Here is a 91,587-nt window from a genome sequence, read left to right on the forward strand (position 1 = left end):
GGCGCGTGCGCAGGATGTGCTCGACGATCTCCGGCACCGACTGGTACTGGTAGATGCGGAACTGTTTGCCCCGGCCCAGCAGGGCGAAACGCGGTTGCAGGGTGATTTCGTAGCGGGCTTCGTCGTGAGAACCGGACAGGCGCTTGAACTCGGTGACCGCACCGTGGAAGGTGCGCAGCGGCTTGATCACCGGCGGTTTGAAGCCCTTCGGTGTCGGCGGTGGCGGCAGCGGGTACAGGCTGAAATGCGCGCCCTGGTTGAGCAGGTCGGTGGCCGCCAGGTCGCGCTCGGTGCAGGTGAATTCGATGCGGTAATGGTAGGGGCGGCTCAGGTGTTCTTCGCCGGCGAAGGCCAGGACGTCGAGGTGGGCCTTGAGGTTGTAGACGCTCAGGGTGTGGCGGCTGTGGTCGAAGAAGATGGGGCGTTGGTTAGACATATTGCCGATCTCCCCAAGTGTTTCCCGCCGTTTGTCTAAGGTGGGGAGGTAACGGGGACAAAACCTTGTCAGCGTTGTTTTGATTGAAATCGACTTTGCGTTTTTCAGAACGGTTGGCAGGCATGACTTCCCTTGGTGCCTGCGTCTTTGCGCAGGGATTGGTTTTTCAAGGGTGGTCAGCGTGAATCAGCTCAAAGGATGGTTCCATCTTTTCGCATCGGGTTCGGCGACGTTTGGGACGCTTCCTATAGGGGAAGGGCGCAATTTCTTAGGAAACGGCCCACACGGCGCAAAAATGTCGCTATTGGAGCGCCTTGAGCAATGGGACAGTTTTAGTGATGCCCTACGTGAATCCCCGCGAAACACACGGGGATATCAGTCAGACGAGTTGTGGAGCAAGGGGTTGGTTAGCCGAAATTCGTAAGGTGATCTACACCACCAATGCGATCGAGTCGATCAACATGAGTCTGCGCAAAGTGATCAAAACCCGTGTATCTTTTCCGACCGATGAGGCGGCAACGAAGCTGTTTTATCTGGCACTGAACATCAGCAAGAAGTGGACAATGCCGATCCGGGACTGGAAAGCGGCCTTGCAAGGCTTGCCCGCGATGCAGGCGATGCGGTCCCTCAGAAATCGAGTCGCCTTCATCGCGGGCAAGCCTTGCTCCCACATAAGTCTCCTTGCCACAGGATCGGTGCTCATGGATCCAACGAAGTTGAACACGTCCTCCCTCCCGTTTCCCAGTAAACTCTCCCTCTTTTAGCCGCCCTTCTCTTCACCGCGGCCATCATCTGTTTCCTGGAGCTCACCTTGCGTCTGTTTCACACCTCCGACTGGCACCTGGGGCAAAACCTGCACGGTCAGGAACGCGATTTCGAACACGCCTGTTTCCTCGACTGGCTGCTGCGTCAACTGACCCACGAAAAACCCGACGTGCTGTTGATCGCCGGCGACATCTTCGACACCGTCAACCCGCCGGTCAAAGCCCAGGAGCGGCTGTACGATTTCATCGTCAGCGCCCATGAACATAACGCCAACCTGACCATCGTGATGATCGCCGGCAACCACGATTCCGGCTCGCGCATCGAGCTGCCTGCGCCGTTGATGCGACGCTTGCGCACCCACGCCCTGGGCCGGGTGTTGTGGCTGGACGACGGCCAATTGGACGTCGAGCGCCTGTTGTTGCCGTTGCCCGATGCCAAGGGCAAGGTCAAGGCGTGGTGCCTGGCCCTGCCGTTCCTGCGCCCTGCCGAAGTCACCGGTGCGCAACTGGGCGACGACTACCTGCGAGGCATCGGCCAAGTGCATGAGTGGCTGATCGCCGCGGCCAACAGCAAGCGCAAGAAAGGCCAGGCGCTGATCGCCATCAGTCATGCGCACATGGCCGGCGGTTCGGTGTCCGAGGATTCCGAACGCAGCCTGATCATCGGCAACGCCGAGGCCCTGCCCGCCAGCCTGTTCGGCCCGAGCATCAGCTACGTCGCCCTCGGCCATTTGCACAAGCCGCAGAAGGTCAACGGTGAAGAGCGTATCCGCTACAGCGGTTCGCCGATCCCGCTGTCATTCTCGGAGATCGGTTATCAGCATCAAATTCTCGACATCACTCTGGACGGCGAAACCCTGGTCAAGGTCGAGCCACGCCTGATTCCCCGGGCCGTCAACCTGCAACGCCTGGGCCCGCTGCCCCTGGCCGATCTCCTGGTGCAACTCAAGGACCTGCCCGACATCGACCTGCTGGCCGATGTCCAGCGCCAACCCTGGCTGGAAGTGCGGGTGTGCCTCGACGAACCGCAGCCGGACCTGCGTCACCAGGTTGAAACCGCGCTGCAAGGCAAGGCCGTACGCCTGGTGCGGATCGCCGCCGAGTACGCCGGCAACGGCAGCAAAGGCGGTGCCGATGACGGCAGCGCGCTGGTGGAGCTGGATCAACTCAGCCCCCAGGAGTTGTTCAGCCGCGCCTGGCAGGACACCTACGGCAACGAAGTGGACGAACAGACCCTCAAGGACTTTTCCGTGCTGTTGCAAGACGTGCAGATGGAGAGCGAGCAGCCATGAAGATCCTCGCGATCCGCCTCAAGAACCTGGCGTCCCTGGCCGGGCCGTTTGAAATCGATTTCACCGCCGAACCCTTGGCCAGCGCCGGCCTGTTCGCCATTACCGGCCCCACGGGCGCCGGCAAGAGCACGTTGCTCGACGCCTTGTGCCTGGCGCTGTTCGGCGCCGTGCCGCGCCTCAACAACACCGGACGCGACGCCAAGGTGCCGGACGTCGATGGCGACATTGCCACGGGCGACCCACGCACGCTGTTGCGCCGTGGCACGGGCGATGGCTTTGCCGAAGCGGATTTTCGCGGCATCGACGGACGCCGCTATCGGGCTCGCTGGGAAGCCAATCGTGCCCGGGAAAAAGCCGGTGGCAAGTTGCAAGCCAGCCGCCAGAGCCTGCGGGATTTGGACAACGATCAACTGCTGGCGAGCCAGAAAGGCGAATACAAGACCCAGCTCGAAGCGGCCCTGGGCCTGAACTTCGAACAGTTCACCCGTGCCGTGCTGCTGGCCCAGAGCGAGTTCAGCGCGTTTCTCAAGGCCGATGACAACGATCGCAGCGAACTGTTGGAAAAACTCACCGACACCGCCCTGTACACCCGCCTCGGTCGCCGGGCCTTCGACAAGGCCAAGCAAGCCAAGGACAGCCACCGGCAGTTGCACGACCAGGCCACCGGTGTCACGCCGCTGGCCCCCGAGGCCCGGGCCGAGCTGGACCAGCGTTTCAACGACGCCCAGCAACAACTCAAGGCCCAGCAGACCCAACTCAAGCAGTTGGAACAGCAACACACCTGGCTCAAGGACCTGCGCCAGTTGCAGGACGAACAGAGCGGCGCTGCCGAGCAACTGCAACAGGCCCAGACCGATTGGAACGCACTGGCTGACGAACGCCTGAAACTGACTCGCCTGGAACAACTGGCCCCCCAGCGGCATCAGTTCATTCGCCAGACGGAACTGCACCGACAGCTTGAGCCTTTGGCGGTGCAGATCCAGCAACTCACCCAGCAGCAGATCGACCTGCATGCACAACAGGCCGAGCTGGAAAAGGGCGTCGGCGAAGCGCAACTGGCGCTGACCGCCGCCCGGCAGCAAAGCACCGACAGTGCGCCGTTACTGCGTCAGGCCTTCGACGAGCAGAGCGCCCTCGCCCGTCTGGCCCAGGACACGCGCTTCGCTGCCGAACGCCAGGAACAGGCACAACAGGCCTGTGCCGAAGGCCAGCGCACGATCGACACTTTGCTCGAACAGCAAAAGCAGGTAGCCGAGCGTTTGCAGCGCATCGCTGGCGAGCTTGAACAAAGTACCCACCTTGCGCCGCTGAGCGACGCCTGGAACGCCTACCGCGATCGACTTCAGCAGTTGATGCTGATCGGCAATCGTCTGAACAAAGGTCAGGCCGAACTCGCCACGTTGGAGCACAGCGCCGCGCGCGCCGCCGAGGACCTGACCACCCGCCGGCAAGACCTCGAAGTCCTCTATAAAGAAGCGGGTGCCGAGCCGGAAGCGGTGGCCGAACAGATCCAGTTGCTCGGCAACCTGCTGCAAGACAACCGCAAGCAACTGCGGGCGTTCGAAGAGTTGACCCGACTGTGGGCCAGCCAGCAAGAATTGGACAAACGCGGCGCCGAGCTCGAGCAACGCCAGCAGGCGGCATTGCAGGAACGTGACCGGCTGGTGCGCGAAGGCGGCGAAGCCAAGGCCGAACTGACGATTGCCGAACAGACCCTGACCGTCACCCGTGAACTGCTGGAACGCCAGCGCCTGGCCCGCAGCGAAAGCGTCGAGCAATTGCGCGCGCAATTGCAGGACCAGCAACCTTGCCCGGTATGTGGCAGCGTCGAGCATCCTTATCATCAACCCGAAGCCCTGTTGCAAAGCCTGGGACGGCACGATGAAAACGAGGAGGCCAACGCCCGTAAAGCGGTCGAGCTGCTCAATGAAAAAGTCATCGACCTGCGCACACAATACAGCGGCGTCATCGCCCAGCTCAAAGAATTCAAACAGCAGCAGGAACAACTCACCGGCCAGCAACAGAGCCTGACGCCCAGCCTTGAAGGCCACCCGCTGTCAGCGCAACTGCTGGCCCAGGACTCGAACAAGCGCGACGCCTGGCTGGCCCAACAGAACAGTCAGCTGACCCTGCGTATCAGCCAGGACGAACAGCGGCAAACCGCCCTACTGACCCTGCAGCAAGACGCCGCGCGCATGGCACAGCGGCTACGTGAAGCCGAGGCAGCCAGCCAACAGGCGTCACAGCACCTGGGCAACCAGCAGCAGGAACTGTCCCGCGACCGTCAGCGCCTGGACGAGGAGCTGAGCCACTTCAGCACCCTGCTACCCGCTGACACCCTACAGGCCTTGCGCAGCGAGCCCGCCGCAACCTTCCTGCAACTGGATCAGCAGATCGCCCAGCGCCTGGAGCAACTGGAGCAGCAACGCGACGAACTGGGCGAACAGCTCCAGCGCCAGCAGACCCTGGAGAAAGAGCAGGACCGCCAGCAGACCCGCCTCCAGCAACTGGAAGCGGCCCGCCTGCAATTCAGCGCCCTGAGCGAGCAACAACAGGCCTGCCAAGAGAAACTCACGCAACTGCTCGGCGAGCACACCAGCGCCGAACAGTGGCAGCAACAACTCGACCAACGCCTGGAACAGACGCGGGATGCCGAGGCGACGGCCAATCAGCAGTTGCAGCAATTGCGCAACGACCTGGTGCAACTGGCCGCCGAACTCAAGGCCCGTCAGGAACAGGCGCAATCCCTGGACCACGAACGCCAGGCGCTGGCCGCCGGAATCGCGCAATGGCGCACCACCCATCCGGAACTGGACGATGCCGCCCTCGAGGCCCTGCTCGGCCTGGACGACCACCACATCAGCCCGTTGCGCCAGCGCTTGCTCAACAGCGAAAAAGCCATTGAGCAGGCCCGCGTCCTGCTCACCGAGCGCGAGCAGCGCCTGCAAAACCATCAGGCCCAACACAACGGCAACCTGGCGCCCGAGCAACTCGCCCAAGCCCTCACCGAACTGCAAGGCCAATTCGCCGCCAGCGAACAGCACTGCGCCGAACTGCGCGCCGAACAGGCCGAGGACCAGCGCCGGCAGAACGCCAACCAGGCCCTGGCCCAGCAGATCGAACAGGCCTATGTCGAATACCAGCGCTGGGCACGCCTCGATGCCCTGATCGGTTCGGCCACCGGCGACCGCTTCCGCAAGCTGGCCCAGGCCTACAACCTCGACTTGCTGGTGCACCACGCCAATGCCCAACTGCGGCAACTGGTACGCCGCTACCGGCTCAAGCGCGGCGGCAGCATGCTCGGGCTGCTGGTGATGGACACTGAAATGGGCGATGAACTGCGCTCGGTGCATTCGTTGTCCGGCGGCGAAACCTTCCTGGTCTCCCTCGCCTTGGCATTGGGCCTGGCCTCGATGGCGTCCAGCACACTGAAGATTGAATCGCTGTTCATCGACGAAGGCTTCGGCAGCCTCGACCCCGAATCGCTGCAACTGGCGATGGACGCCCTCGACGGCTTACAGGCCCAGGGCCGCAAGGTCGCGGTGATTTCCCACGTGCAGGAAATGCACGAGCGGATTCCGGTGCAGATCCAGGTCCGACGCCAGGGCAATGGGTTGAGCACCGTGGAGGTGAAATGAACCGCGCCACACTCTATTCCTTTCGCCGCTGCCCCTACGCGATGCGGGCGCGCATGGCCTTGCGCTACAGCGCGGTCGAGGTGGCAATTGTCGAAGTCAGCCTGAAGGCCAAGCCAACCGAGATGCTCGCACTCTCCAGCAAAGGCACGGTGCCGGTGCTGCAGGTCGATGGCCGGGTGATCGATGAAAGCCTGGAGATCATGCGCTGGGCCTTGGCCCGGCACGATCCGCAAGACTGGAGGCTACGGGACGACCCCGAAGGCCAGGCGCTGACGGCGGCGTTGATCGAGGAAAACGACCAGGTGTTCAAGCTGCACTTGAATCGCTACAAATACCCCGAGCGCCATCCCGAGTACCCGAAGGAACATTGCCGTAGCGAGGGTGAAGACTTTCTGCGCAGGCTGGAGGCCCTGCTTGAAACCCGGCCGTTCCTGGCGGCGAATCACCCGAGCCTGGCCGACGTGGCAGTGATGCCCTTCATACGCCAGTTCGCCCACGTTGATCGCGACTGGTTTGCCCAGGCGCCCTACCCTCGGCTACAGGACTGGTTGCAGAGGTTTCTGGATGGCGAGCTGTTCGTGGCGATCATGGCCAAGTAACCATTTGCACCCACCCCTGTGGCGAGGGGATTTCTGTGGGAGCAAGGCTTGCCCGCGATACAGGCGACTCGATTTCTGAAGGACCGCATCACCTTCATCGCGGGCAAGCCTTGCTCCCACAAAATATCAATAACTGGCCTGAGCCGATCAGTCACTCAGCAAGCTCAACAATCGCTCACGCGCCACTTCCAACTCGCCGGAATCCGGCTGGGCCGCGGAGACAATCGGGGTGGAATAGAGAAACAGCAGCATCACTGCCAGACGCATCGCCATGGTGTCGATCCTTATCGGCAAAGGAGTCAAATTGTCAGCGTCAAATTTAAACACATGGCCAAGTGACATTACAGCGGAATTTCTCTGGAAACGACGAAGCCTGCGATCTTTTCTCTTTCACCTGATGTTCAGTGAAGATGAAAAGATCGCAGGCTTCAGTCGTTGCGCGATCGTTCAGTGTTGGGTCTTGTGGTCCAGCGCTGCATAGAAGTTGGCGCTTTGTTGCAGGTATTTCTCGGTGTAGCTCTGGGTGCGGCTTTTCTTGTCGCTGATCTCGATGCTGGCACTGGCTGGCAATGCCACCGTGGCGGAGATGGCGGAAGCGGCGATCACGGAGAAGAGATTCAGGTTCATGGCGGTAGACCTCGGATTCAGTTGGCTGACTTGCCCGGTGGGGCCGTGAAGCAAACTTACGCGCCGAGGCGTCCTGCGTTGAAATGCTTTGCATCACTTGCGAATATCAGTCCCGTTGATACAACGGCGCAGGCCCCAAAAAACGGGGCCCGCGCTTTATTGAGAGACCATGAACTTCAAGTCGCTCGGCGCCTCCATCGGCATCTTCTGCACGGTCTTACCCAGCAGGCCGGTCTTCGGATCGCGCTCTAGTACCACGATCTGGTTGCTCTTCTGGTTGGCAATCAGCAGGAATTTCCCGCTCGGGTCGAGGCTGAATTCCCGTGGATGATCGCCTTCGACCGAGCGCCGCTGCAGCTCTTTGAGCGTGCCAGCGGCCGGGTCGATGGCGAACACCAGCACTTCGTTGGTGGTGCCACGGTTGCTGACGTAGAGGAACTTGCCATCCCTGGAAGCATGCAGCGCAGCCGCCGCTTTACCCGGCTGGGGTTTGCCGTCGGCCAGATCGACCAACTGGCGCTGCGTCAGGCGGCCGTCCTGGTAATCGAATACCGCGACCTGAGCGGTCATCTCCATCGTCAACCAGGCATGCTTGCCGTCGCCACTGAACAACAGATGGCGCGGCCCGCTGCCCGGCGGCAGTTGCACGAATGGCGGATCGGCAGGCGTCAGCGGCAGTTCGGGGTTGGCCTTGGGGTCGTAGCGGTAGACAAACACCTTGTCCGCCCCCAGGTCATTGGCGAACACGTATTTGCCGTCCGGTGACGGCACCGCGGAATGCACATGAGCCGATTTCTGCCGCTCGGGATTGACCCGACTGGGCTGGTGACTGCCCGACTGCACAACCGGAGCCAGCTTGCCGTTCGATTCCACTGGCAGCACCACCAAGGTGCCACCCGGGTTTTCCAGGACAGAATAATTACTGACCAACAAATGCTGGCCATCGTGGCTAAGGCTGGAGTGGGTCGGCTCATTACCCAGGGACTGCACCCGGTTGATCAGGCTCAATTCATGGGTCTTCGGGTCAATGGCGTAGCTACTGACCTTGCCCACCGGGTCTTTTTGGCCCGGCCCGTTTTCGTTGACCACGAACAGCCGGGTCATGTCCTTGGAAAGGGTCAGCCACGACGGGTTGTCTGTCTTGATCACTTGCAACGGGTTGGCATCGAGCTGGCCGGTACGACTGTCGAATTGCATCCGGTAGATGCCTTGGCTCTGGCCAGCGGTGTAGGAGCCCACCAGCAGCTGATGACGTTCATCGGTACCTGCCTGGACGCCCATGGCGCCCAGGCTGCCGGCCATCAACAACGGCCACAGACTACGCATCTTCATGTTCATCATCCTCATCGTCGTGGCCGCTGGTGGCTTCCACGCACTCCAAGTGGTGATCGCCTGAATCGCTGGTGATGATCCAGTGGTTCAGGGTTTTATCGAAGGTCGCGGCCTGCATCTGCGCCGGCGTGAAACGCCAGTGCTCAAGGGTGCGACCGTTCATGCACTCGACGTGCAACTGGTCCTGCTCGTCGAGGGAGAAATCGAACGCGTGCAGCCCATCGATAATCAGCATGTCGCTGGATTCGAGGGCGTGCAGCAGGGTGTCGGTTACGGCAGTCATGGCGATCAGTCGTTCATTGGGAAAGTCGTCATGATAACCCAATGTGGGCGTGGGCCTTGGGCCATGACTTCAGCAGCGAGTTTGACTGAGCTATCGCCATCGCGATGAGGCCGGCACATTCAACTTGAATGTAACGGCCTCATCAAGATCGTCAGAGCGCCTCGCGCCCCGGCACCCCATCCACCAACCGCAGGATCCCCAACGGGTTGGCGTTCTTCAGCGGTTCGGGCAACAGGCTGTCAGGATAGTTCTGGAAGCAGATCGGGCGCAGGAAGCGATCGATCGCCAGGGTGCCCACCGACGTACCGCGGGCATCGGACGTCGCCGGGTAAGGTCCGCCGTGCACCATCGAATCACACACTTCCACCCCGGTCGGATAACCGTTGAGCAAGATGCGGCCAACCTTCTGCTCCAGCAACGGCGTCAGTTCGCTGAAACGCTCGAAATCCGCCGGTTCGCCGATCATCGTCGCGGTCAGTTGCCCGTGCAGGCCGTTCAGCGCGGCAGTCAGCTGCGCCGGGTCCGCGACGTCGACAAACACCGTAGTCGGACCGAACACTTCTTCCTGCAGCGCCTCGTCACCGTTGATCAGCAGGCTGGCGTCAGCCTTGAATAACTGCGGCTGGGCCTGGTTGCCCTGCTGCTCGCGCCCGGCCAAATGTTCGATGCCCGGGTGCGCCAACAGTTTCTGCAGGCCCTTGCCGTAGCTTTGCAGCGTACCGGCGTTGAGCATGGTCTGGGGCGCCTGGTCGCCGATCAGCGCGACCACTTGCTGGGTGAAGGCAGTGAACTGCGGCGAGCGAATACCGATCACCAGACCCGGATTGGTACAGAACTGACCGCAGCCCTGTACCACCGAGGCGGTCAAGTCTCGCGCGACGCTTTCGGAGCGGGTTTCCAGCGCTTGCGGCAACACGATCACCGGGTTGATGCTCGACATCTCGGCAAACACCGGGATCGGTTGCGGCCGCGCGGCCGCCATGTCGCACAGGGCCCGCCCGCCCTTGAGGGAACCGGTGAAGCCCACGGCCTGGATCGCCGGGTGCTTGACCAGCCATTCGCCAACGCCACCGCCGTAAATCATGTTGAACACACCGGCCGGCATCGCGGTCTTTTCCGCCGCACGGAGGATCGCATCCGCCACCTGCTCGGCGGTCGCCATGTGGCCGCTGTGGGCCTTGAACACCACCGGGCAACCGGCCGCCAGGGCTGAAGCCGTGTCGCCACCGGCGGTGGAAAATGCCAGGGGGAAGTTACTGGCGCCGAACACCGCCACCGGCCCCAGGCCAATGCGGTATTGACGCAGGTCCGGACGGGGTAACGGCGTGCGCTCAGGCAACGCCCGGTCGATGCGTGCACCGTAGAAATCGCCACGGCGCAGGACCTTGGCGAACAGACGCATCTGGCCGCTGGTACGACCGCGCTCGCCCTGGATCCGTGCCGCCGGCAACGCGGTTTCACGGCAGACCACGGCCACGAACGCATCACCCAACGCGTCCAGCTCATCGGCAATGGCCTCGAGGAACTCGGCCCGGCGCACGGCACTCAGGCTGCGGTAGGCCGGGTAAGCCGCTGCGGCAGCCTTGGCGGCGGTGTCGACTTCTTCTGCCGTGGCCTGGACGAATTCATGGGGCAAGGCCTCGCCGGTGCTGGCGTCGACGCTCTGCAAGCGAGTCTGGCCGGCTGCGCTGCGCGCCCCGCCGATGTAGTTGTGGCCAAGGATCTGGTTCATCGCAAGTCTCCTTTAAAGTGTGCCGATAGTACCCGGGTTGAACACCGCGTCCGCAGGGGCAATGCCGTTGACCAGCGGCGCGCCGAATTCAGCTTGGCTGACTTCGAACACATCCCCCGGTTGCGTGCGGATGCCATCGGCAAACGACAGGGTCGCGGTGCCGAAGAAGTGAACGTGGACGTCCCCCGGACGCAGGAACTGACTGTACTTGAAATGGTGGAATTCCAGGTTTTCGAGGCTGTGGCACATGTTCGCCTCGCCGCTGAGGAACTCGTTCTGCCACAGCACTTCGCCGTTGCGCAAGATACGACTGGTCCCGGACAAATGTTGAGGCAGTTCACCCACGCGAAGTTCCGGGCCAAAACTGCAACTGCGCAATTTCGAATGGGCCAGGTACAGGTAGTTCTTGCGCTCCATCACGTGGTCGGAAAACTCGTTGCCCACGGCAAAGCCCAGGCGATACGGCTTGCCGTCGTGGCCGATGACATACAGGCCGCTGATTTCCGGTTCTTCGCCGGCGTCTTCGGCAAAGGGCGGCAGCGGGAACGGATGGCCCGGGCGGACCACGATGCTGCCGTCGCCCTTGTAGAACCATTCCGGTTGCACACCGGCCTGCCCGGCCTGGGGCTTGCCGCCCTCCACGCCCCACTTGAAGATGCGCATGGTGTCGGTCATGGCCGCTTCGTCGCCGGCCTGCTGGTGCATCTTGTCCCGGGCCGAGGCGCTGCCCAGGTGGGTCAGGCCAGTGCCGCTGACCAGCAGGTGCGCCGGGTCCGGGTGGTCCAGTGGCGCCAGGATGCGCAGGTCACTGAGCAACCGGGCGTAATCATGGTTCGCCCCCAGGCCCAGGCCGTTGACCTGCTGCTCAAGCTTCACGCCCGCTTCGATAGCCGCCAGCGCCAAGTCGCGCACGGTACGCGCGCCCTGCACTTCGCGCACCTGATCGCCCTCGACCACACCGACACGGCGTTCGCCGTTTGGCAATTCGAACTGAACTAAACGCATGGGTTTTCTCCCTGTAAACAAAACTTGAATAGGCGTAGCAGGCTTTTGTTGTGTAGGAGCTGCCGAAGGCTCGGGCCGCGTTCGGACGATCTTTTGATCTTTCGCTCAGGACTCAATTGTCTGGAACAAGATCGCAGCCTCGTTGCACTCGACAGCGCCTACACGCAGTCGAGCGGGAGCAAGCTCCCTCGCCACAAAAGCGCTCTTCCACAATTGCAATAAGTTCAGGTACGCGTCGCCCCCCGGGCGCTGGCGGCGAACGGGTCCGCTGGCAGCACATGCTTGCGCTCCAGCAGGCGATAGACCACACCGGTCAACGCCAGGCCGAACACCATCACACAGGACAGGAAATACAGCCCCGAGGCCAGGTTGCCGGTGTACTCCTTCAGCGTACCGATCACGAACGGGCCAATGTAGCCGCCCAGGTTGCCCACCGAGTTGATCAGCGCAATGCCCGCCGCCGCACTGGCGCCGGCAAAGAACCGCCCCGGCAAGGTCCAGAACACCGCCGTGCAGGAGAACAGCGCGAACGCCACCAGGCACAACGCCGCCAATTGCAGCACCGGCACCGACAACCAGGCGCTGAGGAACAGGCCGATGGCGCCCAGCACGTACAACACAGCCAAGTGACCGTAACGGTCATTCAAACGGTCGGAGCTGCGGGGAATGATCAGCAAACCGATGATGCCGAAGATGTACGGCACCGACGACACGAAGCCGGTCACCAGGTCGCTGCCGCCGAACTGCTTGATCAGCGTCGGCAACCAGAGACCGAGGCCGTAGATGCTCAAGGTCACCGGCAGGTAGAACAGCGCCAGCAACAAGACACGCTTGTCCTTCAGGGCATGCAGCGGGTTGCCGTGGCGGGTCTGACCGTATTCCTCCAGGTCTTTTTTCAGCTCACCGGTCAGCCAGTCCTTCTCAGCCTGGTCCATCCATTTCACTTGTTGCGGGCCATCCGGCAGGTAGCGCAGTACCGGCCAGGTCAGCAGCACCGCCGGCAGGCCGATGACAATGAACAGCCACTGCCAGCCGTGCAGGCCAAGGATGCCGTCCATGCCCAGCAAGCCGCCGGACACGGGGCCGGTGATCATCATCGCGATGGGTTGGGACAGAATGAACAGGCCCAGGATCTTGCCGCGATGGCGAACCGGGAACCACTGGGTGATGTAGTACAGCACGCCAGGGAAGAACCCGGCTTCGGCCGCGCCCAGCAAAAAGCGCATCACATAGAAGCTGTGTGGCCCTTGCACGAAGGCCATGCCGATAGTGATCGCGCCCCAGGTGATCATGATCCGGGCGAACCAGCGCCGGGCACCAAAGTGTTCCAGCATCAGGTTGCTGGGAATCTCCAGCAGGAAATAACCGATGAAAAACAGCCCCGCACCCAGGCCGTAGGCGGCGTCGCCAATACCGAGGTCGGCCCCCATGTGCAACTTGGCAAAGCCCACCGCAGAGCGGTCCACATAGGCAATCAGGTACAGCAGGATCAGGAAGGGAATCAGTTTCAGCGTGATGCGACGTATAAGCCGCAATTCCTGGCTCATGGGACCGGTCTCCGATTGTTGTTGTTATGGAACCTCGGGGGATTTCTCTCGCGAATGACCGCCAGGACAATCCCTCCATTTGAGTCGGACTATATAGTAATACTATTTACTCAACAATACTTCCAAACCGTGCAAATTGCGCTTATGTTACGCTTAATCTAGAACAATATAGTCATACAATAAGAGCATTGATCATGTCTGACAAGAAACCCTCCCTGCGCTCGGCCCAATGGTTTGGCACCGCCGACAAAAATGGCTTCATGTACCGCAGCTGGATGAAAAATCAGGGCATCGCCGACCATCAGTTCCATGGCAAGCCGATCATCGGCATCTGCAACACCTGGTCGGAGCTGACGCCGTGCAACGCGCACTTCCGGCAGATCGCCGAACACGTCAAGCGCGGCGTGATCGAGGCAGGGGGCTTCCCGGTGGAATTCCCGGTGTTCTCCAACGGCGAATCGAACCTGCGCCCCACCGCCATGCTGACCCGCAACCTGGCGAGCATGGACGTGGAAGAGGCGATTCGCGGTAACCCGATTGACGGCGTGCTGCTGCTCACCGGTTGCGACAAGACCACCCCCGCCCTGCTGATGGGCGCCGCCAGTTGTGACGTACCGGCCATCGTCGTTACTGGCGGGCCGATGCTCAACGGCAAGCACAAAGGTCAGGACATCGGCTCGGGTACCGTGGTCTGGCAATTGAGCGAACAGGTCAAGGCCGGCACCATCACCCTTGACGATTTCCTCGCGGCTGAGGGCGGCATGTCCCGCTCAGCCGGCACCTGCAACACCATGGGCACTGCCTCGACCATGGCCTGCATGGCCGAAGCCCTCGGTACCTCCCTGCCGCACAACGCGGCCATTCCGGCCGTGGACGCACGGCGCTATGTGCTGGCCCACATGTCCGGCATGCGCGCCGTGGAAATGGTTCGTGAAGACCTGAAACTGTCGAAGATCCTGACCAAGGAAGCTTTCGAAAACGCCATCCGTGTCAATGCGGCCATCGGCGGCTCAACCAACGCGGTGATCCACCTCAAGGCGATTGCCGGTCGCATCGGCGTGCAACTGGACCTGGACGACTGGACCCGCATGGGCCGCGGCATGCCGACTATCGTCGACCTCCAGCCGTCCGGGCGCTTCCTGATGGAAGAGTTCTACTACGCCGGCGGTCTACCCGCCGTGCTGCGTCGCCTCGGCGAAGCCAACCTGATTCCCCATCCGAACGCTTTGACCGTCAACGGCAAGAGCCTCGGCGAGAACACCAAGGACGCACCGATCTACGGCCAGGACGAAGTCATTCGCACCCTGGACAACCCAATCCGCGCCGACGGCGGTATCTGCGTGTTGCGCGGTAACCTGGCCCCCCTCGGCGCGGTGCTCAAACCCTCCGCCGCCACGCCTGAGCTGATGCAGCATCGCGGTCGCGCGGTGGTGTTCGAGAACTTCGACGAGTACAAGGCGCGGATCAATGATCCGGAACTGGATGTCGATGCCGGCTCGATCCTGGTGATGAAGAACTGCGGACCCAAGGGTTACCCAGGCATGGCCGAAGTGGGCAACATGGGCTTGCCGGCGAAATTGCTGGCCCAGGGGGTGACCGACATGGTGCGTATCTCCGATGCGCGCATGAGCGGCACCGCCTACGGCACCGTGGTGCTGCACGTGGCGCCCGAAGCCGCGGCCGGCGGGCCGCTGGCAGCCGTGAAGGAAGGTGACTGGATCGAACTGGACTGCGCCAGCGGCCGCCTGCACCTGGACATCCCCGACGCCGAACTCGCGGCGCGCCTGGCCGACCTCGCACCACCGCAACAACTGCTGGTGGGTGGTTATCGCCAGTTGTACATCGACCATGTGCTGCAAGCGGACCAGGGCTGTGACTTCGACTTCCTGGTCGGTTGCCGTGGCGCCGAGGTGCCACGCCACTCCCATTAACCCCTAAGAAAGTACTGTGTAAGAGCCGTGTAGGAGCTGTCGAGTGCAACGAGGCTGCGATCTTCCCCCAAACACTTGAATCTCAAGCGAAAGATCAAAAGGATCAAAAAGATCGCAGCCTTCGGCAGCCCCTACACATGTCCAGCGGGAGTAAGCGCTCCCTCGCCACAAAGATCACCAGGCCCAAGGGTTTGGCCTAATGAATATCCGCCGCGCCTGCTATCATGCGCAACACTCCCCTCGCACAGGATCGCGCCACGTCCCATGGACTACCGTAAACCCTCAGACCGCAAAAGCATGCACGCGCGCATCGTCCAGGAACTGGGCATTCAGATCGTTTCCGGGCGTTTCAAACCCGACGATAAACTGCCCGCCGAAGCCTTGTTGTGCGAAGAGTACGCGGTCAGCCGCCCGGTGCTGCGCGAAGCCACGCGGGTACTGGTCGCCAAGGGCCTGGTGTATTCGCGCCCGCGCGTGGGTACGGTGGTCAAGGCCCGGCGGGAATGGCACATGCTCGACCCCGATGTGCTGCATTGGCTGATGCAGAGCAGCCCGCAGAATGAATTCTTCAACCTGCTGACCAGCGTGCGCAGCATCATCGAACCGGCCGCTGCCGCCCTCGCCGCCCAGTTTGCCGACAAGGCCGACATCGCCGCCATCCGTCAGGCCTACCAGCGCATGGAGGCAGCCCCGACCCCCGAGGCCATGCTGCAACCGGACCTGGACTTCCACAGCCGCATCGCCGATGCGACCCACAACGACCTGCTCGCCAACCTCTGCAACATGTTGTCAGTGGCCATCGCCGAAGCCCTCAAACACTCCAACCGACGGCCCAACCTGCATGAGCTGGCGATGCCACGGCACAAGGCAATCCTCACCGCCATCGAGAACCGCGACGCCCTCGGCGCCCGCCATGCCACGCTGGTTCAACTGGACGATGCCCGCAGCGCGCTGAACGTGGTACTGGGCAGCGATCCCGACCAGGCCTGACATAACGCAGGCCCAACGGGTGGTATCTATATACCGCCCGCAGAGCAAGGGAATCCCGACACTTGACTCTCGCCGTCATCCCGACGGCCATGAGCTCAGGAAAAGGACTTCTTATGACCTCGCCCACACCGGCCGACAGCCCCTCCGAGTTGGCACAAAACGTCAGCCAGCAATTTGCCAGCCGCCCGACCTTCGAGCAGGTCGTGCAACAAATGCTTGAACAAGCCATCACGGCAAAATACCCCTCGCTGACCATCGACCTCTCCAAGACCCAATTGGCAACACCGAATGCAGCCGTTCGCGCCTGGAACTTCCAACCCTTCATGCCCCTTGTGCTCGACTACCTAGCCCTCAACACACCCGTGGATTTCGGTTCACGGGGCAGTCTTGACTGTTATCTTTCCGACTCGGTTCCACACCGCCTTTGGTCAGGCGATGAAAAGTTGGACATGCAGGTCATCAAAAAGCTGTTGCTTGAACTGCCCTGGACCCTACCGATCGGGCTGGAGGATGCACTGACCCGCTATTGGAACACCGACATCAGCACCCACGCCCAAACCGACACCGATATCCGCACCAGCCGCTGGCAATGGCTCAGCGACACCCTCAAAAACCTGCTGCATATCCGTGGGCTGCAACAGCCAGGCCTCACGGAACCAGCACGCGAGACCCTGGACCAGATCGTCCGCTGGCCGGACCGTGAGCAACGCTTCAGCCGCAATACGCCCCCCGTCTATGCCTACAGCCTGGAAAGTACCCTCACCCAGGGCGCCTCCAGCACCGTACTGCCCAGCAACGAGATCCTCCTGCTTCATTACACACGCTACGGGCTCATCATTCTGCTTTGCAGCCCCGGCAGCGCCGTGCAGTCCTTCGCATCGATGGACGCCTTCAATCGCCATTGGGGCGAACGGATCGCCAGCCGCTACATTGTCGACACCGTCACCTGCCAACGCTACGAGATCGGCGGTAATGCCTTCGACACCCAGGCCGCCCTGATATTGGAGCAGCAATTGGCCGACCTGAAGGCGGTGCAATTGCCCTCCCGGATTGGCCTGCAAGACCTCAAGACGCTCTACAACGAGTTAAGCGACCCGGCCCGCTATCTGCGCGACGCGCCACGCCTCACACCCGAAACATCGACACGACTCGAGCCGCTACTGCCCGAATGGTTGAAACAGGCGTCCCTGGCCGATCAAACAAGGTTCCAGCGCTACAGTCTGGCCCTGGCCAGTGCCAAAAAACGCGATCAAGGGCGAACCTCCCTCAGTGACCTCAAGACTTTTACGGCTGACGCTTTACTCACGCTGATGAGCAAAACCAATGACAGCAGCCCGGCCAAGGCTCACCCCAGCCAGTTCCAACCCGACGATGTGGCGCTGGTTTTCACCGTCTCCGCGGGGTATCCGGGGACCGTCGGCATCAGTGAGAAAAGAACGATGAGCCTGACTCAGCTGGCCATCGACAATCTCGTTGCACGCCCCAGTGGGCACCTGACACTCAGCCATCGCCTGGGTCTGGCGTTGCCTGCCTGGTTAACGCCGGACTTCATTACCCGCAAGGACGGGCTGATCGAACAGGCGGACATCGGCATGACCTATCCTCGTTATCTGCAACAGGAACTGTTGAGCGACTCGCCTCAAGCGCAGGAATACCAGCGAATGTTTGCCGAACAGCTCCCGGCGCAGTTGCCGCTCGAAGCACTGCAACAAACGCTCAACAACGAAAACGGCATGACCCGCCAAGGGTTGCGTCTCATTGAGGCCCTGCTGCAACCCGACGCGGCTGGTCGGCAGGTTGACGGCCGCCCCGTGGTCATTCGATACCTGGCCTTCCTGCGCAAGCCCCAGGCCCGGCCCGACATCGTGACCAACATGTTCATCGTCGAGGCACAGGACATCGAAACGGGTCCACACCTTTTGTACCGCCCCCTGTACGCACCGTCGCTGCTGGCGTTCCCGACGCGCCAGGCCCTGTTGCAGGCCGTCGCCGCCAAAGGGGATTTGCAAAACAGCATCCTGACCTGGATGTCCGACAGCGCACGCCCGGTGTATGCCAATGGTGGTTTCGCGGAGCCACACATTGTGCGTTTTTTCCAGGGTGACGAATTCAATCGTCCCGAAAAACCCGCTCCGGCGACACTCGCCACCCATGGCGCCAACGACGAACTGCTGCAATACCTGCACAAAGGCGAACTGATGCAGTACCTCTATGGCTGCAACGCCCAAGCGCTGGTCACCCAGGCCGACCGTCATTCAGTTTCCAACAGCGAAAGCCGCTGGGCGGTGTTTCTCCAGGGCGGCAGCCTGCTGTTCAATACGCTGCTGTTTCCGTTGCTGCGTGGCCCGGCCATGTCCGTCGCCTGGCTATGGAGCCTGATGGCCAGCGCCAGTCATAATATCCCGGCCCTGAGCAGTGAAGATCCGACGACACGGGAACTCGCCGCCGTCGACTTGCTGGTCAACCTTGCCATGCTGATGAGCCAATTTCCCTCCGCCCGTGCGCCCTCTCGTGCATCCGTGCCCAAATCGGTCAAGGAACAAGCGATGCGCTCCCCCGCACCGCGTGTTGTCGAGCAGCAGTGGCCCGCACCCGCCTCGCCGAGAATCTTGGAAGGGTCCGTTGCCTTGCCCGGCGAACAATCCGAAGTCGCCAGCAGGACCCTCGATCTCAGGTACTCCACTCCCCGTTTCAATTTGACGCCGGAGCAACGCACCCGCATAAGGCGCATGCAGGTACTGCACCCTGCGTCACTGCCTGAGCCGATTCAATATGGTCCTTTCAAGGGCTTGTACGTGATCGGCAACAAATGGCACGTATTCATGCAAGACAGCCTGTATCAGGTCAGCCCGGATCCGGACGGCAGCACCACGATTGTCGATCCGCTCGACCCCGCACGAACGGGTCCTGCGCTGCAATCAGACATTGACGGTAACTGGTCTATGGACCTGCGTTTACGCCTGCTGGGAGGCTCTCCCCCCAAACGCGTGGCGGACCAGCGTCGTCTCAATGCCCAAAGAGCCGCCGATTTGACCGGTGAGTTAACGGATTACCTCTCCCAGGAGTCCGGGCGGGGAAAAGCCCTGGACATCGCCCAGCAAGTGATGACGAGGCTCGAAGAAGCAAGCGCTTATACCGAGGAGCAGCGCGCACCCAAACGAAAGGTGTTTTATGACCTGCTCAACGAGCAGACCGACATCTATTTGAAACTGCTGGACAGTGCGCCCGAGCGCGCAAGGCTGGGCATTGGCTTGCCTTCTGCAAGCGTCCGCGGGCTGATGGAGAATGTCGTCAACAATGCCCGCAAGGCCTTCCTGATGGTGGAAATGGATCAACGGGCCCTCAATACCGCTCACCCGCAGTTTTTCGGAGCGTTTGTGGAAGAAGACGTGGCTCGCGACATGCAGCGCTACGTGGAGTTCCTCGAAGCCATGAGCGACATCAATGATCGCGCCATCCATTGGCTGCAACTCAAGGATGAGTACCTGGAGAAGCTATTGAACCTGGATTCGGTGGGGGCCCAAGCGTTCGACCGCCTGACCCGCGGCCGTCCGCAGAATGAAAGGAATGTCATAGGCACCAAGGCCCTGCAGTTGACCGCCCTGCCGATACTGGCCATCAAACACCCCGAAACCGACTTGCCCGATAGCCTGTATCGCATCGTCAAGCCATTGGCCGAGCAAGTACGCTCCCACGCCGACCTGCAACTGTATGACCTGAGCGCCTCTGAGCAGCTTGAGGTACTGACCAGCCTGACCGAGCATTATGGCGAAGCCCTCGACGCCTTGCAGGGCATGAAAACCCTTTATGCCGACGATATCAACGACGCCTATTTCGAGAAGCTGACCACGCTGCTTGACAGCCTGTACCAGGATGCGTCCGGCAAACTGGCGGCAGAAGTCAAACCCGAACCGACACCGCGCAAGCGCGCGCCCAAACGCCCCAAAGCACCTTCCGGAAGCCCTCAGAAAAAGGTGATCAAAACCCGAAAGAGTGGCGCTCTGATTGGTGACCTGAAACCTGCCGGCACCTCCTTGCCAATTGAAGTCGTCGAGTTGCGCTCCCAAGTCGACGATCAGGTGCTGGCCACCTATTCGCGTCACGACGACGTCTGGGACGTTGTCGACGTACGCCGACCGGCTCGAGCCCCCAGGACCCGATCGGTCAACGCGATCAAGGGCGATGCCCGAACTCTGCTGGAGGAGCTGGAAGAACGTCTTCGCCGCGCTGAAAGCTATAAAAAGCGTTGTCGTCATCCTCAGGAAATCGAGGAGATCATGAACAATGAGGCGAGTCGCTTCCGCTCGATCTCGGAAGAACTCGACAGGGCCTTCTCAGCCTCACAAACGCCACGCACGCCGGCCGATCAAGCGCTGGTCAGGCAGTTGACCGAGGCCATTTCCAGACTGACGTCCAGGGGCAGCGCCCTGCGTGTCGAATTGAGCCTGCACCTGCCGCCCACCGACGGCAACCTCCAGTACCTGTTCGAAAAGAACCTGATACAAGTCGCTCGACTGGGTGAGCGCAAAGCGTTGAAAGGAGCCCGCAAGGACCTCCTCCAGGAATATGCCATCAACAACCGTGACGGCTTCCCCCTCTGGTACGCGCATTTTCACTACGAAAAAATCGATACGCCGAAAGCCGACTACAGCGTCGCCCACCTGAAAACCAAGGCACAACGCCGGGAAGACTATCACTCGCTGCTCGCCAAGGCGGATAGCCCTTACGCGGTGGTGAATGTGCATCGAGGGAACATCGGCAAGCTCATGGCGCAGAGCAAGTTCTTGCCGTTGGCGCCCTGATTGTGCACCTCAAGCGGATGTGATTGTGGCTAGGAATGATCAGTGTCTGAGCGGCAAAAAAACCTGTGGGAGCTTGCTCGCGATTGCGCACTGACATTCAACACCTTCATTGACTGTCACACCGCTATCGCGAGCAAGCTCGCTCCCACATTGGGCAGATTCTACCGTCGATCAATGAGCAAACAACGAATTGCCCTTCTGCCCCGCCAGTTTCTCAGGCTTGATCAGGAACCGCGCCAACGCCGGCAGCAGCCACAGCGCACCGAACATGTTCCACAGCAACATGAACGTCAGCATCAAGCCCATGTCGGCCTGGAACTTGATGGCCGAGAAAATCCAGGTGCACACACCAATCGCCAGGCACAGGCCGGTGAACAGCACGGCTTTTCCGGTGGACTTCAGCGTCTGGTAGTAGGCTTCCTGCAACGGCAACCCGGCCCGCAGGAAACTTTCCAGGCGGCTATAAATATAGATTCCGTAGTCAACGCCGATGCCTACGCCCAACGCCACCACTGGCAGCGTCGCGACCTTCACGCCAATGCCCATGAACGCCATCAGGGCGTTGCCCAGCACCGAGGTCAACACCAGCGGCAACACGATGCACAGCGTCGCCGCCCAGGAACGGAAGGTGATCATGCACATGGTCGCCACGCAGATGTACACCAGGATCAGGATGGTCAGCTCCGATTCCTTGATCACTTCATTGGTGGCCGCTTCGATACCGGCGTTGCCGGCGGCAAGGATGAACTCCAGGCCATCGCGGTTGTTTTCCTTGGCGAAATCCTGCACCACCTTCACGGCGCGGTCCAGGGTCTCGGCCTTGTGGTCGTTGAGGAAAACCAATACCGGGGCCACGGAGCAGTTGTTGTTGTACAGGCCATCGGCCCGGGCAATGGAGTTGTTCAGCACGACAGGGTTGCGCGACAGGGTTTCCCATTTCAGGTTCCCCTCGTTCATGCCCTTGATCACTTGCTTGGACACGGTGACCAGGGAGATCGCCGACTGCACCCCCTCGGTGTTCTGCATTTTCCACATCAACTCGTCGATGGGTGCCATGGCCTCATAGCGTGAGCAGCCTTCAGCTTTGGTCTTGACCATCACCACCAGGACATCGGAGCTGGTGGAGTAGTTGCTGATAATGAAGTTGTTGTCCTGGTTGTAGCGCGAGTCTGGACGCAACTCCGGCGCGCCCTGGTCCAGGTCGCCGATTTTCAGGTTCTGGCTGTACCAGAGACCGCCACCGAAGGCGATAAGGGCCAGGACCACCGAGACCGGCGCGACCTTGGCGCTGGCAAACTTCGACAACAGACGCCAGAACGGGTGCTCACGCGTCGCGTCCTTCTTGCTACGCTCGATGGCACGCTTGCTGATGCCGACATAGGAAATCGCCACCGGCAACAGAATCAGGTTGGTGAACACAATCACCGCCACGCCGATGGAGGCACCGATGGCCAGTTCGCGGATCACGCCGATGTCGATGATCAGCAGGGTGATGAAGCCCACGGCGTCCGCCAGGATCGCGATCATCCCCGGCAGGAACAACTGCCGGAAGGTGCGCCGCGCCGCTGTCAGGGCGTTGTCCGCCTCGCTGGACTGCAAGGCAATGCCATTGATTTTCTGTACCCCGTGGGAAATGCCGATGGCAAAGATCAGGAACGGCACCAGCATCGAGTATGGATCCAGGCCGAAACCGGCCGCATGCATCAGCCCCAGCTGCCAGCCCACGGCCACCAGGGTGGTGGTCAACACCGCAACGGTGCTGCGCATGCAGTTGGTAAACCAGTACAGCAGGATCAGGGTGATGACGAAGGCCACGCCGAAGAACAGCACCACCATGATCAGCCCGTCGATCAGGTCGCCGACCTTCTTGGCGAAACCGACGATGTGGATCTGCACATTCGGGTTCTGGGCTTCGAACTTGTTGCGGATCTTGTCTTCAAGCTCGTGGGAAAACTTCCGATAGTCGAGGGCGAGCAATTTGCCTTGGTCCTGCGGGTCGGGATAGGACTCCAGCAGTGGGATGTCGATGATGCTCGACTTGAAGTCGTTGGCCACCAGGCGCCCGACCTGACCGGACTTGAGCACGTTGTTGCGCAGCAGGTCGAGGCTGTCGGCCGAACCGTTGTAGCTCTGGGGAATCACCTCTCCGCCGGCAAAGCCCTCCTCCGTCACTTCGGTCCAGCGCACGCTGGGGCTCCACAATGACTTGAGCCCGGAACGGTCGACACCGGAGATGTAGAACACCTCGTCGTGGATCTGGCGCAGGGTCTCCATGTAGTCCTTGGAGAAAATGTCGCCGTTGGTGGCTTCCACGGAAATGCGCACCGTGTTGCCCAGGTTCGCCAGGTCGTTGCGGTGCTCGAGCATCTTCTGGATGAAGGGGTGCTCGAGGGGGATCATTTTTTCGAAACTGGTGGAGGGCCGAATCAGCGTGGCCTGCCAGAACAGAAAGATACTGACCAGCAGGCAAATGCTGATCACTGCCGGGCGGTTATTGAAAATCAGGCGTTCGAGGAACGTCGCCTTGTCTTGGTGATGACTGCTCATGGGGTCCGCCTTCTTGTTTTTATGCCCGTCGTGCAGGCCTGACTCATTTGCTCAGTTCGGCGCCGGTGGAGGTGGTGGCGCGCACGCCGCCTTGCCCCGCCAGGATCAGGTTACCGTTGCCTGCCGCCGTGACGGCCGCCACGGAGATTCGGTCCGGGCGGTTGAACACGCTGAAGGTCTCGCCGTCGTCGGTACTGCGCACCACGCTGCCGCCATTGCCGACAATCACGATGGAACCGTCCGCCAGCAACGTGGCGCCCGACAGGCCGAATTCCAGGTTGCCCCGGGCGGCCTTGAGCTCGACCTGCTCCCAAGTGCCGCCAAAATCGGTGGAACGGTACAGGTTGCCGCGCAAGCCGTAGGCCAGCAGCGTAGAAGGTTGGGCGGTGCCGATGACCCCGAACAACGAGCCTTCATACGGGCCTTCGACCTTCTCCCAGGTCTGGCCCTCGTCGGCGGAGCGGAACATGCTGCCGGCCTCGCCGACAATGAACAGCCCGGCGTCTTTCACGGCCGCGATCGCGTTGAGGTGGAACTGGTCTTCGTTGTCGAGGCGGTCGCTGGCGTCTTCCCAGTGCTTGCCGCCGTCAGTGGTTTCCAACAGTGCGCCGTAGGCACCCACGGCGAAACCGTTGCTGAGGTCCTTGAACCAGACGTCCAGCAGGGGTGCTTCGCGGGTAAGGTCTTCGAATTGCTTGGTCCAGGTGCTGCCGGCGTCATCGCTGGCGAGGACCTGCGCATCATGCCCCACGGCCCAACCGTGCTTGTCGTCAACGAAAAAAACTGCGGTGAGCAGTTGGCGGGTCGGCACCTTGGCCTGGGTCCAGGACGTGCCCTGGTCATCGGAATAGACAATGTGCCCACGATCACCGACCGCCACCAGGCGCTGGCCGGCGTGGACCACATCGAGCATCAGGGTTTTGCTGGCCTTGGCCGATTCGACGGAATAGATGACATCGGACGTCGACGCTGCAACAGCCATCACCGGTGCCGACAACAGCGCAGAGCCCAGCAGCGAGAGCGCCGAAGCCAGCAACGCGACTCTGCGCAGCATCGGCGGCCGGCTGCGGCCCACAGCCATGACAGGCTCATTCATAGACCTTTCCCCCATTATTATTGTTATGGCTTGGTACGTTGCCAGTCCTGGAGCATAGTCCTGAAACCTGCAATCTAGAGCCACTTAGCAAGCGGAACCTATCCTATCGGGCTTTCGAAAGGTCTGACAATCGACGCCGCGTTATCTTTTGTTAACCACGGGGCTATTGGCCAAGGGTGAATCAGAAGACATTCGTGAGGGTGATGAATGTGGCGAGGGAGCAAGCTCCCTCGCCACAAAGGTAAGGCAGTGCCTGTTTATGCCAGGCTCTTGCTCACCACCTCGAACACATCGGCGGACAGCCCGCCGGACGCCTGGATGCGCTCCAGCTCGGCTTTCATCAGCGCCTGGCGGGCGCTGTCGTATTTGCGCCAGCGGGTCAGCGGGGCCAGTTGCCGGGAGGCGATCTGCGGGTTGAAGCCATTGAGCTGGATGACCAGGTCCGCCAGGAAGCGATAACCCGACCCGTCGGCCGCGTGGAAATTGATCAGGTTCTGCCCGGCAAACGCCCCCACCAGCGCCCGCACCTTGTTAGGGTTCTTGATGTTGAACGCCGAGTGCTCCATCAGCGCCTTGACCCGCGCCAGGCCACCCGGCAACGGGCTGCCGGCCTGGACGCTGAACCATTGGTCCATGACCAGCGGGTTACCCTTGAAGTTTTCCGCAAACACTTCCAGAGCCTTGGCCTTCTCGGCTTCGAACGGCGAGTTGACCAGCACCGCCAGCGCGGTCAGGCGCTCGGTCATGTTGTCGGCGGTGTCGAACTGCTCCAGGGTCGCGCTCAGCACCTCAGGCTTGTCGGTGAGCATCAGGTACGACAGGGCGATGTTCTGCAACGCGCGACGGGCAAAGTGCTCGGCCTCGGCCACGTAAGGCGTTTTCTTCGACAGGTCGCGGTTGGCTGCATAGCGCAGCCACAGGGCTTCAAACAGATTCTCGGCCAACTGCTGGCGGGCGAACTCACGGGCGGCATGGATCGCCTCGACGTCAGCCACTTCGCTGATTTCCGTCAGGTAGGCTTCGCTTGGCAGCGAGAGCATTTCGGCGACCATGGCCTGGTCCAGGGACTCGTCCGTCAGCACGCTGCGCAGCGCACTGACCAGGCGCGGATCCAGCGTCAGGCCGGCGCCCTGCTGATGCTGGGCGATCAATTCCTGCAACACCTGCACCGACAGCTGCTGGCCGGCATCCCAACGGTTGAAGCCGTCGCTGTCGTGTTGCATCAGGAACATCAACTGGTCGCGGTTGTACGGGAAGCTCAGTTTCACCGGTGCCGAGAAACCACGCAGCAACGAAGGCAGCGGTTGTTCGGCGACGTCGACGAAGGTGAAGGTCTGCTCGGCTTCGGTCACCGAGATCACCCGGGACGTGCCGTTTGCCACCGCCTCACCGGTCAGGCGCAACGGGATCCCGGCGCCCTGGCTGTCCAGCAGGCCCAGTTCCACAGGAATCACGAACGGCAGTTTTTCCATCTTGTCCGGAGTCGGCGGGCAACTCTGACGGAAGGTCAGGCTGTAGGTCTTGGCAGCGGCGTCGTAAGACTCGCTCACCGCCAGCCGTGGCGTACCGGCCTGGCTGTACCAGCGCTTGAACTGGGCCAGGTCGACGCCGTTGGCATCTTCCATGGCCTTGATGAAGTCGTCGCAGGTCACGGCCTGCCCGTCGTGGCGCTCGAAGTACAGGTCACTGCCCTTGCGGAAACCCTCAGGCCCCAGCAGGGTGTGGATCATGCCAACCACTTCCGAGCCCTTTTCGTACACGGTCAGGGTATAGAAGTTGGAGATCTCGATGAAACTGTCCGGCCGCACCGGATGGGCCATGGGGCCGGCGTCTTCGGCGAACTGGTGGGTACGCAGGTACGCCACGTCCTGGATGCGCTTGACCGTGGCGGAGTTCATGTCGGCCGAGAACCCGGCATCGCGGAACACGGTGAAACCTTCCTTGAGCGACAGTTGGAACCAGTCGCGACAGGTCACGCGGTTGCCCGACCAGTTATGGAAGTATTCGTGGGCAACGATCGCCTCGACCCGCTGGTGAGCGGCATCGGTGGCGGTTTCGGCGCGGGCCAGCACGGCGCTGGAGTTGAAGATGTTGAGGCCCTTGTTCTCCATGGCGCCCATGTTGAAATCGTTGACCGCGACAATCATGAAGATGTCCAGGTCGTACTCGCGCCCGTAGACCTCTTCGTCCCAGCGCATCGACTTCTTCAGGCTGGTCATGGCGTGCTGGCATTTGTCGATGTTTTCCGGCTCGACGTAGATGCGCAGCGCCACGGTGCGCTCGCTCAGGGTGGTGAAGGTGTCTTCGACGCACCACAGGTCGCCGGCCACCAGGGCAAACAGGTAGGCAGGCTTTTTGAACGGGTCTTCCCAGGTCGCCCAGTGCCGGCCGTCTTCACCGGGGCCGCTGGCAATCGGGTTGCCGTTGGACAGCAGCACCGGGTAGCTGTGCTGCTCGGCCACCACGGTGGTGGTGAACGTGCTCATCACATCCGGGCGGTCGAGGTAATAGGTGATTTTGCGGAAACCTTCGGCCTCGCACTGGGTGCAGAACATGCTGCCGGATTTGTACAAACCTTCCAGAGCGGTGTTGGTTTCCGGGTGGATCCGGACGGTGGTGTCGAGCGTGAAGGCCTGAGCCTTGGGGTGAACGGTCAGGTGGCTGTCGTCCACTTGATAATCGCCCTGCCCCAGGTCGGCGTCGTCGAGCTTGAGCGAGAGCAGTTCCAGATGCTGGCCATCGAGCACCAGCGGCGGCAGCCCGGCACCACGCTCGGGGTTGCGGCGCATCACCAGTTGCGCATGGACCAGGCTGTGGTCCTCGAACAACTCGAAGGTCAGGTGCGTCTCATCGATCAGGTACTCAGGGGCCTGATAGTCCTTCAGGTAAATCATCTTCGGTTGTTCGGTGCGCATGGGTCGAATCCTTCTACTGATGCACGGCGAGCTGGTAGGCCGTGTATTTACGAATGTTGATCACGCCGGTGTCGAAAATCAGGTATTGACCCTTGATCCCCAACAGCGTGCCTTCGGCGATCGGGTTCTTGTCCAGGTTGAAGCTGACGATCTTGGCCGGGTATTGCTCCACCGGATAACGGATCTCGATGGGCTCGACGTCCGCTATGGTCTGGATCGCTTGCAGGCCGAATCGTTCCTGCAAGCCCTGCAATCCCTGCGCGCAGCTTTCGAACAGCGAGTCGCGGATCGCCGGCAGGTCCACCGCCACGGCGTCGCCCTTGAGCAAGGCGCGCCAGTTGGTCTTGTCCGCCACTTGGCTGCGGAACAGGTCTTCGACAAACCCCGATTGCTGGCGGGTGGCAACCCGCAGGATCGGCAGCGCCTGGCTGGCACCCTGGTCAAGCCAACGGGTCGGCAATTGCGTGGCGCGGGTGATGCCGACTTTCACACCCGAGGAATTGGCCAGGTAGACCACATGATCGGTCATGCAGAACTGTTCGCCCCAGGCCGGGTCACGGCAGGTGCCCGCCTCGTAATGGCAACGCTCGGGGCTCATGATGCACAGGTCGCACTGGGCCAGTTTGGTCATGCAAGGGTAACAATAACCCTGGCTGAAGCTGGTCTTGGTCCGGCGCCCACAGTGGGTGCAGTGGATTGCACCGAGGTACTCCAGGCGCACCGTGCTGCCGATCAACGGGTTGACCGGCACCTCGAGATCGTCCAGGCGAAAGGCGTATTGAACAGTCGGCCCGTCAAGGCGCGCCGACATTTTGCTGATTGCACCGCGGCCAATCTCGATCAATGGATAGCGTCCGACTTGAACAGGATATTCGGCACTTCAGTGGACTTCGATTGGCATTCCTGCGCGCCCATGTAGCCAGTGCGCTCGTCTTCGGGCAGGTTCTGGATTTCCCAGGCGATCATCGCCTGCAGCGACAGCTCACGCTGCTCGGCGGTGAGCTTGTTGCCATCGGCCCATTTACCGATTTCCACCGCCAGTTTCAGGCTCCGGTAGATGTCGGGGGTGATGTTCTGGATCATTTCTGCAAAAGACGACATGTTAAGCAATCTCCAATAATGTCGTGGTTTCCAAGGCAAAGCACGACTGACAGCCGTGTGGATACCCGCTATTTAGAATTCCCTGGAAAGCTTGACCTGGGCCAGCTCTTTTTCCAGGGAGCGCCTGAATATCTGTGGCGCGGCAAAGGTGTACGCGGCAAACCCCAGCCATAGCCAATCAATCGCCTGGGCCACCTGTGGGTAGCCCTGGGCCGTCAGAATGATGACCACTACCCGATAGACCACGAACATGAGCAACAGCACCACAATGGCGCGACTGGCGCTGCGCTCGGTCATCCAACTGTTGAATCGCCACCATGTTCCCAAAAACAGGCTGCTGCGAGCCTTGACGGCGGTCAGTAAGTGCAGCGCGGCCCGGTCATTGGCGTTTTCCTGCAGGGCCCAGATGGCGTGCTCGCGCGCGCCCTCGACGTCACCTTCGCGCAACAACAGGTGCCCGAGCACCACCACGGCCCCGGTATGCCCCGGTTCGGCCTGCAAGGCCTGGCGGGCGAACTGATGCGCCTTCCCCCAGTCGCCGCAGGCACGATAAAACTGAGCCATGGCAACCAGGTTGGACGCATCGTCGGGGGCCAATTCCAAGGCTTTTTCCAACGGCTCGCGGCTTTGCTCCAGACGGCCGGTCAACTGGTAAAGGTCGGCCAGGGTGCGGTAATTGACCGGGTTGAGCGGTTCCATGTCCAGCAATTGGGTCAAATGTTCCTGGGCCAGCTTGAACTTGCGCAGGGCAATGGCAACCTGGGCGGCGGCGTAATGGGCGAGTGGTAGTTGTGCATCGGCCGCCAGCGCCAACTGCACCTCGTGCCTGGCAGCATGCACGCGTCGCAGGTTGATCAAACAGACCGCCAGCAACGCATGGGCTTCGGCCGAATCCGGATCGCTCGCCAGCAATTGGCGCAGCGCGTCGATGGCACCGTCGTAATGGTCGACCTGCAAGCGTTGATACGCCAGTTGCAGCAGATAATCGGTATTCATCAGCTCACCACCAGATACCAGAGAGTGGCAGGCACCCACTTGATGACCATGCCCTTGAGCACGAACGCGCCAACCAGCACGACTGGCAAGCCAAAGCGGTTCAGAACGCCACCATAGTACTGGTAGATCTCGATGGTCGCGTTTTGCTGCATGAACAACAGGTAGCCGATGGCAAGTTTCCAGACCACCAGGATCAACAAGGCGTATTGAATCTGCGCCTGGCTCTGGATGTAGCCCGCATCCACCAGCTGCAGCAGCACCACGCCGATGATCAGGCTGCCCACCAGGCAAAGGCCGGCCAGCAGCCACTCACGTAAACGGGTCGGACTGCCCACCGCGATGGCGTTGAAGACAAACCACGGCAAACCGAGCCAGGCGCCCCCCAGCATCAGCCCCAGCAGCGGCCAGAAAGGTGAGACGGCCCACTTGGCCAGGGCGCCCGGACGCGGTTCGTCTTCGATGCGATAACCACCATACTGCGCCATCAACGGCCCTTCCCATGTTTGTCTAGGAAGGCCAGCACCTCGTCGTACTGGTTGCCTTCATTGGCGTAACGCGCGTAATTGCGCGCTGTGGTCAGCCATTCCAGGGTGGTCGCCCGTACTTCCTTGAGCGCCTGCTTGAAATGTCGGTCGCAGATCGGTTGCTCGCTCGCGCCGCTGATGGACTCTTCGATCGCTTCGTCAGCGGCGGTTTCCACCAACTCCCCCAGGTCCGCACCGGAAAAGCCCGAGGTGTTTTTCGCCAGGAACGCAAAGTCGATGTCTTCTGCCATCGGACGGCCTTGCATCATCAATTTGAGCATGGTTTCCCGGGCCGGCCGGTCTGGCGGCGGCACGAACAGCACCCGGTCAAAACGCCCCGGGCGCCTGAAAGCCGAGTCCACCGACCAAGGCACGTTGGTTGCCGCGAGAATCAATACGCCGTGATTATCCTTGGTAAACCCGTCCATCTCGGACAGGAACTGGCTGACCAGCTTCGAAGACGTCGAGTCCCGGGTATTGGAGCGCTTGCCCCCCAAGGCCTCGACTTCATCAAAAAACATCACCGCCGGTGCCTGGGCACGGGCCTGCTCGAACAGCGCGTGCAACTTGCGCTCGGATTCGCCGATGTACATGTCCAGGACATCGGAAATGGCCACGTTGAAGAACGTCGCCTTGCACTCCCCGGCCGTGGCTCGGGCCAGCATGGTCTTGCCACACCCTGGGGGCCCATAGAGCAAGACGCCACCGCCGACCCGCTTGCGAAAGCGCTGGAACAGGCCGGGCTTCTGGTAAGGCAGGATGATTTTCTTGTGAATGGTCTTCTTCAGTTCGTCCAGGCCACCGATGTCATCGAAGGACAGGACCTCCTTTTCCGGCACCAACAGGCGACTGACCTCGGTCTGGTCGGTGTTGTCGTTGGAGATCACGCGCAACCGCGGACGCCCCTGTGCAGCGGAAAAGTCGGTCACGGATACGTTCAACCGACGCCATAGCGCCATGTCCTCAAGGGCCGGGTTGGCATCGACCGCGGCGCGGTATTCCACCTGGGCCTCCTTCATCTGCTCCAGGGCCGCAAAGGCGCGTGCCCTGAGCATCCGCGCAGCAGGCTCATCGCCTTCAATCAGGCGAAGGGCCCGTTGCGCCTGACCCGCGGCGATACATAACCCGGCCGCAGCCATTTTCAAGGCCTGGGCATCGATCCATTGCTCAAGATCGGCAGGCAGCAACTCAAGCCCGCGCGCGTACTCACTGCGCTCGACACTGGCGTTGAGCAGCAGTGTCAGCAGCGCGAGGTTACCGGGCGCGGCAAGGAGTGCGGCCTTCAGTTGGTCGAACGTCGAATCATCCATGGCACTTCCTCAAAAAATGCGTTCGCGTGACAGATAGTCTCATTGCACCACCTCCGGCCGCTCGACATCGACCCAGACAAACTTGTGCGGATCCAGGCGGGTTTCCTGGTCGAGGCGATAAGCGACCAGCTTGCCGTAGAGCACCGCACTGTAATCCAGGCAGGCCAGGTTCGGGCGAATGGGCGCGGGCTTGCCGCTGCGCCAATAGTGGCCGACGAACAGCAACGGTTCATGGACGCCATAGCGCAGCAGGTTGTTTTTTTCATCCGACGACAGCGGCGTGCGGGCCACCGGTTCCGGCAAGGCGTCGGGCTGGAACACGATGTCGCCGTAGGTCTGCGGATTGTCTTCCCAGAACTTGGTGCGGAAAAACGAACGGGTCAGGCCATCGCCACCGGTCAGCGTCAGGCCATGGGGCAGGCGCATGTCCGTGCCACGCAGCAAACGATCGAACACCGTGCAGGCAAAACTGCCCGGTTGCGCCGAGGCCTGGAGGAAATGTTCGTCGACACAACCGTCCGGGAAGAGGCCACGCAGCGGTTCGATCAGGCCCGCATCCCAACAGGCATGCACCACCCGGAAACGGCCGGCGTCGACAAACAGCGGCAGTTCATAGAACCACTTGAGGAAGTCATGCCAGTCACCGGGATGCTGCTCGAACTGAGTCAGGGTCTCGTTGAGCAGGCGGGCATGGCGCGGCGTGTGTTCGCGCACGTAGCGCTGGCCGCTGCCCGGCAATGCCGGTGTGCTCCAGCCCAGGGCGTTGAACTCGTGGTTGCCCATGATGCACAGCGCCTGGCCGGCCACGACCATATCGTGGACGATGTGCAGCGCCTCGCGAATCCGCGGGCCACGGTCAATGATGTCCCCCAGGAACACAGCCATGCGCGACGGATGCCGCCAGACACCGCCCTGCTTGTGGTAACCGAGTCGGTCCAGCAGGTGTTCAAGGGTCAGGGCGCACCCGTGCACATCACCGATCAAATCGTAACTGCGCGCAGGATCGAGCATCAGTCGCCTCCACCCCCCAACCGACTGCCCCAGCCGAGCTTGGTTCGGCAGACTTCGTAGTAGTTGTGATCCAGCGGATGGATCAGGCGCAGCTTCTGCGCTTTCTTGCTGACGGTGATGGTGTCGCCCGGCGCGCAGGTGAAATGATTCTGGCCGTCACAGGACACTTGCGGGTAGATCTGCATATCCTTGGACACGACGATTTTCAGCTCACTGTTGCCATCGACCACAATCGGTCGCCCAGACAAGGTATGGGGGTACATGGGCACAATCACAATAGCGTCGAGCTTGGGGTGCATGATCGGCCCACCGGCCGACAGCGCGTAGGCCGTGGAACCGGTCGGAGTCGCGACGATCAGGCCGTCGGCTTTCTGGCTGCAGACGAACTGCCCGTCGATGTACAGCTCGAATTCGATCATGCGCGTGGATTTGCCAGGGTGCAGCACCACGTCATTGAGGGCATCGCCCTGGCCGATGGCCTCGGCGTGACGACGGACCTCGGCTTGCAGCAGGAAGCGGTTTTCCACCAGGTAGTGGCCGTCCAGCACCTCGGCGACCTTGGTTTCCAGCTCGTCAGGGCGGATATCGGTGAGGAACCCCAGGCTGCCCCGGTTGATCCCCAGCACCGGGATATTGTGCCGCGCCAGGGCCCGGGCGGCCCCCAGCAGGCTGCCGTCGCCGCCGACCACGATCACCATGTCGCAGACCTCACCCAGCATCTTGCGCGACGACGTCTGCAGGCCATGGCCGGGCAAGACTTCGGCGATGGTATCTTCAAGGATCACATGCAGGTGTCGCTCCAGGAGGAAACGTTTGAGACGGCGAACGGTGTCCAACACCTGCGAACTGCCCAGGCGACCGATGATGCCGATATTGCGAAATTGCTCCATGAGGCTCCTGCGAGGGTCTGCGACGGGCGAAAAACACGATTATGGGCGAAAGCGCTCCATAGACAAAATCCTTTAAGCCTTCCCACAGGCTATGCTCGCAAAATGATCCTGTTCCCTGAATTGCTGGACTTGCCCCGCCGCCTTCGCCATCCCGAAGTGCGCGACCTCGCGTGGGCGATCATCGCCCCGCCGATGCTCATCGATACGCCCTGGCCCCAGCGCCACCCCCTGGCCGGCAGTGACTGGGTGCAGGCGCCTGGTCAGTTGGAGCACTGGCTGCGACAACTGGACCGCGACAGCTACCCGTTGCTGCACTGCCTGTCCCTAGGACGGACGCGACGCCTGGGCCTGTATTACGAAAGGTTGTGGCAGTTTGCCGTGCAGCACGCTCCAGGCATCGAGCTGATTGCCGCGAACCTGCCGATCCGCCACGAAGGCCATACGCTGGGTGAACTGGACCTGCTCTTGCGCGATCGTGACGGCATCCATCATCTGGAGTTGGCGATCAAGTTATACCTGGGGCCCCAACAAGGTAACGGGCTCGACGCCGCGCAATGGCTGGGCCCGGGTTGCCATGACCGGCTCGACCGCAAGCTGGCGCATCTGCGCGAACACCAATTGCCGATCTCGGCCCGCCCGGAAAGCCGTGAGGCCCTGGCGGCACTGGGTATCGAGCCCTCGGGCATCGAGCTGTTTCGTTCCGAACTCTGGCTGGGCGGGTATTTGCTGTACCCCTGGCCAGGCCAGGCCGAACCGCCGGCCGGTGCCCACCCCCGGCACTTGCGCGGTCGCTGGCTGCACCAGCGGGACTGGCCTGCGTTTATCAACCAACGACCGCCGGGGCGCTGGCAACCCCTGCCCCGCGCCGCCTGGCTGGCACCGGCGCATTATCCGGCCGAGCAGACCTGGAACACTGCGCAACTGGAGGCCTGGCGACTGGACCTGGATCCCATGGCGCCGGCACAACTGATGGTGCGCCTGACTGAAAATACCGAGGGGGAGTGGGAAGAAGCCGAGCGGCTATTCCTGGTGGCCGATCTCTGGCCGAATGTGCCGGGCAATGGCTGAGCAGATGTTGCCTATCAGGGCCTCATCGCGAGCCTGCTCGCGATGAAGCCAACTCGGTCTAGAGCGACAACCGCACCGCCAGCGCCGCCAAGGTCACCAACAACACCGGCAGCGTCAGCACGATCCCGACCTTGAAGTAGTACCCCCAGCCGATCTGGATGTTCTTGCGCTCCAGCACATGCAACCACAGCAACGTCGCCAGGCTGCCAATCGGCGTGATCTTCGGGCCCAGGTCGCTGCCAATGACGTTGGCGTAGATCATCGCCTCCTTCACCACCCCGGTGGCTTGGCTGGCATCGATGGACAAGGCACCGACCAGTACCGTCGGCATGTTATTCATGATCGATGACAAGAAAGCCGTCAGCAACCCGGTGCCCATGGCCGCACCCCACACGCCATATTCGGCGAAACCGTCGAGCCAATGGGCCAGGTAACCGGTCAGCCCGGCGTTGCGCAGGCCATAGACCACCAAGTACATGCCGAGGGAGAAAATCACGATCTGCCAGGGGGCTTCCTTCATCACCTTGCGGGTGGAAATCTTGTGGCCGCGGGCCGCGACAGCCAGCAGCAGCGCCGCGCAGACTGCCGAGATCGCACTGATAGGAACCCCCAACGGCTCCAGGGCAAAGCAGCCCAGCAGCAGGATCGCCAGCACCGCCCAGCCGGCATAAAACGTTGCCTTGTCGTGGATCGCCGTCGCAGGATCGTCCAGTTGATTGGGGTCGTAGTCGCGCGGGATGTCGCGACGAAAGAACCACAGCAAGATCACCAAGCTGGCTGCCACGCTGACCAGATTCACCGGTACCATGACCGCCGCATAACGGTTGAAACCAATGCCGAAGAAGTCCGCCGAGACAATGTTCACTAGGTTCGACACCACCAGTGGCAGGCTCGCGGTGTCGGCAATGAAACCGGCACCCATCACGAATGCCAGGGTCGCCGTCGGGGAAAAACGCAACGCCAGCAGCATCGAAATCACGATGGGCGTCAGGATCAACGCCGCCCCGTCATTGGCAAACAGGGCCGACACCAGCGCCCCCAGCAGCACCATGAACGCAAACAGCTTGCGCCCGCCGCCCTTTCCCCAACGGGCCACATGCAAGGCCGCCCAGGCGAAGAGGCCGGCCTCATCCAACAGCAGGCTGATGATGATCAGCGCGAAAAACGTACCGGTGGCGTTCCAGATGATCTGCCAGACCAGCGCAATGTCGCCAACCTGCACCACCCCGCTCAACAACGCCAGCAACGCGCCGAGCGTCGCGCTCCAGCCGACGCCAAGCCCCTTGGGCTGCCAGATTACCAACGTAATGGTCAGCAGGAAAATCAACGACGCGATCAGCATGCGCGACAGCCTTGGAAGGAGGATTGAAAAAGGCCAATCAGCAGCAACGCGCCACCGGACGATCAGCCATGGCACCCAAACGCTCGACATCCGCCATCAGCCACCCCGTATTGGCCGCCAACGCTTGCTCCAGCAAAGTGCTGACCCAAGCCGGCAACTGCGGATGCAGACGGTAGTAAACCCATTGCCCCTGACGCCGGTCGCTGAGCAGGCCGGTATTACGCAGTTGCGCCAGGTGCCGGGAGATTTTCGGCTGGCTCAGGCCCAGCGCAGCGGTGAGTTCACAGACACACAACTCGCCTTCACGGGCCACCAGCAGCGCAATGCGCGTACGGGTGTCATCGGCCAGCGCCTTGAAGACATCGACAGGGTTGTGGGAATCAGACATGGCGAAGGAAGGCCTGGATGAGCGAAGGGCGAATATATGGAAATTCGAATATCCAGTAAAGCGGGGATTGAATGATCTATACGGATGTAGACGTAGATGCACCTGTGACGAGGGATTTATCCCAGTGCGGGAGCAAGCCTTGCTCCCATAGAAGATCACTTCGCCACAAAGGTGCTTGGCTTGAAGTTCCAGAGGGGCATCAAACCTTCTTGTGTTGCTCAACCCACTTGCCGTAGGCATCGATAAACGTCTGCAGGAGGGGCCGTACCGACGCCGACAGGTTGCCCGCCTCGTCAATCGCCGCCCCGGCACCGCTCAGGTAGGCTTCTGGCTGTTGCATGCAGGGAACATCAAGGAATACCAGCGACTGGCGCAAATGATGGTTGGCCCCGAACCCCCCCATGGCGCCTGGCGAAGCACTGATCACCGCGCCCGGCTTGCCACTCAGGCAACTCTGACCGTAGGGACGCGAGCCGACGTCGATGGCATTTTTCAATGGCGCCGGTACCGAGCGGTTGTACTCAGGCGTGACGAACAACAAGGCGTCGGCCGCGCCCACCTGCTGGCGAAATGTGGTGTAGGCTGCTGGCGGCGCTACATCAATGTCTTCGTTATAAAGTGGCAACTCGCCGATCTCGACGATGCTCAGCTTGAGGTTCGCTGGTGCCAGGTCAGCCAGTGCCAGCGCGACCTTGCGGTTGATCGATGCCTTGCGCAGGCTGCCCACCAAAACGGCCACTGTGTAGACATTACTCATGAGAGGCTTCTCGACTGTCGGCTCAAAGGAACCTGTAGTTATAGATGATCGGGGGGACAATTGGACCAGTGGAGCGACAAAAACCTGTCGGCTGGACTATTTTTTTCATGTAGGAAAACTTACCGCGCTTGACCGGGGTCTACAGAACCGCAAATCGAGTGATTTATTTCCAGAGGTTCTAAGCAATGGCAGCAGTACTTGTCGGACAATTTCATGCGCGGGACGCCGAAGGTCGCGTCTATTCGGTGCATGAGTTTCAGGAATCGACCCCATCGCCTGACGGGAACGGCAAGGAGCCTGTCACCACCTATAAGTTGGCTATCGGTGATCGAGTCAACAAACTCGACGACGACAAATTTATTCTGGTGCAATCTCAAATCGAATTGACGCGCGAACCGGAAACGCCACCGCAAGTGCAAACGCCCACTGAAACGCAAATAGCTTCATAACCGGCAGTTATGAGCAGAAGTCGTGCCCGGACTTGGGTTAGGATTCAGCCACTCAATGGCTCACCCGCCGAACATGGACTCCTTGCATGCGTTTACGCCACATCGAAGTGATCCAGGCGCTGCTGCAGACCGGTCACCTCGGCACGGCGGCCGAATGGCTGCAACTGCCGATGGCGGAGGTCGAGGCAATCCTGCGCGATGCCGAGGAGCAGCTGGGCTTCATGCTGTTTGCCAGCGTGCGCGGGCGCTTGCAGGCCACCCGGGAAACCCTTGAGCTGCGCGACGGTATCACGCGAGTGTACGACACCCTCGAACCGGTGCAGCGCCTGGCCAGCAGCCTGAAACACTATCAGGCACCGCCCTTGCGCATTATCTGCACCCCGCCGCTGGCCCAGCAGTTGTTGCCCCAGAGCATCGCCGCCTTGCGTCGCCGCCATCCGGATGCGCCTTGCACCCTGCTCAGCCAACCGACCCGCGACATCGTCCACAGCCTGCTGTTGCGTGAAAGCGACCTGGGTCTGAGCTTGCACGACCCCGAACACCCCGACATCCATTGTCAGATGATCGCTCAGGGCAAACTGCAATTGCTGGCACCCCACGGCTGGCTGCAACCACGGCAGAAATACATTTCGCTCCAGGACCTGGCGGGCCAGCCGTTGGTAGGCCTGGATGGCCATGACCCACTGAGCCCAGCGTTCGAGCATAAACTGGCGGCGCTGCGTCCGGCGCCGATGATCCAGATCCGCGTCCAGACCCACCAGATGATGCGCGCCATGGTCGAGGCCGGCGAAGGCCTTGCCATCGTCGACCCGTTCACTGCCTCGGGTGCCAAGGGCAGTGGCCTGGACGCCTGCCCGGTATCGCCCGCCATTGCGATTGGTCTCTATGCCCTGAGCCTGAACGGCACGCAGCCCTCACCCGCCGTCCAATCGCTGCTGGAACGGGTTACGGAACAAGCCGAGGCGTTGCTGAGCCACTGATCGACATGCCCAGCGGATCGTCGAACAGCCGGTACCAGAACAACGCCACTTCAGCGGTATGCCGGTCAATGCCGCGATAGCGCAGGTGATCGATACCGCCGAGCACGTAACCGCAGCGCTCATAGAGCCGGCACGCACCCAGATTGTTGTTCTGGGTCTCGAGCACGATGCCCGGCAGTTTTTTCTTGCGGCTCCAGAACTGGGCGACATCGAGCAACGCCTTGGCCACCCCGTGGCGACGGGCCGGGGCGTGCACCGCCAACTCGTCGATGTGGGCGTAGCCGTTCCAGTTGGTACTGACCACCAGATGCCCCACGGGCTGGTCGTCTAGATAGGCCATGAAGATCTCGCTGTCCGGAGCATCACGAAAACTGCTGAACTCCTCGGGATCGATGCCATAGCACTTGCGATAGGGAACAATAGGGGTCACCGGCCACTGGCTGACGGGCTGGCCGATCTGCGCCGTCACGTAGTCGCTGACTTCGAAGCTGAAGTCACTGCCCCAGATATAGACGGCAAAGCCGTCATCGACGATGCGCACCGACAACCCGGGGTGCTTAGGATTCATGACCGGTTGCATACTGGGGAAGGTCCTCATTCCTTGAGGCAACCAACAGCGTGGTGCCATCCATTGCCCTTGTCTTTCAAATCTTCACACATCAAGCGGGATCCATAGCCTGCCCGTTACCTCAGGTTAGAAGGTCGTGGCGATTGTGGCGAGAAATGAGCGATGAATGCAGCGGCGCACTCAAGGATTGTCTGAATCATTGTGGCCAGAGGTTGCTCCCGCTGCCCTCTGTAGGAGCTGCCGAAGGCTGCGATCTTTTCCCTGACCATTGAGTCTCTCAAGTGAAAGATCAAAAGATCGCAGCCTCGCTTCGCTCGACAGCTCCTACAGGGCCCTTTCCAGGGCTCATCAGTGCGAGGCGGCCTGCGACTCGGTCAACTGCGTCCACAATGCCGGAGCGCCCGCAGACTTGGCGATAGCTTCCAGACGCGCGGCATGCTCAGCCAGGTCGCTTTCGCTGGCGCGGATGATCCGCGATGACTGGCGGTCAGCAGGCAAGCGTCGGATTTGTGTGGCCTGGTTGCCAGAGCCTTCACCCGTACCGTTGCCGTCCGAGGCGTTACCGGCCAGGGACAAGCTGGTCTGACCGCCCGTCATGGTCAGGTAGACATCGGCCAGGATCTCGGAGTCGAGCAAGGCGCCGTGCAGTTCACGGCCGGAGTTGTCGACGCCGTATCGCTTGCACAAGGCGTCGAGGCTGTTGCGCTGCCCAGGATGGCGTTCCCGGGCCATCATCAGGGTATCGAGGATGGTGCAGTGCTGGGTAATGTCAGCCCGGTCGTGCTGGCCCATCAGGGCGAATTCGTTGTTGATGAACCCGACGTCGAACGCCGCGTTGTGGATGATCAACTGCGCGCCGTGGATGAATTCGAAGAACTCATCGGCCACTTCGGCGAAACGCGGCTTGCCCACCAGAAATTCGTTGGTGATGCCGTGCACGCCGATGGCGCCCTCGTCACTTTCGCGGTCCGGTTGCAGGTAAACATGGAAATGGCGACCGGTCAGGCGCCGGCCGATCAGCTCGACACAACCGATTTCAATAATCCGGTGACCATCGGTCACCGGCATGCCGGTGGTTTCGGTATCCAGTACTACAGATCTGTTGGCCATCAGTGTTCAGCTCTCAGCGGGCAGTCTTGCAAAAGCGCGGATGGTAACACGCTCCTGTCGCAAGGGGATTTACCTGGGAGCCAGGCTTGTGGAAGCCAGTGATGAGCGAAAGCAAACGTTGTGGGAGCAAAGCTTGCTCGCGATGAAGATCATGCGGTCTTTCAGGAAAACCGGGGGCCTGTGTCGCGAGCAAACTTTGCTCCCACACAAGCGCCTCGTCACAGGAGGTACATCCGGCTGAATCAGGCCTGCTTGTAGCCCCGCACCTCATCGACCCCACGGTTGGCCAACTGGTCGGCCCGTTCGTTGCCGTGGTGGCCAATGTGGCCGCGCACCCATTTCCAGGTGACGTTGTGGCGGTTGACCTGCTCATCCAGTAACTTCCAGAGGTCGGCGTTTTTCACCGGTTCCTTCGCCGCCGTCTTCCAGCCGCGTTTCTTCCAGTTCGCCATCCACTCGTTGATGCCTTTCATGACGTACTGCGAGTCGGTCACCAATAGCACATCGCAGGACCGCTTGAGCTCTTCCAGGCCACGGATGGCGCCCATCAGTTCCATACGATTGTTGGTGGTATTGGCTTCGCCGCCCCAGAGTTCCTTCTCCACGCCCTTACACACCAGCAACGCGCCCCAGCCGCCTGGACCGGGGTTGCCCTTGCAGGCGCCATCAGTGAAGAGTTCTACGCTATCGCTCATGCCAATCTATCCAGAAAAATATGCAAAGGCCCGCCGATCGGGCCCGACAACACCCGCGGCCCAATGCCGGCAAGAACCATCGAAAAAGATTACGGCTCGACGTGGCGACGATTGACCTTGGCCATTGGCAAAGGAATCAGCTTGCCCATCGGCTCGCGTCGTGCCTGGCGCACCGGGCGCAGCCCGACCGCGATCTTGCGTGCCACCAACAGGTAGAAACCGCCGCCGGACAGCTGCCAGTCACCGGCCTTGCGCTCCCAGCCGGCCAGGCGCGTCTGCCACTTGGGTGACGCAAGCGGCGGACGATAGCACCCGAAGCGGCGTTTCTCCAGCGCGAAGCCCAGCAGGTTCAGCCAGTCGCCAACCCTCGACGCGGAGATGCAACGGGCCTGGCGCAAAGCGTCGTGGGCAAACACATGACGCAAGCCCCAAGCGCTCCAGGGGTTGATGCCGATGATCAACAGGTGCCCGCCGGGGCGCACGCTGCTGGCGGCTTCACGCAGCAAACCGTGGGGCGACAGGCAGAAATCCAGGCCGTGCTGCATGACCACCACATCGGCGGCATGTTCGCTCAACGGCCAAGCCTGCTCCTCGCAGACGATTTCCACCCCGGGCAACGGCGCCCCCAGGCGCACGTTGCGCTGGACTTGCGGTGCCGACGGCGGTGTTTGCGCCGAAGGCCCGTAGTGCACCAGATAGCCGCCGAAGAACCGGCCCAACTCGTCTTCGAGCATGTGTCGTTCTTCTTCCAGCAAAAATTGCCCGACAGGGCCGGACAGCCATTCACGGGCCGCGCTGATCAACGCCAGCCAGTCAGGATCAGCCTGAGCGAACGCTTCATCGGTCATTGCATTCTCCAACGCGCCAGGAAGTTCTAAGATGCGCCTTTGTTTTCCGCTTGGCGAATTCCGCGATGATACAGATCAGTGCCCTGCCCGCATTCACCGATAACTACATCTGGTTGTTACAGGATCACTCCTCCCAGCGCTGCGCCGTGGTCGACCCGGGTGACGCCGCGCCGGTGCAGGCCTGGCTCAAGGAGCATCCGGACTGGGTCCTGAGCGACATCCTGATCACCCACCATCACCATGACCACGTCGGCGGCGTCCAGGCGCTGAAGAATGCGACGAACGCCACCGTTTACGGCCCGGCCAGCGAAAACATCCCGGCGCGGGACAAGGCCCTGCATGACAACGACAAGGTCAGCGTGCTCGGCTGGGACTTCGATGTCTATGCCGTGCCTGGCCATACCCTGGGGCACATCGCCTACTACCACCATGGCCTGTTGTTCTGTGGCGACACCCTGTTCGCCGCCGGTTGCGGCCGGCTCTTCGAGGGCACGCCTGCGCAAATGCACCATTCGCTCAGTCGCCTCGCCGCCCTGCCTGAAGATACGCTGATCTATTGCACTCATGAATACACCCTCAGCAACCTGACGTTCGCGGCCGCCGTGGAGCCCGGCAATCCGGACGTCGCTGCCCGCCTGGAAAAAGTCAGCCGGCAACGCAGCGAAGGCATCATGACACTGCCCTCGACCCTGGCCCTGGAAAAACTCACCAATCCGTTCCTGCGCACGACTGAAACATCCGTTAAACAAAAAGCAGACGAACGGAACGGCCAGCGGAACCAGACGCCGAGTGAGGTTTTTGCGGCCTTGAGAGCGTGGAAAGATACGTTCTAAGACAGCTACCGATTGATACAAAAATTCTGAAAGGTTGACCTGTTGGGGTGCGCTTCCTAGAATCGCCCGACATTTTTGCCCGGAACTTACTTCCAGCCAATGTCGTCATCTATACGTAAGTCCGTCCAGTCAGACACTTTGACTCGCCTGGCTCAAGCCATTGCGGTGGCTGTGTCCGCCACATTGGCGGGCTGCCAGAGCACGAGCCAACTGCCGCAGACCGACGCGGCGCACACACCGAATGTCGCCGCTCGCGCCAAACAGAAGCCGGTAAGGCTCACTGAGAAACCCAGCCCTCAAGTACCTCAGGACGTTTGGGAGCGCATGCGCCAGGGCTTCCAACTGCAGGAAACGGCCGGCGTCAACCCGCGTATCGAGCAACAGCGCCTGTGGTTCGCCAGCAACCCCTCCTTCCTGGAGAACGCCGGCGAGCGCGGTAGCCTGTACATCCATTACATCGTCGAACGCCTCGACGAGCGCAACATGCCGCTGGAACTGGCGCTGCTGCCGGTGATCGAGAGTGCCTACAACCCCATGGCCTATTCCCGGGCCAAGGCAATGGGGCTGTGGCAATTCATCCCGTCCACGGGGCGTTACTTCAACCTGCGCCAGACCCGCTTCTATGACGGGCGTCGCGACATCACCGCCTCCACCACGGCGGCCTTGGATTACCTCACGCGCCTGCACGACATGTTCAACGGCGACTGGTTACTGGCGCTGGCAGCCTATAACGCCGGCGAAGGTACGGTCAGCCGCGCCATCGAGCGCAACGAGAAGCTTGGCCTGCCCACCGACTACTGGAACCTGCCGCTGCCCAGCGAGACCCAGGCCTATGTGCCGAAGTTGCTGGCGCTGTCCCAGGTGGTGCTCTCGCCCGATGCCTATGGCGTGAACCTCAACCCGATCGCCAATGAGCCCTATTTCCAGGTCGTCGAGATCAACCAGCGTATGGACCTGTCCAAGGTCGCGGCGGTGGCCGATATCGACGAAGACGAGCTGTTCCAGCTCAACCCGGCGTTCAAGCAGCGCACCACCATCGACGGCCCCCAGCACCTGCTGGTGCCAACGGCCAAGGCCCAGTTGCTGACCGCCAGCCTGTCGACCATGCGCCCGGAAGAACTGATCAGCCAGCGCTCGCTCAAGGCGGTTTTTGAATCGGCCAACGACAGCAACGTGGCAGGTGCAAGGCGCACCTATCGCGTCAAGCGCGGCGACAACCTCGGCCAGATCGCCAAGGCCAACAACGTCCAGATCAAAGACCTGCAGCGCTGGAACAAACTGAGCGGTAGCAAGCTCAAGATCGGCCAGACCCTGGTGATGCGAGACGCCAAGGGCAGCAAGGCCACCAGCAAGCGCATCAGAACGGTGGTGGCCGCCAACAGCAAGAACCAGAAGAAGCAGACCCAATACAAGGTCAAGCGAGGTGATTCGTTGTACGTCGTCGCCAAGCGCTTCAACGTGGAAATGCAGCACCTCAAGCGCTGGAACCCGCGGATGGGCAAGGCTCTCAAGCCTGGGCAGATGCTGACGGTCTATTCCCCGCATTGACACCGGGGCACCTGTAACTAGGGACTGGGTTGTTGTAGGAGCTGGCGAAGCCTGCGATCTTTTGATCTTTCGCTTGATATTTAAGTGTCTGGGGAAAGATCGCAGCCTCGCTGCGCTCGACAGCTCCTACAACCCCGCCTTTTTCCTGCCGATACAAGCTGTTACTGTACAGGCCATAAAAGCCCAAGCCGCCTGGATCGGATCTCAGACTTGATACGTCCCCTCCTCTTGCTCCTGATCAGCCTGGCCTTGAGCTCTCCCGCCAGCGCAACCATCAGCGAAAGCCATGGCTATGCGCAGTTTGGCACGCTCAAGTACCCGGCCAGATTCACCCACTTCGACTGGGTCAACCCGCAAGCGCCCAAGGGCGGTGTCTTGCGAGTCATGGCATTCGGCACCTTCGATACGCTCAATCCCTACACGCTCAAGGGCAGCAGCCCGGTTTCCACGCCCAATTTCCTGCAGTACGGCATCAATGAGCTGAACGAACCACTGATGGTCGGCACTGGTCAGTACGCACCGTCCGGTGATGAGCCGACATCGAGCTACGGCCTGATCGCCCGGTCGGTGGAATACAGCGAAGACCGTAGCTGGGTCGTGTTCAACCTGCGACCCGAAGCGCGGTTTCACGATGGCGTGCCCATCACCGCCTATGACGTGGCGTTCTCCTACAGGACGCTGCTCAAGGACGGCCACCCGCAATACCGCACCAACCTGCAGGAAGTGCTGCGAGTCGACATCCTCAACCCGCTGAAAATCCGCTTTGTCTTCAAGCGCGCGGGCAATCCGCTGCTGATTTTGCGCCTGGGTGAACTGCCGGTGTTGCCCCAGCATTACTGGAAAGACCGCGATTTCAAGGCGACGACCTTCGAGCCGCCCCTGGGCAGCGGGCCGTATCGCATTACCAAAGTACAACCAGGCCGCCAGCTAGTGTTCGAACGGGTCAAGGATTACTGGGGCAAGGATCTGCCGGTCAATCTAGGCAAGTACAACTACGACCGCATGGACGTGGAGTTCTACCGTGACAGCGAAGTCGCCTTCGAAGCCTTCAAGGCTGGCGAGTTCGATATCTACATCGAACACCAAGCCAAGAACTGGGCCAACGGCTATCAATTCCCGGCGGTCAACCGGGGCGATGTCATCAAGGCGCAAATCCCCCACCAGATTCCGACCCAGACCCAAGGCCTGTTCATGAACACCCGGCGCAGCACGTTTGCCGAGGTCAAGGTACGTGAAGCCCTGGGGCTGATGTTCGATTTCGAGTGGACCAACCGCACCCTGTTCAGCGGCGCCTACAAGCGCACCCTCAGTTACTACCCCAACAGCGAATTCTCCGCCATCGGCCTGCCGGTGGGCCATGAATGGCTGCTGCTCAAGCCGTACCGGGAACAACTGCCGCCCAAACTGCTCACTAACCCCTTCAGCTTGCCCAAGACCGACGGTCGCGGCATCCCCCGGGAAACCTTGCGCAAGGCCCTGGGTCTCTTGAAGGAGGCCGGCTGGAGCCATAACGGTCAGCGCCTGCTCAATGCCGACCGCCAGCCCCTGAGTTTCGAAATCCTGCTGGTGAACCCGAACCTGGAGCGCATCCTGCAGCCCTACGTCGAAAACCTCGCCAGCATCGGCATCCAGGCCCGGTTGCGCACGGTGGACCGGGCCCAGTACAAGCAGCGCCTGGACCAGTTCGATTTCGACATGATCCTGCTGACCTTGGGCCAGACCCTCAGCCCGGGCCTTGAGCAATGGCAGTACTTCCATTCCAGCCAGGCCGGGGTCAAGGGCAGCAAGAACTACGCCGGGATCACCAACCCTATCGTCGACCACCTGCTGGAAAAACTGCTCGCCGCCCAGACCCGCGACGAACAGGTCGCCGCTGGCAAAGCCTTGGATCGCGTGCTGCTGTGGCAGCATTACTGCATCCCCAACTGGTATCTCAATTATCATCGCCTGGCGTACCGCAACCGGTTCGCCTTCGTCACCACGCCGCCCTATACCCTGGGCCTGAGCGCATGGTGGCTGAAATCTTCGGAGAAAGATCAATGAAGCCTCTACGTGCCCTGCTCCTGCAGGCCAGCAGCCTGTTATTCGCCGGGTTGGCCTGCGCCGCGCCACAGCACGCCTTGACCTTGTACAACGAACCGCCCAAATACCCGGCGAACTTCAAGCATTTCGACTACGTCAACCCGCACGCGCCCAAAGGCGGGATCTTCCGCGAAGGCGGTTTTGGGGGCTTCGACAGCCTCAACCCGTTCATCAGCAAAGGGGTGCCGGCCCATGACATCCGCCTGATCTACGACACCCTGACCAAGCATGGCCTGGACGAACCGTTCACCGAATATGGCCTGATCGCCGAGAAAATCGAGAAAGCCCCGGACAATGCCTGGGTGCGCTTCTACCTGCGCCCCGAAGCCCGTTTCAACGACGGCCACCCGGTACACGCAGAGGACGTGGTCTTCAGCTTCCAGACCCTGACCAAGGACGGCGCGCCGATGTTTCGCGGCTATTACAACGACGTCGCCGACGTCATCGCCGAAGACCCGCTCAAGGTTCTGTTCAAGTTCAAGCACTCCAATAATCGCGAATTGCCGTTGATCCTCGGCCAACTGCCGGTGTTGCCGAAACACTGGTGGGCCGAGCGCGACTTCAGCAAGGGCAACCTGGAGATCCCCCTGGGCAGCGGCCCCTACCAGGTCGCAAAAGTGAAAGCCGGACGCTCGATCCGCTATGAGCGGGTGAAGGACTACTGGGGCAAGAACCTACCGGTCAATCGCGGCTTCTACAATTTCGACGTACTGGTTACCGACTACTACCGCGACAACACCGTCGCGGTCGAGGCCTTGAAAGCCGGGCAGTTCGATTTCTGGTTAGAAATGACCGCCAAGAACTGGGCCAACGCCTACAACATCCCGGCCGTGAGCGAAGGCCGGCTGATCAAGGAACAGATCCCCCACGGCAACCCAACCGGCATGCAGGGTTTTATCTACAACCTGCGCCGGCCGATCTTCCAGGACGTACGGGTGCGCAAGGCCCTGAGCCTGCTGCTGGACTTCGAATGGACCAACAGGCAACTGTTCAACGGCGCCTACACCCGCACTCGCAGCTATTTCGAGAATTCCGAAATGGCCGCCACCGGACTGCCCGGCGCAGACGAGTTGAAGATTCTCGAGCCCCTGCGCGGCAAGATTCCCGAGCAGGTCTTCACCGAGGCGTTCCAGCCTTCGGTGTGTGACGGCAGCGGCATGATCCGCAACCAGCAGCGCAAGGCTTACCAACTGTTGCAAGAAGCGGGCTGGCGCATCGTCGACGACAAAATGGTCGATGCCCAAGGCAACCCGGTGGTGCTGGAGTTCCTGCTAGCCCAGACCGAGTTCGAACGGGTGTTACTGCCGTTCAAGCGTAACCTGAGCGACCTGGGCATAGAGCTGGTAATCCGCCGCGTGGACGTGTCCCAGTACATCAATCGCGTGCGCTCCCGGGACTTCGACCTGGTGGTGAGCAGCTTCCCGCAATCCAGTTCACCGGGTAGCGAACAGCGCGAGTTCTGGATGTCCGCCGCCGCCGATAATCCCGGCAGCCGCAATACCATAGGCCTTAAGGACCCAGCAGTGGACCAGTTGGTGGAGCAACTGATCAACGCCGACTCGCGCCAGAGCCTGGTGACCCACGCCCGTGCGCTGGATCGGGTTTTGCAATGGGGCTACTACGTGATCCCGAACTGGCACATCAAGACCTGGCGCGTGGCCTACTGGAACCATATCGGCCACCCGAAAATCACGCCGACCTATGACATCGGCACCACCACCTGGTGGGTCAAGCCGGAGGTCAAACCGGCCGATGAAGTAGAAAAGCAGGTCATCGAGCAGCAAATCGCCGCCCCTGCGAGCGTGGAGTAACGCAATGCTGGCTTATATTTTTCGGCGCCTGCTGCTGATCATCCCGACCCTGTTCGGCATTCTGCTGATCAACTTCGTCATCATCCAGGCCGCGCCCGGCGGGCCAGTGGAACAGATGATCGCCAAGCTCGAGGGCTTCGAAGGCGCCACCAGCCGCATTGCCGGTGGCGGTGCCGAAGTGGCGGTGGCCGGCTCCTCCTACCGCGGCGCCCAGGGCCTGGACCCGGCACTGATCAAGGAAATCGAGCACATGTACGGCTTCGACAAGTCGGCCCCCGAACGCCTGTGGATCATGATCAAGAACTACGCCCACCTGGACTTCGGTGACAGTTTCTTCCGCGATGCCAAGGTCATCGACCTGATCAAGGAGAAGATGCCGGTGTCCATCTCCCTCGGGTTGTGGAGCACGCTGATCATGTACCTGGTATCGATCCCACTGGGGATCGCCAAGGCCACGCGGCACGGCAGCCATTTCGACGTTTGGACCAGTTCGGCAATCATCGTTGGCTACGCGATCCCGTCCTTCCTGTTCGCCATCCTGCTGATCGTGGTGTTTGCCGGCGGCAGTTATTTCGACTGGTTCCCGCTACGCGGGCTGACCTCCAACAACTTCGACGAATTGAGCATGGGCGGCAAGATCCTCGATTACTTCTGGCACCTGGCCTTGCCCGTGACCGCCCTGGTAATCGGTAACTTCGCCACCATGACCCTGCTGACCAAGAACAGCTTCCTCGACGAAATCAACAAGCAATACGTGGTCACCGCCAAGGCCAAAGGCCTGACCCGCCATCGGGTGCTCTACGGCCACGTATTCCGCAACGCCATGCTGCTGGTGATCGCCGGTTTCCCTTCGGCATTCATCGGGATCTTCTTTACCGGTTCCCTGCTGGTGGAAGTAATTTTTTCCCTCGACGGCCTGGGCCTGATGAGTTTCGAAGCGGCCATCAACCGCGACTACCCGGTGGTATTCGGCACGCTGTTCATCTTCACCTTGCTGGGACTGGTGGTGAAGCTGATCGGCGATTTGACCTACACCTTTGTCGATCCGCGCATCGACTTCGAAAGCCGGGAGCGTTGAGATGAACCTGTCCCCTCTCAATCGCCGCCGCTTCGAACTGTTCAAGGCCAACAAACGCGGATGGTGGTCGCTGTGGCTGTTCCTGATCCTGTTCGGACTGAGCCTGGGCGCCGAGTTGGTCGCCAACGACAAGCCGCTGGTGGTGCATTACGACGACGGCTGGTACTTCCCGGCCCTCAAGCGCTACCCGGAAACCACGTTCGGCGGCGAGTTCCCCCTGGAAGCCAACTACAAGAGCCCCTATATCCGCGAACTGCTGGCGGCCAAGGACGCCTGGGTGCTGTGGGCACCGATTCCGTTCAGCTACCAGAGCATCAACTACGACCTGAAGGTCCCGGCCCCGGCGCCGCCCTCTTCCGTGAACTGGCTGGGCACTGACGACCAGGGGCGCGATGTCCTGGCCCGGGTCATCTATGGCTTCCGCATCTCGGTACTGTTTGCCCTGACGCTGACCGTGCTCAGCTCGATCATCGGCGTGAGCGCCGGCGCCCTGCAGGGCTTCTATGGCGGCTGGGTGGACCTGGCCGGCCAACGCTTCCTGGAAATCTGGTCCGGGTTGCCGGTGCTGTATCTGCTGATCATCCTGGCCAGTTTCGTCCAGCCCAACTTCTGGTGGTTGCTGGGCATCATGCTGCTGTTTTCCTGGATGAGCCTGGTGGACGTGGTCCGCGCCGAGTTCCTGCGCGGGCGCAACCTGGAATACGTGCGCGCGGCGCGGGCGCTGGGCATGCAGAACGGCGCGATCATGTTCCGCCACATCCTGCCCAACGCCATGGTCTCGACCATGACGTTCATGCCGTTCATTCTCACTGGCGCCATCGGCACCCTCACCGCCCTGGATTTCCTCGGCTTCGGCCTGCCGCCGGGCGCACCGTCTCTGGGCGAGTTGGTGGCCCAAGGCAAATCCAACCTCCAAGCGCCGTGGCTGGGCATCAGCGCGTTCGCCGTGCTGGCCCTGATGCTGAGTTTGTTGGTGTTCATCGGCGAGTCCGCTCGCGATGCCTTCGATCCGAGGAAGTGAAATGAACCAGGACAATCTGATCGAAGTGCGCGACCTGGCGGTGGAGTTCATTGTCGGCGAACGCCGCCAGCGCGTAGTCGAGGGCGTCAGCTTCAATATCCAGCGCGGCGAAACCCTGGCCCTGGTGGGCGAGAGCGGCTCGGGCAAATCAGTCACCGCCCATTCGATCCTGCGCTTGCTGCCCTACCCCCTGGCTCATCACCCCACTGGGACCGTCCAGTACGCCGGCCAGAATTTGCTGGGATTGAAGGAAAAAACCATCCGTCATATCCGCGGCAACCGGATCGCGATGATCTTCCAGGAACCAATGACGTCCCTCAACCCCCTGCACTCCATTGAAAAACAGATCAATGAAGTGCTCGGCCTCCACAAGGGCCTGAGTGGCAAGGTCGCGACCCGCCGGACCCTTGAGTTGCTGGAGCTGGTCGGCATTCCCGAGCCCCACAAACGCCTCAAGGCCCTGCCCCACGAGCTGTCCGGCGGCCAGCGCCAGCGGGTAATGATCGCCATGGCCCTGGCCAACGAGCCGGAACTGCTGATCGCCGACGAGCCGACCACCGCGCTGGACGTCACGGTCCAGCTGAAAATCCTCCAATTGCTCAAGCAATTGCAGGCGCGATTGGGCATGTCGCTGCTGCTGATCAGCCACGATTTGAACCTGGTGCGAAGAATTGCGCATCGCGTATGTGTCATGCAGCGCGGTTGCATCGTCGAACAGGCATCGTGCGAAGAGTTGTTCCGCGCACCGCAGCATCCGTACACTCGGGAACTGTTGGGCGCCGAACCCAGCGGCACCCCGGCGAGCAACGTCGTCGGCCCGCCGCTGTTGCAGGTCGAGGACCTGAAAGTCTGGTTCCCGATCAAGAAAGGCCTGTTCAAACGCACGGTAGACTACATCAAGGCCGTGGACGGTATCCGCTTCAGCCTGCCCCAGGGCCAGACCCTGGGCATCGTCGGCGAAAGCGGTTCCGGCAAATCCACCCTGGGGCTGGCAATCCTGCGGTTGATCGGCAGCCAGGGCGCGATCCGCTTCAAAGGCAAGCAGCTCGACAGCCTGACGCAGCAACAGGTCCGGCCGCTACGCCGGGAGATGCAAGTGGTGTTTCAGGACCCGTTTGGCAGCCTGAGCCCACGGATGTGTGTAAGCCAGATCGTCGGCGAAGGCCTGCGGATCCACAAGATCGGCACCGAAGCCGAACAGGAACAAGCGATAATCGCGGCATTGACGGAGGTAGGCCTGGACCCGGAAACCCGGAACCGCTACCCCCATGAATTTTCCGGAGGGCAACGGCAGCGTATCGCCATTGCCCGGGCCCTGGTGCTCAAGCCGGCGTTGATTCTGCTGGATGAACCAACGTCGGCCCTGGACCGCACCGTGCAACGCCAAGTGGTGGAGCTGTTGCGGTCGTTGCAAACCAAGTACAACCTGACGTACCTGTTTATCAGCCATGACCTGGCTGTCGTCAAAGCGCTGAGCCACCAGTTGATGGTGGTCAAGCATGGCCAAGTGGTCGAACAAGGTGATGCCCGCAGCATATTCGCCGCGCCGCAGCACCCCTATACACAGCAGTTGCTGGAGGCCGCCTTCCTGGCCCCAACAACTGCCGAATAACCTGAAAGAGGAGCAACACATGGGTTTTCTCGCCGGTAAGCGCGTACTGATCGTCGGTGTCGCCAGCAAGCTGTCCATCGCATCCGGCATCGCCGCCGCCATGCATCGCGAGGGCGCTGAGCTTGCCTTCACTTATCAGAACGACAAACTCAAGGGTCGTGTCGAAGAGTTCGCACAAGGCTGGGGTTCGAGCCCTGAGCTGTGCTTCCCGTGCGACGTGGCCAGCGATGAAGAAATCGCCAAGGTTTTCGAAGAACTGAGCAAGAAGTGGGACGGCCTGGACTGCATCGTGCACTCCGTGGGCTTCGCCCCGGGCGACCAACTGGACGGCGACTTCACCGAAGCCACCACGCGTGAAGGCTTCCGCATTGCCCACGATATCAGCGCCTACAGCTTCGTGGCCCTGGCCAAGGCCGGTCGCGAAATGATGAAAGGCCGCAACGGCAGCCTGCTGACCCTGTCGTACCTGGGCGCCGAGCGCACCATGCCGAACTACAACGTCATGGGCATGGCCAAGGCTTCCCTGGAAGCGGGCGTCCGTTACCTGGCCGGCTCCCTAGGCCCGGACGGCACCCGCGTCAACTGCGTATCGGCCGGCCCCATCCGCACCCTGGCCGCTTCCGGCATCAAGAACTTCCGCAAGATGCTGGCCGCCAACGAAGCGCAAACGCCGCTGCGTCGCAACGTCACCATCGAAGAAGTCGGCAACGCCGGCGCCTTCCTGTGCTCGGACCTGGCATCGGGCATCAGCGGTGAAATCATGTACGTGGACGGCGGCTTCAACACCACCGCCATGGGCAACATCGAAGAGTAATCTTCACGTTGCAGCAAAAACGCCGCTTGCCCTGGAAAGGCCAAGCGGCGTTTTTTATTGCCGATTATCTGATTACGCCGTAATACCCTGTGGCAGTCTGTGCTAGCTGCGCAGCGCCTGCTTCTGCTCATACATCGCCGCATCGGCGTCAGCCAGCAGGTTGTCGATCGACTGATGACGCTGGGGGTCGTACTCGATCTGGCCAACGCTGAAACGAATGTCATAGCCGCGCTGCAACATCGCATTTCGCTCATCGAGGATTTCCTTGAGCCGCACCATGATTGCCGCTGTCTCGACATGGGAAGAACCGGTGAGCAAGGCCACGAATTCGTCACCGCCCAGGCGGCCGATCACATCACTTTCGCGAAAGGCGATACGCAGCACATCGGCGAAGGTTTTCAGTGCGCTGTCGCCCTCGGCGTGTCCGTAACGGTCGTTGATCGGTTTGAAGTCGTTGAGATCGAAGAACAGCAACGTCGCCGGTCGCGACAAGCGATCACACACATTCAACGCATGCTGGGCCAACGTCCTGAATCCACGCCGATTGGATAGCAGCGTCAGCTCGTCCATGCTCGCCATCTGCACCGCGACCATTTCCTGCTCGGCCATGCGTGCCAAGTCGCGCAACAGTTCGCGCTCCTCGTCATTGAGCTTGCGCGGCCGGGTATCGAGCAGGCACAACGTGCCGAGCATGCAGCCGTCCTCCAACCCCAGTGGCTGCCCCGCGTAGAAGCGAATGCCAGGCGCGTCCGTGACCAGTGGGTTGTCGTGAAAACGCTCGTCCTGTTCCGCGTCGTAGATCTCCAGAATTTGATCATGCAAAATCGCATGCCCACAGAAGGAAACCTCCCGTGGGGTTTCCCTGGCGTCCAGGCCGGCGCTGGACTTGAACCACTGCCGGTTGGCGTCCACCAACGACACCAGCGCGATGGGCACGTCAAACAGGCGTCGGGCAAGGCGGGTCAGGCGGTCAAACCGTTCTTCGGGCGCGGTATCAAGCAGCTTGAGCGAGTGCAGATTCTTGAGGCGAGCAGCTTCGTCGTCCGGTTTGCGTGGCGCGAGCATCGGGAACTCCATTGGCGGGACTTCATGAAGTCTAGCCCAGGACCCCGGCCCTTTAAACCGAACGGGCTAAATCCGACGGGCATTTGCCGGTCAGGCCTAATACACTGCCACTCAGGTTCAAGACGAGGACGCTGACCGATGAAGCACGCCCCCCATGACGACGCCCCACGCTTCTGGCGCGACGAGGCCCTGCCCTTCATCGAAGCACGGGCCATCGGCGATGGGCGCAAGGTCTGCTATTCGCGCCACTCCCATGACCACTTTTCCATCGGTGCGATCACCGCCGGGCGCAGCACCTACCTTCACGAACGATCGAATTTGCAAGTGGAAAGCGGCACCGTGGTGCTGATGAACCCGGGCGACGTCCACGCCTGCAACCCGATCGACGACCAGCCGTGGTCCTACGTGATGTTGTACGTCGACACCCAATGGCTCAGGGACTTGCAGCGCCGTATCGGCTTTGACGAAAGCCTGGATTTCCAGGGCTTCGCCACCACGCACAGCCGCGACGTGGAGCTGTTTGCTGCATTGGGACGGCTGTATGAGCAACTGGTGGACGAGCGACTCGAGCCTGGCGCCAAGCACGCCGCCGCCGAGGCATTTTTCATTGACCTGCAACAACGGCTTAACCCTGCCGGTCGCCCGGACCGGGGCAGCCATCCAGGCCTGATGCGTGCGGCACAGTTTATCCACGACCATTGCAGCGAAGCCTTGAAGCTGGAAGACATCTGCACCGCCGCGCAGCTGTCGCCGTCCTACCTGAGCCGAGCCTTCAAGCGCCATTACGGGATGACGCCCCACGCTTTCCTGGTCAACCGCCGGATCCAGTTTGCCCGGCGCCAATTGCGCGAAGGCAAGCTGATCGCCGACGTAGCGCTGGACAGCGGGTTTGCCGACCAGGCGCATTTCCAGCGTGCCTTCAAGCAACACCTGGCGGCTACGCCCGGGCAGTATCGCGGTTGAACTTGCTCCCGCCGGGCGCTGTAGGAGCTGGCGAAGCCTGCGATCTTTTGATCTTTTGATCTTTTGATCTTTCGCTTGAGATTCAATTGCCTGGGGAGAGATCGCAGCCTCGTTGCACTCGACAGCTCCTGCATAGCTCCTACACAGTCCCTATACCCAACAGCTAAACGTATTGACTCAAGGCAACAGCAGATACACCGCACTGGCCACCAACAACACCGCCATCGCCCGATTGAACAGGCGCATGGTCGCCGGATTACCCAGCCAGTTGCGTAGAAAACTCCCGGCGTAGGCCCAGCAGCCCACCGAAACGTAGCAGATCACTAGGTAGACCGCCGCAAACTGCCACACCAGCCGCGCCTCGCCATCGGCCACGAATGCACCCATCCCCGCCACGCAGGCCAGCCAGGCCTTGGGGTTGAGCCATTGCATCAGCGCGCCATAAAACATCGACGGCGCCCGCCCTTCGCTCTCGCCGCCCAGGTGCCCGTTATCCATCGCCAGCTTCCAGGCCATGAACAACAGAAACGCCACGCCGCCCAGTTGCACCACCCGTGTGAGGCCAGGCCAGCGTTGCAACATTTCATGCAACCCCAGCCCCATCAGCACCAGCAGCAAGACAAACCCCAAGGTTGCACCGCCCACATGGCGCAACGTCGCACGAAAACCGTACCGCGCCCCGGAGCTGAGGGCGACGATATTGACCGGGCCGGGTGTAATGGAAGCCACCAAAGCAAAAATGGCCATGGAAAGTATCAAGCTCATTACATATCTTCTTCGTTTCAGGAAAGGGCCTCCAAAATAATGGGGCCGGCGCTGGCGGTATTGAAGAAAACTGCCTTGTCGTCTAGCGTGACCGCTCACTTTTTTTACGCAAACTTTACGCGGTAGGCGATTGCCCCCAATCGATACTGTGGGGCTTATTGAATCAGGCGTTTCTCATGTCCATTGCGGTTCTGCGTCTCATCGGTTTTATCCTCGGCATTTTCCTGATTACCCTGGCGGTCAGCATGGCGATTCCGCTGCTCACGCTGATGCTGTACGAGCGCAACGATGATTTGTCGGCGTTTCTCTGGTCGAGCCTGATCACTTTCGTCTGTGGCGTTGCATTGGTCGCCCGTGGAAGACCGGCACACGCCCAGATGCGCCCCAGAGACATGTACCTGCTGACGACCGCAAGTTGGGTGTTCGTATGCGCTTTCGCCGCGCTGCCCATGGTGTTTATCCGACACATCAGTTACACCGACGCTTTTTTTGAAACGATGTCCGGCATCACCACCACCGGCTCGACCATTTTCAGCGGCCTCGATACCGCATCGCCTGGCCTGCTCATCTGGCGTTCGATGCTTCAATGGCTGGGCGGGATCGGCTTTATCGGCATGGCCGTGGCGATCTTGCCGCTGTTGCGGGTCGGCGGCATGCGGCTGTTCCAGACCGAATCGTCGGACTGGTCGGATAAAGTCACGCCGCGCTCGCACGTCGCGGCAAAATACATATTGTCGATCTACTTGGGGCTGACCGCCCTTTCCACCGCGGCATTGTGGTTGGCCGGGATGACGCCGTTCGAGGCCATCAATCACGCCATGACGCTGATCTCCACGGGCGGCTTCTCTACCTCCGATGCCTCTTTGGCTCACTGGACACAACCGGCCATTCATTGGGTCGCCGTGGTCATCATGATTTTCGGCGGGATGCCCTTTGCGCTGTATGTTTCCACGTTGCGCGGCAACAGGCGCGCTCTGATCAAGGATCACCAGGTTCAGGGGTTCATCGCTTTTCTGGTCTTCGTCTGGCTCGCGGCAGGCACCTGGCTGAGCCTCAACAGTGACTTCACCTGGCTCGATGCGGTACGGACCGTAGCCGTCAACGTCACCTCGGTGGTCACGACCACGGGTGTGGCGCTCGGGGACTACACGTTGTGGGGAAGCTTTGCGGTTTTGCTGTTCTTTTACCTGACCTTCGTCGGCGGCTGTTCCGGATCCACCTCCGGAGGCCTGAAGATCTTTCGATTCCAGGTGGCCAATGCGCTTCTGATGGGCAGCTTGAAACAGCTCATCCATCCTCGCGCGGTGACTCAAAAGAAATACAACAACCATCCTATCGATGAAGAAATCGCCCGCTCACTGCTGACCTTTTCGTTTTTTTTCGCGGTGACCATTGGCGTCATTGCATTGGGGTTGGCGCTGGTCGGCCTGGACTGGACCACAGCACTGTCCGGTGCGGCCACAGCAGTATGCAACGTGGGCCCTGGACTGGGGGATATCATCGGCCCGGCGGGTAACTTCTCGACGTTGCCAGATTCGGCCAAATGGCTGCTGACCATTGGCATGCTGCTGGGTCGGCTGGAAATCCTGACCGTGCTGGTGCTGTTCACGCCGGTGTTCTGGAAGTATTGAACACCTCGAACAGACAAACAAAGAAGCCGCGACGCCATGAACAGGCGTCGCGGCTTCCCTTCAGGTGATAAGACTCAAAGGTTCCGCTTTTGTTCGTGAGCATCCGACCAAGTGAACGGAAAATTCACTGTCGATTTTTCGGTGGAGTCGTTCCGGGCACGGTTCTATGCTCAGGCCCATGAACCTACACGACTCGCTGCTCCCGCCCCATGCCGAGATGGTCCGCGCCATGCTCGAACGAGACACCGCCTACGAGGGGGTGTTCTTCACGGCGGTCAAGACCACCGGTATTTTCTGTCGCCCCAGTTGCACCGCGCGCAAGCCGAAGCCGGAGAACGTGGAGTTCTTCGCCCATGCCGACGAAGCCATGTCGGCCGGCTACCGGGCCTGCCTGCGCTGCAAGCCACTGGACGCTGCCGCCATCGCACCCGACTGGATCCAGACCCTGCTCAAGGCCGTCGACACCGAACCCGACCTGCGCTGGACCGACGCCCTGCTATTGGAGCAAGGCATCGAGCCGCTGAAACTGCGCCGCTGGTTCAAGCAACATTTCGGCATGACCTTTCACGCCTACCTGCGCAGCCGCCGCCTGGGCATTGCCTTGGGCGGCATCAAGGACGGCAGCTCCATCGACAATGCCGCGTTCGACTCCGGTTATGAGTCATTGAGCGGTTTTCGTGACGCGTTCGTGAAATCCTTCCACATCACCCCGGGCCGTGCAGCCCTCAGCGAACCTTTGTTGTTCACCCGCCTGACCACACCGCTGGGGCCCATGCTGGCCATGGCCGAACGACGAGGCCTGGTGCTGCTGGAATTCCTCGATCGCCCGGCCCTGACCAAGGAGCTGGAAGAGCTGCAGCAACGCTACGGCTACACGGTTGCGCCGGGGCACAACGCTCATTTGCAACAGATCGAAAGCGAACTGGCCGAGTATTTCGCCGGCAAGCTGACAGCGTTCAACGTCCCGTTGCACATGCCCGGCAGCGCCTTCGCCGTACGGGTCTGGGCTGAACTGCAAAAGATTCCCTACGGCGAAACCCGCAGCTACGGCGGCATTGCCACGGCCCTGGGCAGCCCTGGCGCCAGCCGCGCCGTGGGCCTGGCCAACGGGCAGAATCGCTTGGCCATCGTCATTCCCTGCCACCGAGTGATCGGCGCGGATGGCTCGTTGACCGGCTATGGTGGCGGACAGCCGCGCAAGGCGTTTCTGCTGCGCCTGGAAAAAGCTGCGGTGCAGGTTTCGCTGCCCCTGGCGTTTTGAGCGCCCGGGAGAGCGAATACCCGATGCCTGCGCCCTACCACGACGCCAGTGCCTTGCTGGCAAGTCTCGACGAAGACTGGCAACGTCACGTCGAGATGATCGGCCCATGCCTGCTGCAACCCAAGCCGGCCCGCGATCCCTATGAAGCCCTGGTACGGGCAATTGCCTATCAGCAACTGCACGCCAAGGCCGGCGATGCAATTCTCGGTCGACTGCTGGCGTTGTTCCCGACACAGACATTCCCCAGGCCCGGGCAAATTCTGGCAACAGACGTTGCGCAGTTGCGCGGTTGTGGGTTTTCCGCCAGCAAGATCGCGACCATCCAGGGCATCGCCCAGGCGACGCTGGATGGAATCGTGCCGGATTACACCACCGCGTGGGCCATGGACGACGAAGTGTTGATCGAACGCCTGATCAGCTTGCGTGGCGTCGGGCGCTGGACCGTGGAGATGCTGCTGATCTACAGCCTGGAGCGACCGGACATCCTCCCAGCCGATGACTTTGGCGTACGCGAAGGTTATCGACGACTCAAAGGCTTGGCGCAACAGCCCAGCCGCAAGCAGATGGCTGAGATCGGCCTGGCCTGGAGCCCTTATCGGACGGTGGCGGCGTGGTATTTGTGGCGGATGCCCAAGTGATGGAAGCTGTCCCAACGCCTTCGCGAACATGGTCACCCTCAGTTCAACTGTCAAGACGCAGACTGTCTAGGCTGTACTGAGTCATTTCCAATCCCACTGGAGGTTCCCATGCAGCTAGAAGGATCCTGCCACTGCGGCGCGGTGTCGTTCACCCTCGACAGTGCTCACCCCTACCCTTATCAGCGCTGCTACTGCTCGATCTGCCGCAAGACCCAGGGCGGCGGCGGTTTTGCGATCAACCTGGGGGGCGATGCCCAGAGCCTGAAGGTGCGCGGTCGCAAGCACATCTCGATCTATCATGCGCGGCTTAAGGACGAAAGCGATCAACGCTCCCACCGCAGCAGTGCCGAACGGCATTTCTGTTCCTTGTGCGGTTCAGGACTATGGCTGTTCAGCCCCGAATGGCCGGACCTGATTCACCCTTTTGCCTCGGCCATCGATACACCGCTGCCGGTTCCGCCGCAGCACACCCACTTGATGCTCGGCTCCAAGGCGCCGTGGGTGGAAGTCGAGGCGCATAAGGGCGATCAGCAGTTCGAAGTCTATCCCGAGGAATCCATTGCCCAGTGGCATGAACGACTGGGGCTGTCCGTTTAGGAGGCGGCGCTGCAAAAGGCCCTATCGCGAGCAGGCTCGCTCCCACAAGGGATTTCCTATGTACACATTTACTCGTGTTCACTGAAAATCAAATGTGGGAGCGAGCCTGCTCCGGGCGGCGTTCCGACGATGGCGTCAGGCCAAACAACCCAATGTCGTTGGCACACCACTGTGGAACCGAAACTCCACATCCGGTGATTCGATCAGCTCCCGCTCGGCGTCACGGACCTTGTCGATGACCTGGACAATGTCCTTGGCGTCGCCGTACTGATAAGCCAGCTTCAGGTAGCCCTGGAAATGCCGGGCTTCGCTTTTCAGCAAACCGAAATAGAACCTGCCCAGCTCATCATCCAGATGTGGCACCAAGGCCTCGAAACGCTCGCAGCTGCGGGCCTCGATGAAGGCGCCAACCACCAGGGTATCCACCAGCTTGACCGGTTCGTGACTGCGTACCACCTTGCGCAACCCCGAGGCATAACGCCCGGCGGAGAGCTGGCGCAAACCGATCTTGCGCTTTTTCATCAAGCGCATGACCTGCTCGTGATGCACCAGCTCTTCCCGGGCCAGGCGCGACATCAGATTGATCAGGTCGACGTGGGAATGGTATTTGGCGATCAGGCTCAGGGCCGTGCTGGCCGCCTTGAATTCGCAGTTCTTATGGTCGATCAGCAACGTTTCCTGGTCAGCCAACGCGGCCTGGACCCAGGCATCGGGGGTGCGGCAACCAAGGAATTCGTGAATTTCGGGAAGATTCATGGGGCTCACGGGAAAAGGTAGTCGAGCGAAGGGCGCCGATTATACCGGCCTGCCCCCAGACCACCAGCCACCGCCGTTGATATGCATCAAGTCGACGACTCACCCACAGCGACTAGACTGCCCCACAACAACTATAGTTGAACAACGCCAGCCTTTTCATTGCAGGAGAACGCCGATCATGCAAGCCATTCGCAGCATCCTGGTGGTCATTGAGCCCGAACATTCGGAAAGCCTGGCGCTCAAGCGCGCCAAACTGATCGCCGGAGCGACCCAGGCCCACCTGCACCTGCTGGTATGCGACAAAAAGCATGACCATACCGGCCTACTCAGCGTGCTCAAGACCGCACTGCTGGCTGACGGCTACAGCGTCACCACCGAGCAGGCCTGGAACGAAAGTCTCCACGAAACCATCATCGACGTACAGCAGGCTGAAGGTTGTGGGCTAGTGATCAAGCAGCACTTCCCCGATAACCCGCTGAAAAAAGCCCTGCTGACCCCGGCGGACTGGAAGCTGCTACGCCATTGCCCGACCCCGGTGTTGCTGGTGAAAACTGCCGGGGCCTGGAAAGACAAAGTGATCCTGGCCGCCGTCGACGTTGGCAATGCCGACGGCGAGCATCGCCACCTGCACGCCACCATCATCGATCATGGCTATGACATCGCCCTCCTCGCCAAGGCGCACCTGCATGTGATCGCCGCCCACCCCTCGCCGATGCTCTCGTCCGCCGACCCGACGTTCCAGCTCAAAGAAACCATCGAAGCCCGTTACCGCGAACAATGCCGGGCGTTCCAGGCCGAATTCGACATCGATGATCAGCACTTGCATATAGAAGAAGGCCCGGCGGACGTCTTGATTCCGTACACGGCGCACAGGCTACAGGCGGCGGTGACGGTGATCGGCACCGTGGCCCGCTCGGGGTTGTCTGGGGTCCTGATCGGCAACACCGCCGAAGCTGTGCTCGATACGCTGGAAAGCGATGTGCTGGTGCTCAAGCCACAGGAGGTCGAGGACCACCTGGTGGAGTTGGCGGTCAAGGATTGAATATCAAAAAATACCGTAGACTTCGCCAGTGCCTAGGTATGGCGCGATCCTTGTAGGCGCTGCCGAAGGCTGCGATCTTTTCAGCCGCCAATCGCATCCTTCAGGAACCCCGGTGCGATATAGCGCTGGTAATGGGCTTCGGACAGAAGGAAAAACTCCCGATCAATGGCATCGCGCAGGTCCGGCAGTTCCCAGTCGCGAAACTCCGGCATCAGCACCATGCCGTAGGCTTCCAGGTTGTTGATCACCCGCGCCCCCCGGGCGATCAACTGATAGGCCCAGCAATATTCCGACTGGTGCGGCACAAAGCGGATCTTGCGCGACTCCAGTTGCTGGCGCAGCAACCCCGGGTCGAAAACCTCCAACTTGGCCACCATCACCTGCACCAACAGCTGCTCGAGCCGCATCCACACCGCGCGCTTTTCATCCTCGTTGTAACCGTTCCAGTGAATCACTTCATGGTGGAACCGCTTGCAGCCACGGCACACCAGGTCACCGTAGACAGTGGAACAAAGGCCGACGCAGGGGGTCTTGATGAGCTGGTTGGGCATAAGGAAACGCACACGCAAAAGCAGGACAGGCCGGCATGTTAGCCCTTTGTCTAAGATTGATCACCCCTCAAACTTCCAGGCCCAACTTACCTTTAATTTTTTTTTCCCGTAGAATCAGCCAGCCTTTTAAGGCGCCAATGTCCGTTAGAAGCTGTTTTCAAAGCGTCACGAGCACAGTCGTTCCTTCAGAGCGGTGTTGGCGAAGGGTCTTTCCAGCGGGGAAAGCCCAACGCCAACCCTCATCAGCTCCCCGTTCTGCAGGCGTAAAACTTTGAAAGCAGCTTCTGTGAGGAACGTGCGGAAACTCTGGCGTGGTAGCTCAAAAAGCCGCCGACGCGCATGAGTACCGTGGGTTCCTGGATGAGCGTCCCGGACACCCATTTGGGACCACTGATGAGGGTAATAACTGTGCTTGAAGCCTACCGCAAACATATCGAAGAGCGCGCAGCCCTGGGTATCGTTCCCCAGCCGCTTAACGCCGAACAAACCGCAGGCCTGATCGAGCTGCTGAAAAATCCTCCGGCTGGCGAAGAAGCTTTCCTCGTTGACCTGATCACCAATCGTGTTCCGCCTGGAGTCGACGAGGCTGCCTACGTCAAGGCCGGCTTCCTGTCCGCCCTGGCCAAGGGCCAGGTCCAATCCCCTCTGCTGGACAAGAAGCGTGCCGTTGAACTGCTCGGCACCATGCAGGGCGGCTATAACATCGTGACCCTGGTGGATCTGCTGGACGACGCCGAGCTGGCGCCGGTAGCCGCCGAAGAACTCAAGCACACCCTGCTGATGTTCGATGCCTTCCACGACGTGGCTGAAAAAGCCAAGAACGGCAACGCTCACGCCAAAGGCGTGCTGCAATCCTGGGCTGACGGCGAGTGGTTCAAGAAGCGTCCGGTGCTGGCCGACAAGATCAGCCTGCGCGTGTTCAAGGTCACCGGCGAAACCAACACCGACGACCTGTCCCCTGCCCCAGACGCCTGGTCGCGTCCTGACATCCCGCTGCACGCCCTGGCCATGCTGAAAATGGCCCGTGACGGCATCGTTCCGGACGAGCAAGGCAAGACCGGCCCGATGAAGCAGATCGAAGAAATGCGCGGCCAGGGCTTCCCGATCGCCTACGTCGGCGACGTGGTCGGTACCGGTTCCTCGCGTAAATCGGCGACCAACTCGGTGCTGTGGTTCTTCGGCGACGACATTCCTTATGTGCCGAACAAGCGTGCTGGCGGTTTCTGCTTCGGCAGCAAAATCGCTCCGATCTTCTACAACACCATGGAAGATGCCGGCGCACTGCCAATCGAGTTCGACGTTTCGAACATGAACATGGGCGACGTGATCGACCTGTACCCGCATGCCGGCAAAGTCTGCAAGCACGGTACCGACGAAGTCATCACCACTTTCGAAATGAAGACCCCTGTGCTGTTGGACGAAGTCCGTGCCGGCGGTCGTATTCCGCTGATCATTGGCCGTGGCCTGACCGAGAAGGCTCGCGCTGAGCTGGGTCTGCCAGCGTTCGACCTGTTCAAGAAGCCTGAAGCCCCAGTCGAAAGCACCAAGGGTTTCACCCTGGCGCAGAAGATGGTCGGCAAGGCTTGCGGTCTGGCAGAAGGCCAAGGCGTACGTCCTGGTACCTACTGCGAACCGAAAATGACCACCGTGGGTTCCCAGGACACCACTGGTCCCATGACCCGTGACGAACTCAAAGACCTGGCGTGCCTGGGCTTCTCGGCTGACCTGGTGATGCAGTCCTTCTGCCACACCGCAGCCTATCCGAAGCCGATCGACGTCACCACCCACCACACCCTGCCTGACTTCATCATGACCCGCGGCGGCGTTTCCCTGCGTCCGGGCGACGGCATCATCCACTCGTGGCTGAACCGCATGCTGCTGCCAGACACCGTGGGTACCGGTGGCGACTCGCACACCCGTTTCCCGATGGGCATCTCGTTCCCAGCCGGTTCCGGCCTGGTCGCGTTCGCCGCTGCCACCGGCGTCATGCCGTTGGACATGCCAGAATCGATCCTGGTGCGCTTCAAGGGCAAAATGAAACCTGGCATCACCCTGCGTGACCTGGTTCATGCCATTCCGTACTTCGCCATCCAGAACGGTCTGTTGACCGTCGAGAAGAAAGGCAAGAAAAACGCCTTCTCCGGCCGCATCCTGGAAATCGAAGGCCTGGAAGGCTTGACCCTGGAACAGGCTTTCGAATTGTCCGACGCCTCGGCCGAACGTTCGGCTGCCGGTTGCACCATCAAGCTGTCGAAAGAGTCGATCACCGAGTACCTGCAATCCAACGTCACCCTGCTGCGCTGGATGATCGGCGAAGGCTACGGCGATGCACGTACCCTGGAACGTCGCGCTCAAGCGATGGAAGCCTGGATCGCCAACCCGCAACTGATGGAAGCCGATGCCGACGCCGAATACGCCGAAGTCATCGAAATCGACCTGGCCGACATCAGCGAGCCTGTGCTCTGCGCACCGAACGATCCGGACGACGCCCGTCTGCTGTCCAGCGTTGCTGGCGAGAAGATCGACGAAGTGTTCATCGGTTCGTGCATGACCAACATCGGTCACTTCCGCGCTGCCGGTAAACTGCTGGAGCAGGTCAAGGGCCAACTGCCAACTCGCCTGTGGCTGTCGCCGCCGACCAAGATGGACGCACACCAGCTCACCGAAGAAGGCTACTACGGCATCTACGGCAAGGCCGGTGCACGGATGGAAATGCCAGGCTGCTCGCTGTGCATGGGTAACCAGGCACGCGTCGAGCCGAACGCCACCGTGGTGTCGACTTCGACCCGTAACTTCCCGAACCGTCTGGGTGACGGCGCGAACGTCTACCTGGCTTCGGCCGAACTGGCGTCCGTGGCTTCGATCCTGGGTCGCTTGCCGACCGTCGAGGAGTACATGGAATACGCCGGCAAGATCGACAGCATGGCAGCGGACGTGTACCGCTACCTGAGCTTCGACCAGATCGCCGAGTTCCGTGAAGCGGCTGCAAATGCCAACATCCCGGTCGTTCAAGCCTAAAGCTTAAAACGCCCGACTAAAAACGCCGCCCTTCTTGCGAGGGGCGGCGTTTTTTTTATGCTTGTCTATTTGAGGTGAAGTGCCTTTTTTTGGGGGCATATCCGTTGCTGCGGTAACGGCGGCTTAGGGTTCCGCCCTTACAGCGGGTTACTTTTGGCGCTCTTCCAAAAGTGACCCGCTGTAAGGGCTGAACCGCCAGTGCCCGTTACCGCAGCAACGGATATACACACCAACCTCAAAAATCCCGCCCCCCACAAAAGGCCTACGCCAAGAGGGAATAAACCAACGCCGTAATCGCCACCAAACCCACCAACGTAACGAAGACATTCGAAGCCTGGCCGCGATAACGGGCCATGGCCGGAACTTTGCGGATCGCATACATCGGCATCAGAAACAGGATAGCCGCGATAACCGGACCGCCCAGGGTTTGGATCATGCCCAGGATGCTCGGGTTGAGGGTCGCGACGATCCAGCACACCATCAACATGAACGCGGCGGTGAGGCGGTCCAGGGTCTTGGGCGCCGGGCGACGGCCGCTCTTGACGATCAGGCCCTTGAGGCCCTCGCAGGCGCCGATGTAGTGCCCCAGAAACGATTTTGAGATGGCGACAAATGCAATCAACGGCGCGGCAAAGGCGATGGTCGGGTTGCTGAAGTGGTTGGCCAGGTACGACAGGATCGACAGGTTCTGCGCCTTGGCTTCAGCCAGTTGCGCCGGGGTCAGGGTCAGCACGCAGCTGAACACGAAGAACAGCACCATCACCACCATCAGCACATGGGCGCGCGAGAGGATCTGCGAACTGCGCTCCTCGGCGTTGCCGCCGTAGCGCCGTTTCTGGTCCACCGCAAAGGCCGAGATGATCGGCGAGTGGTTGAACGAGAACACCATCACCGGGATCGCCAGCCACAAGGTATGCAGCAGCGCCGAAGGTTCCGGCGGGGTGGACGCGGTGGTCAGGATGCCGCCGCTCCAGTGGGGAATCAGGAACACCGCCAGGAACAGCAGCGCAACGATGAATGGGTAGACCATCAGGCTCATGGCCTTGACGATCGCCTGCTCGCCGCATCGCACCACTGCCAGCAGGCCGAGGATCAGCACCAGGGACAGCACAGCCCGAGGAGGCGGCTGGATATGCAACTGATGCTCCAGGAAACTGCCCACCGTGTTGGTCAACGCCACGCTGTAGATCAGCAGGATCGGAAAGATGGCAAAGAAGTACAAAAGCGTGATCAGCGCACCGGCCTTGAGGCCGAAATGTTCTTCCACCACTTCGGTGATGTCCGCGCCGTCGCGACCGGACAATACAAAACGTGTCAGGCCCCGGTGGGCATAGAACGTCATGGGGAACGCCAGCACCGCCAGGATCAGCAACGGCCAGAAGCCGCCCAGGCCCGCATTGATGGGTAAGAACAGAGTGCCTGCACCGATGGCGGTGCCAAACAGACCCAGCATCCAGGTGGTGTCCTGGCGACTCCATTGGCTGAGGGTGGCTGGGACTGTCGTTTCAAAGCGCTCTTCGACGCTATTGGCCTGATCATTCATCCGGTCGGATCTCCGCTTTCCGGTCACATGCACCCGGCCAGGACGAGTCGGAAAACCCGACAGGCAGCGCCCTGGCCGAAACAGGGGCGCGATTGTCCGGGATTAGTGAGCAGAAGCAAAGGCTTAGCTGAGGAGCGGTTATGCATATCAGATCGCTGCCATAGAATTATCCCTGCATTCCCTGTGGGAGCGAGCTTGCTCGCGATAGCGGTGGGTCAGATTGCACCAGCACTGAATGTACCGCCGCCTTCGCGAGCAAGCTCGCTCCCACAGTTGGATTGGGACACGACCGGAGAGCCAGGCCGGCCGTCAGGCCGCCTCGCGAGCAAGCTTTGCTCCCACAGGTCCTGCTCAAACAGATCTGATGGGTGTACGACCAGAAGAGCCAGGCCGGCTACTAGGCCGCCTCGGCGTGGACGTTGATCTCGGGCGCCCCGTTAACCACGCTGGCCGAACGCAGGCATTGCGCAGTGGGCAACCCGGCATGGATGCCGGGTTAGCCGCGCGGGGCCATGGATGGCCCTTCGCGGCGGCCCACGGAGCAATGCCTTCGTTCAGGCATGCCGAGCCTAGGCGAGGTGCCAAGTGGTGGGGCAAAAGCGCTTTGGTTACTTTCGACTGGGCCGGCTTCCGGGCTTTTCGAAAGTGACCCGCCGTCAGGGCGGAACCCTAAGCAGCCGTTACCGCAGCAATGGATATGTACCCAGTCAGTCAACAAAATCCGAAATGCACATAAAAAGCCAATCCCCCCTGCCCCCGACTCCTACAATCAGGTTGAATACGTGAAATCGCCCCAGCGCCCACAGGAGCCCAGCATGACCGCAACCGTTCTGGTACTGGTTGAAACCGTCAATGAATACCTGCCGATTCTTGAGCGTCAGGGCTATCACCTGGAACTGGCACCCACGCCTGCCGAACGCAAGACGGCGATTTTCGAACACGGTGAACGCTTCAGCGCAGTGCTGACCCGCGGCCCCCTGGGCCTGACGGCCGAGGAAATTGCCGCTCTACCCAACCTTAAAATCATCTGCGTGATCGGCGCCGGCTACGAGCAGGTGGACCTGCAGGCCGCGCGCCATCGGGGCATCGTGGTCACCAACGGCGCCGGGGTCAACGCCTCGTCGGTGGCCGACCATGCCATGGCGCTGTTGCTGGCGTTGGTGCGCGACATACCCCATTACGATGCAGCCCTGCGACGCGGCGAATGGCCAAGGGCCGCGCGCCCTTCCCTGGCGGGTAAGCGGCTGGGCGTGTTGGGCCTTGGCGCGGTGGGCATGGCAATCGCCAAACGGGCCGCCCTGGGCTTTGACATGAGTATCAGCTATCACAATCGCCGGGTGCGCAATGACGTGCCCTACACCTTCTGCGCCACGCCCACGGAACTGGCGCGGGTTTCGGACTTCCTGATCGTCGCCACGCCAGGCGGTCTGGATACCCGGCAGTTGATCAACAAGCAGACCCTCGACGCCCTCGGGCCAAAAGGATTTCTGGTCAACGTCGCCAGGGCCAGCGTGGTCGCCACCGCCGATCTGATCAACGCCCTGGAGCACCGACGAATCGCCGGAGCGGCCCTGGATGTGTTCGATCACGAGCCCGAGGTACCGCAGGCGCTGAAAAACCTGCCCAACGTCGTCCTCACACCCCACGTGGCCGGCCTGTCGCCGGAAGCGACTCGCGCAATGGTAGAGCTGGTGGGCCAGAACCTGACCGCGTTCTTTTCCGGCAAACCGGTGCTGACGCCAGTGCGGTGGCACGACGAGGAGCGTTAGAGAACGCCCAATAACGTCCACAACCGCCGGGATTCGGCATCGGCACTGATCAGTTCCCCCAGCAACTCGCTCAACGGCTTGTTGCCCCACTCCACGCCGCGCCGGATCAGGTAGGGCACCGGGCTGTGGGGTTCGGTGCGAGCCAGGTAACCGGCGATGACCAGTAATTGTCGGTAGGCCTCTTCACGATTGGCCGGCTCCTGGAAGACCTGGGCAGGTGCCGTCTGCGGCTGGGACGTCGACGTCGTGGTCGCCGGGGACGTTTGCACCGGCGCGACGGTGGGTTGCTGTGGGTGCATCGCGATGAACTCCTCTACCAGTGCCAACAAGGCCTGCATCACGTCCTGCAGGGATTTGTAGCCCGGGGCCAGGTTGCCCAGGTAAGCGTCGCTCCAGACTTCGAGCCGTTGCAGGTGTTGCAGGCTCAACATCAGGCTGCCCTGGCGATGCAACCAGAACGACAAGGGTGTGTTGCGAATCAGTTCGCTGAGCTTCTTTTGATCGTTGCGCGCCGCTTCGGCCGAGGCCTTGGCGTTCTTGCTGTCGTTGACCAACACTTGCTGGCGCTGCAAGCGTTGCCAGTCGTCCAGACAGAAAGCGGCGAAGGCCTGTTCCCGGCCGTCGAACAACGGCACCCGCGTGAGCAGCACTTCGCTGTAGCGACGGGCCAACCACTCCAGCGGGATCACCCGCCATGACTGGTCGCCTTCCTCGGCCTGGGGGTGCAACTGCTCCGGATAGCGCTCACACAGCCCCACCACCAGCGCCAGGCTGCCCGGCAACCCCTCCAGCCCGGCCATATGCAGCCAGGCCTCCCCCAGCCAGGCACTGATCATCAGGTCCTTGCTGCGCTCCAGCAGCAACGTGGTCGCGAGCCGTTCCAGGTCTGGCCACAGGGCGCGCTTGATCGAAGACTGCCACACACCGGTGGGCAGGCTGGTGTCGTCCTCCCGGCGCAATTCGCGCAACTGGTCATACTCCGGTTCGTAGCGCAGGTCCGGGCCACAGGGCGACTCGGCGCTGATCGGCTCGAGCAACTGGTTGACCAGCTCTGGCAAAGGCGATATCGGCAAACTCACAGACCCTCCTCGCGGGTGGCGATGGCGGGGCTCGATGCGGTCGCCATGAACGGTGAACGGGGTGCCCGCGTCGGCAGCGGCGGGATCGACAAGGGCAGCTTGGAGCCCTGGCTCATCAACGACAGGCGCACGAACATCAACGTTTGCTGCGCCGTGCTGGCCTGGGTCTGAGCGGTCACCGGCAGTTGCAGGGCCAGGGGGAAATCGGTGTAGTCGGCATTTGGCTGGCGCTGAACCGACACCAGCGAGCGCATCAGGCGCAGCAACGACCAGGGCCCCTGGTACTCCCAACCGGCCTCCAGGTCGCGCACCACCAGGTTCGGTTGCAGCGGATCGTTGGCCGGCCGCTGATAACCGTTCCGGGCCCAACGCAAGGTCAGGCGCACGGGCTGACCCACCATCCAGCGCAGGTTCTGCTGGCCGCCGCCGGGGTAGCTGATCTGTTGGTTACCGGCATCCAGGCTCCAGGCGATCACCTGATCGGCGCCGCGCTCCTCTTCGCGATCGGTGCGCCAGCGCACGTCCATTTCCACCCCCAGGATGCCACTCTTGTCGCGTACGAACAGCGGCCCGAGCCAAGTGCCGGCCTGCTTCAAACGGTTGAGAAAATCCTCGGCCGCCAGCCGCTCCGGTGTCTGGCTCAACGTCAGCCCGGCCTGGGCCAGGGGCAGGCGTGTATCGATCAACTCCAGCAGGTGCTGGACTCGCGCGGGGTCGGCATCGCTGGCTCGCACATCCTGGGCAAATGGAAAACGCCCGGCCAGGTACTGATTGAAATAGTTGGCCAGGTCATTCCAGGCGGTCGCGGCCTGGTTCTGTTGCAGGTACAGGCACCGTTGCAGGGCGCCCTGCTGCAACGCGATCGTGCGCAAGGCCAGGTCACCGCGCCCACTGGGCAGGCTGGAGGTCTGCAAGATCTGCGCGCAGGAGGTGGTGTCCATGACGATAAAGTCCCGGCTCACCAATTGTTCCAGTTGGGCCGCCGAACTGGCCGGGTTCTGGTTCTTGTACTTGAGCAATTCGTCGTTGAGGGCCATGAAGCGTGCCACCTGGTCATGTTCCAGGGCCGACAGGTTGTCCTGCTGGACGATCAGCCATTCCAACGCAGGCATTCGCTGCTCGGCGATCTGCAGCATCGCGCCGAATTGCTGGGCCAGGTTCAGCTTCAGGTCTTGTGGATCGCTGGCACCGTAGAGTTGCAAGCCGAAGTTTTTCGAACCGTCCCAACGCTGGACATCGGTCCGCTGGCTGAACAGCGGCTGGGCCTCGATTTCGTCCAGGCCACGCTTGATCTGCGCCAATGCCCGGCGATTGAGCAGACGCTGGAAACGGATCGCCAGATCGCCACGGTGTACGTCCATGAAGGCTTTTTGCAGCGCAACGGCCTGGGTCGTTTGCACGTTGAAGCCCATGCCGGGCAAGGGCTCGCTGTTTTCATCCAGGCTCGACCACATGGCCCTCGCCGCGGCGCCCTCAGCGGCCTGCATCAGTGCGTCACGGTAATCCGGCGGGATGCGCGGCAGCTCTTCATGGGCATAGCTCTTGTAGCTGGCGAAGTAGTTCAGGGCGACGCTGAAATCATCGCTGCCATGACCCTGGCCGATCGAATCGGGGTTGCTGCCCGACGGATCCTTCCGCATGGCCAACGCCACGAAATCACGCTTGAACAGTGCCTGCACCGCACCGTTCAGCGCCGTGACATGGTCTTGCAAGACCAGCAAGCCACTGCCCTGTTGCACCAGCAGATTGTCCCGGGAACCGGCCTGGACGATCCACTGGTCACGAAAGCTCTGCTGCAACTTCGCCGCCTGGCTCTCCAGGTCCTGCTCAATATCCGGCCCCAGCAGGGTGCTGTGGCTGACTTTGTCCAGCATCTGGCTGTAGCCGGGGACCAGGTCCGGGCCCTTGCCCCGCCCCCAGGCCGAATTGGTCAGGCTGACCAGCGCCTGCAAATCATCGATCAGCGCCATCAGGTCTTCGAGTTCGCTCAACGAATTGCCACTGCCGGCCTCCAACCGCTGCAGGTGCAGCTTGAGATAGCCGGCCTGGCGCACAAAGTTGTCCGCCAGGAAGTAATGGTCCAGCCAGCGCTGCATCAGGCCGGTGAAGTTATCGGCGATCACCGGGCGCGCGACGTTCAGGTCCAGCCCTTTCAGATCGCTGTTCTGGGCATCGAACAGCACCCGGTTATAGAACCGTGGCCGGCTCAAAGTGCCGGTGTTGAGCCCCAGGGACAGGGCGGTGTTACTCAGTTGCACCAGTTCGTCCAGCGGTGCCTTGGGATCGTTCACCACCTGATTGAACATTTGGTTGTGCTGCTCAAGGCGTACCGCGAGTTCCACCAGCCCCTTGGCCTTCACGTAGCTCTGCCATTGCGCCGGGTCTTCGCTCTCCACATTGCCCCGCCGCTCGGTGTTGCGGATGGATTTGAGCTGCTCCAGGTCTGAATTGAGCAGGTCGCGCAAGGGCAATATCCAATGGTGCCGAGCCGTCAGGCGCAACCCATTCTCCAGTTGCGTGTCCACGGAAGAGAACCACGAGGTGGGAAAGACCACCGAGACGAAGCGCCAGCTCGGGGCCTTCTCCAGCACGTTCCAGTAGTTCTGCACGTTGTGCCGGGTCGGTTCCAGTTGCGGTTCGTCAGGGTCGACCACCAGGTGGTTCTTATGGGCGCTGAGGATCAGCCGCGACAGCCCCTCGGCTTGTTCCACCGAATCGTGCCAGACCCAGACCATGCCTCCCAACCAGACCAGGCCCACCACCAACGCCACCGCTCCGGCCAGCCGATGCCCGCGCTGGCGCAAGCGCAACAGCCGTGGCACAGGCTGGGCCAGGCCACGTTCGGCCACCAGACGCCGCGACCATAATTGCCGGGCGAACACGGTTTGCCGCTGGGCACTGTCGAGGGCAGTCAAACCGTCGCCGCTGATGGCCGGTGCCTGGCTGGCGGTGAAATACACCCCGCGAAAACGCGGTGCTTCGCCTTGGGCATTGCCCTGGAACACCGGTTCCAGCAGGATCTGCAAGGCTCGCCGCAAGCCTTCGAAACGCTCCGGCAATCCATAAAGATCGGTGCCCAACTGCCCCGACAGCGCACCGATCTCGATGATCGACTGCGACACCGCCGCGTTGACCTGGTCCAAGGCCTGGTCACTCCACCGCGACTGCCAGGCCGCATCCGGCAAATAGGGCGAGGACCAGCCCAGCATCGATTCACGTGCCTCGGCGGGCAACGCACTGACCAGTTCCTGGATGCCGGGCAGCTCTTGCATCCCGGTAATCACCACATACACCGGCAGGCTGAGGCCGAACCGTTGCAACAGGTCGATAAAGCACCGCCGGACCTTGAGGCTCAGTTCGGTGGTGTGTTCGATGTCGTCGAGGGTGCTGAACGGCACCGTCCAGATCACCGCATCCAATGGTCGCTTGCTGCGCAAGCGCAACATCAGCCCCAATAGGCGCCACCAATTACCCCGTTGCCGGTTCATGCCAACATCGGGCAGGAACAACGCCTGGGGCACCACCAGCACCGCACCTTCGAGATCGCAAAACCAGCGCCCGAACCAGGCCGCCTTGTCGGTCGGTTGCAAGCGCCACTGGGCACACAGTTGGGCACCGTCGGCCTCGTTGCCGAGCATCATCAGCCAGGGCATCTGATAGCGGTCCCGAGTGCCCTGCTCCTGTTCCATGCGGCGCACCGCGCCATAGAAACTGCGGATCGCCGCCCCGCCTTGGGTCCGCAGCCACCAGATCAGGGCCGCGATCAACAGCACCACAACGATGGCGAGCACCACCAGGGCAACGATGCTCAGGGGGCTCATGAATCCACCTCCTGAACCACCGCCGACTCGTTCAGTTGCAACACCGGTTCGAGTTCCGAGCGAATGTCATGCCAGAACACCTGCCCCAGCCCGGTCAGTAACACCACCATCGCCAGGATAGCCAGCCCCAGGCGAACACCGTCCGGCAGTGATTGCTGCACCGGCATGCGCACTGGCGGCGTCGCCGAAGACTGTGCCAGGCGTTGGCTGACGTCGACATAATCGGGATCGTGTTGCCAGGCGAATGTGAACAGTGCCACGCGCCATTTGGCATGCTGGACCTGGCCGGGCTCGCCACGCAATCGCCCCTGGAACCCGAGGATCAGGCATTGCAGGTAGACATTCGCCAGGTCCCGGGTGCCGGGCATCTGCTCGTCCAGCAATTTCTTGATCGCCGCCGGCAAGCGCTCGCCGGCCTGGCGACTGGCATACATGCGTGACTCGAGGGGGTGCTGCTGCCAGGCCAGTTGCCCGGGCCAAGGGCTGAACAGCAAGGTTTCGTCCACCAGCGCCACGAAGGCATAGACCAGCGACTTGACCTGCTCGGTAGCGGCATCGCCAACGGTGGCGAAGGCCACCCGCCACAGACGCTGGGCGCTGCGCCCGGAGAACTCCACCACCCGATTGACCAAAACCGCAGGGTCGCTGTCCTTGGGCAGGTCTTGCCATTGCTGGGACCACTTCAGCCAGGCCTGGCGAAAAGCGCTGCTCAGTGGTGCCTCATGCAGACTCCGAACCGCCCCGCCACTTCCATCAGGCATACCACTCCCCTTTTGCGATCAGGCACTTTCACTGACTTGCGCCACGAACAACACCACTTGCCACGGGCTACTGGCCTGGGCCGATGCCGGCGCCACGATGTGCAGCGGTAATTGCGCGTCGAACCATTGCCCGCTGGCGGCCACCACAAACAAACGGGTGTCGTCGCCCACGCTGTAGGCCACCTGTTCGTTGCGGCTCATGACTTGGTGGGGCAGACCGCTCATGCGTTGTCGGCTCAGCAGCGGGACGTGCGGTGCCGACGCGATGATCGCCCCGCGCAACCACTCGACCGCCGCCTGCTCGCTGGCGCCGTTGGGCATGCGCAGGCCGATCACCAGGCGTTGGTCCGGTTGGTCGTCAGGCAACTGGATCGAGAAGACCTGCGCATTGCGCTCGAAGGCCAGGCTACGATAGCCGGCGCGAACCAGTTCCAGGGTGGTTTCCAGCCAGTCGAGCAACGGCTCGTAGCCGCGCTGCAATTCGAGGAAGTCCAGCGGTGCGAAGGCCGGGACGCCCGCCAGCGGATCGAGGGCCGACCAGCTCCCGGCCAGCCCCAGCAGCAAACCGTGGAGCGCCTGGGGCGTCGCCACCCGGGTGTTCAGCGCGCCCTCGACTTCCGGCAAGCGCGCCCACAAAGCGGTCAATTGCCGGCGAATCTCCATGGCATCATCCTGGTTGCCCGCCGCCTGGGCCTGACGCAAGCGACCCGCGAGAAACATGCACTTTTCCCGGGCCCGGGCACACATCCCGGCGACCCGCCGACCAAGGGCCGACTCCGGCAACAGGATCGGCGTTGGCGGGGTGTAGGGCACACGCCAGAAGCCGCCGCCCTCCTTGCGGATGCGCAACAGCGGCAGGCAGATCGAATCAGCCTTGCTCAGTTGGGTGCACAGCCTCGGGTTGGGTCGCCAGACGGTGATCGACTCGGGAAATGCACCGCTGGTGAGGTCCGGCAACGCCTCGCCGACCACCGATTGCAGGCGCCCCTTGAGCGGCACCAATTGCCCGGCGCGCCACAGTGGGCTAACGGCCAGGTACACCGTCACGGTGGCGTCGTCGGTCTTGTCGATCGCCTCGCCGATGTCCAACTCCAGGGTCGGCCCGACACCGGCCTGCAGGTTGACCGGCAGGCCGTCTGGCAAGGTGCCTTGCAGTTGCAGCAGCCGCACCTGGCCGGCGCTGAGGGCCGAAGGATCGACTTCCAATTGGCCGACACCCCAGAACCAAGGGTTGCAGGCCCCGGCAAAATATGCGGCCAGCGCCTCGGCACGCAGCCCTTGCAATTGAAAATGCTGGGGCAGCAATTGCATGCCCTCATGCCAGCACACCGCGTCAGGTAACAGACTCATACGACTCCCTTCGACATTCCAATGTCACCGCGCATGGCGGCCCGCGGTCACTCGAGGCTGGCTGTCATCGAACCCCATCATTCACGAGGGTCATCTCGCGACTGTCGAACTTCAGCCAGGCCTGGCGCTGATCGTCCAGCCGAAGCCGGTGGGCTCCGGGAGTGTTATAGCTGGCGAAGACCAAAAGTCCAGCGGCACGCCGGCCCTCCAACGGAAAGGGTTGCCGGTCGATGAATTGCCCCGGAACCAGCTCCAGCCCCCACACCGACATGAGTTGACGATAGTCGCGCTGGAACTGTTCGCGCTCGGCGAACCACTGGCTGGCGGTGATACCCGACAGCTGCTTGAGCAGGTCCGGGTCGTTCACCGCAATGAAATCCACCGCGATCGGCGTGTCGTCATTGGCACGCGGCGCCACGTCCAGGGTCAGGCTGTCCAGGTCGACACTGGGCGCAAAAAGCGAGCAACCGGTGAGCGCCAGGCTCAAAATAAATCCGAAAAAAAAACCACGCAAAATGAATCTTCCTTTTCTCAGCGGTCAAAAATTGTTTTTGCTTGCTTTTTTATAGACCTGTTCTAGCGTCTTGGATAGTTCGGCCAGCGCGGTCGAATGCACCAGGTTCGTCAAGGGAATGACAGGTTTTCTGCCGTCCATTTGTAACCTGCGGATCAGCAAGGGAATGCGATGAGCGGGACTCCCGATGCATTGCGCCCACATATGCATCGGAGTCGGCCGCCATGGCAGAAAGTACCCAGCACAAGCTCGACAGAGTCCGCCCTCCCCGCGTCCAGATCACCTATGACGTGGAAATCGGCAACGCCATCGAGAAAAAAGAATTGCCACTGGTTGTCGGCATTCTGGCCGACCTCTCAGGCAAGCCACTGGACCCGCTGCCCAAGCTCAATGAGCGGCGCTTTACCGAAATCGATCGGGATAATTTCAACGAGGTGCTCGCCTCCATCTCCCCCCGCGCCACGCTCCAGGTGAACAACACCCTCAGCGGCGACGACAGCAAGCTCAACATCGAACTCAACTTCCGTCATATCGACGACTTCGACCCGGTCAAGGTCGTGGAGCAGGTCACGCCGCTGCGGCGGTTGTTCGAAGCGCGCCAACGCCTGCGGGACCTTTTGACCAAGCTCGATGGCAACGACGACCTGGACAAGCTGCTGCGCGACGTGATCGCCAACACCGAAGGTCTGCAGGAAATCAAGTCGGCCCGGCCCCAGGACGTACCGCCAGAGCTGCCCGCCGTGGCCGCCACCGATGACCCTGCCCCGGCCGAACCACAGGCCTGATCGCGCGCATCATTAAGGGAGATAACGCCATGCCTGCTTCATCCAGCGCTCAAACCAGCGAGAGCACGACCCAGACCCTGTCCCTGCTGGACAAGATCATCGCCGAAGGCCGCATGGCCCACGACGACAGCCAGCAAGACTACGCCCGCGACATGCTGGCCGAATTCGCCACCCAGGTCCTCGACGAAGGCATGACCATCGACAAGGACACTGTGGCGATGATCAACGACCGCATCAGCCAGATCGACCAGTTGATCAGCGCCCAGCTCAACGAAGTGTTGCACCACCCCGAGCTGCAAAAACTCGAAGCCTCCTGGCGCGGCCTGCACCTGCTGGTGCAGAACACCGAAACCAGCACCCGGCTCAAATTGCGCCTGCTCAACGTGACCCAGAAAGAACTGCAGAACGATCTGGAAAAAGCCGTCGAATTCGACCAGAGCGCGCTGTTCAAGAAGATCTACGAGGAAGAATACGGCACCTTCGGCGGACACCCGTTCAGCCTGCTGGTGGGCGACTACACCTTTGGCCGGCATCCGCAAGACATCGGCCTGCTGGAAAAACTCTCGAACGTTGCCGCCGCCGCGCACGCCCCGTTCATTGCCGCCGCCAGCCCGCGGCTGTTCGACATGACCAGCTTCACCGAACTGGCGATCCCCAGGGACCTGTCGAAGATTTTCGAGAGCCAGGAGCTGATCAAGTGGCGCGCCTTGCGTGAAAGCGAGGACTCGCGCTACGTGTCCCTGGTGCTGCCGCACTTCCTGCTGCGCCTGCCATACGGCCCGGACACGCTGCCGGTGGAAGGCATGAACTACGTCGAAGACGTCAACGGCACCGACCACAGCAAATACCTGTGGGGCAACGCCGCCTGGACCCTGGCGCAACGCATCACCGAAGCCTTCGCCAAATATGGCTGGTGTGCCGCCATTCGCGGCGCCGAGGGCGGTGGCGCAGTCGAAGGCCTGCCGGCCCATACGTTCCGCACCAGTTCCGGGGATCTGTCGCTCAAATGCCCGACCGAAGTGGCGATCACTGACCGTCGTGAAAAAGAACTCAACGACCTGGGTTTCATCTCCCTGTGCCACAAGAAAAACAGCGACGTGGCGGTGTTCTTCGGCGGCCAGACCACCAACAAGGCCAAGGTCTACAACACCAACGAGGCCAACGCCAACGCGCGAATCTCGGCGATGTTGCCGTATGTGCTGGCGGCCTCGCGCTTCGCCCACTACCTGAAGGTGATCATGCGCGACAAGGTCGGCAGTTTCATGACCCGCGACAACGTACAGACCTACCTCAACAACTGGATCGCCGACTACGTGCTGATCAACGACAACGCGCCGCAAGAAATCAAGGCGCAGTATCCGTTGCGCGAAGCACGGGTGGACGTGACGGAAGTGGCCGGCAAGCCAGGTGCCTACAAGGCCACGGTTTTCCTGCGGCCACACTTCCAGCTGGAGGAGCTGACCGCCTCGATCCGCCTGGTGGCGACCCTGCCGCCACCGGTAGCTGCCTGACCGCCCTTGGCGAGGGAGCAAGCTCCCACGGGGCTATGTGTAGGAGCTGCCGAAGGCTGCGATCTTTGATCTTGATCTGATCTTTCGCTTTCGACTCAATAGGTAGGGGAAAGATCGCAGCCTCGTTTCACTCGACAGCTCCTACAGCGCGGTCCGCCGGGACCAGGCTTTATCGCCACAGGTTGATTCATCGGTACCAGGCACTACCTCATTCGTCTTCTTCAGGAGTTCCACACAATGGATGCAATCATTCTCGACCTCGGCGGCGACATCAAGGGCGACAGCCTGCTGGAGGGTTTCACGGACAAGATCGAGGTCATGTCCTATAGCCATAACGTGGCGATGCAGGTCACCAACGACGTCAGCAACTCGGAGCGAACCTCTGGCCGGCCCCACATCGGCGAATTCACCCTGACTAAATTCATCGACAGCTCCACCCCCTCGCTCAACGAATATTGCTGCGCCGGCAAGCCAATCCCGCAAGCCGTCATCACCATTGGCCGCAATGCCGCCGAGGGCAGCGGCAAACTCATGCCGTTCATCATCTACACCCTGACCAACGTCGTGCTGTCCAACGTCAGTGTCAGCGGCGGCACCGGCGGCAAACCGGTGGAAACCCTGTCGCTGAACTTCACCAAGATCAAATGGGAGCTCACCGCGCAGAAAGACGACGGCACCAAGGAAGGCACGGCGGGCACGACCTGGGACCTGGCCGCCAACAAAATGACCAAGTAAGGAAACCGCGCCCATGGCTGGCTTCGGGCTGCGCCCGCCCCTGTTCGAACGCCTGGCCAGCCCGGCGGATGATACCGGTCGGGTGTTCGATCGACAGGCGTTGCAAGACTCGGTGCATGCCGAACTGTCGCGCCTGTTCAATACCCGACGCGGCCCCCGGGCGCTGACCGAACCGCCGAGCATCCTGGACTACGGCATCGCCGACTGGACCGCGCTGCAACAGCAGCGCAGCGATGACCGGCGCCAACTGACCCGGGAAATCCGTCAGGCCATCACCCACTTCGAACCTCGCCTGCGCCTGGGTGAGGTCGAGGTCTGCCCGGTGCCAGGTCATCCGCAACAACTGTGCATACGGCTGCTGGGCGAGCTGCGCGGCGACCTGCATGCCTGGCCCGTGGCCTTTGTCATCGAGCACGCCGGCGACGGCCTTGAGGTACGACATGAGCGACTCGATTGACCCGCAACTGTTGGACTATTACCAACGCGAGCTGACCTGGTTGCGGCATGCCGGGAGCCTGTTCGCCGAACGCTACCCCAAGGTCGCCCGGCGCCTGGAGTTGTCTCCCGGCGAATGCCCCGACCCGCATGTCGAGCGCCTGTTGGAAGGTTTCGCCCTGTTGGCCGCCCGCTTGCAACGCCGACTGGATGACGACTACGCCGAATTCAGCGATGCCCTGCTCGAACAGCTTTACCCGTTGGCCATGCGGCCCTTGCCGTCGTGCGCCATCGTGCAGTTCCAACCCGACCCCAGCAAAGGCAACTTGAACGAGGGCTACCCGCTGCCCCGCGACACACCGTTGTTCGTCACCACGGACAAAGGCCAGAGCATTCATTTTCGGACCACCGCCGCCGTGCATTTGTGGCCGGTGGAAATCAGCGAGGCATTGCTGCTGGGCAGCGATGAAGCCCAGGCGCTGACCGGAGTGGTCCGCGCCCGCTCGGCCTTGCGCCTGGAGCTGCGGTGCCTGGGCGAAAGCCAGTGGTCGACGCTGGGAATCAACACGCTGCGGGTGCACCTGGCAGCATCACCGATCATCAACGCCGGGCTTTACGACCTGCTGGGCGCGCACGCCATTGAGGTCCTGGCCGGTGCGCCCGGCAGCGTGCCGGAACCGCTGAAGGGCTTGCCACAGATCGTCGGCTTCGCCAGTGACCAGGTCTTGCTGCCGGACGAAGACGGCGTGCACCCCAGCATGCGCCTGCTGGCCGAGTACTTTGCCTTCCCGGATAAATTCGGCTTCTTCGACCTGCCACTGGCCGGCGCCACCAGCGATGGCCCGTCGTTGTACCTGTACATCGTTTTCGACCGTCCTCCCACCAGCCGCCTGCCGCTCCAGGCCAGTGACATCGCCCTGGGCTGCACGCCAGTGATCAACCTGTTCCCCAGGACATCCGAGCCGCTGCGCCCGGATGGCACCCGCAGCGAGTATCGGTTGGTGGCCGACAGTCATCGGGAAAACAGCGTCGAGATCCACAGCATCCGTGGCATGCGCGCCATGTCCAGCCAGGGCGTGCGCAAAGTGCCGGCCTATTACGGCAACCAGCATGGCAGCGACCAAACCTGTTATTGGCATGCGCGACGGGTCAGTGGCATGAGCCCGAACCGATTGGGTACCGACTTGATGGTCAGCCTGGTGGACACCCAGTTCGACCCGTTGGCCGACACCCGTGACTACAGCCTCACCGCCGAACTGCTGTGCACCAACCGCCACCTGGCCCAGAGCCTGCCGGCCGGCACCCCGATGGGTTTCGAGCGCCCGGGGCCAGTGGCCTGGGCGCGCCTGCGCAACCCACCCAGCCCGCAAAGCCTGCCGCGCCTGGACGGCGAATCGCGCTGGCGGCTGGTGTCGCAATTGACCCTCAACCATCTGTCGCTGGTCGAAGGCCCCCAGGCGTTGGACGCACTGCGCGAAATTCTCGAATTGCACAACCTGCGGGACGAGGCCAGCGCCCATCGCCAGATCGAAGGGGTATCGGGGCTGAGTTGCGACCGGGTCATCGCCCATGTCGGCGAAGACGCCTGGCGCGGCTGGCGCAACGGCCTGGAGGTGCGCCTGCAACTGGACCCGCAACACTTCGTCGGTAGCAGCGCCGTGCTGTTCTCCGGGGTGCTGGCGCAATTCTTTTCCCTTTATGCCACCGCCAATCGCTTCGTGCGCACCGTGCTGGTCCAGTCCGACAAGGAGGTGAAGACATGGCAACCCCAAGCCGGCAAACCCCTGGTGCTCTGAACCTGAGCCAGCGCCTGCGGCGCGACCCACAACGCTTCGAATGGCTCCAGGCCTTGCTGTTGCTCGAACGTGAACATCCCCAGGCCGAGCCCCTGGGCAGCGGCACCGCGCCGCACGCCGAAGCCTTGCGTCTGCGCGGGCCGTTGACGCCGCTGTTCGCCGCCAGCGAAGTGGAAAGCCTGGGCCAGGAACCCGGCCTGCCGCCAACCCTGACCACACCGATCTTCGGCCTCGGCGGTCCGGACGGCCCGTTGCCCTACGCCTACCAGGAATGGCTGCAACAACGGGCACGGGCGAAGGATCATGCCCCGGCGCAGTTCCTCGACCTGTTCCAGCATCGCCTGCTCAGCCTGCTTTACAAGGTGATGCGCAAGCATCGCATCGCCCTGGGTTTCACGGCCCCAGGCGCGTCCGCCGTACACGCGCAACTGCGGGCGTTGACCGGCCTGCTGCCCAAGGCCTTGCAGGAGCGACAGGCCGCCCCCGACTCGGCGGCACTGGCCTGCACCGCGCTGTACGCCGATGGCCGGCGCTCTCTGGACGGGTTCGCGGCGATTGTCCGCGAACAGTTCGGGCTGCCCGTGGAGCTGACCGCCTACGAAGGTGGCTGGCGTGAAGTCCCGCCGGCCAGCCGCAGCCGCTTGCAACCGGGCGGGCGCAACCTGTGCCTGGGCCGCAACGCGGTGGCCGGCTCCCACGTCTGGGACGAACATGCCGGCGTGCGCCTGACCCTCGGCCCGCTGAACACGGGCCAGGCCAGCGGATTGCTGCCCAACGGCGAAACCCATCCGCTGCTCGCCAGCCTTTATGCCCTGTACTTCGGCCCTGACCTGGATTGCACCCTGGTGTTGCTGATCCGTGGCGCCGGCCCGCTGCAACTGGACCGCCAGGCAGCGCCACGGCTGAACTGGAACGGTGGCCTGCAACGCCAGCCAACCCTCGCCGTGCAACGGATCGAAACCCGCCTTCGTCAGCCGGAGATTGCCTGAAATGGAACTGGCCAGCCTGATCGGACGCCTCAACCCGGACAACCGCCGCGCCTTGGAACGGGCCGCACAACGCTGCATGCAGCGCAGCCACCACTATGTGGAAATCGAACACCTGCTGCTGGAATTGCTCGACATCGAGGGCGGTGACTTTGCCTGTCTGCTACCACGCTTCGGCCTGGAGCGTGACGCAGTGGCAGCAGAAACCAACAAGGCCCTGGACCTGTTCAAATCCGGCAGCACCCGCACGCCCGCCTTGTCGGCACAAACCATCGGTCTGTTGGAAGACGCCGTGGTCCAGGCCAGCGTGCTGGGCCTGGACAGCATCCGCTCCGGGCTGTTGCTGCTGGCGCTGCTGGACCGTGATGAGCGCCGCAGCCTGCTGCTCAACAGCGCCTCGTCGTTGCTGCGCATTCCCCGCGATGCCCTGCGCGCCCACCTATTGGAATGGACCGAAAGCTCCCGTGAGCATGTCGGTGGCGTGCGCCCGGCCAAACCCGGCGCGCCACCCCAGAAACAAGACCCGGTGCTGGACCAGTACACCCAGGACCTGACCGCCGACGCCCGGGCCGGGCGCATCGACCCCATCGTTGGCCGCGACGGCGAAATCCGCCAGTGCATCGACATCCTGCTCCGGCGCCGGCAGAACAACCCGATCCTGGTGGGCGCACCGGGCGTCGGCAAGACCGCGGTGGTGGAAGGCCTGGCCCTGCGTATCGCCGCCGGCGATGTGCCGCCATCGTTGCAGGAAGTCACCCTGCGCGTCCTCGACCTGGGCCTGTTGCAGGCCGGTGCGGGCGTCAAAGGTGAGTTCGAACAACGCCTCAAAGGCGTGATCGACGCGGTAGGCAGCGCCGAAAAACCGATCATCCTGTTCATCGACGAAGCCCATACACTGATCGGTGCCGGTGGTGCGGAAGGCGGCAGCGACGCGGCCAACCTGCTCAAGCCGGCCCTGGCCCGGGGGGAACTGCGCACCCTGGCCGCCACCACCTGGCTGGAATACAAAAAATATTTTGAGAAAGACCCGGCCCTGGCCCGCCGCTTCCAACTGGTGCAGGTCGAAGAACCGGACGAACTCACCGCCGTGGAAATGCTCCGGGGCGTGGCGAGCAAACTGGAACAGCACCACGGCGTGCAGGTGCTGGACGCGGCCATCCACGAGGCAGTGAAGCTGTCCCACCGCTACATCTCCGGGCGACAGTTGCCGGACAAGGCCATCAGCGTGCTCGACACCGCCTGCGCCCGGGTCGCCCTCGGCCAGCACGACGTACCGCCGCCGCTGGAAAGCCTGCGCCATCGGCAGAACAGCCTCAAGGACGAGGTCGAACGCCTGCGCCGGGAACAGGCCACCGGGCTCGATCACCGCGAGCGCATCACCCTGCTCGAAGGCGAATCGACCAGCAACGTGCACGCCATCCGCGAGCTGGAAACCCGCTGGGGCGAAGAGCGCGAAGCCGTGCGCGAACTGCTCGACACCCGGCGCGAACTGCTTGCCCTGAGCGAACGCGCCGACAGTGAAAAAACCGACACCGAGATCGATAACCGCATCGACCACCTGGCCGCCGAACTGCTGCGCCTGGAGGCGGGCCTGGATGCCATTCGCCAGGACGATCCGCTGGTGCCCGAACAGGTGGACAGCAAGACCGTCGCCGCCGTGATTGCCGGCTGGACCGGCATCCCGGTCGGCAAGATGCTCGCCGACGAAGCCCACGCCGTGCGCACCCTCGGCCAGCGCATGGGCCAGCGGGTCATGGGCCAGAGCACGGCGCTGAACACCATCGCCCAACGCCTGCAAGCCTACCGCGCCGGCCTCACCGACCCACAGAAACCGGTCGGGGTGTTCCTGCTGGTGGGCCCCACCGGCGTGGGCAAGACCGAAACCGCCTACGCCCTGGCCGACGCTTTGTACGGCGGTGAACGCAACCTGATCAGCATCAACCTCTCGGAATACCAGGAAGCCCACACCGTCAGCCAACTCAAAGGCGCCCCGCCCGGCTATGTCGGCTACGGCAGCGGCGGTGTGCTCACCGAAGCGGTGCGGCGCAAACCCTATTCGGTGGTGTTGCTGGATGAAATCGAAAAGGCCCACCCGGATGTGCTCGAGGCCTTCTATAACGTCTTCGACAAAGGGCTGATGGAAGACGGCACCGGCCTGGTGGTGGACTTCAAGAACACCGTAATGCTCGCCACCAGCAACGTCGGCGCCGAATTGCTACTGGACACGCCGGCCGCGCAGTTGGGCAGCGACGCCTTCAACGAAGCCTTGCACAAGGTGCTGCTGCAAGCGTTCCGTCCGGCATTTTTGGCACGCATGACCGTGGTGGCGTACCGGCCGCTGGATGAGGCAACGCTGGAGGCCATTGTGCTGGCCAAACTGGAGAAATTGCGTGGGCGCTACAAGGCCGCGACCGGCAAGCAATTCGAGTTCGACGCTGGGATCGTCAAGGCCGTGTTGGCCAAGTGCAGCGCGGCGGGAGCAAGGGATGTGGAGAATGTATTGATGACGCAAGTGACGGGGAAGTTGGCGGAGTGGGTGTTGGAGTAATACCGCTGGACTGGCCGACTTTTTCAGCAGTTTTTACATAACGGAGATCGGCATCATGACGGAAGGAGACTTTTTGAATGTTGTATTACAAGCGGCCGGTGCCCATCCGCAGGACTTCTCCGGCACCCCCAGCCAATACAGTAAAAGCTGGACCTCGGACGGCCCTTGGGAACATGCCGCCCAGGTCGAGATTGCCTATCATCTGAAACGTGGCTACGGCATCACAGCCAAAGTAAGAGAGATCGCCTATCCCTCGCCCTACCATTCAGAGAAGGTCGATTTCTATTTCAACCTTGCCGGGAAGACGTATGCCGTGGAAATCAAGGTAGAGAGCACCAATGGAAACTTTGGCGGCGCCAATCTCCAGGAGGCGATCACTCGCGATGTCAACAAGCTCCACGGTTTCAACGCCGACAATCGCTGGGTCGTGGTCATCGCAACCAGTCAGAAGAATCGTGACCTGCTGGACAAAACATTGAACCGTGGTGACTCCTGGGTGTTCGATGTTGAGGGCGCTTTCACCGCCTACCTTTGCAACATTGACACTTACCCCCATGGCCTGCCCATGAGTCGCTCGGAAGATTTGAGTGCGCCCTACAACTTCATCACCACCCACTACAGTTCATGATTGCCACCCTGCGGCGCCAGCGGGGCCGCGCACTGAAGCCTGCGATGTTGCCGGTCCGTCTGGCGCGTACTGTTTGACGTCTTGAGGTCTTCCGAATGCCCCGCCCCACCGACAGCAACACCACTCTCTCCCTCACCGCCGCCACGCTGTCGGCGCTGTACCCTGAATCGCTGTCCGGCGAAGAAAGCCTCAATGCCTTGGGTTCGCACATCCTCAACGGTATCAACGACGGCCCTTCGCTGACCCTCACCAGCGCCGTCGCCAGCCATGTCACCACGACGCTGCACAAGGATGCGTTGTTGCGCCCGCTGGACTGTCTGGTCGCGGAAATCCGTCAGCTCCCCGCCGACGCTACCGCCGAACGCTATCAACTTTTACTGCGGCCATGGCTTTGGTGGCTGACCCTGGCGAGCAACAACCGGGTATTCCAGAACCTTGCCACCTCGGACATTGTCACCACGATTTTCAAGGCCCATGGCTTCACCGACTTTGAGCTCAAACTGACTGGCAACTACACCCCGCGCGAATACTGTGTGCAATACGGCGAAACCGATCTGACCTTCGTCTCGCGGTTGATGGAAGAAGACGGGATTTTCTGGTTTTTCAGCCACGAGCAGGGCAAGCATACGTTGGTATTGGGCGACAGCAATGATGCGTTCTTGCCGATCACCAATGGCCCGACGGTGAATTATCTCGGGCAGAAAATGGGGGATCGGGAACTGCACGGTGTCCGTTCAGGCCAGGTGTGCCTGCAAGCGGTGGCCGGGGTGTATCAGGCGACCGATTACCAATTCACCACGCCAACGACGTCGCTCTACAGCCAGGCCGAAGCGGTGGCCGGGCCCAGTTCGATATACGAGCATCCGGGCGGCTATGACGCCAAGGACCAAGGCGATGCGTTGACCAAACAGCGGGTGGATGGCCTGCGCAGTCAGGAGAAGCGTTTTGTCGGCGAAAGCGACTGCCGCTGGCTGGTGCCGGGGTATTGGTTCACCCTCGCCGGCCATGAAGATCCGACGCTGAATATCGATTGGGTGGTGACCTCGGTCAGCCACGAAGCCAGCCACGATAGCTACCGCAACCGCTTCGAGGCGATTCCCAAGGCCACGACTTATCGACCGGCCCGCACCACGCAAAAACCGCGCATGCACACCCAGACCGCGCTGGTGGTGGGCAAGGCCGGCGAAGAAATCTGGACCGACGAATACGGGCGGATCAAGTTGCAGTTCCCTTGGGACCGCACCGGCAAGAACGACGAGACCTCATCCTGCTGGGTTCGTGTGGTATTGCCCTGGAGCGGCAAGGGTTTTGGCATGCAGTTCGTGCCGCGTATCGGCCAGGAAGTCATCGTCACCTTCATCGACGGCGACCCCGACCGGCCACTGGTGACCGGCTGTGTCTACAACGGTGACAACGCCCTGCCCTACGCGCTGCCGGCCAACCAGACCCAGTCCGGGATCAAGACCCACTCGTCCAAGGGCGGCGGCGGTTTCAACGAATTGCGCTTCGAGGACAAGAAGGACGCCGAGGAGCTTTTTCTCCAGGCCCAGAAAGACTTCAACATCAACGTGCTCAACGACACCACCGCCACGGTCGGTCACGATGAAACCCTCACAGTGCAGAACGCTCGCACTCGCACGGTCAAGGAAGGCGACGAAACCGTCACCCTGGAAAAAGGCAAGCGCAGCGTGACCATCCAGACCGGCAGCGACAGCCTCGATGTCAAGGACACCCGCACCGTCACCGTGGGTTCGGACCAGAACCACAGCACCGGCGGCAACTACACGCACAAGGTCAGCGGTAACTATGAGCTGACGGTGGACGGCAACCTGACCATCAAGGTGAGCGGCACCTTGACCCTGCAAAGCGGCGGTAGCTTCGCGATCAAGAGCGGTGCGGACCTGACGGCCCAGGCGAGCACGTCCATCAGCCAGAAGGCTGGAACCGCCCTGAACAACCAGGCCGGTACATCATTGGAAAACAAGGCCGGCACGACCCTGACCAACGACGCCGGCATCAGCCTGGTGAACAAGGCCGCCGCCGAACAGACCGTAGATGGCGGCGGCATGCTGACCATCAAGGGCGGCCTGGTGAAGGTCAACTGACAGGAACACGGCCATGGCCTCGAAAAAACTCGACGTAGAACGTGATGACAGCCACCTGAGCGGGCAACTGGTTGACGGCCACCTCGACGGCCCACTGCAGATTGATGAGGCCCAGCGCCCGCAAGCGAAACTCAACTATCAACGGGGTGAACTGCAAGGCACCAGCACGCTGTATCACCCCAACGGCAAGGTCTCGGCGGTGTTGCCGTTCGTCAGAGGTAAACTGCAGGGCGTGGCGAGCTTCTATGGGGCCGAAGGTGGGTTGCAACGCCAGGCCACGTATCGCCGCGGGTTGCTGCACGGTGAGGCGAACAACTACTTTCCCGACGGGCAACTGGCCGAAGCCGAAGTCTATCGCGACGGCGTGCGCGACGGCCGCTATCGCCGCCTGCACCCCAATGGCAAACCGGCGGTCGAAGCCCGCTACCTCAATGGCCAACTGCTGGAACCGGCACACGCCTACGCTGAAGACGGTCGACCACTGGACGCCGACGGCAAGCCGATCTCCAGGGTGCGCTGGTGGTTCAGGCGCTGGAATGATCCGGCGCAAGCCTGAACACACCACTCCCAGAGGGGATTGAAGGTGGGCAGCTAGCCTGCGTCCACCACAACCATCAGGGAATCAACATCTGCACCTGCCCCGGCACAACGATCTTGATCACCCCGGCCCAAGTGCACATCAAGGTGCTGTTGGCATCGATGGCCGGCATGTTGCCCAGCAACAGGGTCGGGGCGCCGCCGGGGATCCAGGGGGCGGCGGTGGCCGGGATGCAGGGCATGGGGGTCAGCACACCGAGTGCCGCAGCGGTGGCGGCGGCCACTGTCGGGTTCGCCAGGCTCATGCACATGCCAAACGTGGTGATGTTCACCAAAGGAATGTGATCCATGATATTCGCCGCCGGCATCCCGCCGGTCAGCAGCCGATTGACCGGCAGCACATTGAGCACCGCCGGGGCCGCGCCGAAACTGCATTGCAAGGTTGCGGTACCACAGACTTGCGGGCATCCCATCACGATGGCTCCCTGAAAAGCGACAGACGCTCAAACCATAGCTCATCCACCCGGCATCAGGCCCGCTGATTATCCTGCAACACGCTAACCTATAAGACCTTGGCGTGCTTGTGACGCCTGTCACCTGCCATTAGATTAGCCAATGATCGATGGCCTCCAAAATAAGCAGAAGGGATAAGCATGGCGTTTACTGATCAGTCCACCCGTGTCCGCGACGGTGAAGAACTCGATGCCAGTCTGATCGACCCGTACCTCAAGGCCCATATTCCAGGCCTCACCGGTACGCCGCAGATCAGCCAGTTTCCCGGTGGCGCTTCGAACCTGACTTACCTGCTGGAATACCCTGAACAGGAATTCGTCCTGCGGCGTCCGCCGTTCGGCCATAAAGCCAAGTCCGCCCACGACATGGGGCGTGAGTTCCGCATACTCAATCAGTTGCGCGAAGGTTTTCCGTATTGCCCGAAAGCCTACGTGCACTGCACCGACGAGTCGGTGATGGGGACCGAGTTCTACGTGATGGAACGGGTCAAGGGCATCATCCTGCGCTCCGACCTGCCGCCGGAACTGGGTTTCGACGCTGCCCGTACCGAAGCCCTGTGCAAGAGCTTCATCGACCGGCTCGTCGAACTGCACCAGGTCGACTACAAGGCCTGCGGCCTGGCCGACCTGGGAAAACCCGAAGGCTACGTGGCCCGGCAGATCCGTGGCTGGAGCGACCGTTACGAAAAAGCCCTGACCCCGGACGCGCCGAAATGGGAGGCGGTCAAGGCCTGGCTCAACGACAAAATGCCGGCCGACCACCCCACCTCCAGCATCGTGCACAACGACTACCGCTTCGACAACGTGATTCTGGACCCTGACAACCCGATGCAAATCATCGGCGTGCTGGACTGGGAACTGACCACCATTGGCGATCCGCTGATGGACCTGGGCAACAGCCTCGCCTACTGGATCGAATCCGGCGACCCGGCACCGGTGCAACTGATGCGCCGCCAACCGAGCCATGCACCGGGCATGCTGACCCGTCGCGAGTTCGTCGATTACTACGCCGAACGCGCCGGAATGCGCATCGACAACTTCGACTTCTATTACACCTACGGCCTGTTCCGCCTGGCCGGCATCGTCCAGCAGATCTACTACCGCTTCTTCCACGGCCAGACCCAGGACAAACGCTTCGCGCAGTTCGTTCAAATGAACAAACTGCTGGAGCAGATGAGCCTGCAGGTCATCAGCAAATCCACGCTCTGAGCGCACCTATAACAAGGAAACAGCATGTCCAAGACCCAGTTGTTCGACCTCGACGGTAAAATCGCTTTCGTTTCCGGCGCCAGCCGCGGCATCGGCGAGGCCATCGCCAAACTGCTGGCCCAGCAAGGCGCCCATGTGATCGTTTCCAGCCGCAAGCTCGACGGTTGCCAGCACGTGGCCGACGCCATCATCGCCGCCGGCGGCAAGGCCACCGCCATTGCGTGCCACATCGGTGAAATGGAGCAGATCAGCCAGGTGTTCGCCGGCATCCGCGAACAGTTCGGACGCCTGGACATCCTGGTCAACAACGCCGCCACCAACCCGCAATTCTGCAACGTGCTGGACACTGACCTGGGGGCATTCCAGAAAACCGTCGACGTGAACATTCGCGGCTATTTCTTCATGTCGGTGGAAGCCGGCAAACTGATGCGCGAGCACGGTGGCGGCAGCATCATCAACGTGGCGTCGATCAACGGCATCTCGCCGGGGATCTTCCAGGGCATCTATTCGGTGACCAAGGCTGCGGTGATCAACATGACCAAGGTCTTCGCCAAGGAATGCGCGCAATTCGGCATCCGCTGCAATGCCTTGCTGCCAGGCCTGACCGACACCAAGTTCGCCTCGGCGCTGGTCAAGAACGATGCGATCCTGAAAACCGCCCTGGCGCAGATCCCCCTCAAGCGCGTGGCCGACCCGAGCGAAATGGCCGGCGCGGTGCTGTACCTGGCCAGCGACGCGTCGAGCTATACCACGGGTGTGGCGTTGAATGTGGATGGTGGGTTTCTGTCCTGACAGTGAGCGCCATGGCAGACCGGTGAGAAACCCTGTGGGAGCGAGCCTGCTCGCGATAGCGTTGTATCAGTCAGACACGTACTGCTGACCCACCGCTATCGCGAGCAGGCTCGCTCCCACAAGGGATCTCTGCAATCGCGAAAATGAATATTTATTCCAGTATTTGCAATTAACGAATATTTATTCCATAAATAGCCCTTCTGAAAATAAAAACTCAAAGGGCTCTTTCTCATGCGTGAACTCGGCATCGGTCTGATTGGCACCGGCTTCATGGGCCGTGCCCATGCCTTGGCGTTCCACAATGCCAAGGCGGTGTTCGACCTCCCCCTGAACCTGAAACTGGCGGCTCTGGCCGACGCCGATCCGCAACGTGCCCGGCAATGCGCCCACAGCTGGGGGTTCGAGACGGCCCACAGCGACTGGCAACAACTGATCGACGACCCGAAGGTCAACCTGATCGCCATCACCACACCCAACCACCTGCACTTCCCCATGGCCATGGCGGCGTTGGCGGCGGGCAAGCCGGTCTATTGTGAAAAGCCCCTGGCGGTGTCCCTGGAACAGGCCGAGCAGATGCGCCAGGCGGCCAAGGCAGCCGGGGTGGTGACGCGGGTCGGCTACAACTACCAGCACAACCCGATCATTCAACGGGCGCGGGACATGATCCAGCGCGGCGAACTGGGACAGATCATCAGTTTCCAGGGCGAATTCAGCGAAGACTTCATGGCCGACCCCGCCTCGCCGTGGTCATGGCGCTGCGAAACGGCCCACGCCGGCGGCGCACTGGCGGACCTGGGCAGCCACTTGCTGGCCATGGCCCGGAACTTGTTGGGCGATGTCGAGGCCGTGTGCGCTGACAGCCAGACCGTGCACAGCCAACGCCCTGCCAGCGCGGGCAATGCCGAACAACGTGCCATCGCGGTGGACGACCAGGTCCATGCGCTGCTGCGTTTCGCCAATGGCGCCCGGGGCACGGTGAGCAGCAGTTGGCTCAAGCACGGCTACAAGAACCACCTGAGCTTCGAGATCAGCGGCACCCTCGGGACCCTGGCGTTCGATCAGGAACGGCTCAACGAACTGTGCCTGTGTCGCGTCGGCCAGGCGGGTTTCCAGCGCCTGCTGGCCGGTCCGGATTTGCCCGGTTATGCCGCGTTCAGCCCGGCCGCCGGTCACCAGTTGGGGTACAACGAATTGAAGACCCTGGAAGTGCACGAACTGGTGATGACCCTCGCAGGCGAAGGAGGCAGCGGGACGGACTTCGAAGAGGCCTGGGAAGTGGAGCGGCTGGCGGCGGCGATTCGTGTGGCGGCGCGGGAGGAGCGCTGGGTCAAGGTGAGTGAACTATAACCGCTCACCTCAGCGAACACCCTGTGGCGAGGGAGCTTGCTCTCATCAAACAAAATCCATCCCCTTGTTCTTTAAGCTTTTTTAAGCCGCAACCAATCGGACACCCAGCTTTGTAGCCTTGCGCTGCAAAGCTCTAAGCTGACGATCACGGCTTTTAGCCTCGTA

Annotated in this window: 74 protein-coding genes and 1 pseudogene; 39 read left to right on the forward strand and 36 right to left on the reverse strand. The window is 61.5% G+C overall.

Annotated elements, in window-relative coordinates; translation table 11 throughout:
- A partial coding sequence (locus AACY31_RS20240) for a contractile injection system protein, VgrG/Pvc8 family (RefSeq protein ID WP_339478895.1) occupies positions 1-436 on the reverse strand: 436 nt, incomplete at its 3' end.
- Positions 437-849: 413 nt separating this feature from the next.
- Here AACY31_RS20240 and AACY31_RS20245 point away from each other — a divergent pair.
- The 4 genes and pseudogenes from AACY31_RS20245 to AACY31_RS20260 form a co-directional block, all read left to right on the forward strand.
- Positions 850-1,029: pseudogene (locus AACY31_RS20245) on the forward strand (transposase); the annotation flags it as partial.
- Positions 1,030-1,247: 218 nt separating this feature from the next.
- A complete protein-coding gene (locus AACY31_RS20250) occupies positions 1,248-2,492 on the forward strand; it encodes an exonuclease SbcCD subunit D C-terminal domain-containing protein (protein ID WP_339505017.1) in 1,245 nt (414 codons plus the stop codon).
- Positions 2,489-6,130, forward strand: coding sequence for an AAA family ATPase (locus AACY31_RS20255; protein ID WP_339505019.1), 3,642 nt, complete (start codon positions 2,489-2,491; stop codon positions 6,128-6,130). The genes AACY31_RS20250 and AACY31_RS20255 overlap by 4 nt, the downstream gene beginning before the upstream one ends.
- Entirely contained in the window at positions 6,127-6,729 is a 603-nt protein-coding gene (locus AACY31_RS20260) for a glutathione S-transferase (RefSeq protein WP_339492173.1), read from the forward strand. Before AACY31_RS20255 ends, AACY31_RS20260 begins: the two co-directional genes overlap by 4 nt.
- Positions 6,730-6,876: 147 nt before the next feature.
- Here AACY31_RS20260 and AACY31_RS20265 read toward each other — a convergent pair whose 3' ends face one another.
- The 7 genes from AACY31_RS20265 to AACY31_RS20295 all read right to left on the reverse strand — a co-directional run bounded on the left by AACY31_RS20265 (position 6,877) and on the right by AACY31_RS20295 (position 13,255).
- Complete coding sequence (locus AACY31_RS20265; RefSeq protein ID WP_003180680.1) at positions 6,877-7,002, reverse strand: hypothetical protein; 126 nt, start codon at positions 7,000-7,002, stop codon at positions 6,877-6,879.
- 174 nt (positions 7,003-7,176) lie between these two features.
- The gene (locus AACY31_RS20270; RefSeq protein WP_339478886.1) at positions 7,177-7,356 is read right to left on the reverse strand and encodes a hypothetical protein; all 180 of its coding nucleotides are present in this window, start codon (positions 7,354-7,356) and stop codon (positions 7,177-7,179) included.
- A gap of 156 nt (positions 7,357-7,512) precedes the next feature.
- Complete coding sequence (locus AACY31_RS20275; protein WP_339478885.1) at positions 7,513-8,688, reverse strand: lactonase family protein; 1,176 nt, start codon at positions 8,686-8,688, stop codon at positions 7,513-7,515.
- The gene (locus AACY31_RS20280; RefSeq protein WP_339478884.1) at positions 8,675-8,971 is read right to left on the reverse strand and encodes a DUF5629 family protein; all 297 of its coding nucleotides are present in this window, start codon (positions 8,969-8,971) and stop codon (positions 8,675-8,677) included. Before AACY31_RS20280 ends, AACY31_RS20275 begins: the two co-directional genes overlap by 14 nt.
- A 151-nt stretch (positions 8,972-9,122) precedes the next feature.
- On the reverse strand, positions 9,123-10,703 hold the full coding sequence (locus AACY31_RS20285) for an aldehyde dehydrogenase (NADP(+)) (RefSeq protein ID WP_339505022.1): 1,581 nt from the start codon (positions 10,701-10,703) through the stop codon (positions 9,123-9,125).
- Positions 10,704-10,715: 12 nt separating this feature from the next.
- The gene (gene araD1 / locus AACY31_RS20290) at positions 10,716-11,708 is read right to left on the reverse strand and encodes an AraD1 family protein (RefSeq protein WP_339478882.1); all 993 of its coding nucleotides are present in this window, start codon (positions 11,706-11,708) and stop codon (positions 10,716-10,718) included.
- A gap of 224 nt (positions 11,709-11,932) precedes the next feature.
- Entirely contained in the window at positions 11,933-13,255 is a 1,323-nt protein-coding gene (locus tag AACY31_RS20295; protein WP_339478881.1) for an MFS transporter, read from the reverse strand.
- Between the two features lie 194 nt (positions 13,256-13,449).
- Between AACY31_RS20295 and AACY31_RS20300 the strand changes: the two genes are divergently transcribed.
- The 3 genes from AACY31_RS20300 (at position 13,450) to AACY31_RS20310 (ending at position 20,978) form a co-directional block, all read left to right on the forward strand.
- Positions 13,450-15,186 carry an IlvD/Edd family dehydratase gene (locus AACY31_RS20300; RefSeq protein ID WP_339505024.1) on the forward strand — a complete coding sequence of 579 codons (1,737 nt, stop codon included), beginning with the start codon at positions 13,450-13,452 and terminating at the stop codon, positions 15,184-15,186.
- A 264-nt stretch (positions 15,187-15,450) separates the two neighbouring features.
- Entirely contained in the window at positions 15,451-16,176 is a 726-nt protein-coding gene (locus AACY31_RS20305; RefSeq protein WP_339478879.1) for a FadR/GntR family transcriptional regulator, read from the forward strand.
- Positions 16,177-16,289: 113 nt separating this feature from the next.
- Entirely contained in the window at positions 16,290-20,978 is a 4,689-nt protein-coding gene (locus tag AACY31_RS20310; RefSeq protein ID WP_339505026.1) for a dermonecrotic toxin domain-containing protein, read from the forward strand.
- Positions 20,979-21,149: 171 nt separating this feature from the next.
- Here AACY31_RS20310 and AACY31_RS20315 read toward each other — a convergent pair whose 3' ends face one another.
- The 10 genes from AACY31_RS20315 to AACY31_RS20360 all read right to left on the reverse strand — a co-directional run bounded on the left by AACY31_RS20315 (position 21,150) and on the right by AACY31_RS20360 (position 33,368).
- Entirely contained in the window at positions 21,150-23,525 is a 2,376-nt protein-coding gene (locus tag AACY31_RS20315; protein ID WP_339478877.1) for an efflux RND transporter permease subunit, read from the reverse strand.
- 43 nt (positions 23,526-23,568) lie between these two features.
- Positions 23,569-24,621, reverse strand: a complete 1,053-nt coding sequence (locus AACY31_RS20320; RefSeq protein WP_339492167.1) for a WD40/YVTN/BNR-like repeat-containing protein — start codon at positions 24,619-24,621, stop codon at positions 23,569-23,571.
- Between the two features lie 257 nt (positions 24,622-24,878).
- Positions 24,879-27,536 (reverse strand): aminopeptidase N, encoded by a 2,658-nt coding sequence (gene pepN / locus AACY31_RS20325; protein ID WP_339505028.1) that lies wholly within the window; start codon positions 27,534-27,536, stop codon positions 24,879-24,881.
- A gap of 13 nt (positions 27,537-27,549) precedes the next feature.
- Positions 27,550-28,380: a DUF2797 domain-containing protein gene (locus AACY31_RS20330; protein ID WP_339478874.1), complete on the reverse strand. Its 831-nt coding sequence runs from the start codon at positions 28,378-28,380 to the stop codon at positions 27,550-27,552.
- Positions 28,377-28,637: a YeaC family protein gene (locus AACY31_RS20335; protein WP_339478873.1), complete on the reverse strand. Its 261-nt coding sequence runs from the start codon at positions 28,635-28,637 to the stop codon at positions 28,377-28,379. Before AACY31_RS20335 ends, AACY31_RS20330 begins: the two co-directional genes overlap by 4 nt.
- 72 nt (positions 28,638-28,709) lie before the next feature.
- On the reverse strand, positions 28,710-29,633 hold the full coding sequence (locus AACY31_RS20340) for a tetratricopeptide repeat protein (RefSeq protein WP_339478872.1): 924 nt from the start codon (positions 29,631-29,633) through the stop codon (positions 28,710-28,712).
- A complete protein-coding gene (locus AACY31_RS20345; RefSeq protein ID WP_339478871.1) occupies positions 29,633-30,118 on the reverse strand; it encodes a hypothetical protein in 486 nt (161 codons plus the stop codon). Before AACY31_RS20345 ends, AACY31_RS20340 begins: the two co-directional genes overlap by 1 nt.
- The gene (locus tag AACY31_RS20350) at positions 30,118-31,467 is read right to left on the reverse strand and encodes an ATP-binding protein (RefSeq protein ID WP_339478870.1); all 1,350 of its coding nucleotides are present in this window, start codon (positions 31,465-31,467) and stop codon (positions 30,118-30,120) included. The genes AACY31_RS20345 and AACY31_RS20350 overlap by 1 nt, the downstream gene beginning before the upstream one ends.
- Positions 31,468-31,506: 39 nt before the next feature.
- A complete protein-coding gene (locus AACY31_RS20355; protein ID WP_339478907.1) occupies positions 31,507-32,481 on the reverse strand; it encodes a metallophosphoesterase in 975 nt (324 codons plus the stop codon).
- Positions 32,478-33,368: an NAD(+) kinase gene (locus AACY31_RS20360; protein WP_003202709.1), complete on the reverse strand. Its 891-nt coding sequence runs from the start codon at positions 33,366-33,368 to the stop codon at positions 32,478-32,480. The genes AACY31_RS20355 and AACY31_RS20360 overlap by 4 nt, the downstream gene beginning before the upstream one ends.
- A 102-nt stretch (positions 33,369-33,470) precedes the next feature.
- Here AACY31_RS20360 and AACY31_RS20365 point away from each other — a divergent pair, with 102 nt between their 5' ends.
- A complete protein-coding gene (locus tag AACY31_RS20365) occupies positions 33,471-34,436 on the forward strand; it encodes a DUF1853 family protein (protein WP_339478869.1) in 966 nt (321 codons plus the stop codon).
- Between the two features lie 58 nt (positions 34,437-34,494).
- Here the strand turns inward: AACY31_RS20365 and AACY31_RS20370 are convergent, their stop codons facing one another.
- From AACY31_RS20370 to AACY31_RS20380, 3 genes are all read right to left on the reverse strand, one after another.
- Complete coding sequence (locus tag AACY31_RS20370) at positions 34,495-35,778, reverse strand: arsenic transporter (protein ID WP_339505029.1); 1,284 nt, start codon at positions 35,776-35,778, stop codon at positions 34,495-34,497.
- Positions 35,779-35,815: 37 nt separating this feature from the next.
- On the reverse strand, positions 35,816-36,166 hold the full coding sequence (locus AACY31_RS20375) for a metalloregulator ArsR/SmtB family transcription factor (protein WP_339478867.1): 351 nt from the start codon (positions 36,164-36,166) through the stop codon (positions 35,816-35,818).
- 199 nt (positions 36,167-36,365) lie between these two features.
- Positions 36,366-36,923 carry an NADPH-dependent FMN reductase gene (locus AACY31_RS20380; RefSeq protein ID WP_339478866.1) on the reverse strand — a complete coding sequence of 186 codons (558 nt, stop codon included), beginning with the start codon at positions 36,921-36,923 and terminating at the stop codon, positions 36,366-36,368.
- Positions 36,924-37,108: 185 nt separating this feature from the next.
- On the opposite strand from AACY31_RS20380, the gene AACY31_RS20385 reads away from it, so the two are divergent.
- Positions 37,109-37,372, forward strand: coding sequence for a hypothetical protein (locus AACY31_RS20385; protein WP_339478865.1), 264 nt, complete (start codon positions 37,109-37,111; stop codon positions 37,370-37,372).
- 86 nt (positions 37,373-37,458) lie between these two features.
- A complete protein-coding gene (locus AACY31_RS20390) occupies positions 37,459-38,352 on the forward strand; it encodes a LysR family transcriptional regulator (protein ID WP_339478864.1) in 894 nt (297 codons plus the stop codon).
- Here the strand turns inward: AACY31_RS20390 and AACY31_RS20395 are convergent.
- From AACY31_RS20395 to AACY31_RS20410, 4 genes are all read right to left on the reverse strand, one after another.
- The gene (locus AACY31_RS20395; protein WP_339478863.1) at positions 38,318-38,932 is read right to left on the reverse strand and encodes a GNAT family N-acetyltransferase; all 615 of its coding nucleotides are present in this window, start codon (positions 38,930-38,932) and stop codon (positions 38,318-38,320) included. The two genes, AACY31_RS20390 and AACY31_RS20395, sit on opposite strands and share 35 nt — an antisense overlap.
- A 336-nt stretch (positions 38,933-39,268) precedes the next feature.
- Positions 39,269-40,030: a DNA polymerase III subunit epsilon gene (dnaQ, locus tag AACY31_RS20400; RefSeq protein ID WP_339478862.1), complete on the reverse strand. Its 762-nt coding sequence runs from the start codon at positions 40,028-40,030 to the stop codon at positions 39,269-39,271.
- Between the two features lie 242 nt (positions 40,031-40,272).
- A complete protein-coding gene (rnhA, locus tag AACY31_RS20405) occupies positions 40,273-40,725 on the reverse strand; it encodes a ribonuclease HI (RefSeq protein ID WP_003180633.1) in 453 nt (150 codons plus the stop codon).
- A gap of 89 nt (positions 40,726-40,814) precedes the next feature.
- Positions 40,815-41,573 (reverse strand): class I SAM-dependent methyltransferase, encoded by a 759-nt coding sequence (locus AACY31_RS20410; protein ID WP_339492164.1) that lies wholly within the window; start codon positions 41,571-41,573, stop codon positions 40,815-40,817.
- 65 nt (positions 41,574-41,638) lie between these two features.
- Between AACY31_RS20410 and gloB the strand changes: the two genes are divergently transcribed.
- The 8 genes from gloB (at position 41,639) to fabI (ending at position 52,372) form a co-directional block, all read left to right on the forward strand.
- The gene (gene gloB / locus AACY31_RS20415; RefSeq protein ID WP_339492163.1) at positions 41,639-42,406 is read left to right on the forward strand and encodes a hydroxyacylglutathione hydrolase; all 768 of its coding nucleotides are present in this window, start codon (positions 41,639-41,641) and stop codon (positions 42,404-42,406) included.
- 99 nt (positions 42,407-42,505) lie between these two features.
- Positions 42,506-43,954, forward strand: coding sequence for a transglycosylase SLT domain-containing protein (locus AACY31_RS20420; protein ID WP_339478854.1), 1,449 nt, complete (start codon positions 42,506-42,508; stop codon positions 43,952-43,954).
- Between the two features lie 210 nt (positions 43,955-44,164).
- Positions 44,165-45,997 carry an extracellular solute-binding protein gene (locus AACY31_RS20425; RefSeq protein ID WP_445261571.1) on the forward strand — a complete coding sequence of 611 codons (1,833 nt, stop codon included), beginning with the start codon at positions 44,165-44,167 and terminating at the stop codon, positions 45,995-45,997.
- A complete protein-coding gene (locus AACY31_RS20430) occupies positions 45,994-47,847 on the forward strand; it encodes an extracellular solute-binding protein (protein WP_339478853.1) in 1,854 nt (617 codons plus the stop codon). The genes AACY31_RS20425 and AACY31_RS20430 overlap by 4 nt, the downstream gene beginning before the upstream one ends.
- 4 nt (positions 47,848-47,851) lie before the next feature.
- Positions 47,852-48,925: a microcin C ABC transporter permease YejB gene (locus tag AACY31_RS20435; RefSeq protein WP_339492161.1), complete on the forward strand. Its 1,074-nt coding sequence runs from the start codon at positions 47,852-47,854 to the stop codon at positions 48,923-48,925.
- 1 nt (position 48,926) lies between these two features.
- Positions 48,927-49,946, forward strand: a complete 1,020-nt coding sequence (locus AACY31_RS20440) for an ABC transporter permease (RefSeq protein WP_339478848.1) — start codon at positions 48,927-48,929, stop codon at positions 49,944-49,946.
- 1 nt (position 49,947) lies between these two features.
- The gene (locus tag AACY31_RS20445) at positions 49,948-51,558 is read left to right on the forward strand and encodes an ABC transporter ATP-binding protein (protein WP_339478846.1); all 1,611 of its coding nucleotides are present in this window, start codon (positions 49,948-49,950) and stop codon (positions 51,556-51,558) included.
- Between the two features lie 19 nt (positions 51,559-51,577).
- Positions 51,578-52,372 carry an enoyl-ACP reductase FabI gene (gene fabI / locus AACY31_RS20450; protein WP_003202751.1) on the forward strand — a complete coding sequence of 265 codons (795 nt, stop codon included), beginning with the start codon at positions 51,578-51,580 and terminating at the stop codon, positions 52,370-52,372.
- 102 nt (positions 52,373-52,474) lie between these two features.
- Here fabI and AACY31_RS20455 read toward each other — a convergent pair whose 3' ends face one another.
- Positions 52,475-53,437 carry a GGDEF domain-containing protein gene (locus tag AACY31_RS20455; protein WP_339478844.1) on the reverse strand — a complete coding sequence of 321 codons (963 nt, stop codon included), beginning with the start codon at positions 53,435-53,437 and terminating at the stop codon, positions 52,475-52,477.
- Between the two features lie 138 nt (positions 53,438-53,575).
- On the opposite strand from AACY31_RS20455, the gene AACY31_RS20460 reads away from it, so the two are divergent.
- Entirely contained in the window at positions 53,576-54,400 is an 825-nt protein-coding gene (locus tag AACY31_RS20460) for a helix-turn-helix transcriptional regulator (RefSeq protein ID WP_339478842.1), read from the forward strand.
- 177 nt (positions 54,401-54,577) lie between these two features.
- Here AACY31_RS20460 and AACY31_RS20465 read toward each other — a convergent pair whose 3' ends face one another.
- On the reverse strand, positions 54,578-55,165 hold the full coding sequence (locus tag AACY31_RS20465) for a LysE family translocator (RefSeq protein ID WP_339478840.1): 588 nt from the start codon (positions 55,163-55,165) through the stop codon (positions 54,578-54,580).
- Positions 55,166-55,341: 176 nt separating this feature from the next.
- Between AACY31_RS20465 and AACY31_RS20470 the strand changes: the two genes are divergently transcribed.
- The 4 genes from AACY31_RS20470 to AACY31_RS20485 all read left to right on the forward strand — a co-directional run bounded on the left by AACY31_RS20470 (position 55,342) and on the right by AACY31_RS20485 (position 59,292).
- Positions 55,342-56,796 (forward strand): TrkH family potassium uptake protein, encoded by a 1,455-nt coding sequence (locus AACY31_RS20470; RefSeq protein WP_339478903.1) that lies wholly within the window; start codon positions 55,342-55,344, stop codon positions 56,794-56,796.
- 178 nt (positions 56,797-56,974) lie between these two features.
- On the forward strand, positions 56,975-58,057 hold the full coding sequence (locus AACY31_RS20475; protein WP_339492159.1) for a bifunctional transcriptional activator/DNA repair enzyme AdaA: 1,083 nt from the start codon (positions 56,975-56,977) through the stop codon (positions 58,055-58,057).
- Between the two features lie 23 nt (positions 58,058-58,080).
- Complete coding sequence (locus AACY31_RS20480; protein ID WP_339478836.1) at positions 58,081-58,695, forward strand: DNA-3-methyladenine glycosylase family protein; 615 nt, start codon at positions 58,081-58,083, stop codon at positions 58,693-58,695.
- 108 nt (positions 58,696-58,803) lie between these two features.
- Positions 58,804-59,292, forward strand: a complete 489-nt coding sequence (locus AACY31_RS20485) for a GFA family protein (protein WP_339478834.1) — start codon at positions 58,804-58,806, stop codon at positions 59,290-59,292.
- Between the two features lie 135 nt (positions 59,293-59,427).
- On the opposite strand, the gene AACY31_RS20490 is transcribed toward AACY31_RS20485, so the two are convergent.
- The gene (locus tag AACY31_RS20490) at positions 59,428-60,048 is read right to left on the reverse strand and encodes a tRNA-(ms[2]io[6]A)-hydroxylase (protein WP_339478832.1); all 621 of its coding nucleotides are present in this window, start codon (positions 60,046-60,048) and stop codon (positions 59,428-59,430) included.
- Positions 60,049-60,226: 178 nt separating this feature from the next.
- Here AACY31_RS20490 and AACY31_RS20495 point away from each other — a divergent pair, with 178 nt between their 5' ends.
- A complete protein-coding gene (locus AACY31_RS20495) occupies positions 60,227-61,090 on the forward strand; it encodes a universal stress protein (RefSeq protein ID WP_339478830.1) in 864 nt (287 codons plus the stop codon).
- Positions 61,091-61,170: 80 nt separating this feature from the next.
- Here AACY31_RS20495 and AACY31_RS20500 read toward each other — a convergent pair whose 3' ends face one another.
- Positions 61,171-61,641 carry a DUF1289 domain-containing protein gene (locus AACY31_RS20500; RefSeq protein WP_092165341.1) on the reverse strand — a complete coding sequence of 157 codons (471 nt, stop codon included), beginning with the start codon at positions 61,639-61,641 and terminating at the stop codon, positions 61,171-61,173.
- A gap of 408 nt (positions 61,642-62,049) precedes the next feature.
- Here AACY31_RS20500 and acnB point away from each other — a divergent pair, with 408 nt between their 5' ends.
- The gene (acnB, locus tag AACY31_RS20505) at positions 62,050-64,659 is read left to right on the forward strand and encodes a bifunctional aconitate hydratase 2/2-methylisocitrate dehydratase (RefSeq protein ID WP_339478902.1); all 2,610 of its coding nucleotides are present in this window, start codon (positions 62,050-62,052) and stop codon (positions 64,657-64,659) included.
- A 262-nt stretch (positions 64,660-64,921) separates the two neighbouring features.
- Here acnB and AACY31_RS20510 read toward each other — a convergent pair whose 3' ends face one another.
- Positions 64,922-66,202 (reverse strand): serine/threonine transporter, encoded by a 1,281-nt coding sequence (locus AACY31_RS20510; RefSeq protein WP_339492156.1) that lies wholly within the window; start codon positions 66,200-66,202, stop codon positions 64,922-64,924.
- Positions 66,203-67,017: 815 nt separating this feature from the next.
- Here AACY31_RS20510 and AACY31_RS20515 point away from each other — a divergent pair.
- A complete protein-coding gene (locus AACY31_RS20515) occupies positions 67,018-67,971 on the forward strand; it encodes a 2-hydroxyacid dehydrogenase (RefSeq protein WP_339478827.1) in 954 nt (317 codons plus the stop codon).
- On the opposite strand, the gene tssA is transcribed toward AACY31_RS20515, so the two are convergent.
- The 5 genes from tssA to AACY31_RS20540 form a co-directional block, all read right to left on the reverse strand.
- A complete protein-coding gene (gene tssA, locus AACY31_RS20520) occupies positions 67,968-69,050 on the reverse strand; it encodes a type VI secretion system protein TssA (RefSeq protein WP_339505031.1) in 1,083 nt (360 codons plus the stop codon). The genes AACY31_RS20515 and tssA overlap by 4 nt on opposite strands.
- Complete coding sequence (locus AACY31_RS20525) at positions 69,047-72,871, reverse strand: type VI secretion system protein (RefSeq protein WP_339505032.1); 3,825 nt, start codon at positions 72,869-72,871, stop codon at positions 69,047-69,049. Before AACY31_RS20525 ends, tssA begins: the two co-directional genes overlap by 4 nt.
- Positions 72,868-73,632, reverse strand: coding sequence for a DotU family type IV/VI secretion system protein (locus AACY31_RS20530; RefSeq protein WP_339478821.1), 765 nt, complete (start codon positions 73,630-73,632; stop codon positions 72,868-72,870). The genes AACY31_RS20525 and AACY31_RS20530 overlap by 4 nt, the downstream gene beginning before the upstream one ends.
- 18 nt (positions 73,633-73,650) lie before the next feature.
- Entirely contained in the window at positions 73,651-74,982 is a 1,332-nt protein-coding gene (gene tssK / locus AACY31_RS20535; protein WP_339492153.1) for a type VI secretion system baseplate subunit TssK, read from the reverse strand.
- A gap of 64 nt (positions 74,983-75,046) precedes the next feature.
- Positions 75,047-75,496 (reverse strand): type VI secretion protein, encoded by a 450-nt coding sequence (locus AACY31_RS20540; RefSeq protein WP_339478817.1) that lies wholly within the window; start codon positions 75,494-75,496, stop codon positions 75,047-75,049.
- A 224-nt stretch (positions 75,497-75,720) separates the two neighbouring features.
- Between AACY31_RS20540 and tssB the strand changes: the two genes are divergently transcribed.
- The 10 genes from tssB (at position 75,721) to AACY31_RS20590 (ending at position 87,581) form a co-directional block, all read left to right on the forward strand.
- Positions 75,721-76,281 (forward strand): type VI secretion system contractile sheath small subunit, encoded by a 561-nt coding sequence (gene tssB, locus AACY31_RS20545; protein WP_339478816.1) that lies wholly within the window; start codon positions 75,721-75,723, stop codon positions 76,279-76,281.
- Between the two features lie 29 nt (positions 76,282-76,310).
- Complete coding sequence (gene tssC, locus AACY31_RS20550) at positions 76,311-77,792, forward strand: type VI secretion system contractile sheath large subunit (protein ID WP_339478815.1); 1,482 nt, start codon at positions 76,311-76,313, stop codon at positions 77,790-77,792.
- Positions 77,793-78,029: 237 nt separating this feature from the next.
- A complete protein-coding gene (locus tag AACY31_RS20555) occupies positions 78,030-78,527 on the forward strand; it encodes an Hcp family type VI secretion system effector (RefSeq protein WP_109756006.1) in 498 nt (165 codons plus the stop codon).
- A 13-nt stretch (positions 78,528-78,540) separates the two neighbouring features.
- Complete coding sequence (gene tssE, locus AACY31_RS20560) at positions 78,541-78,984, forward strand: type VI secretion system baseplate subunit TssE (RefSeq protein ID WP_014337904.1); 444 nt, start codon at positions 78,541-78,543, stop codon at positions 78,982-78,984.
- On the forward strand, positions 78,968-80,758 hold the full coding sequence (gene tssF / locus AACY31_RS20565) for a type VI secretion system baseplate subunit TssF (protein ID WP_339478811.1): 1,791 nt from the start codon (positions 78,968-78,970) through the stop codon (positions 80,756-80,758). Before tssE ends, tssF begins: the two co-directional genes overlap by 17 nt.
- A complete protein-coding gene (gene tssG / locus AACY31_RS20570) occupies positions 80,722-81,747 on the forward strand; it encodes a type VI secretion system baseplate subunit TssG (protein WP_339478809.1) in 1,026 nt (341 codons plus the stop codon). The genes tssF and tssG overlap by 37 nt, the downstream gene beginning before the upstream one ends.
- Before the next feature lies 1 nt (position 81,748).
- The gene (gene tssH / locus AACY31_RS20575; protein WP_339505033.1) at positions 81,749-84,292 is read left to right on the forward strand and encodes a type VI secretion system ATPase TssH; all 2,544 of its coding nucleotides are present in this window, start codon (positions 81,749-81,751) and stop codon (positions 84,290-84,292) included.
- A gap of 55 nt (positions 84,293-84,347) precedes the next feature.
- Complete coding sequence (locus AACY31_RS20580; protein WP_339478806.1) at positions 84,348-84,920, forward strand: hypothetical protein; 573 nt, start codon at positions 84,348-84,350, stop codon at positions 84,918-84,920.
- 95 nt (positions 84,921-85,015) lie between these two features.
- Positions 85,016-87,025, forward strand: a complete 2,010-nt coding sequence (gene tssI / locus AACY31_RS20585; RefSeq protein ID WP_339505034.1) for a type VI secretion system Vgr family protein — start codon at positions 85,016-85,018, stop codon at positions 87,023-87,025.
- A 13-nt stretch (positions 87,026-87,038) separates the two neighbouring features.
- Complete coding sequence (locus tag AACY31_RS20590) at positions 87,039-87,581, forward strand: toxin-antitoxin system YwqK family antitoxin (protein WP_339492148.1); 543 nt, start codon at positions 87,039-87,041, stop codon at positions 87,579-87,581.
- Between the two features lie 58 nt (positions 87,582-87,639).
- Here AACY31_RS20590 and AACY31_RS20595 read toward each other — a convergent pair whose 3' ends face one another.
- A complete protein-coding gene (locus AACY31_RS20595) occupies positions 87,640-88,035 on the reverse strand; it encodes a DUF4280 domain-containing protein (RefSeq protein ID WP_003202818.1) in 396 nt (131 codons plus the stop codon).
- Positions 88,036-88,215: 180 nt separating this feature from the next.
- Here AACY31_RS20595 and AACY31_RS20600 point away from each other — a divergent pair, with 180 nt between their 5' ends.
- The 3 genes from AACY31_RS20600 to AACY31_RS20610 all read left to right on the forward strand — a co-directional run bounded on the left by AACY31_RS20600 (position 88,216) and on the right by AACY31_RS20610 (position 91,422).
- Positions 88,216-89,283, forward strand: coding sequence for a phosphotransferase family protein (locus AACY31_RS20600; protein ID WP_339478800.1), 1,068 nt, complete (start codon positions 88,216-88,218; stop codon positions 89,281-89,283).
- Positions 89,284-89,307: 24 nt separating this feature from the next.
- Positions 89,308-90,075: an SDR family oxidoreductase gene (locus AACY31_RS20605; RefSeq protein WP_024780032.1), complete on the forward strand. Its 768-nt coding sequence runs from the start codon at positions 89,308-89,310 to the stop codon at positions 90,073-90,075.
- Between the two features lie 231 nt (positions 90,076-90,306).
- The gene (locus AACY31_RS20610; RefSeq protein ID WP_339505036.1) at positions 90,307-91,422 is read left to right on the forward strand and encodes a Gfo/Idh/MocA family protein; all 1,116 of its coding nucleotides are present in this window, start codon (positions 90,307-90,309) and stop codon (positions 91,420-91,422) included.
- The last annotated feature ends 165 nt before the right edge of the window (positions 91,423-91,587 follow it).

The organism is Pseudomonas sp. RL_105y_Pfl2_101, from assembly GCF_963970585.1.
Lineage (GTDB): Bacteria > Pseudomonadota > Gammaproteobacteria > Pseudomonadales > Pseudomonadaceae > Aquipseudomonas.

Excerpts from the sequence above, each read along its gene's own strand:
- AACY31_RS20255 (WP_339505019.1), top strand. The coding sequence starts at position 2,489 with ATGAAGATCCTCGCGATCCGCCTCAAGAACCTGGCGTCCCTGGCCGGG.
- AACY31_RS20260 (WP_339492173.1), top strand. The coding sequence starts at position 6,127 with ATGAACCGCGCCACACTCTATTCCTTTCGCCGCTGCCCCTACGCGATG.
- AACY31_RS20265 (WP_003180680.1), bottom strand. The coding sequence starts at position 7,002 with ATGGCGATGCGTCTGGCAGTGATGCTGCTGTTTCTCTATTCCACCCCG.
- AACY31_RS20270 (WP_339478886.1), bottom strand. The coding sequence starts at position 7,356 with ATGAACCTGAATCTCTTCTCCGTGATCGCCGCTTCCGCCATCTCCGCC.
- AACY31_RS20275 (WP_339478885.1), bottom strand. The coding sequence starts at position 8,688 with ATGAAGATGCGTAGTCTGTGGCCGTTGTTGATGGCCGGCAGCCTGGGC.
- AACY31_RS20280 (WP_339478884.1), bottom strand. The coding sequence starts at position 8,971 with ATGACTGCCGTAACCGACACCCTGCTGCACGCCCTCGAATCCAGCGAC.
- AACY31_RS20285 (WP_339505022.1), bottom strand. The coding sequence starts at position 10,703 with ATGAACCAGATCCTTGGCCACAACTACATCGGCGGGGCGCGCAGCGCA.
- araD1 (WP_339478882.1), bottom strand. The coding sequence starts at position 11,708 with ATGCGTTTAGTTCAGTTCGAATTGCCAAACGGCGAACGCCGTGTCGGT.
- AACY31_RS20295 (WP_339478881.1), bottom strand. The coding sequence starts at position 13,255 with ATGAGCCAGGAATTGCGGCTTATACGTCGCATCACGCTGAAACTGATT.
- AACY31_RS20300 (WP_339505024.1), top strand. The coding sequence starts at position 13,450 with ATGTCTGACAAGAAACCCTCCCTGCGCTCGGCCCAATGGTTTGGCACC.
- AACY31_RS20305 (WP_339478879.1), top strand. The coding sequence starts at position 15,451 with ATGGACTACCGTAAACCCTCAGACCGCAAAAGCATGCACGCGCGCATC.
- AACY31_RS20310 (WP_339505026.1), top strand. The coding sequence starts at position 16,290 with ATGACCTCGCCCACACCGGCCGACAGCCCCTCCGAGTTGGCACAAAAC.
- AACY31_RS20315 (WP_339478877.1), bottom strand. The coding sequence starts at position 23,525 with ATGAGCAGTCATCACCAAGACAAGGCGACGTTCCTCGAACGCCTGATT.
- AACY31_RS20320 (WP_339492167.1), bottom strand. The coding sequence starts at position 24,621 with ATGAATGAGCCTGTCATGGCTGTGGGCCGCAGCCGGCCGCCGATGCTG.
- pepN (WP_339505028.1), bottom strand. The coding sequence starts at position 27,536 with ATGCGCACCGAACAACCGAAGATGATTTACCTGAAGGACTATCAGGCC.
- AACY31_RS20335 (WP_339478873.1), bottom strand. The coding sequence starts at position 28,637 with ATGTCGTCTTTTGCAGAAATGATCCAGAACATCACCCCCGACATCTAC.
- AACY31_RS20340 (WP_339478872.1), bottom strand. The coding sequence starts at position 29,633 with ATGAATACCGATTATCTGCTGCAACTGGCGTATCAACGCTTGCAGGTC.
- AACY31_RS20345 (WP_339478871.1), bottom strand. The coding sequence starts at position 30,118 with ATGGCGCAGTATGGTGGTTATCGCATCGAAGACGAACCGCGTCCGGGC.
- AACY31_RS20350 (WP_339478870.1), bottom strand. The coding sequence starts at position 31,467 with ATGGATGATTCGACGTTCGACCAACTGAAGGCCGCACTCCTTGCCGCG.
- AACY31_RS20360 (WP_003202709.1), bottom strand. The coding sequence starts at position 33,368 with ATGGAGCAATTTCGCAATATCGGCATCATCGGTCGCCTGGGCAGTTCG.
- AACY31_RS20365 (WP_339478869.1), top strand. The coding sequence starts at position 33,471 with ATGATCCTGTTCCCTGAATTGCTGGACTTGCCCCGCCGCCTTCGCCAT.
- AACY31_RS20370 (WP_339505029.1), bottom strand. The coding sequence starts at position 35,778 with ATGCTGATCGCGTCGTTGATTTTCCTGCTGACCATTACGTTGGTAATC.
- AACY31_RS20375 (WP_339478867.1), bottom strand. The coding sequence starts at position 36,166 with ATGTCTGATTCCCACAACCCTGTCGATGTCTTCAAGGCGCTGGCCGAT.
- AACY31_RS20380 (WP_339478866.1), bottom strand. The coding sequence starts at position 36,923 with ATGAGTAATGTCTACACAGTGGCCGTTTTGGTGGGCAGCCTGCGCAAG.
- AACY31_RS20385 (WP_339478865.1), top strand. The coding sequence starts at position 37,109 with ATGGCAGCAGTACTTGTCGGACAATTTCATGCGCGGGACGCCGAAGGT.
- AACY31_RS20390 (WP_339478864.1), top strand. The coding sequence starts at position 37,459 with ATGCGTTTACGCCACATCGAAGTGATCCAGGCGCTGCTGCAGACCGGT.
- AACY31_RS20395 (WP_339478863.1), bottom strand. The coding sequence starts at position 38,932 with ATGCAACCGGTCATGAATCCTAAGCACCCCGGGTTGTCGGTGCGCATC.
- dnaQ (WP_339478862.1), bottom strand. The coding sequence starts at position 40,030 with ATGGCCAACAGATCTGTAGTACTGGATACCGAAACCACCGGCATGCCG.
- rnhA (WP_003180633.1), bottom strand. The coding sequence starts at position 40,725 with ATGAGCGATAGCGTAGAACTCTTCACTGATGGCGCCTGCAAGGGCAAC.
- AACY31_RS20410 (WP_339492164.1), bottom strand. The coding sequence starts at position 41,573 with ATGACCGATGAAGCGTTCGCTCAGGCTGATCCTGACTGGCTGGCGTTG.
- gloB (WP_339492163.1), top strand. The coding sequence starts at position 41,639 with ATGATACAGATCAGTGCCCTGCCCGCATTCACCGATAACTACATCTGG.
- AACY31_RS20420 (WP_339478854.1), top strand. The coding sequence starts at position 42,506 with ATGTCGTCATCTATACGTAAGTCCGTCCAGTCAGACACTTTGACTCGC.
- AACY31_RS20430 (WP_339478853.1), top strand. The coding sequence starts at position 45,994 with ATGAAGCCTCTACGTGCCCTGCTCCTGCAGGCCAGCAGCCTGTTATTC.
- AACY31_RS20435 (WP_339492161.1), top strand. The coding sequence starts at position 47,852 with ATGCTGGCTTATATTTTTCGGCGCCTGCTGCTGATCATCCCGACCCTG.
- AACY31_RS20440 (WP_339478848.1), top strand. The coding sequence starts at position 48,927 with ATGAACCTGTCCCCTCTCAATCGCCGCCGCTTCGAACTGTTCAAGGCC.
- AACY31_RS20445 (WP_339478846.1), top strand. The coding sequence starts at position 49,948 with ATGAACCAGGACAATCTGATCGAAGTGCGCGACCTGGCGGTGGAGTTC.
- fabI (WP_003202751.1), top strand. The coding sequence starts at position 51,578 with ATGGGTTTTCTCGCCGGTAAGCGCGTACTGATCGTCGGTGTCGCCAGC.
- AACY31_RS20455 (WP_339478844.1), bottom strand. The coding sequence starts at position 53,437 with ATGCTCGCGCCACGCAAACCGGACGACGAAGCTGCTCGCCTCAAGAAT.
- AACY31_RS20460 (WP_339478842.1), top strand. The coding sequence starts at position 53,576 with ATGAAGCACGCCCCCCATGACGACGCCCCACGCTTCTGGCGCGACGAG.
- AACY31_RS20465 (WP_339478840.1), bottom strand. The coding sequence starts at position 55,165 with ATGAGCTTGATACTTTCCATGGCCATTTTTGCTTTGGTGGCTTCCATT.
- AACY31_RS20470 (WP_339478903.1), top strand. The coding sequence starts at position 55,342 with ATGTCCATTGCGGTTCTGCGTCTCATCGGTTTTATCCTCGGCATTTTC.
- AACY31_RS20475 (WP_339492159.1), top strand. The coding sequence starts at position 56,975 with ATGAACCTACACGACTCGCTGCTCCCGCCCCATGCCGAGATGGTCCGC.
- AACY31_RS20480 (WP_339478836.1), top strand. The coding sequence starts at position 58,081 with ATGCCTGCGCCCTACCACGACGCCAGTGCCTTGCTGGCAAGTCTCGAC.
- AACY31_RS20485 (WP_339478834.1), top strand. The coding sequence starts at position 58,804 with ATGCAGCTAGAAGGATCCTGCCACTGCGGCGCGGTGTCGTTCACCCTC.
- AACY31_RS20490 (WP_339478832.1), bottom strand. The coding sequence starts at position 60,048 with ATGAATCTTCCCGAAATTCACGAATTCCTTGGTTGCCGCACCCCCGAT.
- AACY31_RS20495 (WP_339478830.1), top strand. The coding sequence starts at position 60,227 with ATGCAAGCCATTCGCAGCATCCTGGTGGTCATTGAGCCCGAACATTCG.
- AACY31_RS20500 (WP_092165341.1), bottom strand. The coding sequence starts at position 61,641 with ATGCCCAACCAGCTCATCAAGACCCCCTGCGTCGGCCTTTGTTCCACT.
- AACY31_RS20510 (WP_339492156.1), bottom strand. The coding sequence starts at position 66,202 with ATGAATGATCAGGCCAATAGCGTCGAAGAGCGCTTTGAAACGACAGTC.
- AACY31_RS20515 (WP_339478827.1), top strand. The coding sequence starts at position 67,018 with ATGACCGCAACCGTTCTGGTACTGGTTGAAACCGTCAATGAATACCTG.
- AACY31_RS20525 (WP_339505032.1), bottom strand. The coding sequence starts at position 72,871 with ATGAGCCCCCTGAGCATCGTTGCCCTGGTGGTGCTCGCCATCGTTGTG.
- AACY31_RS20530 (WP_339478821.1), bottom strand. The coding sequence starts at position 73,632 with ATGCCTGATGGAAGTGGCGGGGCGGTTCGGAGTCTGCATGAGGCACCA.
- tssK (WP_339492153.1), bottom strand. The coding sequence starts at position 74,982 with ATGAGTCTGTTACCTGACGCGGTGTGCTGGCATGAGGGCATGCAATTG.
- tssB (WP_339478816.1), top strand. The coding sequence starts at position 75,721 with ATGGCAGAAAGTACCCAGCACAAGCTCGACAGAGTCCGCCCTCCCCGC.
- tssC (WP_339478815.1), top strand. The coding sequence starts at position 76,311 with ATGCCTGCTTCATCCAGCGCTCAAACCAGCGAGAGCACGACCCAGACC.
- AACY31_RS20555 (WP_109756006.1), top strand. The coding sequence starts at position 78,030 with ATGGATGCAATCATTCTCGACCTCGGCGGCGACATCAAGGGCGACAGC.
- tssE (WP_014337904.1), top strand. The coding sequence starts at position 78,541 with ATGGCTGGCTTCGGGCTGCGCCCGCCCCTGTTCGAACGCCTGGCCAGC.
- tssF (WP_339478811.1), top strand. The coding sequence starts at position 78,968 with ATGAGCGACTCGATTGACCCGCAACTGTTGGACTATTACCAACGCGAG.
- tssG (WP_339478809.1), top strand. The coding sequence starts at position 80,722 with ATGGCAACCCCAAGCCGGCAAACCCCTGGTGCTCTGAACCTGAGCCAG.
- tssH (WP_339505033.1), top strand. The coding sequence starts at position 81,749 with ATGGAACTGGCCAGCCTGATCGGACGCCTCAACCCGGACAACCGCCGC.
- AACY31_RS20580 (WP_339478806.1), top strand. The coding sequence starts at position 84,348 with ATGACGGAAGGAGACTTTTTGAATGTTGTATTACAAGCGGCCGGTGCC.
- tssI (WP_339505034.1), top strand. The coding sequence starts at position 85,016 with ATGCCCCGCCCCACCGACAGCAACACCACTCTCTCCCTCACCGCCGCC.
- AACY31_RS20590 (WP_339492148.1), top strand. The coding sequence starts at position 87,039 with ATGGCCTCGAAAAAACTCGACGTAGAACGTGATGACAGCCACCTGAGC.
- AACY31_RS20595 (WP_003202818.1), bottom strand. The coding sequence starts at position 88,035 with ATGGGATGCCCGCAAGTCTGTGGTACCGCAACCTTGCAATGCAGTTTC.
- AACY31_RS20600 (WP_339478800.1), top strand. The coding sequence starts at position 88,216 with ATGGCGTTTACTGATCAGTCCACCCGTGTCCGCGACGGTGAAGAACTC.
- AACY31_RS20605 (WP_024780032.1), top strand. The coding sequence starts at position 89,308 with ATGTCCAAGACCCAGTTGTTCGACCTCGACGGTAAAATCGCTTTCGTT.
- AACY31_RS20610 (WP_339505036.1), top strand. The coding sequence starts at position 90,307 with ATGCGTGAACTCGGCATCGGTCTGATTGGCACCGGCTTCATGGGCCGT.